Below are 114929 nucleotides of genomic sequence, written 5' to 3' on the forward strand. Positions count from 1 at the left end.
CGAGGCGCTGCTGGGGACACGTTCGTGCTGATCGGCTGGGCCACTCCGTTCAACTATCGCTCGGCGATCGGCAAGTTCAGCCTGTCGGTGGCGAACGAGCTTGTCGAACGCGGTCACGAGGTCGTCATTCTCCGCACCGAGACAGGTCCCGAACTCGAGCTCGCACCGCTCAAGTCTGACCTGCAGGTCGTATCGTGCCACGAAGCCGATTTCTCGCGCTTCGACGAACTCGTGATGAATTTCGGCAATCACGCGCCCTATCATTCGCAATGCATTCCCGTGCTCGGGGAGCGGGCACCCTTTGGCATTTTCCACGACGCGGAAATGAAGGATTTCGCGTGGGGCCTCGCCCACCGCCATGGCCTCAACCTGCCCTCGCTGCCGGGATATGACGGGGCGACGGAGACGTGGGAAGAAGGCTCGCTGGTATCGCCGGGGTCAGCACCGCTGCTGGCCTCGATGGCGGCGATGTGCTGGGGCGCGATGGTCCACGCCCCTCACTATTTCGGCGTGATTTCGGATCATTGCCCCGGTCCCGTCGGCGTGGCGTCGCTCTGTTATCCTGATCCGGGGGAGAAGCGGACGCTTGCCGCGCTCGCCGCGAAACCGATCAAGGTCACCATCTTCGGGGTGATCACGGAGCATAAGCAGCCGGGGCGGGCGATGCGTGCGCTGGCGCAGCTGGTGGGTGAATTCGGGTCTATCGAACTGCATCTGGCAGGGGCGATCGAAGACCGGCTCAAGTTCGAACTGAACGAACTGGCGACCGGCCTCGGCATCCAGCCGCCCGTCTATCATGGCTATCTGTCGGACGAAGACCTTCAGTCCACGATCGAGGCGTCCAGCATCGTCCTCGTCCTTCGTTTCCCGGTGACCGAAGGGGGATCGGCGTCGCTCGCCACCGCCCTCTATCGCGGTCGCCCGATCATCGTCGCGGATATCGCGGCGTACAGCATGGTCCCGGACAATCTCGTCAAGAAGGTTTCCTACGGTGAGGATCCGACCGACCTCGCTTCCGCGATGCGGGACATTCTGCGCGATCCTGAAGGCGCGCATCTGACAGCGTCGCGCGCGACGGACTGGGCCGAACGCGAATTTCAGGCGACGCGTTATTGCGACGCCTTGCTCGAAGCCCTGACGCAGCGCGAACGATTTGCCGGTCTGGCGCAGCTGGCGCGCCGATCGGCCGGGGCGCTGACGACGTCGAGCGGCGAGCACGACGTCGCAGCGGTCCACCGGTTCGCCGAAGCGATGGACTGGCTGCATTCGGCCGGGGAGGGCTCGGATGCCAAATGATCCCCTCGGCGAGATCGTCGTCATCGGCGCCGGTGGTCACGCCAAGGTCGTCATCGAGTGCCTGCGGCATGCGGGCTGGAACGTCATCGGGTGCACCGATGCGGACCCGACGCCGCGGTCGTGCGCGGGGGTGCCCGTGATCGGAACCGACGACGCGCTTGGGCGCCTCCGCTCGGAAGGGGTTGCGAACGCCTTTTGCGCGCTTGGTGCCAATCGCCTGCGCGAACGGGTCGGGGGCAAGTTGCAGGATCTCGGCTTCGCGCTGCCGTCGTATCAGGGCCCGGGGGCGATCGTCTCCTCGACCGTCAGGATCGGCGCCGGGGTCGCGATCATGCCCGGCGCGGTCATCAATATCGACACGGTGATCGGCGACTTTGCGATCATCAATACCAACGCCAACGTCGATCATGATGGCGTCCTCGGGCGCGCGGTGCATGTCGGCCCCGGAGCAGCGCTGGCAGGTGAAGTGGTGGTCGGAGACCGCAGTTTCATCGCGACAGGCTGTGCCGTCATCCCGCAGCGCAGGATCGGTGCGGATACGATCGTTGGTGCAGGCAGCGTCGTGGTTCGCGACCTGCCGAGCGGCGTGATCGCCTTCGGTAATCCGGCCCGGGTCCAGCGGGAGCTTTGATGCAGGAGCAAGCAACGAGCCCGGCACCGCAGCCACCTGAGGCCGCCATGCCCTGCGCCGGAAACGACGACTTCTCGATTCCGGCGCTCGCGGCTAGGGAGCCCGCAACGATCGTTCGTTGAACGACAATCTTTTTCGGCAGGCCGATCGGCCTGAACAACTTTAGGAACGATAATGACTACGGCAATTGTTACCGGCATCACCGGGCAGGACGGCGCCTATCTCGCCGAACTGCTGCTTGAGAAGGGTTACACGGTCTACGGCACCTATCGCCGGACCAGCTCGGTCAACTTCTGGCGCCTCGCCGAACTCGGCATCGAAGAGCATCCCAACCTCAAGCTTGTCGAATTCGACCTGACCGATCTTTCGGCCGCGATCCGCCTGCTCCAGCAGACCGGCGCGAAGGAGATCTACAATCTCGCGGCCCAGAGCTTCGTCGGCGTTTCGTTCGAACAGCCCGTCACCACCGCCGAGATCACCGGGATTGGTCCGCTCAACCTTCTCGAGGCGATTCGCATCGTCGATCCGACCGTCCGCTTCTACCAGGCGAGCACGTCGGAAATGTTCGGCAAGGTGCAGGCCGTGCCGCAGGTGGAGTCGACCCCCTTCTATCCGCGCAGCCCCTACGGCGTCGCCAAGCTCTACGCCCACTGGATTACGGTGAACTATCGCGAGAGCTACAATATCTTCGGGTCGAGCGGCATTCTGTTCAATCACGAAAGCCCGCTTCGCGGCCGCGAATTCGTGACCCGCAAGATCACCGACGCAGTGGCCAAGATCAAGCTCGGCAAGCTCGATTGCCTGGCGCTCGGCAACCTCGATGCCAAGCGCGACTGGGGCTTCGCCAAGGAATATGTCGAAGGCATGTGGCGGATGCTGCAGGCCGACGAACCCGACACGTTCGTGCTTGCGACCAATCGCACCGAGACCGTTCGCGACTTCGTCGAAATGGCGTTCAAGGCCACCGGCGTCGCGGTCGAATTCCGGGGCAAGGACGAGGAAGAAATCGCGATCGACACCGCGACGGGCAAGACGGTGATGCGGATCGATCCGCGCTTCTACCGCCCGGCCGAAGTCGAACTGCTCATCGGCGATCCGGCCTATGCGACAGGGAAGCTCGGCTGGAAGCCGAAGACCACCCTCGAGGAATTGTGCCGGATGATGGTGGAGGCCGATCTTCGCCGCAACCAGGCCGGTTTCTCCTTCTAGGGACACGTTCGTGGCCAAGCGCGCTCTGATCACCGGCATCTTCGGCTTCACCGGACGCCGGCTGGCGCGCACCCTCCACAGCGAAGGGATCGAGGTTCACGGCCTCGGCCGGGAAAATGACGGAACCGCTTCCGACGACCTCCCGGCCACGATCCACGTCGCCGACCTGCGCGACATCGGGCAGATCCGGGCGGCTTTCGATGCCGCGCGCCCGGACTATGTCATCCACCTCGCGGGCATTGCCCATGTCGCGCACGGCGACCTTGAGGAAATGTACCTCGCCAACATCGTCGGGACCCGCAACCTGCTCGAGGGTGCGGCAGGTAGTGCCTCGTCGGTCGAGCATGTCATCGTCGCCAGCAGCGCGAACGTCTATGGCAACCACGACCTTCCCATCCTCGATGAGGATACGCCGCTGCGGCCCGCCAACGATTACGGCGTCAGCAAGGTGTCGGCCGAACTGGTGGCGGCCACCTATACCAGCCGCGTCCCGCTTACGGTCGTTCGGCCCTTCAATTACACCGGGGTCGGGCAGGCTCGTTCCTTCCTGATCCCCAAGATCGTCGCTCACTTCAGGGAGCGGGCGCAGACCATCGAGCTCGGCAATATCGATGTCGCCCGCGACTTCTCCGACGTGCGCGATGTCTGCCAGATCTATCGCCGGCTGCTGGGCAGGGCGGAAGCGGTGGGAACCACGGTCAACATCTGCTCGGGCAGGCCGATCACGCTGCGCGAAGTGCTGGACCATTGCAGTGATCTCACCGGCCAGCAGGTCGAGATCAGGGTGAACCCCGCCTTCGTCCGCGCCAATGAAGTGCGTTCGCTCGCCGGCTCCACCGACCGGCTTCTGAGCATCATCGGCCCGTTCGATCGCATCCCGTTCAGGGAGACGCTGCGCTGGATGCTCGAAGCGGCGTGATCGTCCCCGCGAACGACCTCCGCATCACCCTCGATGTCAACGCGCTCGAACCGCATCTCGGCGGGATCGGGCGCTACACGTGGGAACTGAGCCGCCGGCTTCCGCGGCATGACGGCATTGCATCGGTCGATTATTTCGCGCGCGGTCGCCGCCTTGCCGACCCTGATGTCCTCCTCACCGGCGCGCCGCTGCCGCCGCGGCCAAGGTTCTTCCGTTCGTGGCGCGAGCGACGGGAACACCAGCGCCTTCAGGGCGGTCTGTTCCACGGGCCGAACTACTTCCTGCCCGACTGGGTGAGCCGCGGCGTAATCACGATCCACGACCTGTCGGTCTTCAGGTTTCCCGAAACCCATCCGGCCGAACGGGTCATGGCCTTCGAGAAGGAATTCCTCTCGTCCCTCAACCGGGCGGTGCACGTGCTGACCGACACCGAGACCGTCCGGGCCGAGCTGATCGAGGATTTCGGAGTCGATCCGGCGATCGTCAGCGCGGTGCATCTCGGGGTTGACCCCGTCTTCCGGCCGCGGTCGGGAGATGAGCTTGCCGGGCCGCTCGCCAGATTGTCGCTGGAGCCCGGGACCTACGGGCTGTGCGTATCGACCCTCGAACCGCGCAAGAAAATCCTTGAACTGATCGAGGCCTGGCGCATGCTTCCTGTCGCCATCCGGACGAAGCATCCGCTGGTGCTTGCCGGCGGCAAGGGCTGGCGCAACGAGGAATTGCAGCGGCGGGTCGATGCAGGAGTGGCGGAAGGCTGGTTGCGCCATCTGGGGTTCGTCGACGAAAGCGACCTTCCGGCGCTGTATGCCGGTGCCGCGCTGTTCCTTTACCCGTCCAGCTATGAAGGCTTTGGCCTCCCGCCGCTCGAAGCCATGGCCAGCGGCGTTCCGGTGATCGTTTCGAACCGCTCCTGCCTGCCGGAAGTATGCGGCGATGCAGCCCGCTACATCGACCCCGACGACATCGACACCTTCTCGGCGCAGGTCGCGGCGAGCCTCGGGGATCCGGCATGGCGGCAGGAGGCCACCGGGCGGGGCCTGCTCCGCGCGAGCCGGTTCACTTGGGACCGCTGCATCGATTCAACGGTCGATGCATATCGCACGGCCGCTGCCGCGCCTTGATCCTCAGCGAACCGAATTCACCACACTGACGCCAGGCAGTACCGACGAGGCCAGAATGTTCACGAAGCGCTGGAAGTCTGCGGCGGGCGAATTGGAGATGTAGATCACGTCCGAATTCTTCATCGCGAACTTCTGCGCGGCGAAATAGGTCTGCGGGTCCTTCAGATCGACCTGATAGACCACCGGAACCCGGGTCAGGGTCGGCGGGACCGTCCGTCCCAGCGCACGCATCTGCTCCGCCGTTTCGTAGCGGAAGATGAACACGCCGCGCGGGTCGGCGCGCATGTCCTGCAAGCCCCCGATCCGGCCAAGTGCCTGCGCGAGGGTCAGCCCGGTTCCCTCAAAGCGAATTTCCTCATTCTTGCCGGCGGCGCCGAGCACGGTGAGCGTGAAGGGCTGGTAGATGGCCGTCAGGACATCGTCCCGCTGGAGAATGATGTTCTGGGCGGGATTACGGATCACCTCCGCAAGCGGCATGGTGGCCGTCACGTTCCCGCGGGACAGTTGCAGCGTAATCCGGTCGGCCGGCTGGCGGGTGCCACCGGCTGCCGCCAGGATGTCGAGCAGGCGCTCACCCTTCGGGGTCAGCGGAATCCGGCCCGAATTCGATACCTCGCCCAGCACCGAGACATTGGCCGTCGCATTGCGGACGATCCTGACGATCACCTGCGGCTGGTTGGCCTTCCCGCGCAGCCGCGAGACGATGGACTGCTCAATGCTGCTGAGCGAACGGCCCGCGGCCGGCACCTGACCGGCGAAGGGCACGGTGATCGTCCCCGACGGGCCGACCAGTGTTTCCGGAATGGTGCCGGGCCTGCTGGTCCCGATGTCCTGACCGATCTTGGTGCTGATCATTCCGCCGCCGAACAGCAGGGCAGGGGGCGCTTCCCAGATGGTGACCTCGACCACGTCGCCGACCCCGACCACCGTGCCGATCGGCGTGGCGCTGCCGATAGTCTGCGCGAAACTCTCCGCCGGCAGGTCGCTGACCCGCAGAGCTTCCACCACGCCGCTGTTCAGCGGGATCAGCTGCAGGCCTTCGATGTTCGCCGCCGACGCCTCGTTGACGATCGCCTTGCGCGACGGCCCGACCGCGGTGGAAAGACCGGTCGCTGCGCACCCGCCAAGGAGCATGGTCCCGCAAACCAGTGCAATCGTTCCGCGCCAGTCTGACCGAAAGGTCTCATTATTCACGTTCACGTACCAATCCGATCAACGATTTGCGGTTTCTCGTAAGTGCAACCCACTGAAGCAACAAGTCTGAAAGGGACCTGAAGCAGGTCAGGAGCCTGGCAGGCCACAGGCGATTTCTTGCTCGGGACAGGAACCCGGCCGGCCGTTTGCCAGCGATGCGTTACCGCATTCCGCGTTCGGCCAGCGCGGCCTCGACCGCCGCGACGTCGGTCGGATTGTTGAGCTCGATCGGGTCCCAGCCCAGCGGGGGCAGGGGGTGCACCGCAATGTCCTGGCCGGTCTCGAGAAAGCGCAGCTGCTCGAGACCTTCGAGGAGTTCGAGCGTGCCGGGCGGGCGCGCCGCATAGTCACGCAAGGCGCCCGTTCGATAGGCATAGAGCCCGAGGTGTAGGAAAACCGGCAGCTCCGCCAGATCGTGGTCGGCGGGCAGATGGGGGATCACCCGCTTCGAAAAATAGAGCGCCCTTTGGTCCTCGTCGAAGACTACGGTGGTCCCGCCGACGCGCCCATTTCGCTGGTCCTCGACAAGGTGGCGATAGGTCGACGGGCTACAGCGCACCGCCGGGGTCGCCATGGCGCAGCCGGGTTTCTGCTCCAGCAGGTCGATCAGCGGCGCGATCGCGTCGACCGGGGTCAGCGGAGCATCGCCCTGCAGATTGACCACAATATCGACGTCGCCGAGCTTGTCGGCTGCTTCGGCGCAGCGCTCGGTCCCGTTGCGGCAGTCGGGCGAGGTCATCACGACCTTGCCGCCGAATTTCGCCACTTCATCGGCGATGCGCTGGTCGTCGGTCGCGACCCACACGCTTGCCGGAACGCCGATAGCGGATGCCGCTTCCCATGACCGCTGGACCAGGCTTTTCGCGACCCCGTCAGCCCCGCGCAGGGGGAACAGCGGCTTGCCGGGAAACCGGCTCGACGCATAGCGAGCCGGGATGATCACAGCGATCCTGGGCAAGAACCGACCTTAATTCAGTCCGAGACGGAGCAGATCGTGGACGTGGATCACACCGATCGGGACCCGATTGTTCACCGCCGCCTCGGGCTCGATCACGAAGGCCGCCGTGATTTCATTGGTGTTGAGGATGCGCAGCACCTCGTCGACCAGCATCTGCGGCTCGACCGTGACCGGCGCGCGGTTCATCACCTGCGCGGCATTGGCGTTGTGCAACTGGTGAAGATTGCGGCGCAGGTCGCCATCGGTGATCACGCCCTTGAGGCGGCCCGCCATGTCGATCACGCCCGCGATCCCGAACCCGGACGAGGTCATGACGTCGACGACTTCGCTCATCTGCGCGCCTTCCGCGATCACCGGCAGCTTCGGGCTGCTGGTCATCACTTCCGCGACAGAGGTCATCCTCGTGCCCAGCGTTCCGCCGGGGTGAAGGTTCTTCATCCGCTCGAGCGAGAAACCGCGCATGTCCATGATCGCCAGCGCGAGCGCATCGCCAAGGGCGATCTGCAGCGTGGTCGACGTGGTCGGCGCGACGTTCGCGGGGCAAGCCTCGCGCACCGCCGGGTAGCAGAGCTTCAGCGAAGCCTGCTGCATCACCAGCGATTCGGGTTGCGAAGCGACGCCGATGACCTCGACCCCGATCGATTTGGCGTAGCGAAGGAACGGACGAAGCTCGCCGGTGTTACCCGAGTTGGAAATTACGATGAGGACATCGCCCGCAATGAGCATGCCGAGGTCGCCATGAGCAGCCTCCGCCGGATGAACATAGATCGCCGGGGTGCCGGTAGCAGCCATGGTGGCCGCCCACTTGCGGGCGACATGGCCCGACTTGCCCATTCCGGTGATCACGATCCGGCCCGCAGCGGCGTAGATGGTCTGGCAGGCTGCCACGAAGCTGGCGTCGAGCTGCTTGGCCATCAGCCTGAGCGCGTCCGCTTCGGCAGCGACGACTTCGACGCCGCGGCGAAGAATGTGATCAGCCCCGACAATCCTGGGAATGGCGAAGCCAACGCTCATGAAAACCCGTTCTCCAACCGATCGAGCTTCGTCCAATAGCAAAGGCTACGGATTTTTGAAGTCTTTAAGTGCGTTACATAGAGACTAGCTAAAGAAGGGTGTTCCAGAGGCGGTGCCGACCTTGTTGCACAAACGCAACAAATCTGGTTTTAGACGATCCCGCTGGAACAAACTGCCTCATGTTGGGTAGTTGGCATTGGACGAGGCGACCTACGGTTGTTGTGGCGAAGGCGTGAAATTATATTGTAGTTAAACCTTAGCCATTTTCTATTGTCTCCAGACTGTAACTATTCAGAAGAAGAAGAAGGGGAGTTTATGAAGCACCTGAAGATACCGCTGCTACTGTCTGCGGCAGTGCTCGCAGCGCAGCCTGCCAGCGCGCAGAACCAGTTCGACGGTTTCCGGGCTGACGCCAGCGTAGGAGCGACCCGCTTCTACTCCGAAGGCAACAACAACACGAAGCTGGCCCTGGGTGCCTCGGCCGGTTTCGATTTCGCCATCGGCGATGGTGTCACCTTCGGTCCGGAAGTCGGCTTCCTGTGGGCCAAGCCGGAAAACGTCACTCGTGACGGTCCGGGCGTTGCCTATCGCAAGGCGTGGGAAGAGTGGAGCCTCGGCGCTCGCCTCGGCTTCGCGGTTGCTCCGACCACCCTCGCCTATGTGAAGGGCGGCTACGTGGTCAACGCGCAGCGCAAGTACTTCAACGCCGATCCGGTCGTCACCCCGGGCTTCCCGGGCGGCAACCCGACGTTCGGTGATTACTACAACAAGTACAACACGCAGGGTTGGCAGGTTGGTGGCGGCATCGAGCAGAAGCTCGGCTCGCCGCTCTACCTGAAGGCGGAAGTGGATTATTCCAACTATCGCACCAACTCGTCGCGCCTGACCGGCCTGGTTGGCCTGGGCCTGCGCTTCGGTGGTTCGGACATGGCTCCGCCGCCGCCGCCTCCGCCCCCGCCGCCGCCCCCGCCGCCCCCTCCGCCGCCGCCTGCTACGCAGACCTGCCCGGATGGTTCGGTGATCCTGGCGACCGACGCGTGCCCGGTTCCGCCGCCGCCGCCGCCGCCGCCGCCGGTTGCGCCGGTTCGCGGTTAACCGCTTGAAGATTGGCGCTGCTCAGGCAGCGCCAATCGGACAGGGCCTGTCCTCCTTCGGGTGGGCAGGCCCTTTTCCGTTGGGGCTCCAAAGCGCCGCGGCTCAGCGTCGCGCGCGATTGCTCCGGGCAGACGAAACACTGGCGAGCAGCGCCACTGCGGCCACCACGACCGTGGGAAGGGCCCAGTCGACCATCGCGTCGAGGTGCCATACCCGAGGGTCGAAGCCGCCCCACCACGGCATGTTTGCGCGCAAGCCACCCCCGTACGCCTCGATCCAGCGATATTCGGCCTGCGTGATCTCCCGCGATATCGCCCAGCACGCCGCCGCGGCGGCCCCAGCCCACCAATTGGTGCGCAGGCCCCTGGTGACGGCCAGCTGGATCAGCAGCGCGATGGCAACATGGGACAGCAATCGACTTCCTTTCCTTGCCGCGAGGCGCTCGGATGTTGGCAACGCGGCCGCCCCGACATAGGAGCTTGCGCGTCGAACAAAATCTTTTGATTTCGAGGTCTTCGGTGCGGCAGTTGTGGCGCTATCCCGGCTGGCTCCTGTCGCCGCTCAGCGGATCGAAGAGCTTTGTAGGCAATCCTGTCATCGGCTCGCCCACGCTCAATCGGCTCGGCCTCCATGCGGAACGGGTCCGGCTGGCGCATGCGATCGCGCGGTCGCGCCGCCGCCGCCTCGCGTCGCGGCTCCCCGCGGAGCTGCGGCGGCAGTTTGACGAAAACGGCTTCATCATCGTCCCCGGTTTCCTGCCGCAAGCTGCCTTCAGCGCTTTGAAGGACCGCCTGCTCGACCTCGACGTGCCCGCGCGGTCGCAGCAGCAGGGTGATACCATCACCACCCGAGTCGCGGTCGGCCCCGACCTGCTCGGCGCCGTGCCCGCGCTTGCGGACCTGCTCGGCTCGCGCTTGTGGAAGGGGATCCTTGGCTATGTCGCAACCTTTGGCACGCGCCCGCTCTATTACCTGCAGGCGATCGGCTCGGGCCTCGCCGACGGGCCGCCCGACCCGCAACTCGAACTGCACGCCGATACTTTCCACCCCTCGATGAAGGCCTGGCTGTTCCTCAGCGACGTGGAGGAGGAAGATGCGCCGCTGACCTATGTCGCGGGGTCGCACCGGCTGACGCCCGCGCGGCTGGCGTGGGAGCGCGCGAAGAGCATCGATATCCTGGAACAGGGTGACCGGCTGTCGCAGCGCGGTTCGTTCAGGGTCACTGCAGCGGAACTCGGTCAGCTCGGGCTTCCCGCGCCGACCCGCTTCGTTGTGCCTGCAAATACTTTGGTCGTGATCGACACCTGCGGCTTTCATGCGCGCGGGAAGGCGAAGCGACCAAGCGTGCGGACCGAGATGTGGGCCTATTGCCGGCGTTCCCCGTTCCTGCCCTGGACGGGGTTCGATCCCCTCGCCGTGGGGCCGCTTGCCGATCGCCGCGCCGGGTGGCTCACCGCCGCGCTCGACTGGCTCGACCGCCGCGGCTGGGCCAAGCAGCATTGGCTGCCCGCGGGTCCGTGGCGCGATCACACCAGCCTGCCGGCCGGTGCTGCGCCGAAGCTGGAAGAGACCCCGCCAGCGGTTCCGGCCGCGGTCGACGCCTGAGGATTCAGGCCGGGACAAGTCCCGATAGCACCACGGTCTGGAAGCGCGGATGGTAGGGATCGACCGTCAGCGTCAGCCGCTGCACCCCGCGCTTTGACAGTCCGGCGACCAGGGTGCCGAGCGGGTAATCATTCATCTGCATCGCCGGCGTGCCCCACGCGTCGCCGCGCAGCAAATTCTGCACGCCCTTGACCAGCGGCAGGCGAGCGCTCGCCCAATAGAGCGCTCGCCGGGAGCCCCGGTCGTTGCGCACGGACACGCTGACGTGAAACGCGCCGCCCGGCGCCACCAGCTCGATCAGTCGCTCGAAGATAAGCAGTCCGCGCTCGACCGGAACATGCTGCAGGACGAGGTGGCTGAGAACGAAGTCGAACGATCCCGCGACACCGGAAAGCCGGTCGTCCGCCTGGTGGAAGTGGATGTTGTCGCGGTTCGCCCCGCGCGCATTGCGCTCGGCTTCGGCCAGCATCTCGGGCGCGACGTCCAGCGCCACGACCTGTTCGAAGGCGCGCGACAGGGGGATCGTCAGCCGTCCGGTCCCGCACCCGTGATCGAGCGCCCGGCGACGCGGAAAAGCGCCCGATGACGCCTCCAGCCCGGCAAGGACCGAGGCGACATAATGTTCGCCCGTCTGGAAAAAGGCATCCCGATGCTCGGCGATCGTCTCGCGACCGAATTGCGGGTGGGCCAGAACCGCGAAATAAGGGTCGGATCGTCCCCACTTGCTCCAATCGCGATCACTGTCCGGCATCGATTGGTGCTTACCCGCAGTCTCGAGGGGCTTGCGCTGGCGCGGATAGCGGTGCCGGTTGCAGGATTCGAACCCGCGACCTTCGGTTTACAAAACCGCTGCTCTACCAACTGAGCTAAACCGGCCCACGTCCTCGCGCGACGCCGCGTTCCCTTGGCTCAGACGATGCCGAAGGTCCAGCCCTCGGTGCGCGCAAGCTCGGGCGTCAGACCTTCGGGATCGAGCGCGCGCGGATCCGCCAGGTGCCGTCGCATGCCGGCCGCCGTCACCAGCGCATCGCTCTGGTGGTCGTCGGGTTCGAAGCGCAGCCGTGCCGGTGGGCTGCCAAGCGCCGCCAGCGCAATGTTGAGATCGGCGCGGGTGCGAAGCTTGACGCCCGAAAGCCCCGCATTCCTGAGGTAAATGCGGGTGTAGATTTCTGCCACCGCGCTCTGCCCCGGCGCCAGTGCGTCCATCGGCCAGATCGCGACCTTGCCCGAAATGCGATGGAGCAGGCGCATGCCCGCAAAGCTCGCCTTCGCCACCTGCGCCGCGCCGATCGCGTCATAGGCGCTCGCGGTTTTGCGCCCGCCGGCCGCGTTGAGGCGATGGTCGCACTGCCGGAAGCGGACGAAGTCGGCCTTCACGCCGTCGGCGATCCCGAAATAGAAATGGCGGCGGTGGACCTGCTCGAGGAAGCTTGCCGCGCCAAGGTCGTCGTCGGGGGCCATTGCATCGACATACGCCCAGAATTCCCGCGCGCTCTCCGGTACGCCCGTCTCACCCGGCAGATAGGCGCCGCGTTCCGCGAACGGCGGAGCAAAGGAGAAGTCGAACCCGAACAGCGTCGGCTCCCGCGCCGCCTCGGTGACCAGCCAGTCGGCGACTTCGGTCCGGCTCCACACGTGGCCGGGACGGACCAGCCGCGGCGGGCCGTCGATCCCGCAGGCGGCGACGGCAATCCCCTTGTGGCGGCTGCCCTTGGCGCCCGACCAGTCGATCGCGACGGTGCGGGTGAAGGTCACTTGCCCTTGCGGCGGGGAAGGGCGGCGGCAAGTTCGAGCGCCCGGTCGATCCATTCGGCAATGGGCTCGGCCGCGCCGTAGCGGACCAGCAGCGCCGGATAGCCCTCGTAATGCGGGGTCTGCCAGAACCGGTCCGGACAAAGGTCCATCAGCATCGCCTTGTGATCCTGGTCGATGTGGAAGACGAAGCTGTCAGGCTCGCGCCCGCCCGTCAGCACCGGCCGGTTGCTGGGCTCCGCCATGATCGCCTGACCGCCATAGTATCGGCCCTCGGTGGCACCCGGCCGGCCGGCCGCATAAGCGAACACGGCCGGCCAGTCATCCAGCGCCTGGCTCACAGCAGGCTTGGACCGTCACCCGTCGGAGTTTCCTTGGTGCCCTCCAGCCGGGCCGGGCGGCGCGGCGGCACCGGGGAGCGGGGGCCGGTCACCCGGTCGGCATAATGGTTGAGGATGCGCCCGGCCGCCTCGCGCCCGCCAAGACCGAAAGCGAGCGCGGTGGCAATCGCGCCGGCACCGAGGATCAGCCCGAACGCCATGTATACGATGACGTCCGCCAGCCCCATGAAGGTGAGGCCGATCGCGGTGAACAGGGCGATGATCGCATAGCGGATGATCGTCTGGGCAAAGCCGCCCTCGCCGGTGGACGACCCGACGAGGTTGCTGAGCAGCCGCGCCAGGAAGATGCCGGCGACGATGATCAGGGTTCCGAAGATCACCTTGGAGCCGAGCTCGGTCACCTGCACGAGGAAGATCGCGACCGTATCCCCGCCAAGCTGGTGGGCGGCCTCGATCCCGGCGGCGAGCATGATCGCGACGAAGGCGACATTGGCGACGATCCGGCTCGGGACGGTGGTCACCGGAAGGATGCCGGTCGACCGCAGCGCATCGTCGAAGCCCGTGGGAGGAAGGATCGCCTCGATGATCGACTTGAGGAACTTGGCCGCGATGAAGGCAATGCCAAGCCAAAGGGCGGCGGTGAGGATGCGTGGGATGGCGGCCAGTATCTCGTTCAGCATCGCGACCGCCGGGCCGCTGATCGCTTCGATGCCGAGCACCTGCAGCGCCGCGATCGCCGATGGAATGATGATCACCGCGAAGGCGAGGATTCCGCCGGCGCGGGCGACCGTGGCGCGGGTCGCGGCGGGCGCGGCGCCAGCCGGCACCGCCTCGGGGCTCTGCCGCACCGTCGGCGGATGATCGCCAAGCCCGATCCGGGCCAGCATGCCATCGACGTTGAGCGCGGTAAGCAGGGTTTCGATCAGCCGCCGCACGATCCGCGCGACGATCAGCATGACGAAGAACAAGAGCCCAGCGCCAAGCAGGCGCGGAAGGAAGGCGAAGATCTCGCTGGTCAGCGTGTTCACCGGCGCAAGGATCTGCCCGATCTGCAGGAAATTGAGCGCGGCCATGATGCCGACCAGCCAGATCAGCAGCTTGGCGACGGTACCGATCTGCTGGCCAACCGTCTCGTTCTGGTTGCCGGGCGTATGCTTTTGCAGGGCAGGGGTCTTGCTGATCGCCTTGGCGAGCGCCCACTTGGCGGCGCGCGCGACGAGCCAGGTGGCGAGGATGATGACAAAGGCGATTGCGATTCGCGGCGCCCATTCGATGACATCGGCCCGCCAGCTGTCGGTCGTGGACGGTGGGTACATCAGCCTTGCTCCCCTTGGCTCTGTTCGCGCTTCTCGTTCCACCACGCGAGCCGCTCGGCAAGCCGTTTCTCGAACCCGCGGTCGGTGGGACGATAATAGGTTTCGGGCGTCATCTCCTCGGGCCAGTAATCCTGGCCGGAGAAGGCATCGGGCGCGTCATGGTCGTAGGCATAGCCTTTGCCATAGCCCTGGTCGCGCATCAGCTTGGTCGGCGCGCCGAGAATGTGCTTGGGCGGCGACAGCGAGCCATGCTCCTTGGCGCTCCGCCAGGCTTCCTTCTGCGCCATATAGAGCGCGTTCGATTTGGGCGCGGTCGCAAGGTACAGGCAGGCTTGGACGATCGCCAGTTCGCCTTCGGGCGAGCCGAGGAAGTCATAGGTGTCCTTGGCCGCCATGCACTGCACCAGCGCCTGCGGATCGGCGAGGCCGATGTCCTCCACCGCCGCGCGGGTCAGGCGGCGCAGCAGGTAGAGCGGCTCCTCGCCCGCCGTCAGCATCCGCGCCAGATAATAGAGCGCGGCCTGCGGGTCCGACCCGCGGATCGACTTGTGCAGCGCGGAGATGAGCCCGTAATGCCCTTCGCGGTCCTTGTCGTAGACCGGCAGCCGGCGCTGGATGAGGTCGCGTAGCGCCGCGGTATCCAGCGGCTTGGTCAGTCCGGCTCCGAACAGCATCTCGGCCTGGTTGAGGAGGAAGCGACCGTCGCCGTCGGCGCTGGCGATCAGCGCGGCGCGCGCCTCGTCGGTCAGTGGAAGCTCGCGGCCCTCGACCTCCTCGGCGCGGCCAAGCAGAGTGCCGAGCGCGGTCTCGTCGAGCCGATGCAGCACCAGCACCTGTGCCCGCGACAGGAGCGCGGCGTTCAATTCGAAACTGGGATTTTCGGTCGTCGCCCCGACCAGCGTCACAGCGCCCGCCTCGACATAGGGCAGGAAGCCGTCCTGCTGGCTGCGATTGAAGCGATGGATTTCGTCCACGAACAACAAGGTGCGCTTGCCCGCGCGGGCATGCATCTCGGCCTCGGCAAACACCTTCTTGAGGTCGCCGACGCCGCTGAACACCGCCGAAATGGCGACGTAGCGATAGCCGACGGCACCGGCGAGCAACCGCGCGATGGTGGTCTTGCCGGTGCCGGGCGGCCCCCACAGGATCAGGCTCGACAGGCGTCCCGCCGCGACCATCCGGCCGATCGCGCCGTCGGTTCCGGTCAAATGCTCCTGCCCAATGACCTCATCGAGGCTGGACGGCCGCAACCGCTCGGCAAGCGGCACCTCGGCGGCGGGTGGGGAAGGGGCGTCGGCGTCGAACAGGTCGGCCATCTCAAGGCTCGTAGGAAAATGTGCGCGGCCGCACCACCACTATTGACACGGAAGGTCCAAGATATATCTTGAGTATTCTTGGAGGAACAAGCGATGCGTTTTCATTTTCATGGCGGCGGACCCCGCCGGCGCGGGCCCGAACCGGTGTTCCAGTTCGGCAGCCGCGACTGGTCCTTTCCGTGGGGCAACATCCATTTCGAACATGGCGGCGGCCCGATCGACGGGGAGGGGCGCCACGGCGGTGGTCATCGCGAGGGACGGCGGAGGCGGATGTTCAGTTCGGAGGAACTGCAGCTCGTCCTGCTCAAGCTCATCGCCGACGATCCCCGCCACGGCTACGCGCTGATCAAGGCGGTGGAGGAATTGACCCACGGTGACTACGCCCCGAGCCCCGGCGTGGTCTACACCAGCCTCGAACTGCTCGAGGACATGGGGTTGATCGAACGCCACGCCAGCGAAGGCTCGAAGAAGCAGTTCGCCGCGACCGGCGACGGGCGCGCCCAGCTCGAGGAGCGCAAGGACGAGGTTGCCGCACTGTTCGAGCGGCTGGAGGCGACGGGCGAAGGGCGCCGCAAGAGCGCTCGCCCCGAACTTGGCCGGGCGGTCGGCAACCTCATGACCGCGCTGCGCAACCGCGCCGCGCACGGCGGGTGGAATGAGGAACTGCTGAACGAGGTGATCGACATCCTCGACGAGGCCGCGCGCCGGATCGAGCGCGCGAAGTAGGGACAGCAAAAGGCCGGCCCCGCCGCAATGGCAGGACCGGCCTTTCTCGTTTCTTGCCGTCAGTGCCTAGCGTTTCTGCGCGGGCACCGTGATCTTGATCGTCTCGCCATTGCGCCCCGGGAAGCCGGTAAACATGGCCTGGATCAGATTGGGGACCAGCACCTGCGTATTGTCGGTGGTCGAGCGCGCCTGCGCCCGTCCGTCGAACAATTGCTGGTTGTCGGCCCGGCGACGGATGTCGAGGTCGAGCTCGGACTTGTATTCGGTATATTCGCGGACGTCCGCGCCGCCGAACCAGAACGGGTCGTCCCAGCCATAATAGAAGGGCGAACGGTAGGCGCCGTAATAGCCGTAGCGGCTGTAATAGGGCCGGCCGTAATAGATGCCGAAGCGCGGGTCGAAGCGGCTGCCATAGGCACCGTACGGGCTGTAGAAGCCGCGATAGAAGGGATCGTAGCCGACCGGGCCCATGCGATCGACCACCCGGCGCTCGGTGCCCCGGTCGACGTCATAGCCGAGCTGGACGATCATGGTCGCCTGCGCGGGGCTGGCGGCCTGCTGATAGCCCTGCGCCTGCATCTGCTGCGCAACCAGCGCGGCATAGCGGCTCCATTCAAGACCGCCGCCCTGCGCGCGCCCGGTGCCCGGAACGACGTAGAAGCTTTCGCCCTGCGGCGCCGGCATCGCCTGGAAGCGGGTGACCTTGGCCGGAAGCCCGACCGCGCAGCCCGACAGGCCGATGCTCGCCGCGCCGACCAGTGCGGCAGCGGCAATCTTCTTGAAAAGGTTCATCTGTCTCAAACCTCGGAACTGGGGAGAAATCCCGGTATACGAGGAGCTTATAGCACCGATTGAGTTGAACAGTCGATGAAGGGTGCAGGCCCGGCGATGAGCCGAGCCGAGCCGAGCCTTAGCGCCCGAGCCCGACCGCCTGCTTGGCCGCCAGCAGGGTCGGCGCGGCAAGCTCGATCGCCTTCGCCGCTCCCTTGTCGAGCAGCCGGTCCAGCTCCGCGCTGTCCGCCACCAGCGCTTCGTAGCGGGCGCGGATGGGGGCGATCAGCTCGACCAGCGCGTCGGCCAGCGCCGGCTTGAAGGCGCCAAAGCCCTGGCCCTCGAAACGGGACAGGATGGCCGCATCGCTCTCGCCCGTGATGGCGGCCATGATCCCGACGAGGTTGCGCGCTTCGGGGCGCTCCTTCAGCAGCTCGGGATCGCCCGGCAGCGGCTCGGGATCGGTGCGCGCCTTGCGGATCTTGGCGGCGATCTCCTCGTCCGAATCGATCAGGTTGATCCGGCTCATGTCCGACGGATCGGACTTGCTCATCTTGTTGCTGCCGTCCCGCAGGCTCATAACCCGTGCCGCGACCCCGCCGCCGATGAAGGGCTCGGGCAGGACGAAGGTCTCGGTCCCCGTGTCGAGGTTGAACTTGGTCGCGATATCGCGGGTCAGCTCGATATGCTGCTTCTGGTCCTCGCCCACCGGCACGTGGCTCGGGCGATAGAGCAGGATGTCGGCGGCCTGCAGCACGGGATAGTCGAACAGCGCGACGCTCGCGCCTTCCTTGTTCTTGCCCGACTTGTCCTTCCACTGGGTCATCCGGCTGAGCCAGCCCATCCGGGCAGTGCCGTTCAGGATCCAGCACAGCTCGGCGTGGGCGGGAACGTCGGACTGCGCGAACAGCACCGACTTGTCGGGATCGATGCCGCTGGCGATCAGCGCCGCCGCCATGTTGCGCACCGCGCCGCGGCGGGTGTCGGCCGGGATATGCTCGGACAGCGAATGAAGGTCGGCCAGGAAGAAGCAGCACGGTGCCTCCTCCTGCATCCGGACCCAGCGCAGGATCGCGCCCAGCAAGTTGCCGAGGTGCAGGTTTCCGGTCGGCTGGATACCCGACAGGACGCGTGTCACGGGGGTCACGGCCGCATTGCTCGCGGCGGACTGAGTGGTAACGTCAGGCATTGGCTGCAGGCTTCTTGCGCGCGAGGAGGTCCTTGAAGGCCTGGCGATCGACGCCGCCGATAGCCCAGCAAAGCGGGAAATAGATGCCCATGCCGATCCCGACCAGCGCGCCAACCGCGATGATGCGGCGCCCGGCGCTGCCGGTGAACCAGTCAGCGAACAGCATCTCGAGGCCGTAGAGCGCGGCGACCATCACCGCGCCGGCCAGCAGCTGGCGCAGCACCCGGCTCGCCAGCCAGGCCGGCATGCGGAAATGCCCGCGGCGATGGAGGATGACGTAAAGGATCGCGCAGTTGAGCCAGCTGGTCAGCGCGATCACCGCGCTGAGGCCGGCGATCCGGAACAGCGGATCGGGCGACATGCCCTGCACCACGAAGTTCAGAACCACGTTCACCACCAGGACGAAGGCGGCGGTCTTGACCGGGGTCGCGGTATCCTGGCGCGAATAGAAGCCGGGGGTGAGCACCTTGACCAGCACATAGGCAGGCAGGCCGAGCACGATGATCGCGAGCACGGTCGCGGTGATGTCGGCGTCGCGCGCGGTGAACTCGCCGCCCTGGAACAGCGCGCCGGCAAGCGGCCCGGCGGCGACGCACAGCGCCAGCGCCGCGGGCAGGGTCAGGAACATGCCGAGGTCGAGCGCCTGCGCCTGGACGTGGGCTGCCTTTTCCGGATCGTTCGCGCCGACGAAGCGGCTGACCTGCGGCAGGATCGCGGTGCCGAGCGCAGCGCCGATGACGCCCAGCGGAAGCTGGTTCAGCCGGTCAGCATAGTTGAACCAGCTCAGGGCCCCGGTGCCGATGCGGGCGAGGAAGAAGGTGTCGATAAAGGCACTGATCTGGTAGACGCCGGCGCCCAGCGTCGCCGGCACCACAACCCGCACGAACTGGCGCACGCCCGGCGTCATCCGCGGTCGGCGCAGTCGCAGCGAGACGCCGGCGCGGACCGATGCGGCGATCAGCAGGCCAAGCTGGACGACCCCGCCAAAGGTCACCGCCACCGCCAGCCAGAAGGCCGTGTAGGCGCCGCCCTGCGGGAAGATGATCAGCGCCAGCATCATGCAGAGGTTCAGCAGCGCGGGCGCGAAGGCCGCGGCGGTGAAACGCGCCAGGCTGTTGAGGATGCCGGCCCACAGCGACACCAGGCTGATCAGGATCAGATAGGGAAAGGTGATGCGCGTCAGGTAGGTCGCAAGCTCGAGCTTCTCGCCCGAATAGCCGGAAATAGCAGCGACGAACGCCGGCATGATCAGCTGGAAGACGAGGGTGAACAGCACCAGCGTCGGAAGGAAGACCGCAAGCACTTCCTCGGAGAATTTCTTGGCCTCGGCCTCGCCATTCTCGCCCTGCAGCCGCTGGGCGTAAAGCGGCACGAAACCGGCGCTGAACGCGCCCTCGCCGAACAGGCGTCGAAAGGTGTTGGGGAGCCGGAAGGCGACAAAGAAGGCGTCCGCCGCCGCGCTCGCGCCCATGATCCGGCTCATCAGCATCTCGCGCGCGAAGCCGAGAATGCGGCTGACCAGGGTCAGCCCGCCGATGGTGCCGGTGGCCTTGAGTAGGTTCATGGCGTCCCGTTCCCCTCCACTTCCCCCCTCAACGACGGGGAGAAAAAGCTACTGGACGGTTTCGCCCTGCGGCTGCTCGCCGCCATCCTGGCCCTGCGCCGCTTCGAGCTGGCTCATGTAGATGCTGGCAAAGTCGATCGGGTCGAGCATCAGCGGCGGGAAGCCGGCGTCCTGCGTCGCGGCCGCGACGACCTGGCGCGCGAACGGGAACAGCAGGCGCGGGGCTTCGACCAGCAGGAAGGCCGGAAGCTGCTCTTCAGGCAGATTGCGAAGGCCGAAGATGCCCGCATAGCTGAGGTCGAGGACGAATTGCACGCCCGAGGCCGAGCGGGCCGAAGCGTCGATCTTCAGAACGACTTCATGCACTTCGTCGGCGATCTTGTTGACCGCGATGTTGAACTGCACGTCCAGCTGCGGCTGCTCGTTCCACTGGAAGACCTGCGGGGCCGACGGGTTCTCGACCGACAGGTCCTTCACATATTGCGCCAGCGCGGCAACCTGCGGCGCTTCGCCATTGGCCTGATCGGAAGCGCCATTCGCGCCGGCGGAAACGGGATCGGAAGCGGCCATGTGTCTCGTGCCCTTGACTGTGCTAAAGTGAAGGCGGGAAAACGGCTGCTTCCCGCGGCTTGTTCGGGGCGGGCGACTAGCAGCCGGGCCGAAGCGGTGCAATGGCGCGAGCTATGCTTTAGGCCAAGGGTTTGCGAGGCGGACACCAGCGCCTATGTTAAGCGTTGAAGCACCACCTGCCCCGGGAAAGAAGGCTCCTCTTGGTTTCGATCATCATCCTTGCGCTGGTTGCCCTGTTCATCGGCCTCAGGCTGTATAGCGTGCTGGGCGAACGCACCGGCCACGAGCAGCAGTTGCCCCGCAATCAGGCAGAGCCGAGGAACCAGCTGGCCCGCGCGGCCGAGCTGGCGCAGACGTCGCAGGCCAAGGCCAATGGCGCGGCCGAGCCGCTCGACACGGCCTATCTCCCGACCGCTGGCCCGGGCGTCCGCGCGCTGCTCGCTGCGGACCCGAGCTTCGACGTCGCCCGCTTCCTTGAAGGAGCCAAGGGCGCCTATCGCATGGTGCTCGAAGCCTTCTGGCATGGCCGTGTCGACGATGTCCGCACCTTCCTCGATCCCGAAATCGCCGCCGCCTTCGATGAGGCGGTCGCCGATCGCGAGGCTGCTGGGCAGAAGCTCGACAATCGCCTGATCGCGATCGAACAGGCGCTGATCGCGGCCGCTGCCGTCAGCGGGAAGGTCGCCACGCTGACCGTCCGCTTCGAAGCGGATATCGCTGCCGTCACCCGCGATTCCGAAGGCAATGTGGTTGCAGGCTCGCTGAGCGACGCAGTTCAAACCCGTGACCGCTGGACCTTCCGCCGCGACCTTGCCAGCAGCGATCCCAACTGGATCCTCGTCGAAACCGACGACGAATAAGGTGACCTCCCTGAAGCTCGGGCTGGGAGCGCTGCTCGCCCTGTCGCTGGCGGCCTGCGCCACCCGTCCCTTGCCGCCGGTCGTGCCCGCTGTGCCGGTGCCGCAGCCTCTTCCCGAACCGGTTCCGCCGCCGCCTCCGCCCAAGCCGGCGACCGCTGCGGCGGCAGGCGTCACCCGCGCCCAGCCGCGTCCGATCACCGACGAAGCTGCCGTCCGCGCGCTCGAAGCCTTCCGCATCTCCTGCCCGGCGGTGGTCAGGCGCGTCGATGTCTCGCAGCTTACCCAGCCGGCTGACTGGCAATCGCTGTGCGACGAGGCGCGAAGGCTTTCGCCCACGCCCGTCGAGGCCCAGCGCTTCTTCGCCACCCGCTTCGACTGGGTGAAGGTCGGCGCCGATCCCGCCTTCGCTACCGGCTATTGGGAGCCCGAGATCCTCGGCTCGCGCATCCCGGGCCCGGGCTATGCGCTGCCCATCTATCGCACACCCCCCGACCTCGTCCGCTGCACCCGCGCCGACGGCACCACCGGGCGCGGCCGGCTGGACGAAACGGGGCAGTGCGTGCCCTACTGGACCCGCGCCGAAATCTACGACGGGGCGCTTGCCGGCAAGGGGCTCGAACTGGCCTATGCCGCCGATCCGGTCGACATGTTCTTCCTTGAAATCCAAGGCTCGGGCCGGCTTCGTCTGCCGGACGGCACCGTGATGCGGATCGGCTACGACAACCAGAACGGCCGCGAATATGTGGGGGTCGGCAAGCTGCTGCGCGATCGCGGGATCTTGCCGCCGGGTGGGGCCGACATGGATTCAATCAAGCGCTGGATGCGCGCTCAGCCCGATGGCGGCATGGGCCTGATGCGCGAGAACCTGTCCAAGATCTTCTTCAAGGAACTGACCGGTCCCGGTCCGCTCGGTGCTCTCGGGCTGCCGGTGACGGCGCGCGGCACAGTCGCCGCGGACCCGATGTTCGTGCCGCTGGGCGCCCCCATCTGGCTCGACGTCATCATGAACGATGCCGACGGCCTGTGGGTCGCGCAGGATACCGGCGGCGCGATCAAGGGCGCCAATCGCTTCGACACCTTCTGGGGCGCCGGGCCTGATGCGCGCCGCATCGCCGGGGGCATGTCGGCCAAGGGCGAGGCGCTGATCCTCCTGCCCAAGGCGAGCGTCGAACGGCTGCTCGCCCCCAATGCGGTCGCTCAGCCCTGAGGAAGCGGCGCTGTGGGCACGGGTGACCGCGTCCATCACGCCGCTCAGCAGGGAACGGCCGCCTCCGGCATCGCCTTCGCCGCCGCCCGCCGCTGCCGCCAGTGCTGCTGCGCCCCCGCCGTCACGGCCGGTGAAGGGCAGGGTGCCGCCGCCTCCGCAGCCGGTCACCGCGGCCCCGGTGCGTCGGGCTACCATCCATGGCAATCTCGACGGCCATTGGGAAAAGCGTCTCAAGAGCGGCAATATCGCGGTCGATCGCACCGTCGACCTCCACGGCTACAATCTCGAGCGCGCCTATGAAGCGCTCGACCAGGCGCTCGAACGTGCGGTCGGGTCCGGCGACCGGGTCGTCCTGCTGATCACCGGCCACCACCGTCCCGGCGAACCGCCCGTCCAGCGCGGGAAGATCCGGGCGGCGGTGCACGACTGGCTCGCGGTATCGCGCCATGCCGACCGGATCGCCGCGGTCCGCAGCGCGCATCGCCGGCACGGCGGGGGTGGCAGCCTCTACCTCATCCTTCGTCGCTGAACGGCGCCGCTGCATCGTCCGATCCGGCGCTATACGCCTTTTTAACTCCGCCCCCTTAACCATGGCGCGATGATCAGGGGTGGAAGCGCGCAGCAGTTTAGCAACATGCTCCTGTCGGGGCTGGCCGGCGTCGCGTCGTTCATATTCTCGCTCTACGCCTTCATCACGCTGACGCAGCTGCCGCAGCAGATCACCGCCGCGCTGGTCGCCGGCGCCTTCTGCCTGGTCGTCTGCTACGTCGCTGCCGAACGCCCCAATAGCGAAGGCGCCCGCGCCCTCACCGCGCTGCGCGACCGGCTGCTCGCGGTCGAAGAGGGCGATCTTACCAGTCCCGCGCCCGAATCCGTCCGGCGGGTCATGCCCAAGGTCGCGGCGGCGGTGGACAGCCTGTTCGCCGAAGTGCGCAGCTCGATCGACAATGCGCAGGCGCTCGGCATGTACGATCCGGTCACCAGCCTGCCCAACCGCCTGAACTTCCGCGCCGAGGCCGAACGCCTGCTTGCCCGGGCCGACAATCGCACCAGCGCGATGCTGTTCGTCGACCTCGACCGGTTCAAGGCCGTCAACGACAGCCTCGGCCATGCCCGCGGCGACCAGCTGCTGGTGATGGTCGCCAACCGCCTTCGCGTGCTGATCAATTCGGAAGCCGCGGCAACCTCGCGCCGGCCGCTGCTGGCCCGGCTCGCGGGCGACGAATTCACCCTCTTCTTCCCCGAAGTCGCCGGCGACGCCGAGGCCGAGCGGATCGCCCGCCGCGTAGTGCTGGCGATCGGCGAACCGTTCGAACTTCACGGCCATAGCATCGACATCGGCGCTTCGGTCGGCCTTGCCCTCGGCAGCCGCCATGGCCGCACGGTCGAGGAACTGATGCGCGCCGCAGACGTCGCCATGTACCGCGCCAAGTCGCGCGGCGGCCACCAGCATTGCCTATTCAGCGACGAACTGGCGCAGGAGCACCTACGCCGTCTGGAGACCGAAAAGGCCCTCGCCGAAGCGGTCGAGCGCGGCGAGTTCCACCTCGTGCTGCAACCCCAGCTCAGCCTCGCCAGCGGCGCGGTGACGGGCGCTGAAGCGCTGCTCCGCTGGCGCCACCCGCAGCGTGGGCCCGTCAGCCCCAGCCAGTTCATCCAAATCGCCGAACAGACCGGCATCATCAACGCCATCGGCGACTGGGTGATGAGCGAAGTCGCGGCCATGCTCGCCAGCTGGGACGAGAAAGGCGAAGGGTCGCGCCGGGTAGCCTTCAACGTCTCGCCGCGGCAGCTCGAACGGCCGGATTTCTTCCCGCGCCTGCGCCAGATCTTCGCCGAAGCCGGGGTCAGCCTCAGCCAGATCGAAATCGAGATCACCGAAACCGCGGCGATGGAATGCCCTCAGGCGACCCTCGATGAAATGGCCGAACTCCGCCGCGGCGGCGCGACCATCGCGCTCGACGATTTCGGCACCGGCTATTCCAATATCGCCCGCCTGCGCCAGCTGCCGCTCGACCGGGTCAAGCTCGACCCCTCGCTGATCCACGACATCACCGTCAGCGAGCAGGCCCGCAACGTCGTCCAGGCCGTCATCCAGCTGGTCCGCGGCGTCGAATGCGAATTGGTCGCCGAAGCGGTCGAGACCGTCGCGCAGGCCGACATCCTGCGCACCATGGGCTGCGACACCATCCAGGGCTTCGTCTTCGCCGAGCCGATGGCCGAGCCCGAATTCCTCGCTTGGACGTCGCACGCCTCGATCGAGGATCGCTCGGCCGCCTGATCAGGCGCTGAGGCCGCCTTCGAAGACGTGCCGGTAGACCCGCGCGAGGGTTTCGATATCCCCGGTCGCGGCGCTTTCGTGGACCTTGTGCATGGTCGCATTGGGCAGCCCGAAATCGACCACCGGGCACAGCTTGATCAGGAACCGCCCGTCCGACGTCCCGCCGCCGGTCGACAGATGCGGCTCGATCCCGCACTCGGCCCGGATCGCCTGCGTGACGAGGTCGTAGAGCCTCCCCGGGGGCGTCAGGAAAGCCTCGCCCGAAATGCGGGTGCGCAACTCGCACGCCGGATCGATCGCCGCGACAGTCTCGCTCAGCAGCGCGATCAGCTGTTCGCCGCTATGCAGGTTGTTGAAGCGGATATTGCCCTGCGCGCTCGCCTCGCCCGGAATGACGTTGCTCGCTGCCGTCGGCGTGCCGAGCGCCACGAACTCGAGGTTGGAAGGCGGGAACACCTCGGTCCCGTCGTCGAGGTGAAGCGCCGACAGCGCGGCCACCACCCTTGCCAGCCGCGGAACCGGATTGTCGGCCTTGTGCGGATAGGCGACGTGGCCCTGCACGCCTTTGGCCTTAAGCCAGAAATTGAGCGATCCGCGGCGCCCGATCTTTACCGTGTCGCCCAGCTGCGTTTCGCTGGTCGGCTCGCCGATCAGGATCATGTCGGGACGGATCGCGCGCTCAGTCAGCCAGTCGATGATCCGCGGCGTGCCAAAGGTCGCATAGCCTTCCTCGTCGCCGGTGATGAGGAAGGAGAGGGTGCCGGCCTGCTGCTCGAACATCGACACGGCCCCCACCGCGGCGGCGATCGCGCTCTTCATGTCGTTCGCCCCGCGCCCGATCAGCCGTCCGTCGACGACCCGCGCGGTAAAGGCGTCGCCTTCCCAGCCTTCGCCTGGCGGCACCACGTCGAGGTGGCCGGCAAAGCCGACATGCGGCCCGGGTCCGCGCTCGCGGATTGCCACCATGTTCTCGGTCGGCCCGTCCGGCGCCTCGCCCAGCGTGAACCGGTGGATGGTGAAGCCGAGGGAGCTGAGCGCCTCGTCCAGCACATCGAACACCGCGCCCCTGGCAGGGGTCACCGACGGGACGGAGATCAGCCTTGCGGCAAGGTCGACGGGATCGATAAGGGCCATGAGCGAACCGCTAGCATGGGGAAAGCAATGCCGAAACTGGACCTCGACGCGATCGCGGAAGTCAACCGCACCGGATATCCCTCGCCGCACGACCAGGCGGTGCAGGGGCGCTGGTACCGCCGGCTCGCTCCCGCGGGCGGGCTGACCGAATTCGGCGCCAGCCTGGTCCGGCTGGACCCCGGCGCCTGGTCGAGCCAGCGCCACTGGCACGAGGGGGAGGACGAACTGTTGGTGATGCTGGAAGGCGAGGCGATCCTGGCGGAGGATTCGGGCGACACCCTGCTTCGCGCCGGCGACGTCGCGGCCTTTCCCAAAGGCGTCCGCAACGGCCACCACCTTCGCAACGACAGCGATCGGCCGTGCCGTTTCCTGGTTGTGGGCGGGGGTCCCCAGTCGGGCGGCAGCTACAGCGACATCGACATGCTGTTCACCGCCGATGGCCGCTACACGCGCAAGGACGGCACACCGCTCGACGCCACGCGAGTCTGACCGGCGTCAGGCCGCGTCCATCTCCAGCTTGGCGGGGGCAAAGCCCATCGGCGTCAGGTTGCAGCGGCCGGCCGCCTTGGCGACCTCGATCGCGACCCGCGGATCGCGTACTTCGGTCGCCGCACGGAGGAGATCGCTGAGGGTCAGGCGCGACGGCTCGGGATCGCGCTCGCGGGCTGCCCTGGCGACTCGACCAAGCTCCATCAGCTGGCTGACCGACAGGCTGTTCTGCAATTGCTGGCCGACGCAATCCGCCCGCATCTGGTCGATGCCATAGCCGACCAGCGAATCGGCGATCCGCTCCTTCGGGCTCGCACAGGCGGTTGCGGAGAGCGCTAACGCTACGGTGATAAGGGAAAATTTACGCACATTTTCAGAGACGAACGAGGGGATCAGGCAGTTCCTTGCCCGGCCTCATATTGTTCGATCACCCACGGTTCGTCCTGTGCCGTCTCGATCCACCCGGCAACGTGAGGGTGGCGCAGCACGTCCGACATATATTGCCGGGCAAAGGGCGGGACCGGGATCGAGTAGGTCAGGAAGCGGGTGACGACCGGCGCATACATCATGTCCGCCGCGCTCCACTGGCCGAACAGGAACGGGCCCCCGCTGCCGAACCGCGCCCGCGCCTGCGCCCACAATTGTAGGATGCGGTTGATGTCGGCGATCGTCTCGTCCGACAGATCGGGCATCGGCACGTTCTGGCGGACGTTCATCGGGCATTCGCGGCGCAGCGCGGCAAAGCCCGAATGCATCTCGGCCGCCATCGACCGCGCCATCGCGCGGGCGGCGATGTCCTCGGGCCAGTAGCGGCCGCGCTCCGTCAGGTCGGCGCAATATTCGATGATCGCCAGGCTGTCCCACACGACCAGATCGTCATGCCACAGCAGCGGTACCTTGCCCGAAGAAGGCGCGAACTCGTCGCCTTCGCGACGCTCGTCCCACGTGTCGTTGTACAGCGGCACGACCAGCTCTTCGAATTCGAGCTCCGACGCCTTGAGCGCCAGCCAGCCGCGCATCGACCAGGATGAATAGGCCTTGTTGCCGAGAATGAGCTTGAGCATGCGCCTCCCTTCGCGGTTGCGGGGCGCCTGCGCAAGGCCGCTCAGCTGAGCGCGTCTTCCAGCACGGCGGCCCGCACTTCGGCGACGCCCATGCCCTTTTCGGACGAGGTTGCGATGAGCTCGGGGAAGGCGGCCGGGTGAAGCCTCGCCTCGGCCTTGGTCGCGGTGATCACGGCGGCCAGTTCGCTCGCCTTGATCTTGTCCGCCTTGGTCAGCACTAGCCGGTATCCGACCGCCGCCGCGTCCAGCATCTCCATGATCTCGCGGTCGACGGGCTTCACCCCGTGGCGGCTGTCGATCAGCACCACCGCGCGCTTCAGCACCGGGCGTCCGCGCAGATAGTCGTTCACCAGGAAGCGCCAGCGCTTGACCATGTCCCTTGGCGCTTCGGCAAAGCCATAGCCCGGCATGTCGACCAGCCGCAGCGCCAGCGGCGCGCCGACGTCGAAGAAGTTCAGTTCCTGCGTCCGGCCCGGCGTGTTCGACGTCCGCGCCAGCTTGTTGCGCCCGGTGATGGCGTTCAGCAGCGAGCTCTTGCCGACGTTGGAACGGCCGGCGAACGCGATCTCGGGCACGTCGGGATCGGGCAGGAATTCCAGGCCCGGCGCCGACTTCAGGAATTCGACCGGCCCGGCGAACAGCTTGCGCGCCCGCTCGGTCAGGTCGCTACGATCCTCGTCCATCAGGTCTTCGCCGCCTTGACCCCGGCCCGCGCCGCGATCTTTTCCGCGTCATACTTCGAATAGAGATACTTCTGCTGCGCGATGCCGAGGAGGTTCGAAACCACCCAGTAGAGCTGCAGGCCGGCCGCGAACGGGGCCATCGCGAACATCATCACCCACGGCATGATCGAGAAGATCTGCTTCTGGACATCGTCCATCGGCGCCGGGTTGAGCTTGAACTGCAGGTACATGGTGATGCCCAGCAGGATCGGCAGCACGCCAAGATGCAGCATTCCCGGCGGGTCGAAGTTCAGCAGGCCGAACAGGTTGATCGGTGTGACCGGGTCCGGTGCCGACAGATCGTGGATCCACAGCGCCCACGGCTGGTGGCGCATTTCCACGGTCACCGTCAGCACCTTGTAGAGCGCGTAGAAGACCGGGATCTGGAGGAAGATCGGAAGGCAGCCCGCCGCCGGGTTGATCTTCTCGCGCTTGTACAGCTCGAGAAGCTCCTGCTGCATCTTGGTCTTGTCGTCCTTGTGACGCTCCTGCAGCTCCTTCATCTTCGGCTGCACCGCGCGCATCGCCGCCATTGAACGGAACTGGCGGTCGAAGATCGGGTACATCAACAGGCGCACGATGAAGGTCAGCGCGATGATCGCCCAGCCGAAATTGCCCAGCGTGTGGAACAGCCAGATCAGCAGCGCGAAGATCGGCCGCATGAACCATTCGAAATAGCCCCAGTCGATCGAGTCCGAGATGACCGGAATGGCGCCCGAAGCTTCATAGGAATCGAGCCACTTTTTCTCCTTGGCGCCGGCGAACAGGTGAGTTGTCGCCTGCGCGGCCTTGCCCGGGGCGACGATCGCCGGATCGAGCGCATAATCGGCCTGGTAGCTGGTCCCCTGGCCACGGCGCAGGCTGGCGTTAAGCTGAGCGCTTCCGGCCGGGGCCAGCGCGGTCAGCCAATATTTGTCGGTGAAGCCGACCCAGCCGCTGGTGCCGCTGAACTTCTGCGCGCCGTCCTTGTCGAGGGTCGAATAATTGACGTCGTAATCCGACTTGCCGTCGATCACGCTCATCGGGCCGAAATGGTGAGTCCAGCCGTCGTTCTTGGCGTCCGGGCCCGCGTCCGCGCGGCTCAGCAGGCCATAGGGGCGCACCGCGACCGGTCCGCCGCCAAGGTTCGACACCTTCTGGGTGACGGTGAACAGATAGCCGTCGTCGACCGCGACCAGCAGTTCGAAGCGCTGCCCGGTCGGGTTGGTCCAGCTCAGCGTCACCGGCTTGCCCGGGACCAGCGCGGCCGCGCTCGGCGTCCAGACGGTGTTGGCGTCGGGCACCGCGACGCCCTGGCCGCTCCACCCGAAGCGCGCGAAATAGGCGCCCTTGGCACCGGCCGGGCTCAGCAGCCGCGCGGGCTGCGCTTCCTTGCCGAGCTTGTCGGTGTGACGGACCAGGCGAAGATCGTCGAACGTCGCGCCCTTGAGGCTGATCGATCCCTGCAGGCTCGGCGTCTCGACCCGCACCCGCGGCACGCCCTGAAGCGCTTGCGCAGGCGACAGGGCAGGGGCGGCAGTGGCGGCCGGCGCGCCCGGCGTCGCTGCCCCCGGGGCTGCGGCGGTGGTCGCCGGCGCGGTCTTGGCCGGCGGCTTGGCGCTCGGCAGATAGCGTTCGGACAGGAGGCCCCAGCCGAGCAGCACCAGGGCGCTCAGCACGATGGCAAGGATCATGTTGCGGTTGTCGGCGCTCACGTCAGCTCAAATCCTCGGTACATCGTTGTCGGGCCGCGGTCGAAATCACGGAACCGGGTCATGGCCCTGGCCCCCCCAGGGATGGCAGCGGCCGATCCGGCGCAGGGCCAGCCAGCTCCCGCGCAGCGCCCCATAGCGGCCCCAGGCGGTGATTGCATAGGCGGAACAGGACGGCGAGAAGCGGCACGAGGGCGGCAGGACCGCGCTCGGTCCAAGCTGCCACCCGCGCGCCAGGAGGATGAGGAGGCGGGCGATCACCGCGTGACCTTGCCCAGCGCCTTGGCCAGCTCGGCCCGGAGCAGCGCGTAATCGCGCTCGATCCCGCTCTGCCGGCCGATCAGGACATGGTCCGCGCCGCGCACGCCGTCCGTAGGCAGCACCTCGGCCGCGAGCGCGCGCAGGCGCCGCTTCATGCGGTTGCGAACCACCGCATTGCCGACTTTCTTGCTGACAGTGTAGCCGACCCGAATCGTCTCCGAATCGTCGCCGCGCGGGCGGACCAGCAGGACGAAACCGGGGGTGGCGGCGCGCCGGCCGCTGTTCGCGGCCAGGAAGTCGGCGCGCTTCCTTAAGGTGACTAAGCGCTGAGCTTCTTGCGGCCGCGCGCCCGGCGGGCCGCCAGCACCTTGCGGCCGCCCACCGTCGCCGAGCGCGTACGAAAGCCGTGACGCCGCTTGCGGACGAGATTGCTGGGCTGGAAAGTGCGCTTCATCGCTCATTGCCTTCAAGTTAAGAACAAAAAGGGCCGCCCGAACGGGGGCAGCCACATTGCTTGGCGCGCCCCTACGCAAGGCGGGCGCGCAAGTCAATGCCGCGACGCTTCCTGCGGGCCCAGCACCTCGCTCGGCGTGGGGTCGATCGGGACTACCTCGAGCCCGGCCTTGGGCAACGGATCGTCGGTCCGCGGTACCTCCGACGGCGGCGGCGCCTCGGCCCGCTCGCGCTCCTTCTTCAGCGCCTCGCGCCGCTTGGCGCTCTTGCGGCGAAGCCCCCAGTCGAACCAGCTTCCGGCCCGCGGCTGCCAGCGCTTGAACCGCACATAATGCCGCTTGGCCCACAGGCTGGTCCGGAGCACCAGCGTCAGCCCCGCCGCCGCCAGCAGCAGCCCGCCCGGGCCGGGCAGGGGGCTGACTAGCGGCGCGCCCACGAACAGCAGCAGCACGCCGATCACGAACATCACGCTCTGCGCCAGGCGCGTGTCGCGGATCGCAAGAAGGCGTTGACCAAGGGTCATGGCCGGTGATGTAGGGAAGTAAGACGCTCGGGCAAGGGGGGACGCTTCCGTCATTGCGAGCGCAGCGAAGCAATCCACCTCGCGGCATCAACTGGAACGCCCCACAACGCAGGCTTGCCCGCCGCACCGAACGGGCATAGCCTCCGTTTCGCCGAAGACAGGGGGCCTGTGCTCATCTCATTGCCGGACACGGGGGCTCGCGCCTGATGGTCGCGATCGTGTCCACCGTCGCCTACCTCGGGCTCGAAGCCCGCGGGGTCGAGGTGCAGGTCCAGCTGTCCACCGGCATCCCGCGCTTCGTCATCGTCGGCCTGCCTGACAAGGCCGTCGCCGAAAGCCGCGAGCGGGTCCGCGCGGCGCTCACCGCCATTGGCCTCGCGCTCCCGCCCAAGGTCATCACGGTCAACCTCTCGCCCGCCGACCTGCCCAAGGAAGGCAGCCACTTCGACCTGCCGATCGCGCTGGGCCTGCTCGCCGCGGTCGGCGCGGTCGATGCCGAGATGCTCAGCCACTATGTCGCGGTGGGCGAATTGTCCCTCGACGCCCGCATCAACGCCTCGCCCGGCGTGCTCCTCGCCGCCCTCCACGCCGCCGGCGAGGACAAGGGCCTGATCTGCCCCGCCGCGCAGGGGGCCGAGGCCGCCTGGGCCGGGGAAGTCGAAGTCCTCGCCGCGCCCGACCTTCTCGCGCTATTGGCCCACCTCAAGGGGACGACCCTGCTCCCGGCGCCCCGCCTCGGCGAGGCCGAGCCCGCGGCCGGCGGCCCCGACCTTCGCCAGGTCAAGGGCCAGGAAGTCGCCAAGCGCGCGCTGGAAATTGCCGCAGCGGGTGGCCACAACCTGCTGATGAGCGGCCCGCCCGGCGCGGGCAAGTCGCTGCTTGCCTCCTGCCTTCCCGGAATCCTCCCCCCGCTCACCCCCGCCGAGGCGCTCGAAGTCTCGATGGTCGCCTCGGTCGCGGGCGAGATGGAGGGCGGGCAGATCAAGCGCCGCCGCCCGTTCCGCTCCCCTCACCACAGCGCGTCGATGCCGGCGCTGGTCGGCGGCGGCCTCAAGGTCCGTCCGGGCGAGATCAGCCTCGCCCACCTCGGCGTCCTGTTCCTCGACGAACTGCCCGAATTCCAGCGCGCCGTCCTCGACAGCCTCCGCCAGCCGCTCGAAACCGGGACCGTCAGCGTCGCCCGCGCCAACAGCCATCTGACCTTTCCCGCCCGCGTCCAGCTGATCGCCGCGATGAACCCTTGCCGCTGCGGCCACCTCGGGGATGCCGCGCTCGCTTGCGCCCGGGCGCCCCGCTGCGCCGCCGATTATCAGGCCCGCGTGTCCGGGCCCTTGCTCGACCGCATCGACCTCCATGTCGAAGTCGCCGGGGTCAGCGCCGCCGACCTCTCGCTCCCGCCGCCCGCGGAAGGCAGCGCTGCCGTGGCCCAGCGTGTCGCGACCGCCCGCGCGGTTCAGTCCCGACGCTTCAACGGCCACGGCCCACGCACCAATGCCGAAGCCGACGGCGAACTGCTGGACAAGGTCGCCACCCCCGACGAGCCCGGCCGCAAGCTCCTCGCCGATGCCGCCGCCGCGATGCGCCTCAGCGCTCGGGGCTACCACCGGACCCTGCGCGTCGCCCGCACCATCGCTGACCTCGCCGGCGCGGAGACAGTCGGCCGCATCCACGTTGCGGAGGCGCTCAGTTATCGGCGGACGGCTCCACGGAACTGAATGCCGTGGCCAAGCGGACGCGGCCGCTTGGAAAGAGCGCGTGCGATCGCCTTTCTAGCCAGCGGCGTCAGTGGTTCGAAACCGTTGCGATTGGGATGGAGACCGTCGTTCGACAGACCATCTCTTATCCCCAGCGTCCCATTCTGCAGGGGGCCATGGTAGTCAGCGAATATAAGATCGTTCTTGGCGGCGTATTCTTGAAGCCAGCGGTTCAGCCGGACTATCTGCGGTCCCGGAGCGAGGTCAGGTGAGCCCTGGAAAAAGTTCGAAGGCGTGATCGCACCCAAGATCACAATGATGCCGTGAGCACGAGCCAACTCGACCATGCTCGCGATATTTGATCGCGTAAGCGCCATTCCGGACGCGCTGTGGATATCGTTCATGCCGCCCATGATCTGGACGACGGCCGGGTGAAGATCGATCACATCGGTACGGAAGCGCGCGAGCATTTGCGTGGTGGTCTGGCCGGAGACGCCGCGGTTTAGGACATCGCCCGTAAAGAGATCGGGGACAGACGGTCTCCAGGCCTCGGTTATGGAGTCTCCGATGAAGATGACTCGGTGCCCGGTGGCGGGCGGCAACGCCCTGTTCTCGTCGCGATAGCGGCAAACACCATAGGGATCCATCGTCGACCAGCGCATGTAGCTGGCCCGGTCGGCTTCGCTTGCCGGAGGCGTTTTCGTGATGTGGGGCTTAGGCTCGACGATCAGGTTCATCCGTTCCGGGCTTACTACCGGCAACGGCGGACAGGTCATCTCATTGACCGACTGCGGCGGCGTGCGGGGCCGGTTTTCCTGGGCCGGAAGCGGGGACGCTGCAAGCGCCCACGATAGCCCCAACAATGCGATGGCGCGCGACCTCATCAACTCCAATCCTTCGAAACACACTCGTCTGCAGATTGCCAGACTTGCGCTGAGGAAAAATGTGATTGATCATATGATATGCAGTACCGGCGCCTCGGCAATAGCGGACTCATCGTGTCGAGGCTGGCTTTTGGCGCACTGACTTTGACGCGCGGCAACACCATGGGCGGGCTCGCCACCGTGGAAGGCGCCGCAGTCGATGCTTTGGTCGGGCAGGCGCTCGACGCCGGCGTCAATTTCTTCGACACCGCTGACATCTATGCCGACGGACAGTCCGAGGAGGTACTGGGAAAGGCACTCGCGTCGCGGCGCGCTGAGGTCGCCATCGCGACCAAGGGCATGGCCCGGACCGGTCCGGGCGTCATCCAAGCGGGGTTGAGCAAGCGCCACCTGCACTGGGCCATCGAGCAGAGCTTGCGGCGGCTCGGCACGGATTGGGTGGATGTCTACATTGCCCACAATGACGACTCACTGACACCGCTCGAGGAAACGCTCGAAGCGCTCGATGCGATCGTCCGGGCCGGCAAGGCTCGGTATGTGGGTTTCTCCAATTGGCCGGCGTGGAAGGTGGCGGCCGCTCTTGAGCTGCAGAAGGCCAATGGCTGGGCGCCATTCACTCACGGGCAGATGTATTATTCGCTGCTTGGGCGGGACATCGAACGAGACTTGGTGCCGCTGACCGAGCGCTACGGCACCGGTATCACGGTATGGAGCCCGCTGGTCGGCGGATTCCTGAGCGGCAAGTATCGGCGCGGCCGAGAAGCTGACGCGGGCGATCGCCTGAGCAAGGCGGATGCTCCTCCATTCGATCCTGAAGTCGGCTTAGCGTTGCTGGAGACGCTGACCTCGGTTGCGGAGGAGGTAGAAGCGAGCGTAGCGCAGGTGGCGCTTGCATGGCTGCTGGCAAGGTCCGCGGTGACGAGCGTCATCATAGGCGCGTCCAAACCAGCCCAGCTTGCCGAGAATCTTGGTGCGATTGCCTTGCAGCTTCCAGCGCAGATCATCGAGCGGCTCGATGCTCTGACGGCGCCGCCCGAACTCTACCCGCACTGGCATTGGCGCCGTGCAGCCGATCGAGTGGTGGCCGAGGCGCTCCGTTCTGAGGAGCCAGTATCTGGTGGAAGGGCCAGTTGAGATGCGTCTCTCGCTCACTCAGCAAGAGACGACGAAGCCGTTGTCACCGGTGACGATCATCGCTGACAGCCGACTGAACACACCGTCTGAAAGTCTCCGTCAAAAGCAGTTGGATAAGGTCATCTTACCAGCTGTCAGCCTATTTCTCGTCTGGGCCGGGTTTCAACGGCCGCCTGGGAGTAATGCCGATGCGCGTACCTGAGACATACTCCCTGCCCGGTCCGGGCCGCCAACCATATTCACGGCCAGCGATCGGCTGGTGTGCAATGCTGCTGGCTGGTGTGTTCTGCTGCGAGGTCGGGGTGGCGCAGGCCGCAACGATCACCGGCGAGCGCAAGCAGTGGCACGACGTCGAACTGACTTTCCAGGGTCCTCAGACCAGCGAAACCGATGCCCGCAATCCCTTTCGCGACTACCGGCTCAACGTGACCTTCACGAAGGGCAGCAAGGTCCAGGTGGTTCCTGGCTATTACGCGGCCGACGGCAATGCGGCGGAAACCGGCGCGACGTCGGGCAACAAGTGGCGCGTTCATTTCGTGCCCGCCGAAGCCGGTACCTGGACCTATCGCGCTTCCTTCCGCAGCGGCACGGACGTATCCGTCAGCCTTGATCCAAAGGCCGGAAAGTCCGCTGCATTCGACGGCGAGAGCGGCACTGTTCAGATCGGGCCCAGCGACAAGCAAGGGCGCGATAATCGAGCCAACGGCATCCTCGAATATGCGGGTAAGCATTATCTACGCTACGCCGGAAGCAACAAGTATTTCGTGATGGCCGGAACGCAGAGCCCGGAGAACTTCCTGGCCTATTACGAGTTCGACAACACGCGGGATTACCGTGGGCAGAAGGGACTGCCCCATTCCGACCAGCTCCACCATTATGATCCGCATGTGAAGGACTGGAAGCCCGGCGACCCCACCTGGGGCGGTGGCAAAGGCAAGGGGATCATCGGTGCCCTCAACTATCTCGCTAGCAAGGGCATGAACGGCTTCTACACGCTGACCATGAACAACTACGGCGACGCCATGGATATCAATCCTTGGATCGCGTACGATCAGCACAGCCGCTACGACGTGTCGAAGCTCGATCAGTGGGACATCGTAATGTCGCACATGGACCGGCTCGGCATGCAGCTCATGATGATCACGCAGGAAGAAGAAGGCGAACAGACGCTCGGCAAGATGAGTGTCGAGCGCAAGCTCTACTATCGCGAGCTCATCGCCCGCTTTGCGCACCATCATGCGATCATCTGGGACCTCGACGAGGAGATGGATCGCTTCCGCTACTTCACCACGCGGGACATCAAGGACATCGCCAACTACATCAAGGCGCTGGACCCCTATAAGCACCCCATTCAATATGTGCAGTGGAAGGCGGAGCTGATCGCCGACGACAAGACCTACGGGCGCCTGCTCGGCTTCCCCAACTTCGACTCCACAGCGCTCCAGCACGATCCGGAAAACACCCACTCCGAGACGATCAAGTGGCTCGACAAGTCGGCGGCTGCGGGTCACCCCTGGCTCGTCCAGCTGATCGAGATGAACCCGGGGGTCCGGCCCGACAGCGAGGATTACGCCCACGACAAGGTCCGCAAGCTCGCCATCTGGGGCCATTATATGGCCGGCGGGACGGGGACGATGTTCTTCTTCACCGACCCGATCGGTGACCTCAACATGGAGGATTTCCGCAGCCGCGATCACCTGTTCGACCTGATCCGCTACGCGCACGATTTCGTGACGAATTACCTGTCGTTCGAACGGATGCGGCACGCCGACGAACTGACGCCCGCGACCGACGATTATGTCTTTGCGCTGCCGGGCCAGACCTATGCTGTCTATACGCCGAACGGCGGCTCACCCGAGCTTGACCTGTCCGCCGCGACTGGAGCCTTCGAGGTCAAATGGTATAACCCGCGGACGGGGGGTGCGCTGCAGAACGGCCCCGTGCGCACAGTGCAGGGCGGAGCAAGCCGTTCGCTCGGCAGTCCGCCAAGTGAGCTGACCGACGATTGGGCGGTGCTCGTCCGCAAGACCGCAATTCACTGAGTCACATTCTGCCAAGAACAGGACAGCGCCATGAAAGCCCGTTTTCTGCTCACCCTTCCATTGCTCTGCGCGGCCCCGGCGTTCGCCCAGGAAGGCCCGCTCGCCAATCCCGAGATCGCCGCGTCCAACAGCAGCTTCCTCATCAAGATGAACACTTCGATCAGCACGACCAACAGCAAGGTCGGCGACCGCGTGAGTGGCGAGGTGATCGATCCGCCGCAGCTTCGGGGCGCCGTGGCCGAGGGAAAGGTCGATCGCGCCGACCATGCGATCCTCGGCTTTTCATTCGAAACGCTGCGGGTTCAGGGACAGGATTTCCCCATCCAGTCGCGGCTGGTGTCGATCACCAGCTCGAAGGGCAATGAGGGGCGAGACGACCTCGACCAGCGCGTTCGCATCGAAGGCGTGGGCATCATCGCCTTCGGCACCCGCAGCGCCCTCGACGAGGGCGCGGAAGTCCGCATCACGGCCTGGAAGCGCTAGACGTCAGAGGCCCTGGCCGGTGAGATAGTCGGCAAAGCTGCCCGCCCAGTCCGGGTGCCAGCGCGACAGGGCGGGGCGGTTTTCGGCGAGGTCACCGGCTGCCCAGCGGATGCGGGCCGCGTCTACTTCCGCAGTGACTTGGTTGTCGGGGCACAGGATGTAGAAATCCCCGGCCGTTACACGCTCGGTCATGCGCTCTGCCACCTGCTCGCCGCTCCACGCCCCGGCCGGCTTCTCGCCCGCAGGATTGGCGCTCATGCCCGTGAACGTCCAGCCGGGTATCAGCAGATGCGCCGTGACGCGGCCGCCGGTCTCTTCGCGCAGCGCATGCGCCAGTTGTTCGGTCAACGTCTTCACCCCCGCCTTCGCAACGGCATAGGCGGGGTGACCGGGCGGATTGGTGATGCCCTGCTTGGAGCCGGTGTTGACGATCGCCGAGGAGCCCTCTTGGTTGATCATGGCCTGGGTGAAGGCCTGAACGCCGTTGATGACGCCCCAGAGGTTGACGTCGAGGATCCTGCGCCAGTCGTCGATCCCGCCCCACGCAGTGTCGCCCGACCCGCCGATCGCGGCGTTGTTGAATAGCAGGTCGACCCGACCGAAAGCTTCGAACGCCAGGTCGCGTAGCTGCTCGACATCATGAAGCTGCGAGACATCGCCGGCAAGCGTGCGCACCTCGCCGCCGAGCTCCGCCTGTACCTGCTCCAGCGAAGCTCCATCCCGGTCGAACAGGACCAGTTTCATGCCGGCCTTGGCCAGCAAGCGCGCGGACGCCGCGCCGATGCCGCTCGCCGCGCCGGTAATCACGGCCACGCGGCCGTCTCTAAAGATGTCCGTCACCCGATCAGGCTCCCAGCCGGTGCCACGCCCATGGCGCGGCTTGCTAGCAGGGAGGGCGGCCGATAGGAATAAGTATGATGATTGAAGGAGTTTCATGATGCTGCAGCTGCTCCCACTCGCGGCGTTCACCCTTCAACCGACCCCCGCGGTGCAAATGCCGGTGCGCGATCCGCGTAACTGGCCCGAGCCCGTGATGGACAAAATCGCGCCGCCGCTTCCGCCGCTCCGCAAGGGCGCAGTGCTGGTGCTGTCAAAGACCAACGGCTTCCGCGATCCCGAACAGATTGCTGCGGCCAAGATCGTGCTCACGGACCTCGCTCGCAAGCAGGGGCACGACGTGTTCGAGACGGAGAATGCGGCGGTGGTCAACCGGCGCGACCTGACGAAGTTCGGGGTGATCGTCCTCAACAGTACCAGCGGGACGATCTTCAACGACGCGCAACGCGAGGCTTTCCGAACCTGGATCGAGCAAGGCGGCGGGGTCGTGCTGCTGCACGGCGCGGGTGGCGATCCGAAGTATGAGTGGAACTGGTATCCCGAAACGCTGATCGGCGCACAGTTCATCGGCCATACCGGCCGGCCCAAGCAGTTCCAGCAGGCCGCCATCGATGTCGTCGATCGGCGCCATCCCGCCACGCGCGACCTGCCAGCGCGATGGGTTCGGACAGAGGAGTGGTATTCGTTCGACCGGGTGCCTGCCGGGCAGCGCACGCGCATCCTCGCGACACTCGACGAGCAGACCTACGAGCCCTTTCCGGAGCGGGTCCGCATGGGCAAGCTGCATCCGTTGATCTGGACCCGGTGCATCGGACGCGGGCGAATGTTCTTCTCGGCCCTTGGCCACAAGGCGGAGACCTACGCCGAGCCGCTGCACCAGCGCATGATCGCCGGCGCCATCCGCTGGGCAGCCCAGTCGCGCGGCAGCGGCTGCTAGGAACGCGCCTCGACCGCGCGGGTATCGCTAGCATCGTTCGTCACCTTGCACCCCCACAGCGCGTAAAAGAGGACGTAAAGCTCGCACAAGGCGGTGACGATGAAGGCCATCTGTAGCCCATAGGTGTCGGCCACGCTGCCCTGGATGAAGACCAGCGCTCCGCCCGCGATGGACATGATCAGCAGACCCGATCCCTCCTCGGTAAGGGGACCGAGGCCGCGGATCGCGAGTGCAAAGATGGTCGGGAACATGATCGAGTGGAACAGGCCGACCAGGATGAGGGCGTACATCGCGGCTGGTCCCTGGACGAAGGTGGCGGCAAGTGCCGAGACGAGCGCGCCGAGGGCAAAGGTCGCAAGCACTTTCTCCGGCGCGAAATAGCGCATGATCCAGGCGCCGGCGAAGCGGCCGACCATCATGCCGCCCCACACGAAGGTCAGGTAGAAGGCGGCCTGCTCGGGCGTGATGTTGGCAATATTGGGCTGCGAGGCGAAGTTGATGAACAGATTGCCGACGCCGATCTCCGCCAGCACGTACAAGAAGATCGCGCCGCAGCCGAAGACCAAGTTGCGGTGCTTCCACAAGGAGAGATGCTTGCGCTCTTCAGCATTGGCGCGCCGCGTCGCGGACCCCAGCGCGGGCAGCTTGGCGCGGGCAATGACGACGGTCAGGATCGCCAGCACGACAGCGACGATCAGGTAGGGTAGCTGGGTGGCCTGGGCGTCGGCCATGCGCTCGGCATAGCTCAACTGCGCGCCTTCCGCCGACGTCCCGCCGGTGGTGCGGGCAAGGATGAGGTAGCGACCGAACACGATCGCGAGCACGTCGCCGGTGGTGTTGAACGCCTGCACGAGGGTCAGCCTGGCCTCGGAGGACTCGGCCGGCCCGATCACCGCGACATAGGGATTGGCCGCCACCTGAAGCAGCGCGATCCCGCAGGATACGGTGAACAGCGACGCGAGCGTCACCCAGTAGGAGGGCAGGCTGGCAGCAAGGATCATGCCCGCCGAACCGACCGTCATGATCGTGAGCCCCACGGTTAGCGCCCGCTGATATCCGACGCGCTCGATCAGCTTGGCAGCCGGGATAGAGGCGATGAGGTAACCGACGAACCAGGTCGATTCGATCATCGTGGTCTGGAAGTAGTTGAGCTCGAAGACGCTCCGCAGGTGAGGCAGGAGCGTATTGTTGATGACCGTGATGAAGCCCCACATGAAAAACAGGCTGGCAAGCAGGGCAAGGGCCGGCCGATAGCTGCCGCCCCCCGGGATCGCGTTACGCTCTGATCCCACGTTGGCCACTGTACCCGGCATATTGCTCTCCCCGCCGGCAACAACTTGTGCCACGCGCATTTGTCTTATTATATTTCAAGTGAGGAGGGTCAATCCGCTCCTGACGTCCCATCGGCCACGTCTCGCTGGAGCCAAATATGTCCGCATCCCCGCCGAAGAAGCTCCGCAGCCGCGCCTGGTTCGACAATCCCGACAACATCGACATGACGGCGCTCTATCTCGAGCGTTACCTCAACTTCGGCCTGTCGCTGGAGGAGCTTCGTTCCGGCAAACCGATCATCGGTATTGCCCAGACGGGCTCGGACCTCAGTCCGTGCAATCGGCATCACCTGGTGCTTGCCGAACGGGTGCGCGAAGGGATCAGGGAAGCAGGCGGGATCGCACTCGAATTCCCGATGCATCCGATTCAGGAGACGGGGAAGCGGCCCACTGCTGGCCTCGATCGCAACCTTGCCTATCTCGGACTGGTCGAGACGCTCTACGGCTACCCGCTCGATGGCGTAGTGCTGACCATCGGCTGCGACAAAACAACTCCGGCGTGCCTAATGGCCGCGGCGACCGTCAATATCCCGGCCATCGCCTTGTCCGTCGGGCCGATGCTCAACGGCTGGCACAAGGGCGAACGGACTGGATCGGGGACGATCGTGTGGAAGGCGCGGGAGCTGCTCGCCGCGGGTGAGATCGACGAGGCCGAGTTCATCCGCCTCGTTGCCTCCTCGGCGCCCTCGACCGGCTATTGCAACACCATGGGTACCGCGACGACGATGAACTCACTGGCCGAAGTGCTCGGCATGTCGCTTCCAGGTTCGGCGGCCATTCCGGCACCCTACCGCGACCGCCAGGAGGTTGCCTACCGCACCGGCAAGCGCGCGGTTGAGCTGGTCTTCGAGGATCTGAAACCGTCCGACATCCTGACGCGGGACGCCTTCCTCAACGCCATTGCCGTCAATTCGGCGATCGGCGGCTCGACCAACGCGCCGATCCACCTCGCCGCCATCGCGCGGCACATCGGTGTCGATCTTCCGCTCCGGACTTGGCAGGAGCATGGCCACGCCATTCCCCTGCTGGTCAACCTGCAGCCTGCGGGCGAATATCTAGGCGAAGATTATTACCGCGCAGGCGGTGTCCCCGCGGTGGTTGCCGAGCTGATGGCGCAGGGACTGATCCGCGAAGACGTGATCACGGTCAACGGCCGCACCATTGGCGAGAACTGCCGCAATGCGAGGATCGAAGATGAAAAGGTCATCCGCCGCTTTGACGATCCGCTGGTAGAGCAAGCTGGCTTCGTCGTTCTTACCGGAAATCTGTTCGACAGCGCCATCATGAAGACCAGCGTCATCTCGCGGGAGTTTCGGGAGCGGTACCTTCGCAATCCGGAAGATCCCGACGCCTTCGAAGGGCCGGTGGTGGTGTTCGACGGGCCCGAAGATTATCATGCCAGGATCGACCGGGAGGACGTCGGGATCACCGCGGAAACCCTGCTGGTGATGCGCGGCGCAGGGCCGATCGGCTATCCGGGTGCGGCAGAGGTGGTGAACATGCGGCCGCCCGCGCACCTCATCATGGACGGCGTCCATGCACTGCCCTGCATCGGCGACGGGCGGCAGTCGGGCACCAGCGCAAGCCCGTCGATCCTGAACGCTTCGCCCGAGGCAGCCGCCGGCGGCGCGCTGGCCCTGCTATGCACCGGCGACCGGGTGCGGATCGACCTGCGCCGCGGAACCGCGAACGTGCTGCTCGACGAGGTTGAACTTGCTGCGCGGCGCCATGAACTGGAAACACAGGGCGGCTATCGCTTCCCGCCCTCGCAAACGCCGTGGCAGGAAATTCAGCGAAAGCTTTGCGGGCAATTGGGGGATGGTGCGATCCTGGAGGGCGCCGAAGCTTATCAGCAGATCGCCCAGACCCGCGGGCTGCCGCGCGACAATCACTAGACGTCAGTCGTCGAGCGAAAACTCGCGCCGGATCGCCGCACTATCTTCCCCAACCCTCGGGGCCGCCCTGCTACTGGTGAACCGCTCACCGTCGATCCGCAGCGGCGTTCGCGTTGTCGCGATCAGCGCGTCGCCGCGGCGGACCTCCTGCAGCAGGTCGAGGCGCTTGAAGGCGTGTTCCGCTAGGAGTGCAGGCCAGTCGAGAACCGGTGCGCACCACACGTCGGCGGCGCGCAGCCGCTCGACCCAGCTGTCCGTGGTCGCCTCGAGCAGGCGCGCGGCAATCTCGGCCTTGATTGCATCCCGCTCCGCAAATGGCGCGCGGCCAGCAAGCGGTAGCTGAAGGAGAGGGGCGAGGATTTCCATCGGTGTCATCGCCAGCGCCAGCCAGCTATCCGCCGTCCGGTAGGCGCCATAGGGCGCTGCCAGATAGGCATGGGCATTGTGTTCGGTGGCACGCACCGGAGGTCGCCCGCCGTCATTGAGGTGCGTGGTCATTACTTCGAATTGCAGGTCGACGATCGCTTCCAGCAGGCTGGTTTCGACTGTCGCCCCTTCACCGCTGATTCCGCGCCGCACGAGGGCCGCCAGAAGACCCTCGGTGAGGACATGCCCGGCGACCATGTCGGCGACGGACAGGCCGAACGGCACCGGTCCGTCCCCCGCACTGCCGCTCAACCACATGGCGCCGGAGAGGGCCTGGGCGAGGAGGTCCTGTCCGGGAAGATGCGCCCAGGGGCCGTCCTCTCCGTAGCCCGAGATGGAGCCGACGATCAACCGAGGGTTGGCCTTGCGCAGGGCGGCGGAGCCGAAGCCGAGCCGTTCGGCCACGCCGGGGCGAAAGTTCTGGATGACCACATCCGCCTGGCCGATGAGGCGGTGCACCCGGCGCGCGTCCTGCGGATCCTTGAGGTCGGCGGCAAGGCTCTCCTTGTTGCGATTGATGGCGTGAAAGAGCGTAGAGTCTCCGGCGATATCCGTGTCGCTGAGATAGAGGGTACGGCAGATGTCCCCAGGGCCGGGCCGTTCGACCTTGATGACGCGGGCGCCGAGATCGCCGAGCCGCAGCGCAGCCGAGGGACCTGACAGGAATTGCGCCATGTCCACTACCAGGAGCCCGTCGAGCGGTCCGATCATCGGCTCGCCCGGTAAAGGTGGTTGAGCGCTGCGATCGCGTCCACGGCAGCCGTTCCGGCGCGCAGGTCCGCATTGATGCGGCTGGACGCCAGATCCTGAAACTTCATGTAGCCATCGTGCCGCGGCCGCAACCACGCATGGTCGAGCGTGCGGCGGGTCCCTCGATAGAAGTCGCCACTCGCCGCATTGACGACGTCAGACGACCAAGCGTCGCCATGCGCAGGCTGGCCACCGTGCGCCGCGACGATATCGCGCTGCACGGGCCCGCTGGCGACCCAGGCCGCGAAACGGGCGGCGGCGGCGGGGTCCTGCCCAAAGGCCGAGACGGCGATGCCGGTGCCACCAAGCGCCGATCCCTCGGGTCCGTGATCGAGCGCGGGAATGTCGGAAAAGCGGATCAGCTCAGGCCGGAAGCCGGCACGCGCATAGCTGACATAGCCGTAGATGAGCGGCGCGACGGCGAGCCGGCTGTCGGGTCTTGCCATCGCTTCCAGCATGTCGATCGGGTCGCTTTCGAAGGCACCGGGATAGCTCTGGGCGGCTGCGGCGGCGAGCAGCTCGAAGGCGCTTAGCGCTCCCGGCGGAAACAGCAGGTCATCCGATGGATCAAGCGCGATCCCGCTGAGGCCGCAAAGTGTGAAAAGGCTCATCAGGCTGTGCGGCGGGCGAAGCGGCAGGGAGGCGCGCCCGTCGGCGATGAGCGGTGCGAGGTCCGTCCACTTCGCCGGCATCGCGGCGATGCGGGATGGAACCCAGGCGGAGACCTGCGCAGCGGCGTCGACCGGCAGCGCCCATTGCTGGCCATCCCAGAGGTAGCTTTCGAACGACGCGCCGATCGACCCGGCGGCAATGCCCTGCAAGCTGGCGGCGTCGACCAGCGTGTCCAGTGGCAAAAGGCATCCCGTGGCGGCGACCTGGCCGACGTGAGGGTGATCGATGACGATCAGGTCGTATCTCCGCGCCAGGTCCTCCACGGGATAAGTTTCAAAATCCTGCAGCGAGCGACGATCCCAAGCGATGTTCAGGCCCGTCATTTCGCGCCACCGTGCGGATGCGGCGACCAGGGGATCATGGCCGCGAGGGTGGTTCCAGGTCATGCCGCGCATTCGGCCGTGCTCTCCTGTAAGTGCAGGTCTGGATGTGGCTTGACTTGCCCAAAGCCCACCAATACGCCGGCACAAAGATAATATAAACATACGATTGGAGCGGATGTGCACGGCGTTGGCGAAATGCTTCACGACCGCCCGCTAGCCGGACTTACGGTGCTGGACTTCAGCCAATATCTGGCGGGTCCGTCTTGCGCGCTGCGCCTTGCGGACTTTGGAGCACGGGTCATCAAGGTGGAGCGGCCGGACGGCGGCGACGCGTGCCGCTCTCTCTACCTCGCAGACCTTGGCTTCGACCAGGACAGCGCGCTTTTCCACGCCATCAACCGCGGCAAGGAAAGCTATACCGCCGACCTGAAGGATTCGCGCGACCTCGACGCGGTCAAGCGGCTCGTCGCGCGGGCGGACGTCCTGATCCACAATTTTCGTCCCGGCATCATGGACCGCATCGGCCTTGGCTGGGAGGATGTGGCTCTGCTCAACCCGCGGCTCATCTATGCCGGCGTCAGTGGCTACGGACCGGACGGGCCGTGGCGTGACCGCCCGGGCCAGGACCTGCTCATACAATCCCTGTCGGGTATCGCCTGGCTGTCGGGCGAAGGAGCTGGGCCGCCGGTTCCGGCCGGGATGTCGATTACGGACATGATGGCCGGCGCGCAGCTGTGCCAAGGCATCCTCGCGCTGCTGGTGCGACGCGGCGTGCGCGGGACCGGAGGCAAGGTCGATGTCAGCCTGATCGAGACCGCGATCGACCTCCAGTTTGAGCATCTCGCCGTGCACCTCAATCGCGAAGAGGGAATGCCCGCACGAAGCGAGGTCGCGAACGGCAACGTCTATCTCGCCGCGCCCTACGGCATTTACGCGACCAGCGATGGCTATCTCGCGTTGGCGATGACTCGGGTCGACCGGCTCGGTGAAGTGATCGGCCTCGATGAACTAGGGCGTTTTCCCGCCGACCGCTGGTTTGCCGACCGCGATGCGATCAAGACGCTCCTGCGCGATCATTTCCTGACGGCAACGACCACCGATTGGCTAGCCATGCTGGCACCGGCCGGAATCTGGGCCGCGCCCGTGCTCGACTGGCCCGCGCTGATGGCCGAGCCGGGGTTTGCGGTGCTGAACGCGGTGCAGACGGTGCAGTCGCCTGACGGGGCAGAGTTGCGGCTGACGCGCTGCCCGGTGCGGTTCGACGATCAGATCCTGCGTTCGCCCCGCCCGGCACCGCGCCTCGGTGCGGACCGCGCCACGATCGACCGGGAGTTTGCAGCATGATCGTCGAGCAATATTTCGAGGATTATGAGATCGGGTCCGAGCGCACATCGTTCGGGCGAACGATCACCGAAACCGACTTTGTCGTCCACGCCGGCCACACCGGCGACTTCTTCCCGCATCACGTGGACGCGCACTGGTGCGCCACGCAGGACATCGGACAGCGGATCGCCCACGGCACCCTGATCTTCTCGGTCGGCATCGGGCTTACCGCAACGACGATCAACCCGCACGCCATGTCCTATGGTTATGACCGGCTGCGTTTCATCCGCCCGGTCCACATCGGCGATACTATCACGACCATCACCCGCATCGCCGACAAACGCGATCATCCCAAGCGAGCATCCGCTGGGGTCGTCACCGAGAGCGTCGACATTCGCAACCAGCGCGGTGAGACCGTGCTGGCGTGCGAGCATCTGTATCTCGTCAATCGGCGGCCCGCGGCCTGATCATGCGGCGGCGTCCGGTGCCACTTCTGCTTGCGGCGCTGACGATGGTGATCGCCGGAGCGTCTCTCCTCGGGTTGCGGCAGGCGTCCAGGGCGGCGAACGGCCCTGCGGCGGTCCAGGTGCGAGGCGGGCCGCGTTACGGCCTGTCGACGGTCGGCCTCAGCTATCCGTTCGCGGCCGCGATCGCGAAGGGCTTCAGCGACGCTGCTGCCCGCGCGGGTGCCTCGGCGGTCGTGCTCGACGCCAAGGGCGACGTCCAGAAGCAGGCAAACGACATCGATGATCTGCTCGCACAGAAAGTGGCGGGCATCGCGATCATGCCGCTCGATTCCATCGTGGCGCAGGGCTGGGTTCGGCGCGCCAACGCGCAGCGGGTCCCGATCGCAGCTGTCGCGGCGCTGGTCGGCGACCCAAAGTCCCGCGCCATCGACGACGTCTACCCCGGCCTGGTGGCGCTCGCCTCCCAGGACGAGGTGGCAGCGGGGCGCGCGGCAGGCGAACTCGCCCGGCGCCTGCTGCCCGCCGACCGGCCGGCGCGGATCGCGATCATCGAAGGTGCTGCAGGCTTCCCGGAGGTCGAGCAGCGGGCACGCGGCTTTCGCCAGGCGCTCGATGCGGCAGGCACCCGCTACACGATCGTCGCCGCCCAGCCCGGCAACTGGACCAGCGAGGGAGGGGAGGCGGCGTGCCAGAACATCCTCTCGGCCCGGCCGGATGTCGACCTTTTCTACAACGAGGCCGACGACATGGTCATCGGCTGCGCCCGGGCGGTTCGCGCGGCGGGCTCGGGGGCGCGGCTGATTGGGGTCGGGGGCTCGAAGCTGGCGATCGCGTCAATCAAGGCTGGCGCGGTCGACGGCACCGTCTGCTTCAAGCCGGAGGCGCTGGGGGCACTCGCTTTCGAGGCGCTGGCGGGCAATACCGCAAGCTCCTCTCGCTTTCGCACTTATCCGATCCCGGCGGTCACCCGCGACACTGTCGCGAACTGTGTCGGCCAATGGTAGCCGCGCCGCTTCTGTCGCTGCGCGGCCTGGAAAAGGTCTGGCCCAACGGCACCGTGGCGCTGCGCGGGGTAAGCCTCGATGTGCGTGCGGGCAGCGTCCACGGCCTGCTCGGCGCCAATGGAGCGGGCAAGTCGACGCTGATCAAGGTCCTTGCGGGCGCCGTTCCGGCCAGCGGCGGCACCATCATCTGGCGCGGGGAGCCAGTGCGCTGGACCAGTCCGCGCGCGGTCCGGGCTGGCGGGATCGTGACCATCTACCAGCATATTCCGCTGGTCCCGACCCTCTCGGTCCTCGAGAATTTGCTGCTCGAAGAGAGCGGCGCGTGGCGGCACAGCAGCGCGGGACGGAGGCGGGCTGGGGCCGTTGCCCGAAGCCTTGGCGATCCGTTCGACTTAGACGCGATCGTCGGCGATTGCCCGATCGGCACGCGCCAGATGGTTGCCATCGCCAAAGGCCTGATGGGCGACCCGGCGCTGCTGATCATGGACGAACCCACCGCGTCGCTGGCGATGCACGAGCGTGCGCAGGTGTATCGCACCGTCCGCACTCTCGCGCAGGAGGGGCGCGCCATACTGTTCGTGTCGCATTTCCTCGACGAGATCGTGAACCTTACCGATGAGGTCACCGTCCTTCGCGACGGGCAGGCGGTGCTTCGGGCGGCCACCACCGAAACTGGCGAGCAGGCGATTGCGGAGGCAATTGCAGGCCGGTCGGTGACAGCGCTGGAGCGGCAGCCGCGGCTGCAGCGGACGGGCGCAACGGTGTTGCAGGTCGAGCAACTCGCTTCACCCGGGAAATTATCGCCCACCAGCCTTTGCGTTTGCGGAGGCGAGATCGTCGGGGTCGCTGGTATGCTTGGGTCGGGGCGGAGCGAGCTCCTTCACGCGATCTTCGGGGCGGATCGTGCAGCCCGAGGCCGGGTCGCGGTAGATGGTCAAGCCATTGAGTTCGACACCTCCGAAGCGGTGGTGGCCGGGATCGCTCTCGTACCCGAGGACCGCGCCAAGCAGGGCCTGGTCGGCGGCATGAGCATCAGCGACAACCTCGCCTTGCCCTGCACCGGCACGCTGATCGACGTGCCCGCCGAATACGGGAGGGCCGAGACCGCTATCGAGCAGTTGGCCATAAAGGCGAGCGGGCCCGGCGCGCTGGTCGGCGAACTGTCCGGCGGCAATGCCCAGAAGGTGACCATCGCGCGCTGGCTGAAGCCAGGTACGCGCGTCCTGCTGCTCGATGAGCCGACCGCCGGCATCGACATCGGGGCGCGCACCGACATTCTACGCCTAGTCCGGTCAGTGGCCGACGACGGCCTCGCCGTGATCCTGGTCAGCTCCGAACTGAGTGAGCTGATCGCCGTCGCCGACCGTATCCTGGTCATGCGCGACGGAGCGGTAATTGCCGAAGTCGATCCGGCCGAGGCTGACGAGGCCGACCTGGTGCAACTCGCGGGTGGCAGCCGCCCGGCAATGGAAATGGTGCGATGACAGCAAAGAAGCAGTGGCGCCACGCGTTCGGATTGCGTGAGGCCGGCGTTTATTACGCCCTGCTCATCCTGCTCGCCCTGCTGGCGGTGATTGCCCACGGGCGGGGGCTGCCGAACTATCTGTCACCCCAGAACCTTGGCAATATTGCGTACCAGTCGTCGCTGGTCGGCATCATGGGCGTCGCCATGACGGTGATGCTGATCACGGGCGCTTTCGACCTCTCCGTCGCCTCGGTCGCGGCGCTGGCCGCTGCCGTACTGGTCGGGCTTGCGCCAACCCTCGGGTTTCCGCTTGCGGCCGGGGCGGCGATCGTGACGGCGCTTGCCGTCGGATTGTTCAACGGCGTCGTCGTTCAGTTCGTCGGCATCAACGCCTTCATCGTGACGCTTGGAACACTGACCGCGGTACGCGGGCTGATCCTCGTTCTCACTGACGGCCGGTCCTTGATGGTCGAACGAAGCGACGTGCTGCAGCAGATGCTGGCCTTCGAAAGCATGCGCGTGCCGCTGTTCTGGCCGCTGCTGACGATCGGATCTGCACTCATCCTGCTTGGGGCCCTGCGCCGCCTTGTCGGAACGATCGGAGGAGGCGTGTTACTGATCGCCGCGGCGCTTTACCTGGGGTCCGGCTTCGCCGTGGCCGCGCCGGTCATCTACTTGGCCTTGTTCACCCTGATCGTCTGGGCGGTGCTGCGCTTCACCGTGGTCGGGCGGCGGGTTTGCGCAGTCGGCGGAAACCCCGAGGCAGCGCGGCTCTCGGGCATCAATGTCAACGCCTACAAGCTCGGCGCCTTCCTCCTGTCGAGCGGCGCCGCAGGGTTTGCGGGCGTGCTGTTTGCCTGCCGCCTCGGCGCGATCAACCCGACCGCGCTTCAGGGCGCGGAGCTGACCGTCATCGCGGCGGCAATCCTTGGCGGAACGTCGCTGTTCGGCGGCGCGGGCAGCGTTCTGAAGACGGTGGTAGGCGCGCTGTTGCTGTTCACGCTGACGAACGGTTTCAACGTGCTTGACCTTGGCGCGAGCTACCAGGGATTGATCGAGGGCATGGTCGTGATCGCGGCGGCTGCCATCTATACTGTGGGCGGCGAACGGCGGCGCGTGTCGCGCCACGCTGCCCCGGCGCAGGCAGAAGAGCCCGCATGACCCGGCTGCGCATCGCGGTCCGCCGCTTCGGTCCCTTTGAGAGCGCGATCAGCAAGCAGTTCGAGAACTTCGTTAGCACCCGCGGCGACGACGCTGAGCTCGACGCCGTAGCCATGGACCTGAACGAGCTTCACGACAGCGTCATCGGTGGCCGCGGTCTGGCCAGTGGCGAATGGGACATCGCCTTCCTCAACACCGACTGGCTGGCCGAAGCTGTGAAGGACGGCCTGCTCGAGGATCTCACGCCGCACTTGGCGCGCGCCCCGCTGGCGGACTTTCCGGATGCGTGGAGCCCGTCCTTGACCAGGCTTCAGTCGTTTGATGGCGGTTACTGGGCGATGCCGTATCACGACGGGCCTGAATGCCTTGTCTATCGCACGGACCTGATCGCCGAGCCTCCAACGAGCTGGGAAGAGTTCCACCGCCTTGCTCGGAAACATCATGACAGCGAGCGGGGTCGCTACGGGACGGTGCTTGCGCTCTACCCCGACGGTCACAACAGCTTCTACGATTTCTGCATCCAGGTCTGGTCGCGCGGCGGCGAGGTATTCGATACGCGAAACCGGCCCCTTTTCACCTCGATTGAGGCACACGAGGCACTCGATTTTCTCCGCTCGCTTGCCCGCGACGACCTGTCGATCGCGCCGAACTGCCGCGCGCTCGACAGCGTTCAATCGGGTGAGCTGTTCGCGCAGGGCAAGGTGGCGCTGATGGCCAACTGGTTTGGCTTCGCAGCTTATGCCGACACGGCGGAGACCAGCGAGGTGCGAAGCAAGGTGGGCGTCGCGCCGCTTCCTGCCGGGCCGTCCGGACGCAGCGTCTCGCTTAACGTCTTCTGGGTGCTGGCGATCGGATCGGGCTCTGCAAACAAGGAGTTGGCATGGGACTTCCTGCGGCATTGCGCTTCGCCGGAGATGGATTTGCTGACCACGCAGGAAGGGGCAATCGGCGTTCGCCGCTCGACCTGGTTGGATCCCGAGATCAACGCGCGCTTGCCCTATTACCACCAGCTCGACTGGCTGCACGAGCATGCGCGCGAGATGCCCGTCACGCCCGACCTGGCGCGCATCAGCCATATCGTGGACGATCTGATGACCGCCGCCGTTACGGGTGATAGGCCCAGCGCCGATCTGCTCGCCGAGGCGCAAGCACTTGCGACCGGTTCGCCATGACCGCCCTCCGGCAACGATGGCCGATGCCGACCAGGCCACGGCCTATCATCATTATCGGTGCGGGAGGCATCGTCGCTGACGCCCACCTTCCTGCCTATTGCAAGGCCGGGTTCGAAGTGGCCGGGCTGTTCGACCTTGACCGGGGCCGTGCGGAAAAGCTTGCGGCACAATGGGACATCCAGCGTGTGTTCGGATCGCTGGAGGAAGCGGCGGGCAGTGATGCCGTGTTCGACGTTGCGGCGCCCCCAGTGGCGCATCGTCCGATCCTCGAGGCACTCCCGCACGAGGCCACGATCCTCCTGCAAAAGCCAATGGGTCTCGACCTTGCCGAAGCGACCCGCGTTCGTGACACGGTCCGGGACCGGCAGCAGGTGGCCGCGGTAAACTTCCAGTTGCGATATTCGCCGATGATGCTCGGGCTTGCTGACGCCATCCAGCAGCACCGGCTCGGCCAGCTCACCGAGATCGAGGTTCACATTAACCTCGTCACGCCGTGGCACCTGTTTCCGCACCTCAGGCCCAACCCCCGGGTCGAGATCGTCAGCCATTCAATCCATTATCTCGACACCATCCGGGCGCTGGTCGGCGATCCGGCCAACGTCTTCGCGCGAATTTTCAGTCATCCATCGAGCGACCTCGCCGACACGCGCACCTCAATGATCCTCGATTACGGCGACACGCTGCGCGTGCTCCTGTCGATCAATCATCACCATGATTTCGGCCGTCGGTTCCAGGATGCGAGTTTCCGGGTCGAGGGCGTTGACGGCGCCGCGATGGTCAAGCTGGGCCTGCTCCTTAATTATCCCTCAGGGGAGCCGGACGAGCTTTGGATCGCGCCCCGCTCGGGACCGTGGGAGCAGGTGGCGCTCGAAGGCGGCTGGTTCCCGGATGCGTTCATCGGGCCGATGGCCAACCTGCAGCGCTTCGCCGCGGGCGAAGATGCCGAACTTGCGACCCACGTCGAGGATGCCTGGCGCACCATGGCGCTGGTCGAAGCCTGTTACCGCGCCGCCGAGCTGCCCGGCGCGCCAATCCCCCAAGCGTGAGGACAAGAGTGATGATCGACCTGTCGGAAAAAATCGCTCTCGTCACCGCTGCTGCTCAAGGTATCGGCCGCGCTTCGGTGCTTGCGCTCGCGAACGCCGGCGCACGAGTCATTGCGACCGACGTTAACGAGCGCGGGCTGGAGGGCCTTGCGGGTGAGCGGATCGAGACGCGGCTCCTTGACGTGCTCGACAAGCGGGCGGTCGCCGCCCTTTCGGCCGATCCAATCGACATCCTGTTCAACTGCGCGGGTGTCGTTCACGGCGGAACGGTGCTGGAATGCAGCGATGCGGACCTGGATTTCGCCTGGCGGCTCAACGTCGCGGCGATGGTCGACACGTGTCGGACCGTCCTGCCGGGCATGGTGGCACGCGGTGGCGGCGCGATCATCAACATGTCGTCGGTCGCGTCGAGCGTGAAGGGGGTGCCTAACCGCTTCGCCTATTCCGTGACCAAGGCCGCCGTGATCGGCCTGACCAAGTCGATCGCCGCCGATTTCGTGGGTAGCAACATCCGGGTGACGGCCATCTGTCCAGGCACGGTGGAAACGCCCTCGTTACAGGAGCGCCTCGCAGCGGGTGGCGACTATGACGGCGCGCGAGCGGCCTTCATCGCCCGGCAGCCGATTGGCCGGATCGGTACGCCAGAGGAGATCGCCGAACTGGTCGTCTACCTGGCCGGCGCGACCTACACGACGGGGCAGGTCCACATCATCGATGGCGGGTGGGCAATCTAGGTCTTGGCGCCCGTGCGTGACGGAGTGAAGGAATATGCTCGACCGACGCGATGTTCTGAGCCTTGGCGCGAGCGCCCTGGGCGGCTTGAGCGTGCCAGCCCTTGCGCGCGGCCGAGCGGACCCGGTCGCGCCGTATCGCACCCCTTACAAATATCCGCAGCTGATCCTTGGCGGTTCAGGCATTCCTGGCAGCTTCGACGAGAAGTCGGTGGATTGCCCCTTCGTCTTCTCGGCGCATGGAAGGTTCTACCTGACCTATGTCGGCTTTGACGGCCGCGGGTATCAGACCGGCATTGCGGAATCGAAGGATCTCATCAACTGGACCCGGCAGGAATTGATCCTGGCACGCGACCCCAGCGATCCCATTACCCGCTTCAATATCGCTTGCGCGTCGATCCTGCGGGAGAATGAACTCCGGTCGCCCGGACGGTTGATCAAGGTCGCAGGGCGCTATGTGGCGGCCTGGCATGCCTACCCTGGCGAAGGCTATGAGGAAGGGGCCGCCGTCATCGGGCTCGCCACGAGCAGCGACCTTCGGCACTGGCAGCGCGGCCCCGTCATCCTGCGTCCGGAGGACGGCGCGGAGTGGGAGCGGGGCGGGCTCTACAAGCCGTATCTCATCCGCGATGGCGACACCTTCTATCTTTACTACAACGCCAAGACGGAGGGCACGCCCTGGTTCGAACAGACCGGTGTCGCAATGTCCAAGGACCTCAGGCACTGGGTGCGCAATTCTGCCAATCCGCTGATCAGGAACGGTCCGAAGGGCTCGCCCGACTATCGTTTTGCAAGCGATCCCGTGGTGCTTCGGCATCGCGGTGAGTGGGCGATGTTCTACTTCGGCCGCGCCGCGGATGGGCCGTGCCGTGAGCTGCTTGCGACCGGCTCGACGCCGATCGCCTTCCACAAGGCCGGCGAGGTGCTCGTCGATATCGGCAAGCCCGGTTCGATCGACGAGAAGTTCGCCCACAAGCCTGCCATTCTCTATCACAATGGTGCGCTATATCACTTCTATTGCGCGGTCAGCGGCAAGTGGCCGAACGACACGCGTGGCCTTGCGGTGGCAAGGTCGAAGCCGTGGCTTCTTCCTCCAGCCTGACGAAATCCACACTCAATACATCCGCTTCATCTGACATCGCAGCCGCATTGGCTTGTTCCTCTCGCCTAGCCATCACCACGCCGAGCGTAAAGTGATATGATACGATAATAAGCCTTGATCGCGCGGTGGTAGGGCGACTAGCCTCTTGCAGATCGTCGGCGTGGCGGAACGCCGCAGGGAGAGGCTCGTGGCGAATTGGCAGCGATCGTTGGCGGGTCTCATGTTGGGCTGCGCGGCAGTGGCGCTCGTTACGCCGTCTGCCGGCGCCGAGGTGCCTGGCTATCAGGCGAAGGTCGATGCCCGGCTCGGCAGTCTAAAGCGGGGCGTTGCTGCTGGCCCGTTTAAGTCGGACTGGGATTCGCTTCGCGCAGGCTATCGCGCGCCTGAATGGTTCCGGGATGCCAAGCTGGGCATTTTCATCCACTGGGGCGTCTATTCGGTGCCGGGCTTCGCCAACGAATGGTACTCCCGCAACATGTATGTGCCGGGCAACACGGCCTACAAGCATCATGTTGCGACCTACGGACCGCAGTCGAAGTTCGGCTACAAGGACTTCATCCCCCTCTTCAAGGCAGAGAAGTTCGATCCCGCGGCCTGGGTCGATCTGTTTGCTGAAGCCGGCGCCCGCTATGTCGTTCCCGTGGCGGAACATTGCGACGGCTTCGCCATGTACAATTCAGACCTGACCGAGTGGGACGCCGCGCAGATGGGGCCCAAGCGCGATGTCCTCGGCCAGATCGCAACAGCAGCGCGGTCGCGCGGCCTGCATTTCGGCTTGTCCTCTCACCGTGCCGAGCATTGGTGGTGGTACTACATGGGCCGCACCTACGATTCGGACGTCAAGGATCCCAGATACGCCGGGCTCTACGGTCCCGCGGCGCCAATGGGCCTCCCGGCCGACAAGCCTGACCACTGGCCAGACGGAAACCAGCTTCAGGAGTGGATGCCACCAAGCAAGGCATTTCTCGACGACTGGACTGCCCGCACCACGGAGCTGATCGACACCTATCGTCCAGAGCTCATCTATTTCGACTGGTGGACGGCGGCGCCCATGTTCCAGGACCGCATGCGCGACACCGCTGCCTTTTACTACAACCGCAGCCGAGGCTGGGGCGGCCAGGGCATCATCACCTACAAGGCCTCGCAGATGGCGGAGGGCAGCGCGACCTTCGACATGGAGCGTGGAAAGACCGACGCCCTCAAATTGCAGCCGTGGCAGTCCGACACGTCGGTAAGTGTGCACAGCTGGGGCTATGCGAAGGACGATACGTACCGCACGCCCCAGTCGCTGGTGTCCGACCTGATCGACATCGTGAGCAAGAACGGCAATCTGCTGCTCAACGTCGGGCCAAAGTCCGATGGCACCATTCCCGATGAGGTCGTCACCGTGCTGAAGGGCATGGGCGGCTGGCTCAAGGTCAATGGCGAGGCGATCTATGGGACGCGGCCGTTCAAATTCTTCGGCGAGGGTCCCACCAAGTCCGGGCAAGTCCGCGTGGGCGGGCAGGTCGAGCAGTCGGCCATCAAGGGTTACACTCCCGCCGACATCCGCTTCACCACCAAGGGTAATACCGTCTACGCGCTCGGTCTCGCCCGACCTGCGGACGGCGCCGTTCTTATCAAGACGCTTTATGCAGGCACCCCCTATCTCGATGCGCCGATCAAAAGCGTCGAGCTGGTCGAAGGTGGCAAGATCGACTGGGCACAATCGCCGACGGGCCTGAAGGTCACGCTTCCGGCAGCCCGGCTCGCCGACCCCTATCCATACGTGCTCAAGATCCGGACGCGCTGAGCGTTTCACTTCAAGTCAGGGGAGAAGCTGGTGGGCGTTCTTGTGAAGTTCGGACGCGGTGTGGCGCTGGTCGCCGCCGCCCTTGTTTCCAGTGTCGCCGGGGCGCAGGCGGACATTCCGATGCAGCCGTTCCCCGTCGATCATGCGGCGCGAACGGACAGCGCGGCCGACGCGCGGTTCCTGCTCGACGGTCCCGCGGGCAAGCACGGCTTTTTGCAGGCGCGAGACGGGCACCTCTATTTTCCGAACAACCAGCGCTTCCGTTGCTGGGGCGTCAACCTAACGGGCTGGGCCATCGGGTCGGAAGAGATTCCCTCGCACAAGGATGCGGAAACGTATGCCGCCGCACTGGCTCGGCTCGGCGTCAATTGTGTGCGTCTGCACTTTATCGATCGCCCGGACACGGTCGCGCCGATCCGTGATGGCGGCAATGGCAGCACGCCCGGTGCGGGCCCCTTCACCCATCCCCCGCGCGGGCTGATCCGCGGGGACCTGCCGGACAGTCAGCACTTCAATGCGGAGCAGCTCGATCGTTTCGATTATTGGCTCGCCCAGTTGAAGCAGCAAGGCATCTACCTCGACTTCAATCTCAACGTCGGGCGCGTCTTCAAGCCCGGTGACGGCGTGCCGGACGTTGAACTATTGTCGCCGTTCAAGGCCTTCACATATTTCGGGCCGGAGCTGGTCAAGCTGCAGAAGGACTTCGCTCGCCAGCTGCTCGGCCATACCAATCCGTATACCAAGCTGCGCTATGCCGACGACCCGGCGGTGGCGATCGTCGAAGTACTCAACGAGAATTCTCTGCTCGAATTCTGGATGCGCAACTGGTTCCGCGGCGAACGCGTGCCGGGCGGCGCCAACGTGCAGCTGGATATGACTCCGCATTACCAGGCGCTTCTGACAGGCATGTACAATCAGTGGCTGGCCAAGAACCGCACGCCCGCCCAGCTGGCCGAACTGAGGCGCATGGCCGGCGTCGGCCCAGGCCAACCCGTTCCCTTCATGCGCCGCGGCGACCATCCGGCCGCGCCGCGCCTTCGCTTCGATTCAGAACTGGCCTTCGTGACGCAGGTGGAAATCGACTTCCACGCGGACTTCCGTCGCTTCCTCAAGGATGAGGTCGGCGTGAAGGTGCCAATCGTGCCCACTGCCGATCACACTTACTTCATCGCCAACCAACCACTGATGCGCACGGCCCTCAAGTCCGACATCGTGGACTCGCATGTCTATTGGCAGCACCCGGCAATCTACGGCCGCCGCAACGAACCGATGGTCAACGCGCCCGATCTGTCGATCATCCAGAAGCTTGCCCGCAGCGCGACCGCCGGAAAGCCGTTCATGGTAAGCGAGGTAAACCATCCCTTCCCGAGCGAATATGGATCGGAAATGATTCCGATCCTGGCGTCCTACGCCGCGCTTCAAGACTGGGATGGGATCTTCTTCTACACCTTCGAGACCAAGGTCGGCGGCGAGTGGAAGCCCATGATCGGCGACCACTTCGACATCACGCTCGATCCCGCGAAGATCGCGCAGATGCCGGCCGGGTCGATGCTATTCCTGCGCGGTGACGTCGCGGCTGCAAGACAGGTGCTGACGCGATCCTATTCGACCGAACAGATCAGCGATGCGGCGCGGATGCCGCGGGCCGAGATGCCCTATTACACGCCGGGATTCGATAAGATGATCCCGCTCACCCACGGATCGCGTGTCAGCTGCCTCGACTGCAAGCCGACGCTTCCCGCTCCGCTGAAGCCCGCCAATCCCATCGTGTCCGACACCGGGCAGCTGAAGTGGCTGACCGATCGCGGCACAAACGGCCTGGTGACCATCGACACCCCGCGCAGCCAGGGACTGGTTGGCTTTATCAGCGCCAATCCGCATGTGCAGACGCGCCACTTGTCGGCCGAGATCCGCAACCGCTTCGCCACGATCACCTTGTCCTCACTCGACGGCAAGCCGATCAACCTGTCGAACAGCCTGCTTCTGACCACCACTGGCAAGGTCGAGAATAGTGGCGCGCAGTGGGACGAGCGGCGCTCCATGCTCACCAACTGGGGCACGGCGCCGACGGTGATTGAGCCGATTACGGGCTATCTGACGCTCAAGGACCTCGAGGGAGCCATTGCCGTTTCGGCCCAACCCCTCGATGGTGCGGCACGGCCGATCGGCAAGCCCATTTCGGGCAAGATGATAGAGCCCGGCTGGGAGTTGGCGATCGGCAAGCCCGCGACCACCAGCTACCTCGTCCGCGTTAGCCGCTGATCACCGACAGCCCTGCGCGCGAACGACGGGCAGGGCGGTCCGCGCCATCGTGGCATAACCTGCGTCATTGGGATGGAGGTGGTCGCCGATCTGCTGGCTCAACCGCATCACCGTGGGCTGGCCCGGCTCGCGCATGGCGAGGTCGAAGTCGATCAGCCCCGCGAAGCGCGTCTTGTTCGCGCGCAGCCATTGGTTGACCGTCGACCGTCTCTTCTCCCCCTCAGCGTCGGCGTAAGCGGCGCCCTCGTAGGGCAGCAATGTGCCGAAGATCACCTTCACCCCGCGTGCGGAAGCGCGGGCGAGCAGCTGCTCATAGGCGGCGATCAGCTCGCCGGCTGCGGGCTGACGTTCCTTGGCCGGGTCGCGCACGCGGCCGATGTCATTGATCCCCTCGAGAATAGCGACGTGGGTGACGTTGGGCACCGCAAGCACGTCGCGATCGAAGCGCGACAGGGCATTGGGCCCGCGCCCCTCGCTGAGCAGGCGATTGCTGCTAATCCCCGCATTGACGACCGTCCAGCAGCGCCCGGCCGCATCCGCCGCTAGCAAGCGGCCAAGCTGATCGGGGTAGCTCTGGGCCCGCGTCGATCCGGCTCCTTCGGTGATCGAATCTCCAAGGGCGACGAGCACGCGCGTGGCGGAAGGCCGAACCACTTCCAGCGCGCTGACGATGCCCGTGGCGCGGGCCCGTCGGGGGTTGGGAAGCCTGGTTGCGCCGGTCACGTCTTCCGCGGCGACATCGACCATCTGGGCGTGACCCGGAAGCGCCGTTTCCTCTGGATAGAATACCGAAACTGCAAGCCGCTCGCCTGCTTTCACCGGAAAGCGGATCGGGTCGGACAACATCGGTGCACCGGCGGGGAGAAGCACGCTACGAGCGTTCGCAAAGGTCAACGGGCGAAGGCTCCCCTCGACCGGCTCTCCGTTCGCGTCCAACCGAACGATCGTGGCCGCGCCAATTTTGGTGCGAGTGGCCGACAGCTCGTTGGACAGGCGGACCCGGATCGTCGTTCCAGCGACAGTGGAATAAAGCGATTGCCGAACACTGTCGTTATTGAACGGCCTGCCGAACGCTTCCTTGATCTGCGGCTCATAGCCAATCGGTGGCGCATACCAGCCCGGCACCCAGCGTGGCGACACGGGAGCCGCCCCGATGAGGCAGCTTGCGACCAGGGGTAGCAGGCAGGCGCGAGACTTCATGGGCGAGCTCCGGGAGCGAGGTTGAACAGCGCCACGCCATGCGCGGGGATTGCGCCACCCCGCCAATCACCGCTGGCGGGCACGGCACCGGCGGGCGGCGTGAATGGGTGCGACATGCCGCCGTGATTGATGACAATCAGCAGCCGCTTGCCGCCACCGGATCGCTCGGCGATCTCCAGGTCGGCATCGCCATCCGGGATCAGGGCGCTCACCTGCGCGTCGCTCAGCAAACGATCGGCAAGGCTAGCCATGGTCGCAGCATCCAGCCACGCGCCGACATAGGTGACGCTGCCCCGGCCGACCTTGCGGGTCACAATCGCCGGCTTGCCGTCGAGCCAGCCACCAGGGTCGCGGTAAGTCGACAGGACGCGCACATTACCCGCGACCGGGGCGAGCGCTTCGGCCCAGATCGTGGCCCCGCCGCCGATGCTGCCGGCCAGCGCGACCTTCTTGTCGAGCGCATAATATTGCTCGACCCGTGCGCCCAGCAGTTCGGTGAGGGGCCCGGGCTGCCGCTGCGGCCAGAGCGCGTTGGAATCGTCCTTCATTCCCGAGCGAGGGCCGAGCACCAAGTGGCCGCCGCCGCGGACGTAGCGGGCGAGCCCGGCCGCCTGCGCCTGCGTCAGCACATTGAGGTTCGGCGCAACCGCCAGCGGGAAGGCCGACAGGTCCGCTTCGACAGGGAGGATGGCTACGCCTTGTGCCTTGGTACGAAGCGGCCGGTAGAAGTCGGTGAAAGCCCTGACCGGGTCAAAATCCCGATGGTGCCGCTGCAGGTCGATTGCCCAGCGGCTGTCGTAGGAAAAGAGCATGGCGACCCGCGCTACTGGCGAAGTGTCCGAGAGGAGCGCGGCTGCACCGCTTAGCTCCGTCGCGGTGCGGGCGATTTCGGGCTGGATCGGATTGGGCTTGCCGTCCTGGCCGAGCACCGCACCGTGATAGGTTTCCTGCCCGTTGGCGGCTGGCCGCCATTGCCAGTAGAGGACCGCGTCGGCGCCGTGGGCCACGGCCTGCCAGGCTATCTCGCGGACCTGCCCGGGGTCGAGGGCGCGGTTGACCGGCACCCAGTCGACCCGCCCCGGCTGGGTCTCCATCAGCCAGAAGTTACGCTGCTTGTAGCCTCGCACGAGGTCGTGATTGGCACCATTGGCGACCCAGTCCGGCCGCCCGTCTGGAATGTAATTGTCCCACGCGGCGAGATCGAGATCGTGGTGCAACCGGTAATGATCGAAGCCGGCGTTCCAGAACATGGTATTCGTGGTGACGAAAGCCCGCGGGTCGATCAGAGGCCGGACCGCTCGGGCCTGATTCTGAATGAAATCGGTCCAGGTCGCCGTGGTGAAATGCTTGAATTCTAGTTGCAGCGCCGGGTTCTGCTGTCCTGTCGGCCTCAGTGGGATCTGGTCAAAATTATTGTAGCGTTGGCTCCAATATTCGGTCGCCCAGCGGCAGTTGAGCTCGCCGATCGTTCCGTAGCGCTTCTCAAGGAAGCGGTGCCAGGCCGCGACCGCCTCGCCATCGAAGGAGGGCGGGCCGATCTCATTGTCGATCTGCCATCCGACGACCGCTGGATGGTGTCCGTAGCGCCGTGCCATTTCTGCTGCGATACGACGCGAGAAGCTGCGGTAGCGCTGGCTGGAAAAAGAGAAGTGGCGACGGGCACCATGCACTGCCGGGGTGCCGTCTTCGTCGACCCGCAGCACGTCGGGATATTGCTGCGTCATCCAGGCCGGCGGCGCCGCGGTCGGCGTGCCCAGCACGACCATCATGCCGTGCCGCTGAGCGGCGGCAATCGCGCGGTCGAGCCAGGCGAGGTCGAACCGGCCTTCCTCGGGCTCCATCCGGCTCCATGCGAATTCGCCGATCCGGACCGTATTGAAACCGGTCGCGCGCATCATCATCAGGTCGGCATCCCAGCGACTCTCGGGCCATTGTTCGGGATACCATGCGACTCCTACGGCAATGGCCGGCCGGTTGGCGAAGGCTGTCGCACGCTGCGGAAAAGGAGCAACCCCCCGGGCAACCGAAACTGGGACAACCGCGAGCGAAAGCGCGATCAATGCGCCAGTGAGACGTGCCGGCATCCTCGTCCTTCATCCCTTATGCCGCGTTGCTCGCAGCTTTCTGCCAGCAATTGGTAGCCCAAGCCAAATGATATGTTTATATGATATTTCAGCAAGGCGATGAGGGCTATCGCGGTATAGGGGAAGAGAATGGTTCGGGTCGGGATGTGGACCTTGGCAATCGCAAACTGCACCTTGGCGAGCAGTGTTTTGGCGCAGGGACTGCCTGCCTCTGATGTCGATCCGCTCACCTTCCGCAATCCCCCCGCCGCCAGTCGTCCCAACACGCTCTACTTCTGGATGAACGGCAACGTCACGCTGGCCGGCATTGATGCCGACCTCACGGCCATCCGCGACGTGGGTCTTGGCGGCGTGATGATGTTTGACGGGTCCAGCGACGTACCCAAGGGGCTAGTCGATTACCTCAGCCCACAATGGCTGGACCTCATGACGCACATGATGAGAAAGGCGGACGCGCTCGGCCTGAAGGTCGGCCTCCACAATGCACCGGGCTGGTCGTCCTCCGGCGGCCCGTGGATCACCCCTGAGCGATCAATGCAGCAGCTGGTGTGGAACGAGACAAGCGTCACCGGGGGCAAGCCGCTGCTGGTCCACTTGGTCCAGCCTTTCACCAAGCTCGGCCATTATCGCGACGCCGCAATACTCGCCTACCCGGCTAGCCTGGGGGACGACAGCGCGTATCGTGATGCCATCGCTTCGATGCGGGCCGCGGCGGGGGTCAAACCCGGCGATCTCACCGACCGCGACCTCCACACGTCGGTCGAGATCGGTCCCGAAACGCCTCTCGTCATCAGCATGGCGGCACCGTTCACCGCCAGGTCGGTCACCCTCTATGGCGACATCGACGAGAGGGCTTTTACCGCGATGGTGGAAGCGTCAGACGACCGCGTTCAATGGCGCAAGGTAGGAAAGGTGACCCTATCGCTGCAGAAGGAACGGGGGATCGAGGCGCCCGGCAGCATCAACTTCCCCGAGGTCACGGCACGCTATTTCCGGATCACCACGCCGGGTAAGGTCAAGCTCGCGGAAGCCCTGTTCTCCGCCGCTCCAAGGATCGAGGATTGGGGCTACAAGGGCGAGCATCTGTTCAACGCCCGCCCGGCGGTGGAACAGCGGCCCACTGACTTGCAGGCGCGCTTCGCAATCGATCCTGCCAAGGTGATCGACATCACGGCGTGGCTCGGCAAGGATGGGATCCTCCGCTGGTCGCCGCCTTCCGGGCGCTGGACGATCCTGCGGGTCGGCCACACCACGACGGCCCACCTCAACGTCGCGGCCTCCGATTCCGGTCGCGGGCTCGAGGTCGACAAGTTCGACCCTGCTGCCGTCGATTTTCAGTTCGAGAACAGCGTTGGTCGCCTCGTCAAAGCAGCGGGGCCGCTTGCCGGCAAGACCTTCGACATGGTCGAGATCGACAGTTACGAGGCCGGGCTGCAGAACTGGACCGCGACGCTTCCGGCCAACTTCGCGAAGCGCAACGGCTACAGCCTCATCCCCTACCTCCCGGCGCTGACCGGCCGGATCGTCGGAGATGTCGATCTTTCGGAGCGCTTCCTCTTCGACTTCCGCCGCACGCTCGCTGAACTGATGGCTGATAATTACTATGGCCGGATGCAGGCGCATGCCGAGGCCGCAGGCCTTCGCATGCATATCGAAGGTTATGGGCCCGGCCCGCTCGATGAATTACAGGTGTCGGGAAGGGCCGAGGTTCCGATGACGGAATTCTGGACCCGGACGCCCTGGACCGACAACCGCACGGTCAAGCTCGTTTCCTCCGCGGCCCACGTCTACGGCAAGCCAGTGGTCGCCGCCGAGTCCTTCACTGGCGAGGCGCAGACCAGCCGCTGGCAGGATTACCCTTATGCGATGAAGCTGCTGGGCGATCAGATGTTCGCGCAAGGCGTCAACCAAATATTCTTTCATCGCTACGCGCATCAGCCCAACCCGCAGGCGCTGCCCGGCATGACGATGGGTCCGTGGGGCATCAACCTGGAGCGGTCCAACACGTGGTTTGGGGGAGCCAAGCCCTGGATGGAGTATCTGGCGCGCAGCCAGTACATGCTTCGCCAGGGACACAATGTCGCCGATGTCCTTTATTTCGTAGGCGAGGAAAGCCCGAACGAAGCCGAATATGTGCGGCCGGACATCTCACCGGATTCAAACCCGCGCATCGGTCAGTATTTCGACCCGCCAATGCCACCCGGCTACAATTACGACATGGTCAATGCCGAGGTGCTGCTGAGCCGGGCGACGGTTCGCGACGGCGCAATCGTGCTGCCCAATGGCGCGCGCTATCGTCTCCTCGTCTTGCCTTCGGCCCTGTCGTCGATGACACCGCAATTGGCGGCGCGCATCCGGCTGCTGGCGGAACAGGGCGCGACGATTCTCGGGCCCAAGCCGACACGCTCGCTGACCCTTGTCGGCAAGGCGAACGGCGATGCCGACTTCCATGCCGCCGTCGATGCGGTCTGGAGGGACGGCACGGCCGCCCGCCCGGTGGGCAAGGGGAAAATCTATCCCGGCGGAAGCATCCGCGACGTGCTGGCAGCGATGGATCTTGCGCCGGACGCCAGCTGCGAAACTTCAAGCGTGGATGGACAGGTGACCTGGCTGCACCGCCGGCTGCCGACACGCGACCTCTACTTTGTCGCCAACCGCCAGCGTCGGCCCGAAAGCGTGACCTGCACCTTCCGGGTACCCGCCGCGACGCCAGAATTGTGGGATGCGGAAACTGGCGCGATCAGCCGTCCCGCGTTGTTCGAGGGCGACGATCGCACGACCCGCGTCCGTTTCGACCTTTCGCCTGGCGGATCGACCTTCGTGATGCTTTCTTCCGCAAAGGGAGCGGCGGGCATCAAGTGGATAGCGCGTGACGGCCAGACCATCGCTTCGACGCAAGCCGCGCCGCCGCCGCGAACGTCGGCTCCGGCAGATAGCTTCACGCTCTCCTTGTGGGCCAAACCCGACATCGACCTGCGCGTGATGCCCCAAGAAAGTGTCAACGGCCGCATCAACGAGACGGGCAAGAACTACCTGATCAACGCTCGCTCCGGCCAAGACACTCACGAGCCGGGGAGCGCGGTGGCAGGGCTTGCGCTTGGCCGCAACGGCGCCTTTGTGATCGAGCGCGCGTCCCGCGACCAGGTTCCTGCGGTGCTGGTTAGCCGAACGCCGGTTGCGGGCTGGACGCACGTCGGGCTCGTCTATGATCGGGGCGTGCCGAGCCTCTACCTCAATGGCAAGCTGATCCGGCAGGGCCTCAAGGGCGGAAAGCGGGTCTATGCGGGCGGGAGCGACGCGCCCGCGGCGACAGGCGTCACCTATTTCTTCGAAGGGAATGCGTCGCCCCTCGTAACCCGGCCGCGAGCGTTGAGTGCGGCGGAAATCGCAAGCGAAGCCGCACAGGGTCCGCCCGCGCCGCAGATCGGCCCGGCGGCGACGCTTGTTCGCACTGCCGATGGCGGCATCGAGGCGAGGGCCTGGAGCAGCGGCCGCTACACGCTCGATGGAGCCCGAAGCTTCTCGGCCGCAGTGCCTGAACCCATAACCGTTTCCGGCCCTTGGTCGGTTGCGTTCCAACCGGGCCGCGCCGCGCCTGCCGCGATCACCTTACCGAAGCTGAGGTCGCTCAGCCAAAGCGCCGACGCAAACGTCCGCCACTTCTCCGGAACGGCGACCTACAAGCGCAGCATCGACGTGCCCGTTTGGGCGCTGAAGCGCGGGCGGCGGCTGTTCATTGACCTCGGGCGGGTGGAGGTGCTCGCGAATGTCACGGTCAATGGACACGATCTCGGGACTGTCTGGAAAGAACCCTATCGCCTCGACATCACGGATGCGGTCCGGCCGGGACGCAATGACATATCGATTGCCGTCACCAACCTGTGGGCAAACCGGATGATCGGCGACGCCGCGCTGCCCGAGGAAGACGAGTATGTGGACGCCGACTGGCCGGTTGGCGACAAGGTGGGTTCGGATGGCAAGAGTCAGCCGGTCATGGCGCGCAAGATCAGCAAGCTGCCTGATTGGTATCGAGCCGGTCTGCCCAAGCCACCGGGCGGGCGGGTCACTTTTTCGACCTGGACCTTCTATGGCAAGGACGAGCCACTTCTTGATTCGGGACTGCTGGGGCCCGTCCGGCTGATCTTCGCTGACGACATCCTCATCCGCTAAGGGCTGCTTGCATGGAAGAAGCGGCCACCGCTATTGTGATCGGGCGGAGACAAACGCTTCCGACTGTTCCGCCCAGTCCACTCGGAGCAAGCCAATAGCCATCGTATCTCGCCCGAACTTCAGCCGCTTTGCCGAAACGACCCTGTCGAACGCGGATCAGGTCGCTCGTACGATCGGCGAGCAAATCCTCGCCGGCATCTATCCCGCGGGCGAGAAGCTGCCATCCGAAGCCGAGATGCTGGCCCGCTTCGGAGTGTCGCGGACCGTACTTCGCGAGGCGTTCAAAACGCTGACGGCCAAGGGCCTGATCGTCTCGCGCACGCGGGTCGGGACGACGGTGCTGGACAGCGCGCACTGGAACTTCTTCGACGCCGACATCCTGGCGTGGAAGGTTGCGCAGGGTTTCGATGCCGCTTTCGTGCGCGATCTTGCTGCAATCCGCATGGCCATAGAGCCGGCAGCGGCGGAGGCCGCGGCCAAGCACGCCACGGAGACGGACATCGCACTGATGCGCTCCTGTCTAGGCAGGATGGCGCAGGCGACCGGTAGCGCGAGCGACTTTGCCGGAGCCGACCTCGATTTCCACAAGGCGATCGGACACGCCTCGGGCAACGTCTTGATGCGCTCGCTGGCGGCCGTGATCGAAACCGCGCTGCTGGCGTCCTTCCGCCTCAGTTCACCCGTGCAGGAGGCGCAGGTCCACGACGAAAGTGTCCGCGGTCACGCGCGCATTGTCGACGCGATCGAGGCGGGGGACCGGGCGGCGGCGGGGCAGGCCATGCGCGATATCATCACTCATGGCTTTGACCGCCTGGAAAGAGCCACCGCGAAACGGGCCCGCAAGCCGCGCTGAGGTTTTCAGCGCCAACTTTGCTTGCAACAAATAATCATACAATTATAAGGAATCGGGTGGCTCGCAGCTGGGACGGGCCGCAACTTGCGAGGCGAAGATGGTGAGCTTGCATAAGGCCGGAGTATCGCGGCGAGAGTTCATCCATTGCGCGGCCTGCGCATCGGCGGCGGGGACGTTCGCGATGCCGGCCAGTGCCTTTGCTGGCCCCAATGCGGCGATGCGCGGCGCGGAAGTGGTGCACGAATTTCCTTATGGCGCGGTGCAGCTGACGGGCGGCGTGATGAAGCGCCATTACGACCACGTCCACGCCCATTATCTGGCGCTCGACAACGACCGGGTACTCAAGGTCTTTCGGCAGAATGCCGGCTTGCCCGCGCCCGGACCGGACATGGGTGGCTGGTACGATCGCAACGGCTTCGTTCCGGGCCTTGCGTTCGGGCAATATGTCTCGGGCCTGGCCCGCATCGGTGCGACCACCGGTGACAAGCAGTGCCATGCCAAGGTCGCGGCGCTGGTCGACGGTTTTGGCAAGGCGTTCGTCGCCGCCAAAAATCCCTACGCAGGGCCCAAGGCGCAGGAGCAGTGGGCTGCCTACGTCATGGACAAATATGTCGTGGCGATGGTCGACGCCTATCGCCTGAGCGGGGTCGAACAGGCCAAGACGCTACTGCCGATCATCGTCGACAAGTGCCTGCCCTATATTTCGCCGGTGTCCCGCGACCGCATCGGCAAGGTCGATCCGCCCTACGACGAAACCTACGTCCTGCCTGAGAACCTGTTCCATGTCGCCGACATCACGGGCGACGACCGGTTCCGCAAGCTGGCGGTCAAGTATCTGCTCGACAAGGAATGGTTCGACCCGCTCGCCGCGGGTGACGACGTGTTGCCGACCAAGCATGCCTATAGCCACACCATTGCCTTGAGCTCGGGCGCGCAGGCTTATCTGAACCTGGGCGATGCAAAGTATCGCCGGGCACTGGAGAACGCCTGGAAGTATATGGAGCCGCAGCGTTTCGCGAGCGGCGGGTGGGGTCCCGAAGAGCAGTTCGTGCCGCTTCACCAGGGCAAGCTCGCGGCCAGCCTCAAGTCCTCCAAGGCGCATTTCGAAACGCCGTGCGGAAGCTTCGCCGACATGAAACTGGCCCGCTACCTCACGCGCTTCACTGGATCGCCGGTCTATGGCGACGGGCTCGAGCGGACGCTGTACAACACGATGCTCGCCACCCGCCTGCCGAACAGCGACGGGGATTACCCCTATTATTCCGACTACGGGTCGGCGGGCGAGAAGCGCTATTACCACCAGAAGTGGCCGTGCTGCTCAGGCACGCTCGTCCAGGGTGTCGCCGATTACGTGCAGGGCCTGTATTTCCACGACGACAGCAGCCTGCTGGTCAACATGTACGCCTCGTCACAAGTGCGTTGGGATCGCCCGGGCGGCGCGGTCGAATTGGTGCAGGAAACGACCTATCCGGTTTCCGATACGGTGCGGCTGCGGGTGCGCCAGGCGGGTAATGGCAAGTTTGCCATCAAGCTGCGCATCCCGGCCTGGACCAAGGGCGCAACGCTAAGGGTCAACGGCGCTTCGCAGGCGGCTGTCCCGGGCCAGTTCGCAGTCGTTCAGCGTTCGTGGAAGGCTGGTGACCTTGTCGAACTTACCATTCCGCAGCCGCTGCGGACGCTTCCGATCGACGATCAGAACCCCAACCTTGCGGCGGTGATGCGCGGCGCTGTCATGTATGTCGGCATCAACCCCTGGGAGGGCATCGATCAGCAAGCGATCGCGCTGCCCGGTGCGCTTGAGCGGATGCCGGGCCAGGAGCAGTCCTATCGGGCGCGGGTCGGCGACCGGAACCTCGTGTTCATCCCCTACTACAACGTCGATACCGAGCGCTCGGCGACCTACTTCAAGACCGCCTGATCTATGGAACCGCGGGTCTACGCGACCTACTGGATCGAGACGGCCTTCCCGCTCCAGCAGGCGGCCGAGACGATGGCTGGCGAGCAGTCGACGGGCACTTTCGTCCGGGTCCCGGGCGAAACCGATGAGCTTCGTGAGGCGCACGCAGCACGGGTCGAGGAACTGGTCGAGCTAGGCGAGGTGGCGGCGCCGTCCTTGCCCGGGTCGGTCCTGCCTCGCTCCGGCGAATCCGTGCGGCGGACGGCCCGCGTGGTCTTGTCCTGGCCCATCTCGAACATGGGGCTGTCTCTTCCCAACCTGCTTGCGACGATCAACGGCAATCTGTCGGAGTTGAAGGCCTTCTCCGGCCTGCGGCTCATCGACTTGAAGCTACCGGCGGAGTTCCTCACCCGTTACCAGGGGCCCCATTTCGGCGTTGAGGGAACACGCAAGCTGGCGGGCGTGTATGACCGGCCGATCATCGGCACGATCATCAAGCCAAGCGTCGGCCTTTCGCCGGAAGCCACGGCCGAACAGGTGCGCGTCCTGGTTGAGGCGGGGATCGACTTCATCAAGGATGACGAACTGCAGGCGGATGGCCCGCATTGCCCGTTCAGTGCGCGGATCAGCGCGGTGATGCGGGTGATCAACGAGCACGCCGATCGCACTGGCAGGAAGGTGATGTACGCCGCCAACCTCACTGGCGAGATCGACGAAATGCTCGCCCGCCACGATCATGTTCTGGCGGAGGGTGGCACCTGCATCATGGCGAGCATGAACTCGATCGGGCTACCGGCGATGAAGGTGCTTCGGGCGCATTCCGAACTGCCGATCCATGGACATCGCAATGGCTGGGGCTTGCTCGGCCGATCACCGGCAATTGGCATGAGCTACATTGCATTCCAGAAGCTTTGGCGGCTTGCCGGCATCGACCACACGCACGTCAACGGCATCGACAACAAGTTCTGCGAAACAAACGAAAGCGTGATCGCGTCGGCTCGCGAATGCCTTTCGCCGATGTTCGACCCGCCGCATCCCGGTTGCGAGATCATGCCTGTCTTCTCGTCCGGTCAGTCCGCCAAGCAGGCCGCCCCGACTTTCCGGGCGCTTGGATCCATTGACTGCATGTTCGCCGCCGGTGGAGGCATCATGGCGCACCCCGGCGGACCGGCAGCCGGCGTCCGTGCTCTGCGCCAGGCTTGGGAAGCGGCAGTTGCCGGCGTGCCGGCCGAGGAGGCCGCTAGAGACGCGCCGGAGCTGCGGGAAGCGCTGGACGCGTTTGGCGGGTGAAACCGCTCTACGCTTACTACGGCGACGACTTCACGGGCTCGACCGACGTCCTCGAGCAGTTGGCTGAGGGCGGCGTCCAGGCCGTCTTGTTTCTTCGGACGCCCGACGAGGCACTGCGCGCCCGCTTTCCAAACACCCGCGCCTTCGGCCTGGCGAGCGACGCCAGGAGCCGGCCGCCCGAATGGATGGATGCGGAACTTCCAGCCGCCCTTGAAGCCTTGGGGGACGCAGCGCTGGTCCACTACAAGACCTGCTCGACTTTCGATTCGAGCCCGACGGTGGGCTCGATCGGAAGGGCTCTGCAGATCGGGGTGGAGACGATCGGTGGCCGGGCGGCGATCCTGGTTGGAGCGCCGCACCTTCGCCGCTATGTCGCCTTCGGCAATCTCTTCGCGGCCGCTGGGGAAGGGGTTTACCGGATCGACCGCCATCCGACCATGTCGCGCCATCCCGTCACGCCGATGCACGAGGCCGATCTCATCAGGCACCTTGCCGCGCAGACGGACATGGCGGTTGCGCTGGTCTCGCTGGAGGAGCTGCGGGACGGCAGTTCGGCGACTGCGTTTGACAACGCTTCGGCACCGGCTGTTCTGTTCGACGGCACGACGGAAGCGGATCTAGCCGCGGCGGGCAAGGTGCTACTGTCGCGCGGCGTCCGCTTCGCCGTTGGCAGCTCCGGCGTCACCCGTGCGCTGGTGCTCGCGTGGACGGCTGCTGGGATCATCGAGGGCGTACCCAGCCAGGCGCGCGCGAACGAAGCCACCAGATTGCTGGTGGTTAGTGGCAGCTGCTCGCCAGTCACCGCGCGGCAAATCGCGCGGGGCCGGCAGGATGGTTATGTCTCCCTGCAAGTCGATGTTCCCGAACTACTTGCCGGTTCGTTCGCTGAGGAAGAGCGCCTTGCCGCTGCTGCCGTGACCGCGATGGCGCAAGGAGGCCGGGCCGTGATTCACTCTGCGCAGGGGCCACTCGACATGTCAGCAGTGGCGGCCGGCGAGAAGCTGGGTGCCGCGCTTGGCCGTGTCGCGGGTGAGGTGGTTCGACGGGCGGGGCTATCCCGCCTGCTGTTCGCCGGTGGCGACACATCAAGCCATGGTGTCGCGCAGCTTGGCATCGACGCCCTGACCTGGGCTGCCCCGATTGAGCGCGGCGCTCCGATGGTGCGCGCCTACGCCAGCGATCCAGCGATCGACGGTCTCGAGCTGGTGCTCAAGGGAGGGCAGATGGGCAGCGAGGACTTCCTTGAACGGGTCCGGCTGGGCGGCTGATACGCGGCCTCAGCGCTGGAGCACCGCGACACCTCGAGGCTTGAGCGACAGTTCCGTAACCCTGCCGCCGGCCAGAATATCGGTCATTGCCACGGGGAGCTGCACATTGCGCGGCTCGCTGCCATGGTTGATCAGGATCACGACCCGCCGTCCCTGGCCGTCGCGCGTCATGAGTTCCACCCCTTGCGGAAGCGCGATGTCTCGTCCGACCGCTGCCTCCTGCAGCGACGTGTCGATCAGGCGCTTGAGCAAACCCTCGTCGATGAGCGCGCCGACATAGGTGATCCGGCCCTTGCCGACCTTGCGAGTAAGGGCCGCCGGTTTTCCCTCTAGCCAGCCGTTGCCGGGACCGTAGGTCATCAGGACCCGCGTGTCGGGCGCCGTTGCCGACAACTGCTCCGCCCATATCGCCGCCTTGCCAGAGTCCACGGCAACCGATTCGTCGAGCGCATAGAATTGGTCAACCTGGCCACCGAGCAAGTCGGCCAAGGGCCCCGGCTGGCGCCGTTCTTCGAGGCGATTGAAGGCGTCCTTCATCCCTGACCGGGGACCGAGGATAAGCGTCCCGCCCTCCTTCACGAAGGCGGCTAGCTGCGAGGCTGTCTCGGGAGTGATGATATTGAGGTTGGGCGCGACAACCAGCTTGTACAGGTCGAGCTGGCCGCTTGCCTCGACGATGTCGACCGCCCCGAGCGCATCCTTCAACGGCCGGTAATAGTCCAGCAGCACCTTGATCTGGTCATAATCGCGGTGATGCAGCTGGAAGTCGATTGCCCAGCGGCTCGGATAATCCTGAAGGATTGCGACCGGAGAGACGGGCTGAGTTCCCGCGAGCGCTCGCGAGGCTTTGGCGAAATCGCGGCCGATCTGCTGGATCTCGGGATAGATGGGTAGCGGCCTTCCGTCGGGGCCGACGATGGATCCGTGCATCGTTTCCTGGCCGTTCAGGGCATTGCGCCACTGCCAGTAAAGGATCGCATCGGCGCCATGCCCAACGGCCTGCCATGCCATGGTGCGAGTCTCGCCGGGGTACAGCATGTTGCTGACCGGGGCCCAGTTAACGAAGCCCGGCTGCGTTTCCATCACCCAGAAGTTCTGCCGCTTCCAGCCGCGCACCAGGTCATGCGTCGCGCCGTTGCGATAAGGCTCGAGATGGCCCTGTCCGACGTAATTGTCCCAGGAGGCGAGATCGAGGTCGCGGTTGATGGCATAACGGTCGAAGCGATTTGCCCAGCCGAGCCCGCCAAGGTTGACGGTGATGAAGGGCTTGGCGCCGACCACCGCGCGGATGGCGTCACGCTGGTTGCGGTGGAAGTCCGCCCATTGCGCCGTGATGAAGCGCTTGAGCTCCAGCATCCAGCCGGGGTTTGCCTTGCTGTTGTTGAACGGCACCTGGTCCCACGCCGAATAGGTCTGCGACCAGTAGGCGGTTGTCCAGGCGGCGTTCAGCGCGTCGAGCGTGCCGTAGCGGCTTTTCAGCCAGGCAATCCAGGCGACTTTCGCCTCGGGGTCGTAGCTCTCGTCCGTCGGCTCGTTGCCGATCTGCCAGCCAATAACGTTCGGCTCGTCCTTGAGAGCTTCCGCCATGCGGGTCACGACGTTGCGGGCGAGGATGCGGTATCGCTGCGAGGAGATGGAGAAGTGCCGCCTGCCGCCATGGCCGAGCCGCTTTCCCGTTCCGTCGACTTGCAGCGTGTCGGGATATTTCTCAGTCAGCCAAGCAGGTGGGGTGTCGGTGGGCGTGCCAACCACGACCTTGAGGTCGTATTTGGCGGCAAGGCGGACGGCACGCACCAGCCAGGCCATGTCATAATGGCCTTCGCTCGGCTCCATCCGGCTCCAGCCGTATTCCCCGATGCGCACGACGTTGGCGCCTGACGCTTTCATGAGGCGCAGGTCCTCGGCCCAGGCGCTTTCGGGCCATTGTTCGGGATACCAGGCCGAGCCCATCCAGAGGCGCTCGTGGGCGACGGAAATGGGTTGACGGCTTGGCTGCCCGAGCGCGGATTCCGGCGCAGCGACGCCGCCCAACAGTGCCGCTGCGGCGAGGAGAACGAAGCTTTTCACTGGCCATTCCTTGTCGCGGCGTCGTCCAGCAACAGCGCCCAGTCGTTACCTGGCTTGGGCGTGCCGGGCGGGGTGAACAGGCGGGTACCGCTGTTGGGGAAGGTGCCGATCGGTTTCTGGTTTCCTGTTCGTGGATCGAACCAGGCGGCGCGAACGCGGGCCCCGCTGATCACGCCCATTCGCACGTGAAAGGGCCGGCCGGTGTAGGTGTAGGCGATGGCGTAGTTCTTTCCACGAGTTGCGGCGACGCGTTCGTAGCGTGGCCCACTGTCCATGATCAGTGATTGGTCCGGTATGCGCTCGAGGATGGGGCGCGAGAGGATCAGGTCCTTGAGGAAATGCATCTGCATTGCACCGGGTGCATCGAGCGCTTCCTGCCAGGCGAGCTTGGGCCAATAGGCTGCCGTCTGGCCGGGCGAGTAAAACTGCATAATGCTGTTCTCGCCGTAGGTGTGACCGAACGCGCCCGCGAGGACCGACCACCATTGATAGCGCCGCACGTCGGCAGCCAGCCAGCGTGGCTCTGGCTTGAGGTCGAGGCCGTGGGGAATGTTCTCATAACTGGGCTCGCCGTCGATCGTCGGCTTGGGCGGCCGGCGCGACAGGTCATCGGTCGTGTAGACCCAATTGTCCTCCCCGCGCGCGTTCAGCGTATGGTCCTGGGCATAGTCCTGGTGCCCCGACTGATACATGTTGAAATCGAGCCAGGGCGCCGTGTGGAACGCCCATGAGGAGCTTGCCCGGCCCGCGGGGTGGTAGGTCATGAGGTGGGCGCGATCGATCGACTTGATCGTCGCGCCGAGCGAGCCCCACACCTGCGGCGACAGGTCGCCATAGCGGTCGCCCCCGTTCAGCCAGACGATGTTCTCCTTGCCCTTGTAGCGCTCGGCGATGAACCGCCCGAATAGGGGTGCCGTCTCGAGGTTGAGCAGCCGGGCATCGAGGAGATTGCCCCATACGGGCACCAGCGCGACGTAGATGCCGTGGGCGGCGGCGCGGTCGATCACCCAGTCGAGGTGATCCCAATAGTCGTATTCGCCCGGCTTGGCCGGATCGCTGCCCGGCGTGACGCGTGGCTGCTTGAGATCGCCGTTGACGAGAGCGGCGCCGGCTTCGGGATTGGTCATCTCCGGCTTGTGCAGAACCATCACTTGGATGACGTTGAAGCCCTGGCTTTCCCGTTTTGCCAGATACTGCTCGACCTCAGCCCGGTTGAGCTTGCCGAGCAACAGCCAGGCCGTATCTCCAAGCCAGAAGAAGGGTTTTCCACCGGCCTGCAGATAGCGGCCGTTCGCGGAGACACTGAGCGGCGGGGTCCGGCTCGCGGCCGGCGCTGCCGATGCGACGGCAAGCGCCGAAACAGCTGCGACCGCTCGAAGCAGGCGCCTCATGCGACGACCTTGTGATCGAAGCCCTTGGTGCAATCCACCAACGCGAACAGCAGGGCGGCGAGGAGGACCATAGCGGCGACGCCCTGCAGCGGCAGCGCATAGTTGTTGGTTGACGCGACGACATAGCCGAAGGCGACCGAGCAGATGAAACCGCCGAGGTTGCCCGCGGTGTTCATGACGCCGGTCGCCGTGCCCCCGAAGCGGCCGCCGATTGTCATGCACATCGCCCAGGCCGACGGCAGCATCAGGTCCATGACCATGAACGCGCTTCCGGCCAGAACGACGACGGCAACTTTGCTGACCGCGACACTCAGGGCGACGAGGAGCACGGCCGTCGCCGTGAGGCACGTCGCGGTGATGAGCCGATAAGCGCGACGCATCCCGAGCCGCGTGACCAGACGGTCGCTCAGTACGCCGCCGGCAAGGTTGCCGAGCACGCCGAGAAGGAAAGGTATGGACGCATAGACGCCCATTTCCGCCTGGGTGAAGCCGGCGCCCTTGACCATCCAGGTCGGGAACCAACCGAAGAAGAACCAGCTTCCGAACGCGTAGAAGAAATAGGCCAGCGCAATGAGCCAAAGTTGGGGAAGCGCGAGCAGTCGTCGCCACGGCGTACCGGCGTGACCGCCGGCATCGTCGGCACCGATCTCCGCCACCTCGTCGGGCGAGATTCCGGGCTGGTCGGCAGGACGATCCCGGAACCAGCGGTGCCAGACGATGGCCCAGGCGAAACCCACCGCGCCAAGGACGATGAAGACGCCGTGCCATCCGAAGTGCTGATTGATCGGAACCAGCAGAAGCGGTGCGAGTGCGCCCCCGAAGCGACTGGCGCCCCAGATGATCCCCTGGCCACGCGCCCGTTCGCGCGCCGGCAGCCAGCGATAGAGGACGCCCGACATGTTGGGATAAGCGCCGGCGGCGCCGAGACCGAACAGGAAGCGCGCGCCTGCCAATTGCCAGAAATTGCGGCACGCAGCGGTAATTGCAGTGAAGAACGACCACCACACAGTAATCCGCGCAAGTTCGCGTCGATAGCCATGCGTGTCGCCCATCAACCCCGAGGGGACCTCGAACACGGCATAGGCGATGACATAGGCGCCCAACACCCAGCCCCACTGCTCGGTGTTGATGTTGAGGTCCTTCTGGATTGACGGACCGGTGACCGCGATCGCCATGCGATCAAGGAAGGTGATGACCGACAGTGCGGCGAGCAGGCCGAGGACGGCGTGGCGCTTCTTCATCGTGCAAGTCCGCGCAGCACGTCGCGTGCGTGCACCATGCCGAGCTCGGGGCTGGAATAGACCGGTGCTGCAACCGCGCCGTCGGGGAGGGTAGCGAGCACGCGCGCCATGGACGCTTGGGCAAGGACGATCACATCCACATCCTTCATCGCCTGGGTCAGCGCTTCGCCGACGATCCGGTCGTGAGTGGCGCCGTCACCCGCCATCACCGCGTCGAACGCGCCGGCGCAGACATTCTCGACGATCTCGATCTCCTTACCCTGCTCGCGAGCGATCCGGGCGATCAATTCGGCGGTTGGCTTCAGCGTGGTTGGAAGCGTGGCGAGGACGCCGATGCGCCTGCCGGTCGCGACCGCCTTCTCGGCCATCGGACGATCGACACGCAGCACCGGCTGGTCATGGAGTTCGGCCGCCATCTCCACCGCGCGGCCGATCGACGAGCAGGTGATCATGGCCGCGTCGCAGCCAGCGTCGAAGGACGAACCGACAAGCCTGATCACTTGCCGCATGGTCGCCTTTTGCAGGTGACCGGCGGCGATCGTGTTCTTGATCGTGCTTTCGTCGACGAAGTGGAGAAGCCGGACGTCGGGCATCACCCGCGCAGCGATCTCGTTGAAGACCGGTGCAAGCATCGGTGAGTTGTGGATCAGCCCGAGTGTCGGCACGGCAAACTTCCTCTCGTCTATCGTCTGAATTCGTGATCGCCGGCGGGCAGTTCGAAGCGCACCGGCCCATCCTCGCCGACCTGCACGGCGCCGTCGCGCGCTCGCCATTCGCCTGACGGCAGTTCCACTTCGGCGACGGTGTTGGCCGGGATGCTCAGCGCGAACCGCTTGAGGCCCTCCGCGTCGCCGTCGGTCTCGGTCGCGATCGTCCCAACGAGCGAATCGTAGCTGGCCGAGACACGGCCGATGGCGGGAAGCCACAGGGGTCGGGCCGCGATGCGCCGGAAGCCGGGAGCAGCGGGTGCGATGCCGGCAAGCCGGCGATAGAAAAATCCAACGATCGCGCCGAACGCATAATGATTGTAGCTGTTCATCGACAGGTCGCCGGTGTCGCCGTTCCACCGCTCCCACATGGTCGTGGCGCCACGGCTCGGCATATAGCCCCAGCTCGGAAATTCGGTTTGGAGCAGCAGGCCCGAAAGTTCGTCCATCCGGCCTGCGTCAGCCAGGACGTCGAGGATGTAGGGGGTGCCGAGGAAGCCGGTCGACAGGCGCATGTCGCGGCGGCGGATGTCGTCGGCCAGTACCCGTGCGGCGCCGTCGCGGCGGTCATGCGGCACAAGGTCCATGAAGAGCGAGAGCACCTGGCTAGTCTGGCTGCCATTGCCGCATGTGCCGTCCGATGCCACGAATTCTTCGGCGTAGGCTTCGCCGATGCGGTCTCGCAACGCGCCGTAGCGTTGGGCTTCTGCACGGCGGCCGGTGGCGCCAGCCATTTCGGCCATCAAGCTTGCGCACCACGCCCAGTAGGCAGTGGCGCAGAGGATCCTGGGAGTGGTCTCGTCATCTGGCTTGACCGCGTCGACCGATAGCCAGTCGCCAAGGTCGAGGCCGCGGTCGAGGCGCCAGACATGATCCGGGTTGCGCGGGCGACGAACGTCATCCAGGCTTCCATCGCCGCCCAATTTTCCTCGATGACGGCGGTGTCGCCGTAGCGTTGCCATAGCTGCCAGGGGAGGATGATGCCCGCCTCGCTCCATCCGGCAGTCACCACGTCGGGGAAGGACAGCGGCTGGGGAACGACGATCGGATAGGCGCCGTCCGGCCGTTGCGCCGCCCGGACTTCCAGCAGGAAGCGGCGGATGAACGGATCGACCTCCATGTTGAAGGCGGCCGCGTCGAGGAACACCTGAATGTCACCCAGCCAACCCATCCGCTCATCGCGCTGCGGACAGTCGGTTGGCACGGCAAAAAAGTTCGATCGCTGGCTCCACAAGGCGTTCTGCCAGATGGTCTGCAGCAGCGGGGCGTCCTTGAAGTCGATCGAGCCAGTCTCACGGCAGGCGCTGTGGACTACAATGCCCTCAACATCGTCGAGGCCTGGCGATCCCGGGGAACCGGTCACCTCGACGTAGCGGAAGCCGTGATACGTGAAGTGCGGTTCGAACACCTCCGCCCCATTGCCGGCCAGCGTGAATGTGTCGGTTGCGGCGGCTAGGCGCAGGTTGGATTGATCGACGGTTCCGTCGGGGTAGAGAAGTTCGGCGAAGCGAAGCCTGATGGTCGTGCCCGCAGCGCCCGTGGCCCTGACGCGCACCCAGCCTGAGAAGTTCTGCCCGAAGTCGAGAACGAAGGCGCCGGGCGCCGGCTCGGTGATGGCAATGGCGCGCAGCGTGGCGGTGCGCTTCAGCGCCGGCGACGTCTGCCCGACCAGGCAAGCACCTGGGGCGGCCCCGACCTTCGCGTCGGACCAGTTCGACGCATCGAAGCCCGGACTGTCCCAGCCTGGCTGCTCCAGCCGGGCATCGTAGCTCTCGCCGTCATAGATCTCGGACTTGGTCACCGCGGCGGGGGCAAGGCGCCAGCCCGGACCGGTCGTTACCCATTCACCCGAACCGTCCGCGTAATCAATTAGCAGCTGCGCCCGGAAGCGGCGGGGAGCGGGTCCGAAGCCGTAGCGTTCGTCCCGCCAGCCAAACGGGCTTGCGTAGAAGCCGTCGCCGACCATCGCTGCAAGCGCATTGGCGCCGCTCGCAATCAACCCCGTCACGTCGTAGCTTTGGTAGAGGACATGGTCCGCCGCGACGCTGATCTCGGGCGCGAGAATGGCATCGGACACAAGGTGCCCGTTGATCCGCGCCTCGTAGGCACCAAGCGCCGTCGCATAGAGCCGGGCACGGGTGACAGGCTTGGCCACCTCGAACTCCGTCCGCAGAAGCATCGCGGGTTCGCTGGGGCGCGGGTCGTTGTGCACGTTCGCCCCGCTCGGCACCGCGCGCGGCCATTCGGCGGCATCGAAGGCAATTTCCGTCCAGTCCGGCGCTGGATCGCGCCCGATGCGCCAACTGGGTCCGCTGACGAGGCGATCGATGCTGCCGTCCGCCCGGTGGAGCCGGATCAGGGCGGCAAATGCGCCGCCGTCGACCGGGAAGAAGCCGCTCGTGTCCGCTTCGACTAGCGCGCAAATGCTATTACGACCCGGCCTGATCTCGCCGGCATAGGGCTCAAGCGTCCCCCAGAAGGGAAGGTAGGTGTCCCAGCCGAATTGCTGGTCGAGTGGCGCCTTGATGGCGTTGATCCATACTCCGCGAAGATGGTCCTTGCCCGCGACCAGTACTTCGGCGCGCACCAGATCGTCTGGAGCATCGAAGTCGAGGCGGAAGGCATGTGGCCGATCGTCGAGGGCCACATCACTCCAGATCCATTGGAGGTTGGCGGCGCGATCCGCCGCGGCAAACGCATCCTCTGCTTCGAGCCACTCGCCATGCCAGTCGCTGGGCGTGAGCAATCCGGCCTCGAACCAGCTTGGGGCGGAAAGGGCGGTTGCACCCGCATCTGAGGCCACTTCCACGGTCCACCAGACGCGCTGCATCGAATGGAGGGCCGGCCCACCGTAGGTTACATCGAAGCTCGCATTGCTCGAGACGGGGCCGCTGTCCCACAGCAAATCGCCCTCGAACGCGGCGTCGTCGGTCGCGCGGATGCGATAGGCGCTTTGGTGGAAACCCGGTTCGTCGCTTTCAATCCGCCATGACAGCCGAGGGTTGCGGACCTCCGTGCCGAGCAGTTCGGTCGTATATTCGGCCCGCAGGTCGTGAACGCGCAGCATCAGAGCGTCAGGCCCAGGCGGTAGATGCGGTTGGCGTTGCCGCCGAACAGTGCGGCGCGTTCCTCCGCGCTGAAGTCGGCGGTGATCACGTCATAGGCGCCGAGGTGCGTTTCGAAACTGCCGAACAACTTGTCGGTCGGGAAATTGCTGGCGAACATCGCCCGGTCGGTTCCGAACAGGTCGATCGTTTCCAGCACGTAGGGGCGGACCTGCTCAAGCTCCCACGGACGATAGCTGAAACCCATGCCGGAAATCTTGACCGCGACGTTCGGCAGATCGGCAAGCGCCTTCAGGCCCCGCCGCCACTGCTCCATACCTTCCGGATCGTGCGGGATGGCCATGCCGGCGTGATCGACGATGACCTGCGTGTCGTGGTGGGACGCGACGAGCGAGGCGAGGTGTGGCAGCTGCCCCGGGTAGGCCTGAAGGTCGAAGGACATTCCGAACTCCCGCAGCAGCCCGAAGCCATTCATCCACTTGTTCGAAATCGTGATGTCGGAAGCGGAATAAGTGCGTTTGGGGTCCGGATGCCAGTTGACGATATGGCGGATGCCGCGAACGTTGGCGTGTGCCGCATGCTCTTCGAGCAGTCGGCGCAGGTTCGGGCTGTCCAGCGCGGCGAAGGCGACGATGCCGTTCGGCATGCCGCGCGCATCGGCCATCTTTTGCAGCCATTCCGTCTCGCGCAACGCATCGTCGGCGTGCGCGCCCGCGTCGATGTGGACGATGCCGCGGACATCCCACTCGCCGGCATCTGCGAGATAGTCGTCGAGCAGATAATCGCGTGCGATCGCCTCGACGCTGCCGTTCGGGCCGTCATCGGTGAAGGGCGGCGCAAGCCACGGGTAGCGGACGTGCTCCAGATCCCACAGGTGAACGTGCGGATCGACGAAGGGCGGCCGCGCCGGCACCTAGAAGGTGGTCCGCCCGCCCGAGGTATCGAAGGTCGATGCCGTGGTGAAGCTGCACTCCTCGCTCGCCATGAAGCACACCATCGCGGCGGATTCCGACACCTCGCCCAGCCGTCCCATCGGGATCTTCGAGCGCATGTAATCAACCTGGCTTTTCGGGAGCTGCTCCAGGATCGGGCTCTCGAATGTCGCCGGCGTCAGGGCATTCACGATCACGTTTTTCTCGGCCAGTTCCTTGCCGAGGCTCTTGGTGAGCCCAATCACACCTGCCTTCGAAGCGGAATAAGCGCTTGCGTTGGGGTTGCCTTCCTTGCCGGCGACCGACGCGATGTTGACGATCCGGCCATAGCCGTTCGCCAGCAGATGCGGCACGACCGCCCGATTGCAGTAGAATAGCCCATTCAGATTGATGTCGATCACGCGTTGCCAGCTGTCGATCGGGAATTCGTGCACCGGCACCGTCGCGCCGGTTATGCCAGCCGAACAGACCAGGATGTCGACCTTGCCGAGCGCTTCAGCGCTGGCCTTGGCCGCGGCTTCGACCGCTGCGGGATCGGAGACGTCGAGTGACTGGACGTCTCTCGCGCCTACCTCGGCCTTGGCCGAAGCAAGCGTTTCGGGGTTGAGGTCCCACAAGGCGACCATCCCGCCTTCAGCGACGATCCGTTTCGCGACCGTCTTGCCGAGCCCCGAAGCCCCTCCGGTGATGATCGCGGTCCGGCCGGTGAAACGGCCCTGATAGACGCTCACTTGCCTGCCTCCCACGCGACGAATTGCTGGCGTTGTTGTCCAAGCTTCTCGATGCCGAGCTCGACCACGTCGCCCGGCTTGAGATACCAGGGCGCCGGCTTCTGGCCGAGGCCAACGCCCGGCGGTGTTCCGGTGGTGATGACGTCACCTGGAAGCAGGGTCATGATTTGCGAGAGGTAGGCGACGATCTGCTGCACGTTGAAGATCATCGTCTTCGTATTGCCGTCCTGGACCTTCTTGCCGTTGACCGACAGCCACATGCCGAGGCTTTGCACGTCACCGACCTCGTCCCTGGTGACGAGCCAGGGGCCGATCGGGCCGAAGGTCGGAAATCCCTTGCCCTTGTCCCAGGTCATCCCGCGCTCGGTCTGCCAATGGCGTTCCGACACGTCGTTTACCACGCAATAGCCCGCGACATGATCTAGCGCGTCGGCTTCCGAAACATTGTTGGCCGCCTCCCCGATGACAACCCCGAGTTCGACTTCCCAGTCGGTTTTCTTGGAGTCCTTCGGGATCACCACAGGATCATTGGGACCGTGGATGCAGCTTACCCATTTCTGAAAGACGACCGGCTCGTCCGGGATGGGAAGATTCGATTCATGCGCATGATCGACGAAGTTCAGCCCGATGGCGACAAACTGGCGCGTGCCAGTGACACACGGGCCATAGCGTACGTCATTTTCGACCAGCGGGAGTGAAGCGGGGTCGATCGCGGCGAGCTGCGCCAGGCCAGCCTTGCCGAGCTGGGCAGGACCGATGTCTCCGACCTGGGACGAGAGATCGCGGATCCGTCCCTCGGCATCGATCAGGCCGGGCTTCTCGGCGCCCGGCGGGCCATAGCGGCAGAGCTTCATTGGATTCCTCAGTTCGGATAGGGGCGGTGAAGCGCGATGTCGCGATTGAGCTCGACGCCGAAGCCTGGCATGTCGAGTTCGCTCACTCGGATGCGGCCATTCACTGGCACGGGCTCGCCGAGTAGCTGGGGCGCGAACATGGGGACCACTTCGGTCGGACCCGGGTGCATCATCAGGAACTCGGCAAAAGGCGAGTTGTGGCGGGTGATGACGAAGTGGTAGCTGTACACCGAAGAACCGTGGGGGATCATCAGCACGCCGCGGCTGTCGGCATAATTGGCGATCTTGAGCAGCTCGGTGACGCCGCCGCACCAGCCCACGTCAGGCTGGATGATGTCACAGCACTCCATGTCCATCAGCATTCGGAAACCCCAGCGCGTCGCCTCATGCTCACCCGTCGTCACGAGCAGGCCCGGCGGCGCGTTCTTCTTGAGCTGCGCGTAGCCCCAATAGTCGTCGGGGCTGAGCGCCTCCTCGATCCACTTGAGGCCGCATTCGTCCCATGCGCGATGGGCGAGCCGGGTCGCATAATCGATGTCGAGACTCATCCAGCAGTCGTACATGAGCCAGAAGTCGTCTCCGCACTTCGCCCGCATGTCGGCGAGCAGGGCGATATTCTTCTCCAGCCCTTCGAGGCCCTCCGCCGGTCCGTGATGGAGCGGGAGCTTGCCGCCGATGAAGCCAAGCTCCTTGGCCACGTCGGGGCGCGCGCCGGTAGCGTAGAACTGCAATTCGTCGCGCACGGCGCCGCCAAGCATGTGGTAAACGGGCTCGCCGCGTAGTTTGCCAAGCAAGTCCCACAAGGCCAGGTCAACGCCGGAGATGGCGTTCACGACCAGACCCTTTCGCCCGTAAAACTGGGTCGAAAAGTACATCTGGTCCCAGATTTTTTCATATTCGGCCGGGCTTCGTCCGACCAGAAAGCGACTGAGATGCCGTTCGACGATGAACGCCGCCGGCTCGCCGCCGGTGGTGACCGCAAAACCGATGGTCCCGTCGTCAGCCTCGAGTTCGACGACCAGGGTGCCAAGGACGTTGATCCCAAAGCTCTGCCGGGAGGCGCGATATTCGGGGTACCGGGCCATCGGGGTGGCGATGTGGTCGTCGATCCAGTGCCCTTCGCCCTGGTCGTGATAATCGGCGCCACCGCCGCGCACGGTGAACGCCCGGACATGCTTGATCTTCGGCAGCCCCATGGCGAATTGCGTCCCGAAACCGTGGCCGCACCGAGGATCGATGCGCGTGCTATGGCTTGTATAATATGACTTTTGAAGTCAACGGTCGATGTTGCTGGCAAGGCCAGTTAGCTGTGGGGGGACAGGGCCACCGGTAGCCCAGTCGAGCAGTTCGACGGTGTGAACCACCGGGGTCGTGCTTCGCGCCCCAATCTGCATCGCACAGCCAATATTCCCCGTGGCGATGACGTCCGCGTCGAGTCTTCCCAGATTGGCCGCCTTGCGGTTGCCAAGCTCGGAAGCGATGTCTGGCTGAAGGATGTTGTAGGTGCCGGCAGAACCGCAGCACAGGTGCGCGTCGATCGGTGTGCGGACGACAAATCCCGCGGCGGCCAGCAGGCGCTTCGGTGTGTCCTTGATCTGCTGCCCGTGCTGGAGTGAGCAGGCAGGATGGTAGGCGACGGTCAGGCCCCGGCCATCGCCGAGAGGCAGTTCGGCATCCATCAGGACTTCGCTGATGTCGCGCGCAAGGCTCGAGACCCGCGCCGCCTTTTCCGCATAGGCGGGATCGCTGCGCAGCATGAAGCCGTAGTTCTTGATCGCCGTACCGCACCCGGAAGCGGTCACGACGATCGCCTGCAGGCCGCCCTCGTCTAGCAGCCGGGTCCAGGCATCCACGTTGCGGCGAGCATGGTCGAGCGCAGCTTCCTCCCGGCCCATGTGGTGCACCAACGCGCCGCAGCAGCCCTCGTCCTTGGCGAAAAGCACGTCGTATCCCGCGCGATTGAGAAGCCGCACTGCGGCGGCCTGAAATTCAGGTCGGAGCACCGGCTCGGCACAGCCTTGGAGCAGGGCGATGCGGCCCTTCGCGCCCGGCACCTTCGTGGATATCGCTCTTGCGCGGGGTGGCAACGTGCGGGGAGCGAGCGCAAGCATGGCGGCGAGCGGTTTCAGCGTGTTAAACTTGGCGAACAGTCCCGCGAACGGGCGCCCGAACCGCGCAAAGCTCAGTGCGGCGCGCATCCGGCCGCGATGGGGAAGAACCCAAGCGAGCATGCTGCGAAGCGCGCGCTCGTGCCATGGGCGCTGGTACTTGTCCTCGATGTAGGCCCGCGCATGGTCGACAAGGTGCATGTAGTTCACGCCAGACGGGCAGGTCGTCATGCAAGACAGGCAGGACAGGCAGCGGTCGATGTGCTTGACCGTCTCCGCGCTTGGAACTCGCTCGTTCTCGAGCATGTCCTTCATCAGGTAGATTCGGCCCCGAGGGCCGTCGAGTTCGTCGCCGAGCAGCACGTAGGTCGGGCAGGTGGCGGTGCAGAAACCGCAGTGGACGCACTTGCGGATGACGCTTTCGGACGAAGCGATGGCCGGGTCATCGCGCTGCGCGTCGGAGAAATTCGTTTGCATGACTAAAAGCGGCCTGTCTCGAAAACGCCGGACGGATCGAAAGCGCGGCGCACGCGCTCTTCCAGCCGCACGATCCCGCCGGGCTGCGGATGGAGAGCTGGCGTGCCGGCGCGCATCTCCCCATCGGCACGGACCAGCATGGCATGTCCGCCCACTTCTTCCGCCACGGCGCGGATGACGCTCGGCGCGGCGTCGCTCGCCAGCCAGACCAGGGCGCCGCCCCAGTCGCACAGCCACTGGCCGGCCAGCCGCTCGATCAGTGCGGGCGCCTTCGAAGCGGGTACGGCAAGCCGCCACAACGGCAGGTCGCGGGGCAACGGATCCGCTGTCGCAATGCCCGCCCAGGGGTCCGGTTCGTCTTCGCGCTCCTCAAGGCCGGTGATGAGCGTGCCGAGCAGCTTGGCGCGGGCCTCCACCGAGGGAGCGAAACCATCGAGCCGAAGGAGGGTAAGCGGTCCCCCAAGGCCCTCCGGCAGGTGCGCGGCTGCCGAGACTTCGGCGGGGGAGCCGAGCGCCCTGCTCATCGCGGCGACGGCGCTCGCCGTGTCGAGACCGCGCACGACGAGGGTCCGCCGGACCTCGGGCGCGGGAAGTACCTTGAGCGTCACTTCGGTCAGTGCGGCGATCCGCCCCCAGCTGCCGGCGAGGAGCTTGGGAAGGTCAAATCCGGTGACGTTCTTAACGACCTTGGCGCCCGCCACGAAGCGCTCACCACGCCCCGAGACGGCGGTGAAGCCGAGCAGATGGTCGCGCACCGCGCCGCGGCTCAAGCGCGAGGGACCGGAAACGCCCGCGGCGATGACTCCACCGATCGTGGCCTGCGCCTGAGTCCCCAGTATCGGGCCATGATCGAAGGGATCAAAAGCGAGCATTTGCCTTTGCCCAGCGACGAGCGCCAGCACATCGGCCAACGGTGTGCCGGCACCGACCGTCAGCACAAGCTCGGGCGGATCATAGTCGATCACACCAGCAAAGGCGGTCATGTCCACTGTCACCGCATCCGGGGTCGGTGCACCGATCGGATCTTTGCTGCCCCCGCCCCGAAGGCGGAGTTTGCTGCCGCTCTCGCCCGCATCGCGGATCACGCCGCAGAGAGCATCCACGCTGTCGGGACGGACCAGGCCGGCCATGGTCAGAAGCGCGGCAGGTCGGGGAAGGGGACCGCTCCGCCATGCACATGCATCCGCCCAAGCTCAGCGCAACGGTGCAGGAGCGGGAACATCTTGCCTGCATTGAGCAGCAGGCCCGGATCGAAGGCCGACTTCAGGCGCTCCTGATAGGCAAGGTCGGTTTCGCTGAACATCGCCGGCATGAGATCGCGTTTCTCGACCCCCACGCCATGTTCGCCCGTGAGTACGCCGCCGACTTCGACGCACAGCCGCAGGATATCGGCCCCAAAGGCCTCAGCCCGCTCGAGCTGCCCCGGCTCATTTGCGTCGTAAAGGATGAGCGGATGAAGGTTGCCGTCCCCGGCATGAAAGACATTGATGACGCCCAGGTCGTACTGCGCGGAGAACGCGCGCATCCGGGTGAGCACGTCAGGCAGGCGGCGGCGCGGAATGGTCCCGTCCATGCAGAGATAGTCGGGAGAAATCCGGCCGGCGGCAGGAAAGGCCGCCTTGCGTCCCGCCCAGAAGGCAACCCGTTCCTGCTCGTCGACCGACGCGCGCACCGACACCGCGCCATTGGCGCGTGCAATGCTTTCCACCTCCTCGAGCAGGTGGCTGCACTCCGTCGCCGGACCGTCGAGCTCGACGATCAGCAGCGCGTCGACGTCCAGCGGGTAGCCGACCTGGACGAACGCCTCGGCGGCATGGACCGCGGGCTTGTCCATCATCTCCATGCCTGCCGGGATGATGCCGGCCGCAATGACGTCGGCGACGCATTGTCCAGCGCCCTCCACCGTCGCAAAACCGATCAGGAGCGCCCGTGCAGTTTCTGGCCGCGGAAGGATGCGAACGGTAACTTCGGTGACGACCCCGAGCAGTCCCTCCGACCCGACGATGACCCCGAGCAGATCCAGCCCCGCCGGTTCGAGCGTACGGCCACCGAGGCGGACGATGTCGCCCTCGATCGTGACCAGTTCGACGCCCAGCACGTTGTTGGTGGTCAGGCCATATTTCAGGCAATGCACGCCGCCGCTATTCTCCGCCACATTGCCACCGATGGTGCAGGCGATCTGGCTGGATGGGTCGGGGGCATAGTAGAAGCCGGCATCCTCGACCGCGCGGGTGATGCCGAGATTGGTAACGCCCGGCTGCACCACTGCGACGCGATCCGCATAGTCGATATCGAGGATGCGATTGAAGCGCGCCATTGCCAGAAGAACACAATCGGCCAGTGGCAGTGCGCCTCCAGACAGCGACGTGCCCGCACCCCGCGGCACGACCTTCACGTGATTGGCGTGGCACCAGCGCAGCACGGCGGCGACCTGCTCGACGGTATCGGGCAGCACCACGACCAGCGGTATTTGGCGGTAAGCGGTGAGGGCGTCGCACTCGTACGGACGGAGACTGTCGACATGATCGATCACGCCTTCGCCGGGAACGATCGCGCGCATCGCAGCGACGATTTCGGCGCGGCGTTCGAGAACCGCCGCATCCGGTTCGGGCATGCACATACTCATCGCGGGTCTACTGCAGGTTCACGAACATGCCGCCATCGACGAGCAGCGCTGCACCCGTGACATAGGCGGCCATGTCCGATGCAAGGAAGACGATCGGACCGGCAAGGTCTTCGGGTTGACCCAGGCGACCGAGCGGGGTGCGTTCCTCCATGTAGCGTCGCTTCTCCGCATCCGCGAGGTCGTCCTTGTTGATCTCGGTCAGTATGGTGCCCGGCAGGACCGAGTTGCAGCGGATGCCGTGCTTTCCGAGCGCGATGGCGGCAGATTGCATGAGCGAATGCACGCCCGCCTTGGTCGGCGTGTAGTGCGTCTGAAACTCGCCCCCCACCAGCGCCGAGATGGATGAAACGGCAACGATCGCGCCGCCGCTACCCTGTTTGACCATCTGGTTGGCCGCCGCCTGAACCATGAAATAGGCGCCATGCAGGTTGACGCGGAAGGTCCGCTCGACCGTCTCCACCGGCATGTCGAGGAAAGAATGGAACGGGCAGATGCCGGCGTTCGAAACCATGACGTCGACGCGGCCGAAAGCCTCGACCGCCCGCGATACGAAGTCCGATGCGGTCTCCGGCAAGGCGACGTCGCCCTTCACGGCCAGTCCGCGCTGTCCCAGGGCCTCGATCTCGGCGATGCAGGAATGCGCCTTATCGTCGCTCGACACGTAGTTGATGGCGACATCCGCTCCGTGCCGGGCAGCGCCGATCGCAGCTGCCCGTCCGATCCCGGTCGATCCACCGGTGATGAGGACGGTCTTGCCTTGGAGCAGCTTCATCTTGGTGTCTCCGCAAGGATGGTGCGATCGATGGCGTCGATGCGGTTCACGCCCGTCAGGGTCATGGCCACGTGCATCTCGCGCCGGATGAGGTCGAGCAGCTTGGCGACGCCCGCTTCGCCCTGAGCCGCAAGCGCGTAGAGCCAGGCGCGGCCGAGCAGGACCCCATGCGCACCCAGCGCAAGCATCCGCACGACATCGAGGCCGCTGCGAATCCCGCCGTCGGCCAGAATGGTCAGCTGGTCGCCGACCGTCTCGGCGATCGCCGGCAGTGCCCTTGCGCTGGAGAGAACGCCGTCGAGCTGGCGGCCGCCATGGTTCGACACGACGATGCCGTCCGCGCCGATTGCCGCGGCCTCGCGCGCATCGTCAGGATCGAGGATGCCCTTGAGGACGAGCGGACCGTCCCACTCGGCCCGGATCCACTCGAGATCGCGCCACTGGATGGTAGGGTCGAAGTTGGTGCCGAGCCAGCCCATGTAATCGTTCAGGCCGCTCTTGTTGCCGAGGACGGGCTTGAGATTGCCGAGAGTGTGGGGCCGGCCGTGGAGGCCGACGTCCCATGACCAGGCGGGCTTGCCGAGGGCCTGCATGATCCGTCGAACGGAAGCTCCGGGCCCCGACATTCCGGAGTGTGCATCGCGATACCTGGCGCCTGGCACGGGCATGTCTACGGTGAACACGAGCACCTTGGCGCCCGCTACTTTGGCGCGCCGGATCAGGTCCTGCATGAACGCGCGGTCGCGGATCACGTAGAGCTGAAACCAGAATGGGTCCGCCGCCCGCGCGACATCCTCGAGGTCGCAGATCGACACGGTCGAGAGGCACATCGGGATATCTGCCGCGCGTGCTGCCCGGGCAGCCTGGAGTTCGCCGCGACGCGCATACATCCCGCTGATGCCGACCGGACCGAGCGCGACCGGAAGCGCGATTTCCCGCCCGAAAAGCGATGTGCTGAGGTCGATCGTGGCGACGTCGCGCAGCACGCGCTGGCGCAGGGCGATTGCCGACAGGTCCTCGACGTTCTGCCGCATCGTCGCTTCGGCATAGGAACCGCCGTCCGCATAATCGAACAGGAAGCGCGGAAGGCGTTTGCGCGCAGCCTCACGGAAGTCGGCGGCCGAGGAGATGATCATGCGAAGCCTGGCCGTTCCCGATCGTCGCCTTGCATCAGTAGGAGGTGAACAGCGCCTGCCGCGCAAGGTTCATCGCGGCCACGGCGTCATGGCGATCCTGCGCGGCCTGCATCGCGTCGAAGTCGAGTTTGTCGAGCGCACGCTCCACCGCCTTGAGGAAGCCGATGGCGGAGTTGGCGGTTTCAACCGAGTCTTCACGGAACGGGAATTGGTCGAGCTGCCACACGCCTTCCCACTTGTTCTTGCGCAAGGTGTAGAAGAACTCGAACAGCTCGATCGGGTGGACCGAGCCGGCGATGAGGTCGTCGTCCCAGCTCCGGAAATTATCGTTCACGTCCATGCCGAACAGGCGGCCGTGATCGATCGCGAGCTGGGCGGCGTCTGCCGGGCTCTCGCCACCATACAGTGAGTGGCCGAAATCGAGCAGGATGCCGACGTTGGGCACGTTCATCTTCTCGATTCCGAGCAGGGTGCGCGCAACGCTGTCGTAGCTCATGTGCACGCGCGGTTCACGCGGCTTATACTCGATCACGAACTTGAGGTCGGGGTTCTGCAAGGCCAGTTCGGCAATGCCCTCGACGCTATGTTGCCACAGCTTCTTGTGGTCGACCTGGAAGGGGTAGTCCCAGCCATCCTGGCCGGGCCACAATTTGACATAGCTGGCGTTGAAATGGCGCACCATGTTCGCGGCGTCGTTGACCATTTCATTGGCAAGCCGGCGGATGCCCGGATCGGGGTTGGTGAAGGCACCCTTGGCGAATTGGCGGGTGTAGATTTCTGGCGTGATGCCGATCACCTCAAGCCCGTTGCGATCGAGCGCTTCGCCGATCTTCTCGAGCGATGTCTCTCCGCCGGGAAAAGGGTAATTGATGTCGACCACCGACAGGTCTTCGACCTGGCCCGCGAGGTCGATCATCTCGATCAGCGAGCGCGGCGCGCCATATCCATCGGTTGCGTAGCGATCGACGTAGGTAGCGAAATGCCAGATGCCGGCGCCGTAGCGTTGCTTGCCCACTTCCCAGTCCTCGCCTTCGAGTTTCGAATAGTTTCGTTTGCAGCGCCTACGCGATTACCACTTCAACGCCAATAGCTTCGATGGCGGCGCGATCCTCGTCGCGGATGCCCTCGTCGGTGACTAGCACGTGGACGAGTTCCAGATTGCCGAGCGAGGTGAAAGAGCGGGCACCTATCTTGCTCGAATCCGCGACCAGGATGACCTTTTGCGCGGCATCGATCATCGCCCGCTTGACCGGAATGTCCGACAGGGCGGGGTAGGTAAGGCCCGCTTCGAGGTCGAGTGCAGCGGTCGCGAGAAACAGTTTTTGTGCGAACAAACCCTTGAAGTAATCGGCGGAACGCTCGCCGGACAGCGAAAGGGTGGGGGCCTTGAAATGACCGCCCGTCATGTGAACCTCGAACCCCGGTTCCGCCCCCAGCATCAGCGCGATATTGAGCGCATTCGTGATCACCGTCATGTCGCGTTTGCCAAGCAGGTTCGCAGCCAGTTCCGTGGTGGTCGAGCCCGAATCCAGAATTATTGTTTCGCCGTCGCCGGTTAACTTGGCTGCGGCGCGGCCGATTCGCTGCTTGGCTTCCATATTCTCGAGGTGTTGCAGCGCCATCGAGCGGACTTGCTGCGTCACGGACTTGAGGAAGGCGCCCCCATGCTCACGCACGATATGGCCGTCAGCCTCGAGCTTCTCGAGGTCCTGGCGCATGGTCACTTCGGAAACGCCGAAGGCTTCGGCCAGCACCCGGACCCGGGCACTGCCTTCCTCCTGCAGCCAGTCGAGAATCTTGCTGCGCCGCGCTTCGCCGAGCAACCGGGCCTGCTTGCGCACCCGTCCCTGTGTCGTGGGCTGCATTTCCCCGGTTTTGGCCAAGGAATTTGAAGCTCGCACGTGCATTTGCTCCCGCAGTCTCCCGGCTCGCACGAGGCGGGTGTGGTATTGGTAGATGTTGTTTTCCGTCGCTGTCAATTTGCGCAAGATCGTCGTCTCGAAACAAAGATAATCGCAAGTTTTTGCCTTGTCTTCCTTTCGGCTGCTGTTATCAATCACGTTGGGAGAGAGGCCTCAATGGCAACGGAAGGCATGTTACTGGCTGCCGATGCGCAGCGCATGACGGTCGCCGAGCGCGCGCTGCGTGTTCGGGAGCGTGCCAATTGGATGCGCCGGCGCCTCCTGCGCATGATTGTGGATGCCGGGCAGGGCCATCCCGGCGGCGATCTTTCCGCCGCCGACATCATTGCGTCCCTCTATTTCGATGTTCTTCGGATTGATCCCGCTTCGCCCACCGCGCCTGATCGCGATCGCTTCGTCATGTCCAAGGGGCATTGCACTGGCGCGCTATACACGGCCCTCGCCGGCGCCGGCTTCTTCCCCGAAGCCGAACTCGACACCTACCTCAAGCCGCAGTCGCGACTGAACGGTCATCCTAACCGGATGTACCTGCCAGGCGTGGAGACCAACACCGGCCCGCTCGGTCACGGTTTTCCTGTTGCGGTGGGGATTGCTGTCGCCGGCCAGATAGACCGGGCAGACTTCCGTGTCTTCGCCCTGACCGGCGACGGCGAACTGCAGGAAGGGAGCATGTGGGAGGCCGCCATGTTCGCGGGTCACCGCAAGCTCGGCAACCTCACTGTCATCGTCGACCGCAACGGCCTGCAGCAGGGTGCGACGACCGAGGACACGAACGCGCTCGAACCGCTCGGCGACAAGTGGCGTGCGTTCGGGTGGGAAGTGGACGAGTGCGACGGCCATGACCATGCCGCGCTGCTCGCTGCACTCGATCTGGCGTCCCAGGCGCGCAGCAAGCCTCGCGTGATCATCGCTCGCACAATCAAGGGGCACGGCATCAGCTACATGCACGACAAGGCAGCCTGGCATCATGGCGTGCCCAATGCCGATCAATATCGCCAGGCTCTGGAAGAGCTGGACCTGGACGTGCGCCAATGAACGCTTCCGCGCCCGCCAAGCTGTTCGACTGCCGCGATGCCTATGTGCTCGCGGTGGAAGAACTCGCCGCGACCGACGACCGCATCGTGGCGGTCGTGAACGATTCCGTCGGCTCATCGAAGCTCGGCAAATTCCGCGACCGTTTTCCGGAGCGGCTGATCAACGTCGGCATCGCCGAACAGAATATGGTGAGCGTCGGCGCCGGGCTGGCCAACGGCGGCAAGATCCCGTTTGTCAGCGGCGCGGCCTGCTTCCTTACGGCCCGGGCGATGGAACAGATCAAGGTCGACTGCGCCTACAGTCAGGCCAATGTGAAGCTGTGCGGCATTTCAAGCGGCGTTGCCTATGGTGAGCTCGGCGCAACCCATCACAGCATCGAAGATATCGCCTGGCTGCGGGCGATCGATCAGCTGACCGTTATCGTTCCCTCCGATCCGTGGGAAACGGCTGAAGCGATCAAGGCCGCCGCAGCGCACGATGGCCCGGTTTTCGTGCGGATCAGTCGCATGCCCGTGCCCGAATTGCCGCGCTCCGGAGCCGCATTCCAGATCGGCAAGGCCGAGATTTTGCGTGACGGTGTTGACGTCGCAATCATCGCGAATGGAACGCTCGTCCATCGTGCCCTGCAAGCGGCGGACAGACTTGCCGGCATGGGCATCCAGGCGCGTGTGATCAACATGTCGACGGTCTCGCCGCTCGACGAAGAAGCGGTCGCGGCGGCCGCTGCGACCGGCGCCATCGTCACTGCCGAAGAAGGTCTCGCACGCGGCGGGCTAGGCGGAGCGGTCGCAGAATATTGCGCGGCCCATTCGCCGGTGCGCATCCGTTCGCTCGGTTTTCCCGGCTTCCTGCCGACCGGCTCGGCAAGCTGGCTGATGGAGCGGTTCGGCCTGACGTCCGACGGCATCGTTGAGGCCGCGTCTTCCCTGCTCGGCAAGGTGGCCCGTCCATGACGGACCGCGTCATCCTCGCGATCGACCAGGGCACGACCAATACCAAGGGTCTGCTTGTCCGCGATGATGGCAGCGTGTTGCTGATGCGGTCGCGCGCCATGCGGGTCGACCATCCGCGGCCGGGCTGGGCCGAACAGTCGGCCTTGGAAATCTGGGAAGCGGTGGCCGGGCTGATCGGCGAGCTGGTGGCCGCTGCGCCCCACGCACAAGTGCAAGCCCTTGCGATCTCCAACCAGCGTGAAACGGTGGTGTTGTGGGAGAAGGAAAGCGGCAGGCCTGTCGGACCGGCCGTGATCTGGCAATGCCAGCGTTCCGCCGAACGCTGCGCTTCGCTGCGGGCAGGCGGGCACGAATCCGCCGTCGTCGAGCGCAGCGGACTTGCTCTCGATCCCCTGTTTCCAGCGGCCAAGATCGCCTGGTTGCTCGACAGCATTCCCAACGGGCGGGAGCGCGCGGCCGCGGGTGAATTGCGATGCGGCACGATCGACAGCTGGCTATTGTGGAACCTGACCGGTGGAACCGTCCACGCGACCGATCACGGCAACGCGTCGCGCACGCAGCTTTTCAACCTGGCGACGCTCGAGTGGGATCCGGAACTGGCGCGGTTGTTCGATGTGCCGCTGTCCATTTTGCCCGAAATCCGCTCGTCCGACAGCCTGTTCGGAACGGTGGCCGCCGGCGTCACGGCGCTGCCCGACGGTACTCCCGTCCACGCCATGGTCGGTGACAGCCACGCAGCGCTATTCGCGCACGACATCGGAGCCCCGGGCCGGACGAAGGTTACCATTGGCACGGGCAGTTCGCTCATGACCGCGACGCACCAGCGGGTGCATTCGTCACACGGCCTGTCGAGCACCATCGCCTGGAGTCGCGACGGCCAGGCGCAACATGCGCTCGAGGGCAATATTTCGGTGTCGGGCCACGCCGCAGCATTCGCCACCGGCCTGCTGGGCCTGCGTGACGAGGCGGAATTGACCAGCCTTGCTGTCTCGGTGACCGATAGCGGAGGCGTGATCTTCGTGCCGGCGCTGGTCGGCCTTGGCGCGCCGCACTGGTGCGGCGAAGCGCGCGGATCGATCTTCGGCATGACCCTCGCGACCAAGCCGGCCCATATCGCCCGCGCCACGCTTGAAGCGATCGCGCTACAGATCACGGACGTGGTCGCCGCGCTCGAGGCCGACCTTGAAAACGAGCTGCCTGAACTGTCCGTCGACGGCGGGGCTGCGGCTAACGCTCTACTGATGCAGATGCTTGCCGACTTCAGTGGCCGCAGCATCGTTCGCCCGGCGATCCAGGAAGCCAGTGCCCTGGGCGCCGCCCGCATGGCGCTTGAAGCGCTTGGCGTGACGAATTCCACTTTCCAGCCCGCGGAAGCAACGCGCTTCACTCCGGTCATGCGGCCAGAACGGCGGCGCCAAGTGGTGCAGCGCTGGCGAGCCGCAGTCAGCAACACTGTCGCGGCAGCAATGAGCAACCAAGGTCTTTCCGGGGCCGCTGACCAGCGGTCCTGTCCGGCAAGCGCCACTGCATAAGTCTAGAAGAGGAGTTGGGGGAGAGATGACGATGTGCACTCAAGAAACCGATCGCAACCTGCGGCGACTGTCGCACGGCCTGCTGCTTGCCGGAGCGAGTATCCTGAGTTTGTCGGGTGCGCCCGCGATGGCGCAGAGCGCGCCTGCCCCGGCGCCCGTGCCAGTACCGGTGACGACAACGCCGCCGGAGAGCGAAACGCCTGCCACCAACAACGACATCGTCGTCACCGGCAGCCGCATCCGCAACCCCACGCTGACGTCGCCGTCGCCGCTTCAGGCAATCACCGCCGAAGCGATCCAGAACAGTGGCGCCACCAACGTGCAGGAGGTGCTCTCCGAAATTCCAGCGGTCGGCATCCCGGGCAACACGCGCGTCACCAACGCTGCGGACACGAGCCCCGGTCTCGCCACAGTGAATCTTCGCAACCTTGGTGACACCCGCACCCTGGTGCTCATCGACGGTCGCCGCACTGTTGCCGGTGTGCCCGGCACGGCGCAGGTCGACCTGACGATGATCCCGAGCTCGTTCGTGGAGCGGGTGGACGTTCTGACGGGCGGCGCTTCGGCGGTCTACGGTTCGGACGCGCTCGCCGGCGTGGTCAACTTCATCTACAAGAAGAAATTCTCCGGCCTCCTTGCGAACGCTCAGGCTGGCCAGTCCGAGGTTGGCGACGACAAGCGCTACTCGCTCGACGCCACCTTCGGTCAGAACTTCATGGACAATCGCGGCAACGTGATGGTCTTTGCCGGCTACAACCACGAAGGCGCCGTCAACAACATCAACCGGGCGCGGACCGCGCGGGGCTTCAGCAGCATCGGCAATCTGCTGCGCACCAATGGCAACAACGACCAGAACCTGACGGCCGCGCAGCGACTGTTCGATCCTTATTACTCGCCGTCGAACGTCGGTCCGGGCGGTACGTTCACCTTCGGCGGTCGGGGTAGCCAGCTGATCCTGTCGGATGGCTCGATCGTCACCTACCCGTCGATCACCGCCGCGACCTTCCTCAATCCGACTGCCCAGTCCAGCATCGACACCCTCGCTGCCGTGCAGAAGTACGGGTACAATGCGAATGCCGTCGGTCAGCAGGCATCGCCGTCCGATCAGCTGACGGTTGCGACGCGCCTGAACTTCGACGTGACACCGGCCCTCAATCTGTTCGCGGAATCGACCTTCTCGAACTACAAGACCGTCGGCAAGCGCGAGGCCTCGCCAATGCGCACGGACAGCGCGCTTGGCGCCTTCACTGGATCGAATGGTTTCTACCCGATCCAGTTCCAAGTCTTCAACAACAGCACGCAGGCATTCCAGACGGTCAACAACCCGTTCGTCCCGGCGGCCGTGCTGGCCGCCGCGACAGATAGCTTCACCGGCAACGATGTTCCGGGCCTCGCGTCCAAGGACATCAGCTTCCTTGTTCGCACGGTGACCTTCGGCAACGGCACCCGCAGCACGCCGACGGAGCGCGACAACTTCCGTGTCGCGTTCGGTGGGACCTACAAGATCGGCGGCGACTGGACCGCCGACGCCTCCTACCAATATGGCTACAGCAAGCAGCGCCAGGGGATGACCGGGCTGGCCGACCTCAACCGGCTTGCGCAAGCGGTTCAGGTAATCCCGGACATCAACGACGTCGATAATGACGGCAACCGGACGGAGGCGATCTGCTTCGATCCGACCGCCCGGGCGCAGGGCTGCGTCCCGATCAACGTGTATGGCAATGCCGACGGGCAGACCCGGATCACCACGGAAGCCGCTAACTGGCTGTCCACCGAACTCAGCCGCTATTCGAAGCAGGCCATGCAGAGCGCCGCGCTCAACGTGGGTGGCACGCTCTTTAACTTGCCGGCTGGCCCGGCGCAGATCTCGGTCGGCGCCGAGTGGCGCAAGGAGACCAGCCTCGACGACTTCGATCCGCTGACCAACGCGGCGCGTAACGGCTACGTCCAGCTGCTGGACACAAGGGGCAAGTTCTCCGTCAAGGAAGCCTATGGCGAAGTCATTCTTCCCCTGATCCACAACACGCCGTTCATCGAAAATCTGACGCTCCGCGGCGCGGCGCGAATTTCAGACTATTCGACCGTCGGCAGCTTCCCGGCCTGGAACATCGGGGCCGAATGGTCGCCCATCTCGGATATCCGTTTCCGCGCCGTCTACGCGCATGCCGTTCGCGCTCCGAACATCAACGAGCTCTATGCTGCCAACGCGGCCGGCATCACGACGATCAACGATCCGTGCCAGGGCGTGACGTTGACCGACGCCAGCCCGACCGCGGTGAACTGCCGTCTGAACCCGAGCATCGTCGCCAACATCAATCAGAATGGGCGAGTGGTTCTGACGTCGTCCGACCAGGCTGGCGTGGGCACCATTACGGGTGGCAACCGGAACCTCAACGAGGAGACGGGCAAGACGCTTACCCTTGGTGTCGTGGTCAACCCGCGTTCGATCGACTTCCTTCGCAACTTCACCTTCACGGCGGATTATTTCGACGTGAAGATCGAGGACGCGATCAATCGCCCGTCGGCCGCCGTCATCCTCAACAAGTGCTACGTGACCGGCCTTCCGAACTTCTGCTCGCTGATCACCCGTCGCACGGCACCCTCGGGCGCCTTCAGCATCGGCTCCGTCGAGCAGGTCGCCATCGGCCTCGTGAACAGCGGCGGCCTGTTCGCCCGCGGTCTCGATTTCACGGCGAGCTACAACCATGCGCTGGTCGGCGGGACGGCTACGGTGTCGGGAAGCTGGACCCATCTCCTAAAGCAGGGGGTGATCACCTTCACCGGCGATCCGTACGACAATCAGATGGGCGAGATCGGCCGGCCGAAGGATTCGGCGAACGTCAACCTCAACTGGGAAAACCGGCAGTTCGGGTTCACGATCGAGAACGAATATGTCGGCAAGCAGATGTTCGATTACGAGAACTACCAGACTGGTTTCAAGCTCGCGAACGGTTCGCTTCCGGACAGGAAGTACTTCACCATCGACTCGAAGATCTACACCAATGCCCAGGTCCGCTTCACGGGTCTTGAGCACTTCGAGCTGTTTGCTGGCGTCAAGAACATGTTCGATGTCGAAGCGCCGTTCCTGTGGTCCGGTACTCCGAACGGATCGCCCAACGCGATCTGGGACATCATCGGCCGTCGCTATTACGCTGGCGTCCGCGCCAAGTTCTAAGCTTCGTGACGGAAGAAAGGGGAGGCTGCTCACGTGGCCTCCCCTTTCTTCTTCTTTCAGACGGCGCCGCTCGCTTCGACGCCGCCGTGTTGTCGGCCGGTTGGACCCAGCGGGGGCGACCGAAGCCTGACCAGTAGGAGACCGTGCCAATGACCGCGAGCACGTCCGCCGATGGCGATCACGGCTGGAAGGACACGATCCTTGCCGGGCTGGCCAACTACATCGATGCAGGCTCGATCGTCGCCGGCTCGGCTGCGCTCGCCTTGTGGGTCGAAGCCTATCAGCTCGACACCAGCCTCGTCGGCATCCTTGGCGCCCTTGGCCCGAACGCCATCTCGGCAGGCATCGGCGCCATGATCGGCGGGCGGCTGTGTGACATTCTGGGCCGCAAGAAAATCTACCAGTACGACATGCTGTTCTATGCCTTCGGGATGCTCTGGCTCGTCTTCGCGATGAACGCGTGGATGGTCGTGCTCGGCTTCTTCCTGGTGGGTCTGGCGGTAGGCGCCGACATTCCGGCTTCATGGTCGCTGATCGCGGAACAGGCGCCCGACCGCCAGCGGGGCAAGCATAGCGGCGTGGCTCAAGTGCTCTGGTACATGGGGCCGACGGTCGTGCTGCTGATGTTCCTGGTCCTCGCGCCGCTTGGCCTGCTCGGCGCGCGCATCGTGTTCGCACATCTGGCGATCCTCGCGCTCGCACTCACCTTCCTGCGATCCCGCATGCATGAATCCGCCCGCTGGCTCGAAGCCAAGGCTGAACCGAGGGTCGGCGAAAACCGGGGCAAGCTGCGTGACCTCCTCACCCCGCAATACCTCCGCTCCATGGCCTTCCTGATCGGCATGTACGGAATCTGGAACCTGTGGGCCGGCACCAACGGCTTCTTCTTCCCGTACATCCTGCGCACGGTCGGCAACCAGAGCCAGGCGACGGCCGTCGCGGTTCAGACGTTCAGCTTCCTGCTGGGCATGGGGTCGATCTTCTTCATCTTCATGCAGCTGGCGGACCGCGTGAACCAGCGCCTGTTGTTCGGCATTTCAGCCGTGATCCAGGTGTTCGGCATGTCGTTGCTGGCGCTGTTCCCGTTGACCCTTCCGCTGGCCTTGATCCACGTCGTTCTGATGGCGGTTGGCCAGGGTTTCGGCGCGCAATGCTTCTTCCAGCTGTGGAGTTCGGAGATGTTTCCGACATTGCTCCGCTCCACCGCGCAGGGCCTCATGTTCGCGGTTGTCCGGATCTCGCTCGGCATCTTCAGTTTCTTCGTGCCCGTGCTCACCGCCACGGGGTTCAAGACGCTGGCTTGGATCCTGACCGGGTTCCTGATCCTGAGCGGTCTCATCGGTTTCCTTGGCGCACCGCGCAACGAGGGCCGCTCTCTCGAAGAGCTCGAGGCCGAGCTTGAGCCCGCGACCTGATCTGACGAAGCGCAGGCGCGCCTAACCGTACGGGAGTTTTTTCCATGCAGGTGTCACGACGGACCGTGCTGGGGAGCGCGCTTGCCGCAGGCGCGGCGGGGGCGGCCAGTTCGGCTGGCGCGGCTCCACGCCGCGCCGGGCGCGGAACGGTCGAGCGCTGGGGCGTTCAGGAGCTGACCTTCCATGGCCCGAGCGGCGGCAATCCCTTTGTCGACGTAAACCTGACGGCGACTTTCGTCAGCGCCGCTGGAACGCAGATCAAGGTGCCGGGCTTTTACGACGGGGAGGGGGTCTACCGCATCCGTTTCAGCCCGCCTGAGGTCGGCAGCTGGCGCTGGGCAAGCGAAAGCAATGCCGCAGCCCTGAACGGCGTAAGCGGCAGCTTCGATGCAGTAGCCCCCACTGCGGGCAATCACGGCCCCGTCCGGGTAACCAGGGACGGCTACCACTTCGAATATGCCGACGGCACGCCGTTCCGCCAGATCGGCACGACCTGCTATTCTTGGGCGCTCCAGTCCGATGCGCGCTGCGCCGAGACCTTGGCGACGCTCAAGGCTGCTCCCTTCAACAAGATGCGGATGCTGGTTTTCCCGAATGTGGAATCGGTCGCGACCAACCCGTTCGTCCGGACCGGTCCCGGGCTGGGAGAGTGGGACCCGAGCCGCTTCGATCCCGCCTATTTCAGACGCTACGAGGATCGCCTGGTCCGGCTCGGCGCACTGGGAATCCAGGCCGACGTGATCCTGTTTCACCCTTATGACAGCAAGCGCGGCTATTCCGACATGAAGCGCGCCGACGACGAGCGCTACCTCCGCTACGTCTCCGCACGATTCGGAGCCTATCGCCACGTCTGGTGGTCGATGGCCAATGAATATGATGCGATCGAGAGCAAGAAGATGGCCGATTGGGACCATCTGTTCGAAGTGCTCGTCGCTGCGGACCCGCATGACCGCCTTCGCTCCATCCACCAGATCCATACCTACTACGACGCCAGAAAGCCGTGGATCACGCATGCGAGCATCCAGAACGGGGCGGCTGTGCTCGATGATGTCCGCGCCGAACTTCACCGTGATTTCGCGCTCAAGCCGGTCATCTTCGACGAGGTTGTTTATGAGGGCAACTCAACCAAGCGGTGGGGCTGGCTGACCGGACCCGAAATGGTCGAGCGCTTCTGGTATGGTCTCATCGGCGGGACCTACGTCGGCCATAGCGAGACCTACAATGCCGCTCGCAACGCCGACTACAGCTGGCTGGGGCAGGGTGGAAAGCTGTTGGGCAGCAGCCCGCCGCGCCTCGCTTTCCTCCGCAAGATCATGGAAGACGGGCCCGTTCCCGGCTTCGAGCCAATTCAGCCGTGGTGGAACTACCATTTGGCGGGGAAACCCAATGCCTACTTCCTCCGCTATTTCGGGGCCGACCAGCCACGCGAGTGGGACGTGGTGCTGCCCGGCAAGGGCCCCGACGCATTGCAACGCTATCGGGCTGACATCATCGACACCTGGAACATGACGATCACCCCGGTCGAAGGGGTCTTCGCCATGTCGCGCAAGAACGATTATGATGTGCATGACCCGGCCCGGCCCAAGCTCGCATTGCCGGGCAGGCCTTACATCGCCGTCAGACTGGTTCGGGTCTGACCGGCAAGGGTGGAGATCGCTGCGGCCGGCATGAGCCAGCGGCAACTTATCCCGAATTGCGCAGGGCCGTCGCAATCGCATTGATCGACAGCTGGATGCCGTCGATGATCCGCGAGTCGGTCTCGCCCGTACGATGCCGCTTCAGCAATTCGATCTGAAGAAGGTTGAGCGGCTCGATGTAGGGCAGCCGCAGGCGAATGGACGCGTCGAGCACTGGCTTGTCCTCCAGGAGCCGCGACTGGCCCGTGATCATCAGCAGGCGGTCGTGCGTGCGGTCCCATTCTGCGCGGATCTGACCGAAAACGGTCGCACGCAACGATGCGTCCTCGACCAGCCCGGCGTAGAGCTCGGCAATGGCCATGTCGGACTTGGCAAGCACCATCTCGAGATTGGCGAGCGTGACACGGAAGAACGGCCACTTGGCATGCATCTCCTGCAGCAGCGGCAGGTCGTCGAAGGCGGTGAGCGCTTGGCCCATGCCATACCAGCCTGGAAGCATGACCCGGGCCTGGGCCCAGCTGAACACCCAGGGGATGGCGCGCAGATCCTCGATCCGGTCGCTCTTGGTCCTGCTCGCCGGGCGCGAACCGACCTTGAGATTGGCGATCTCGGAGATCGGCGTCATCTGCCTGAAGACGGCGTTGAAGCCGTCGGTCTCGTAGACCAGTGCACGGTACGCCTTGAACGCGGTCTCGGACATGGTCGCCGCCGCGCTCGAATAGCGTTCACGGGTCGCCAGCGAGCGCGGCTTGAGGGTCGCAAGGAGGGTGGCCGACGCCATCGCCTCGAGATTAAGGAGCGCGCCCTCGCGGGTGCCGTACTTGGCGGCGATGACTTCGCCCTGCTCGGTGATTCGGATCCGCCCCTGGACCGTTCCGGCCGGCTGCGCCGTGATCGCCGAAAAGGCCGATCCGCCGCCGCGCCCCACCGCTCCGCCGCGACCGTGGAAAAGCTGGAGGCGAATGCCTGCCTCGCTGAACACGGCGGCGAGTTCCTGGCTGGTCCGGTGAAGGGTCCAGACGCTGGTGAAATAGCCCCCGTCCTTGTTGCTGTCCGAGTAGCCAACCATCACTTCCTGATGGCCGTTTTCCTCGCCGATGGCGCGCCCTTCGGGAGAGGCGAACCATTCGCGCATCACGGTTGGCGCGTTTTCAAGGTCGCCGATCGTCTCGAACAGCGGAATGGCGGCGATCGCGCTTGAACCATCGCGCCAGATCCCGGCCTCCTTGAGGAGGATGTAAACCTCCAGCAGGTCGGACACGCTGGCCGCCTTGGAGATGATGTAGGCGTTGATGCAGCCCGGCCCGAAACGCGAATGGGCCTCGGCGGCGGCACGAACGATAGCAAGCTCGCTCGACGTCTCGTCGCTGTAGGTCGCGAAGGGTGACGCCAGCAGTCGCGGATTGGCGAGCTCGGCCCGCAGCACGGCGACGCGGCCGGCTTCTGACAGACCAAGATAGCTGTCCTCAACCCCGGCGGTCTTGAGCAGCTCCGCGACGACCCGCTCATGGACGTCGGCATTCTGCCGCATATCGAGCGTCGCCAGGTGAAAGCCGAACGTGTCGACGCCGCGGATAAGGGCGTCGAGCGCACCGGCCGAAAGCTCCAGGTGGGAGCCTTGTGCAAGCGCCTCGGCGATTGTGGTCAGATCGGCGGCGAACTCTCCCGGCGTGGCATAGCGTGGCGCCGCGATCGAGGCGGGCCGGGCCGGCGGCTCGCCGACGATGCCCTCGTAGGTCGCGGCGAGGCGGGAATAGACCCACACCAACGCGCGGCGGTAGGGCTCGTCGGCGCGGGTCGGCCCCCTGTCGCCATGATCCGCCAGCGCGAGCAGCGCCGGGCTGATCGGCGCAAGGTCGCTCGAGATCGACAGCTCGGCGCCAAGCGCGTGGACCTTGTCGAGATAATGGGTGAGAACGGTCCGCGAATTGCGTCCGATCGCCAGTCGCAGGCTGTCGGCGGTCACGAACGGATTGCCGTCGCGGTCGCCGCCGATCCAGCTGCCGAGCCGCACGAAACTTGACGGCCTGCCTCCCAGTTCGCGTTCCCACCGGGCGTAGAGCGCGGGGAGGGTGTCGAGGAACACGTCGCGGAAATAGGAGAGCGTCGTTTCCACTTCGTCGGCAACGTGCAGGCGCTCGTGGCGAAGCGGGCGGGTCTGCCACAACAGGGCGATCTGCCGCCGGATTTCCGCTTCGACGTTTTGTCCCTCGAGCGTCTCGTCGATGCCGCGGTCTCGATGCCGCATCAGCCGGGCAATCTGGTCGCGGTGATCGAGCACGCTCTTGCGCCGGACTTCGGTCGGATGCGCGGTCAGAACGGGAACAGCAAGGGCAGACCGCGTGAACTCCAGCACATCCTCGCGGCTGACGCCTTCGGCCTCCAACTGGGCCAGCACCTCGCCAATCGTTGCACCAGCTTCGCTCGTTGCGCCCTGCCGGTCCTCGGCCAGGTTCGCGAGCAGGGTGAAAAGCATGAAGCCGCGCGTGAAGGCGAGCGTGTCGTCGAGGCTCAGCGCGCCAAGCCCAAGGTCCGTGGCATTTTGCGCGGTGACGCCGCGATAACGGTCCACCGAAGCGGCCCGGATATACTCCGTCCGTCGGAACAGCTCGTCGCCGCCATAGTCGCGGATGACGTCGCCGAGCAGTCGCCCGAAGTAGCGAATGTCTTCATTCTGTCCGATCGATTGTCGGACGCCATCGGCGGGTCGCGGATCGCTCTTGGGATAAGTCACACGATCGGCTTCTCATGCTTGAAGACCGTCCGCAACAGCGCGTCTCGCGAAACCAGCGATCGAAGCACCTTGCAAGGTCATTGCCACGCCCTCGCGCGGCGATCGGCTTACCCAATAGCGCGCACAGACCGGAGGTCAGCGCCCGTGGCTACCACCGCGTCCTCCGCATCGCTCGCACAACCGCCGACCTCGCCGGCGCGGAAACGGTTGGCCGTATCCATGTCGCAGGCGCTCAGTTACCGGCGGGCTGCCCCGCGGAACTGACGAATGGCACGGGCAACGCTCCCGCCACGCACAAGAAGCGACGAGGGCGAACCTCCTGTCGCCCGGATCATGTCTGCCGAAGAGAGACCCAAGGCCCCGACGCAAGTTGCGCCAGAATGCGGTTCAGTGCCGCAACGATGCTTTGATCCTCCGCAGTCGCCAGTGCGTCCTGAAGCACGGCGTGAAGGTCGTCGGCCCCAACCTGCTCCATTTCCCAATCAGGGTAGAGACGTTCGCGCCTTTCTTCGCTGTGATCCAAGGCGACAACGTCATAGTGGCGTGCGTCAGCATAGAGGCTCGTCATCAACCTCTGCACCTGCGCGACAGGTCCTTCCACCCATTGGAAGAAGACCCCGCTTTCGTAAACCAGCATGCCGGTGATGCCGCGCGCACGATTGTGGCTCTGGGCGAACTCGACGATCCGGGCGACCTCGGGATCATCGACGCCGTCGGCCGCGCGACTGCAGTAGACGAACGTCGCAAGAAGCATCTCGCCTTCGACGAATTCGGTGCCCGGAATGCGAAATTCGTCGTACATGGCGTCTCGCTCAGCCAGCGCTTTGGCGGCTGGGCGGACGCTCGCTCACGGATGCGGCAAGTGCGTGGTCCAAGAGCTTCTGGGCCAGGACGACGGCGCCGCTGGCGCTGCTCGCCGTGCCATCGGCACCGATTTCTGTGGCAAGGTGCCGGTTCGTGCTGAAGACAGGTCCGCCTACCATGATGCCAATCGCCCGGTTGCGAGAATATCGTCTGATTGCGTCGATTGAGCGAGCTGCGGCCTCGAGATTGAAGCGATTGCTGAGGGTCAGGCCCACCACTCCGAACCATTGCTGACCGACGATCCTGGCGAGACGCTCTGGTGTGGCTTCTCGCTCGGACGACACGAGCCACCCGCCCGCGGTCAGGAGACGTTCCACCATCGCAATCCCGAAGCTGTGCTGCTCTCCTGGAACGGTCATCATGAGGACCGATCGCTCTATGCCGGATGCCGCGATCTCATGCGTGCAATTGAAGACGGACAGCAGCGCCTGAAGGCGAGCGACGCCCAAGGTCACGTCGATGAAGTCGACCTCATCCGCTTCCCACAACTCTCCGAGGCGCTGCGCGGCGGGCTCAAGCAGCTCGGCAAACAGCGTATCAACCGAAAGGCCACCATCACGCAGGCTTGCCACATAGTCAGCAGCTTGGGGACCGTCCGACGCTATAACCAACCGTGCGAGTTCACTGACGTCGTTCGCAGTCGGATGTCCGAGCAGGGGGATTACAGCGTGAAGGGCCTCCAGCCGCGGTGCGATTTCGCTGGCAACGAGACGTGCGATGCGTTGCCTGCGGTCCGCGTCATCGAGCAGACCGCGATATTCGGGCGCCGTAAAGCGCAAGGTCAAATCGTTGGACGAACCACTGGTGGAGCCCGAGCCGAACGACGGAAGAGGACGTCTCTGCGAATCCATTGCGCCCCCTGCGCCGGTGGCCTCGGTCTGCTCTGACCCTCGACAGTCACAAGGTTGAGGGCAACCTGTCAACCAGGTCGGATTGATGTCGTACAATGTGGCGCGGCGGCATGAGGGAAGCGGCGCGCGCCGTCTTCCGGGCGCAAGTCGCCCGCTTTCCACCAATGCGGACATTTGCCGATCGCGTTCGGAAACGGGCAGCGCTGCTTTGCGTTGGTCTTTGTGGTAGCACTTTGCGAACGTGCCGAAGGGGAGACCTGCTATGCGTGCCATCCTCGTTGCTTCGTTGTTCGTCCTCCCGCTCGCGTCTCAGGGCTCGGCCGCAAGTGCTGAAGGCGCGACGCTCAAGGGCAAGGTGAAGGTTGCCGGCGCCGAGTGCCGCGGCGTCAAGCTGATCCCCCGGACCGCCCAGTCGGAGCGCGAGATCGCAGCGATGTTCGGGACGTTCGAACCGGCATCGCGCACGGTCGAGAGCCTTGCCTACGAAACATTGCCGGGGGCGGACGCTGTAAGCCTTGGCCGGGACACTACCTGCACTGGCTGGACGCAGGGGTTCCGCTTCACCAAGGTCGCTCCTGGCGACTATTTCCTCACCGCGCTGACGACCGGGACCACCGAACGCGGAGCGTCGCTCGGCTTGTCCGTCACTGGCGACGGATCATTGGGTGGGCGTGTCCCGAAGCGCGTGAACGTCTATCTGATGCGGACAGTCAGCGTGGGCGCCTCCGATCGCACCGTCAGCCTCGACATCAAGCAGGATTAGGCCCGGGATACCCGCTTCAGGGAGCCGGGTTCTTGCCGGACTGATAGGGGACGACTGACGGGGAAGGGGTGCCCTGCGAACCCAAGGTCGCGCGGGTGCCAAGAACAGCCAAAGCGAACGTAAGTTCCCGCCGGAATCAAGATTATTTCTGCGTTTATAATCCTTGAATCACTGATTTATTTTAATTAGCCATTAACCGTTCGTTGATCGGACGGAGTCGGCATTCATGCTGGCTTCGGCAACGGGCTAATCAAGCGGCCGGGGTGTCCATCCCTGTCGTTAAATCAGGGGTGTCTTCACACATGCGTACAATTCTTGCGGTCGCTTTTGCGGCCTCGTTCGCGTCGTCTGCAGTGGCTCAGACCACGAACGTTTCCTCGCTTTCAACCACCACTCTTCCTCCCACGAGCGACGGCAAGACCTTCACGGCTCCGACGTCGGACCTGCGCCCGCAGCCGAACCCGACCTCGTCGGCGACCATTTCGAACACGACCGCCCTCGACGCAGACGGCTCGCTTCAGCTGAGCGGCGATCGGACGCGGGTCTACAACAACCTTTCGGGTCTCAACATCGCGGCCTCGTCGCTGGAGGCGCTCACTGGCGACTACATCGTCAACAACGGTGGAAACGGCGGAATCCAGTCGCCTGCGTTCCGGGTCTACGTGCTCGACGCCAACGGCCGCCAGAACGAGCTGATCTGGGAATCGGCCTATAACGGTGGCTACACCCTGGGTCAGAAGGACAGCGTCCAGTCGGGCGACATGTTCTGGCGGCAGATCGTCAACCAGGGCTTCGATGGCACCGGCGGTATCGGAACGGGCAGCTACATCATGAAGACGCTGGCCGACTGGGGCGATTTCCTCGGCGGGACGACGCTTGGCATCGGTGTCGGCAACGGCAGCGGGGCCGGTGCGGACTTCAATGCCATCGCCGACAACCTGTCGCTGTCCACCAGCGATCGCCGCGCTGCGCTCGGCTACAATTTCGCGGCTGCTGCTGCCGTGCCTGAACCCGGCACGTGGGCACTGATGCTGCTGGGCTTTGGCGGAATTGGCGTGGCCATGCGCCGCCAGCGCCGCGCTCCGGCGCTCCTGCAGGTCGCCTGACGCAATCAGGACGGAGGGGAGGGTTCGCCTTTCCCTCCGTTTTGATTCGGGCTCGCGTGCGGCCAAGGCATCGACCTTGCCCCTCGGCGGCCCTTCCCTTAAGCCGCACCGCACTGCCCCCGTGGCGGAATGGTAGACGCGACCGACTCAAAATCGGTTGTCGAGAGACGTGTCCGTTCGAGTCGGACCGGGGGCACCATTCTCCAGCGATTGAAGCCTTCGCCCTGCGTTGCGCGGGGACGGCCCGCGTCACACCCAATCCCTGCGGGTCAGGGCACACGTCGCCGCCGAAACGCGCCCGCGGCTTGCCATGTAGGATTTCACCTGATCTAAACGAACCCCGATGGTTCGCTTGAGGTTCTCTGTAGATGTGGGTCGGACCGGTCCGCCGACTGCTGGCCTCTACCGGCGATCTCACGCCGATCAGCTGAAGGCCGCGACCGCGTCAACTTCGACAACTTCGTAACCCCGGCCCCATCGCTCGCGCTCACGCATTACCCGCTGATGTTCGGTTTTGAAGCCTACCACATCGCCCTTGCCGCCATCGGGCTGGCGATCCTCATCGCCTACTGGCTCCCCCGCTTCGTCTCGGGGCGGGAACCGGCGGCCTCGGCGCTGCTGATCCTGCTCGGCTTTATCGCCTTCCTCCCCTTTCCGCAGACGGCGCAATGGCTCGATCCGGTAAACCGGCCCAAGCTGTGGGAGCTCGTCGCCGAACTCTGCGTCATCGTCGGCCTATTTGGCACCGGTCTGCGCATCGACCGGCTGGCCGGGCGCGCGCTATGGGTACCGACCATCCGCCTGCTGGCCATCGCCATGCCGCTCTCGATCGGGGCGCTTGCCCTGTTCGGCTGGCTCGTCGCGGGGATGACCCTGGCGGGTGCGCTGCTGCTTGGCGCCATTCTCGCGCCCACCGACCCGGTGCTTGCCGCGGACGTCGCGGTGGGGCCGCCGCAGGAAGGGGGCGAGCATCCGGTTCGCTATACCCTTACCACCGAAGCGGGCCTCAACGACGGCCTCGCCTTTCCCTTCGTCCACCTCGGGATCATGGTCGCAAGCGCCGGGGCGCTTACCTGGGACCTCGCCGGAGACTGGCTGTGGCGCGACCTCCTCTACCGGGTCATCGTCGGGGGATTGTCGGGCACGGCGATCGGCTGGCTGCTCGGCAAGCTCCTGTTCGACTGGCCGCGCGAAAACGCCCTGTCGCGCACCGAAAGCGGGGTCATCGCCTTTGCCGGCGTCCTCCTCGCCTATGGCGCGACCGAGCTGGTCGAAGGCTATGGCTTCATCGCGTCCTTCGTCGCCGGCCTGACGCTGCGGCGGTCGGAAAGCCAGCACGACTTCCACAAGCGGCTGCACGACTTTTCCGAATCGCTCGAACACGCCCTGACGGCGCTGTTGCTGGTCGGCCTCGGCGCGGTGCTGCCCGTGCTTTGGCCGCACTTCACGCTCGTGACCGGACTGATCGCGGCCGCGCTGATCCTGCTGATTCGCCCCGCGATCGGCTGGCTGTCGCTCGCCGGCAGCACGCTCAAGGGGCGCGACCGGGCAGTGGTCGCCTTCTACGGCGTGCGCGGAATCGGCTCGATCTATTATCTGGCCTACGCCGGCCATCACGTGGAGCTCACCAACGAATATGAGCTGTGGGCGACGATTGCCGCCACCATCCTCCTCTCGACGCTGGTCCACGGCCTCACCGCGGGCCTCGCCCTCGACCGCGTGACGGGGGAGGGCGCCCCGCTTGAGACCGGCAAGGCCGCGGGTTAGGCTCGGGCCATGGCGGAGCGCATCTACACCCGGTTCGAGGACTTCTGGCTCCACTATCTGAGGGAGCATGCCGGCACCCGCACCCGCGCCCTCCATTATGCCGGAACTGTGCTGGTGATCGCGGCAGCGGCGGCGCTGGCCGTGACGGGCAACTGGTGGTGGCTCCTCGTCATGCCGCTCGCGGGTTATGGTTTCGCCTGGTTCGCCCATTTCTTCGTCGAGAAGAACCGGCCGGCGACCTTTACCTATCCGTGGTGGAGCCTGCGCAGCGACTTTCGGATGTTCTTTCTCGCCGCGAGCGGGCGGCTCCGCCCGCACCTCGATGCGGCGGGTGTGGGTGCTGGGCAAGCCGGTGGCCGGCGACTAGGATAAGGCATGGACGCACCCGCTTCTCGCCCCGACACGCATGAGGAGGAAGCGGCGCTTCTTGCCGAGACGATCACCATCAAGCGCGATCGCCTGCTGGCGTCCCTGACCCTGATCGCCGGCATCGGCCTGATCTTCGCCATTCCCTTCGCGCTTCGCGCCGGGGCCGAATTCTTCCTTCCCGTCACCGCCGCGCTGGTCATCGCCATCGCGCTGGTGCCGATGCTCGAATGGTTCGAACGGCGCGGGCTTCCGTCGGCGGCGGCCGCCTTCTCCTGCGTCCTCCTGTTCCTCGGGGTAATGGCCTTCGCGCTGCTGTCGATCGTCATCCCGGCGATCGACTGGGTGGCCTTGCTGCCCGAACGGATCGGCCGCGTCCGCACCGCGCTCCAGCCGCTGCTCGACCTGGTCAAGGACCTCGAGCGGTTCGTCGACCGGATCCTTCGTCAGCTGCCCTCCGCGGGCACGGGCGGCAACCGGACGGTCCAGCTCGAAACGCCCAATTCGATGCTCGACCTCCTGACCAGCAGCGCTCCCCACGCGCTGATCCAGCTGTTCTTCGCGTTGCTGGTGATCTTCTTCTTCCTGTCGGGCTGGACCGCGATGCGCAAGCAGACGATCACCAGCCGCGGCAGCTTTGAGGGCGCGTTGACCACGGCCCGCGTCATCCAGCAAGTGGTGGCCGCGACCTCGACCTATCTTGGCACCATCACCTTCATCAACGTGACGCTGGGCGCGCTGGTCGCCGGGATCCTGTGGTGGCTGGGCATGGACTCGCCGCTGATGTGGGGCGGCATCGTCGCGGTTCTGAACTATATTCCCTATCTCGGGCCCATCGCGTCGGCGCTACTGCTGGCGCTCGGCGGCCTCATCAGCTTTCCCGATCCGTGGACCGCGCTTCTGCCCCCGGTGATCTTCATCGGGATGCACATGGTCGAGGCGAACGCCATCACCCCTATGGTCGTCGGCAAGCGCGTGCGGATCAATCCGCTGCTGATCCTCCTCTCGCTGAGCTTCTGGGCGTGGGTGTGGGGCACGACGGGCGCGCTTCTCGCCATTCCGCTGCTGATCATCCTCAAGACTGTCTTCGCCGCCGCTGGCACGCCAGACATCGCGGGATTCCTCTTCGAACAGGGCACGCTGACCCATGCCGGCGAGGAGGAAGAAGAGGAGCAATCGGCCGGATCGCCGGCCGCCTGACGACGAAAGTCCGGGGCGTGGTGCGATAAGCGGTTGACGCCTCGGCAAGGGTCACCTAGTTGGCCGCCCACACCAAACGCGGGTGTAGCTCAGTTGGTTAGAGCGCCGGCCTGTCACGCCGGAGGTCGCGGGTTCGAGCCCCGTCACTCGCGCCATTTCCCGTCATCGCTGGAAGTGCGGCATTGCCGCCAGGCTGCCCCTCGAAGGGCGGCTTATTCAGCGCCGCTCGGAGCGGCTCCGCCAGCCGCGACCGCGGTCGTCGTGGCCGCTGGCTTTCGACCAAGCGGTGCCTGCTCGGCCTCGCCCGCAGGCGACCCAGTCAAACCCCAGTTGAGGCTGCTCGACCCGCTCGCCACCGGCTTGGGATCGCGCGTCGCTTCCTCGACCTTGCGGCGAGCCTCGAGGCGCAGCGCGACCCGCTTGCCGCCGCCGGCAGCAATCTCCGGCTCGACCAGTCTGGCCAGTTCGGGCGGCAGCTTGGCCCGCGCTTCCTCGATCGTGGTCACGACCTCGCCCACGGGTGCCATCGCCGCATAGCGCGCCTCGGCGGCCAGCGCTGCGCTGCGCAGGAAGGCCGGATCGCTCTCGCGCTTTACCCACTTCTGCGTGAAAGCGGCAGGCTGCCCCCAATCGCCGCGCCAGCGATAGAAGATGTGCGCGCCGATCACCGCGCTCTTGGTCAGCGTCGGGGCCCAGTAGGGGGCGACATAATCGGCATGATAGTGGGTGGCGTTGCCGACCGACGCGGCGACATGGCCCTTCAGCGCCTCGTCGGCGATGCGGCGAGCACGGTCCCAGTAATCGCGCATCGGCGCCCGGGCGAGCGACCCGTCGCAGGTGAAGCTGAACTGGCAGCCCGTCGGCCGCTCGGCACCCTGGTAGACAACCGCGCAGACACTAGCCGGATAGGCAGGATGGCGCATCCGGTTCAGGACGACCTGCGCGACGGCGCGCTGGCCTTCTTCCGGCTCGCGGGCGGCTTCGTAATAGATCGCCTGCGTCAGGCATTCGAGCGCCCGGCCGTAGGTCTTGCTGTCAGCCTTCAGCACGAAGGGCGCTGCGGCGGGATTGGGCCCATTGGCGAGCGGCACCGCCGCATTCAGCTTCTGCGCCTCGGTGGGGTCGATCCGGCGCACCGCGAAGGGAGTCATGTCCTGCACCGAAGGCGCTGCCGGCGCTGTTTCGGCCGCCTCGGGCTGTGCAGGGGCTGTTCCATGCCCAGTGGCGAAGGCCGCGACCGACAGGCAGGCGGCAAGTGCCAGCACGCCAGCGCCCGCGCTCTCGAGCGGACGGGCGCTGAGCAGGCTCAGCGTCTGCTGGACCGGGCCGGGCCGGCGCGAAGGGAGGATCGAAGCGGTCATGGAGAAGTGTATCAGGTAGCTAAAGCAGTCGCGAATTTCAAGTTTGCGGCGGTTCTGCCCGCCAGCGCCCCGTTTCACTCCAGCGCAGGATAGGGCGCAGCGGGAGGATCCAGACGATACCCGCGGCAATATAGAAAGGCAGCTGAACCAAAGCTGGCCAGCGGCTTACCGTATCCGCGAGCGACACGATCAGCACCGCCCAGACGATGATGATGCCGATGATCATGAACACGCCGGCAGTCGGCCGGGCGCGCGGTTGTTCTTCCTGGTTCACTGGTCTTTGAACTCCTTGAGGCCCGCCGGCGAAGCGAAGGCGTCGAGCGTCTGGTCCCACGGATCGGCCGCGATCGAACCATCGAGCAATTGCATGTCCCAGCCTGTTCCGACCAGCCGGGCTTTCACCCGTAGCCCTTCGAGCGCGCGGTCGTAATGCCCCTGGCCCATGCCGATGCGATTTCCGGCAAGATCGCAGGCGACCAGAGGAACGAGGATGAGGTCGGGGACAACCGGCGGCGACGACGAGGGCGGCTGGAGAAGACCCCAGGGGCCCGGCTCGGTCGCTGCCCCGGCGCGGAAGGTCATCCGGGAATCGCGCGCGGCAAAGGCGGGAAGGGCGGTCTCCTTGCCGAGCGCCCGTGCCCGTTCGAGCGCGCCGAGCGGGCTGATCTCATCCTTCATCGGCTGATAGGCGGCGACTATCCGCGCCGCGAACAGCAGTGGTTCAAGTGCCGCCGCAAGCTCCGCCTCCAGCGCGAGGCGGGTGGCGGGCGCAAGGCTTGCGGCATAGGCGCGGCGCCTCGCCCGCATCTCGGTGCGGAGTGCCGGCTTATCACTCGGGAAAGGGAAGGGTGACGGGACCACCATAGGTCGGAGCCTTGTAATCCTCTGACGCCTGTAACGTCAGGTGGGGACCATGTGTGCCAAGCCAGGGCTCAGCCAGGGACAGCCCCCATGGATCGGGAATAGCCTCAGGGATTTCATGAGGCGCGTGCCAGGCAGTACCCGTCACCGACCTATCTAGGCGCGAACCGCTTCTTTCTCAAGGTAGCCGGCCAGCCGTTCGAGACGTTCGGCGAGTGCATCGACCCGGCGCACGACCTGCGGGTCGGGCGGCATCGGCGGCGGAGGGGTCACTACGCCACGCTTCTCGATCAACTGGTCTGCCAGCAGCAGCGAGGCGAACAGCAGCGTGCGGCCCTCGGACAGGGCGCCAAGCCCGGCCAGTGCCTCGCGGCTCTTGGCGTCCACCATTTCGGCGGCGTGACGGAGGTTCTGCTCCTCGCCGTCGCGGCAGGCGACCTTATAGCGGCGGCCGGCGATTTCGATGTCGACTTCGGCCATTCGTCAGGCTTCCACCTTGCTGATGATCTGGTCCAGATCGGCGATCGCCGCGCGGACCCGCTGGCGGAGCTGTTCCTCCCCATCGCCGCGGTGGCTCACCTGTTCGGCCACCCGTTCCACCCGGGCGAGGGCGCGCTCGGCCCGGGTCAGCGCCAATTCCAATGCTTCCTGTGTCATGGGTCTGAAGTATGCCTCTTCAAACCCCCTGCCAAGCGGTGCAGGTGTTGACGCTCAACGGCTCACCGCCCAAAGGGGCCGCACTACCGGCGAGCCGACTCCGGTTCGGTGCCGTCACGACAGCGGAGACCTCATGCAGCCGACCCAGCGCCGTCTTGCCAATGCCATCCGGGCGCTGGCCATGGACGCGGTCGAAGCCGCCAATTCCGGTCACCCGGGCATGCCGATGGGCATGGCGGACGCCGCTACGGCGCTCTTCACCAAGGTCCTTAAGTTCGATCCGGCCGATCCCAAATGGCCGGACCGCGACCGCTTCGTGCTGTCGGCCGGGCATGGTTCGATGCTGATCTACGCGCTGCTGCACCTGACCGGCTACGACCGGCCGACGCTCGACGACATCAAGAACTTCCGGCAGCTGCACAGCCCGTGCGCGGGCCACCCCGAGAATTTCGAGCTGGCGGGGATCGAGACCACCACCGGTCCGCTCGGCCAGGGCCTTGCCACCGCGGTCGGCATGGCGATCGCCGAGCGGCACCTGAACGCCGTCTATGGCGACGACCTGGTCGATCATCGCACCTATGTGATCGCGGGCGACGGCTGCCTGATGGAAGGCATCAATCACGAGGCGGTTGGCCTTGCCGGGCACCTGAAGCTCGGGCGGCTGATCGTGCTGTGGGACGACAACAAGATCACCATCGACGGGTCGACCGACTTGTCGCGCTCCGAAGACGTGATGGCCCGCCACGCGGCGAGCGGCTGGCACACGGTCGAATGCGACGGCCTCGACGCGGGAAAGGTCTGCCAGGCGCTCGAAAAGGCGATCGCCGACCCGCGCCCCAGCCTGATCCGCTGCAAGACCGTCATCGGCTACGGTGCGCCCAACAAGCAGGGCACGTCGGCGACACATGGCGCTGCGCTCGGCAAGTCCGAAGTGGAGGCCGCGCGCAAGGAGCTTGGTCTCGACCCGCAGGAATTCAGCATTCCGGCAGATGTGCGCGAAGCGTGGCTCAAGGCCGGCGGCCGCGGCGCGGCCGACCGCGCGGCATGGGAAAGGCGGCTCGCCAAGAGCGGCAAGGCCGACGACTTCCGCCGCCGGATGGCCGGCGAAGCCGACGAGCGCTGGCTCCAGCCCTATCTCGACGCGCTGCTCGACAATCCGCCGACGGTCGCGACCCGGAAGGCGAGCGAGATGGCGCTTGAGGTCATCAACGTGGCGGTGCCGGCAACGATCGGCGGGTCGGCCGACCTTACGGGATCCAACAACACCAAGACCAAGTCGACCGGACCGCTGACCGCCGACGACTATGGCGGTCGCTACGTCTATTACGGCATCCGCGAATTCGGCATGGCCGCGGCGATGAACGGCATGGCGCTGCACGGCGGCGTCATTGCCTATGGGGGCACTTTCCTCGTCTTTTCCGACTATTGCCGCGCCGCGATTCGCCTGTCGGCGCTGCAGAACGCCCGCGTGGTCTATGTCATGACCCACGATTCGATCGGGCTCGGCGAAGACGGACCGACCCACCAGCCGGTCGAGCATATCCAGAGCCTGCGCCTGATCCCGAACCTCGAGGTGTGGCGCCCGGCGGATGCGGTCGAGACCGCCGAAGCCTGGGCCGATGCGCTGAAGCACGAGGGGCCGTCGGTGCTGTGCCTG

101 protein-coding genes, 3 tRNA genes and 2 pseudogenes (2 of these 106 cut by a window edge) are annotated in these 114929 nt (G+C 65.5%); 51 read left to right on the forward strand and 55 right to left on the reverse strand.

Going from position 1 to position 114929, the window contains the following annotated elements:
* From ABD729_RS08965 to ABD729_RS08990, 6 genes are all read left to right on the forward strand, one after another.
* Positions 1–31, forward strand: partial view of a glycosyltransferase family 4 protein gene (locus tag ABD729_RS08965; protein ID WP_344709899.1) — the 3' portion only. 1019 nt of this gene lie to the left of the window's left edge; 31 of the gene's 1050 nt are visible here — the last part of the coding sequence; the start codon falls outside the window, past its left edge; the stop codon is at positions 29–31.
* On the forward strand, positions 25–1296 hold the full coding sequence (locus tag ABD729_RS08970) for a glycosyltransferase (RefSeq protein ID WP_344709900.1): 1272 nt from the start codon (positions 25–27) through the stop codon (positions 1294–1296). The genes ABD729_RS08965 and ABD729_RS08970 overlap by 7 nt, the downstream gene beginning before the upstream one ends.
* Positions 1286–1927, forward strand: a complete 642-nt coding sequence (locus ABD729_RS08975; protein WP_344709901.1) for an acetyltransferase — start codon at positions 1286–1288, stop codon at positions 1925–1927. Before ABD729_RS08970 ends, ABD729_RS08975 begins: the two co-directional genes overlap by 11 nt.
* 174 nt (positions 1928–2101) lie before the next feature.
* Entirely contained in the window at positions 2102–3136 is a 1035-nt protein-coding gene (gene gmd, locus ABD729_RS08980) for a GDP-mannose 4,6-dehydratase (RefSeq protein WP_344709903.1), read from the forward strand.
* A 10-nt stretch (positions 3137–3146) separates the two neighbouring features.
* The gene (locus ABD729_RS08985) at positions 3147–4055 is read left to right on the forward strand and encodes an NAD-dependent epimerase/dehydratase family protein (protein WP_344709904.1); all 909 of its coding nucleotides are present in this window, start codon (positions 3147–3149) and stop codon (positions 4053–4055) included.
* Positions 4052–5176 (forward strand): glycosyltransferase family 4 protein, encoded by a 1125-nt coding sequence (locus ABD729_RS08990; RefSeq protein ID WP_344709905.1) that lies wholly within the window; start codon positions 4052–4054, stop codon positions 5174–5176. Before ABD729_RS08985 ends, ABD729_RS08990 begins: the two co-directional genes overlap by 4 nt.
* Positions 5177–5179: 3 nt before the next feature.
* Here ABD729_RS08990 and ABD729_RS08995 read toward each other — a convergent pair whose 3' ends face one another.
* From ABD729_RS08995 to ABD729_RS09005, 3 genes are all read right to left on the reverse strand, one after another.
* Positions 5180–6310: a polysaccharide biosynthesis/export family protein gene (locus ABD729_RS08995; protein WP_344709906.1), complete on the reverse strand. Its 1131-nt coding sequence runs from the start codon at positions 6308–6310 to the stop codon at positions 5180–5182.
* A gap of 220 nt (positions 6311–6530) precedes the next feature.
* Positions 6531–7328: a 3-deoxy-manno-octulosonate cytidylyltransferase gene (locus ABD729_RS09000; RefSeq protein WP_344709908.1), complete on the reverse strand. Its 798-nt coding sequence runs from the start codon at positions 7326–7328 to the stop codon at positions 6531–6533.
* Between the two features lie 9 nt (positions 7329–7337).
* Positions 7338–8342, reverse strand: coding sequence for a KpsF/GutQ family sugar-phosphate isomerase (locus tag ABD729_RS09005; RefSeq protein ID WP_344709909.1), 1005 nt, complete (start codon positions 8340–8342; stop codon positions 7338–7340).
* Positions 8343–8657: 315 nt separating this feature from the next.
* Here ABD729_RS09005 and ABD729_RS09010 point away from each other — a divergent pair, with 315 nt between their 5' ends.
* Complete coding sequence (locus tag ABD729_RS09010) at positions 8658–9437, forward strand: outer membrane protein (protein ID WP_344709910.1); 780 nt, start codon at positions 8658–8660, stop codon at positions 9435–9437.
* 102 nt (positions 9438–9539) lie between these two features.
* Here ABD729_RS09010 and ABD729_RS09015 read toward each other — a convergent pair whose 3' ends face one another.
* A complete protein-coding gene (locus ABD729_RS09015; protein WP_344709911.1) occupies positions 9540–9851 on the reverse strand; it encodes a hypothetical protein in 312 nt (103 codons plus the stop codon).
* A 104-nt stretch (positions 9852–9955) separates the two neighbouring features.
* Between ABD729_RS09015 and ABD729_RS09020 the strand changes: the two genes are divergently transcribed.
* Positions 9956–11041: a phytanoyl-CoA dioxygenase family protein gene (locus ABD729_RS09020; protein ID WP_344709912.1), complete on the forward strand. Its 1086-nt coding sequence runs from the start codon at positions 9956–9958 to the stop codon at positions 11039–11041.
* Positions 11042–11045: 4 nt separating this feature from the next.
* On the opposite strand, the gene ABD729_RS09025 is transcribed toward ABD729_RS09020, so the two are convergent.
* The 6 genes from ABD729_RS09025 to ABD729_RS09050 form a co-directional block, all read right to left on the reverse strand.
* The gene (locus ABD729_RS09025) at positions 11046–11792 is read right to left on the reverse strand and encodes a class I SAM-dependent methyltransferase (RefSeq protein ID WP_344709913.1); all 747 of its coding nucleotides are present in this window, start codon (positions 11790–11792) and stop codon (positions 11046–11048) included.
* A 52-nt stretch (positions 11793–11844) separates the two neighbouring features.
* Positions 11845–11917: transfer RNA gene (locus ABD729_RS09030), tRNA-Thr, on the reverse strand.
* A 33-nt stretch (positions 11918–11950) separates the two neighbouring features.
* Positions 11951–12796, reverse strand: a complete 846-nt coding sequence (locus tag ABD729_RS09035) for a hypothetical protein (protein ID WP_344709914.1) — start codon at positions 12794–12796, stop codon at positions 11951–11953.
* On the reverse strand, positions 12793–13134 hold the full coding sequence (locus tag ABD729_RS09040) for a hypothetical protein (RefSeq protein WP_344709915.1): 342 nt from the start codon (positions 13132–13134) through the stop codon (positions 12793–12795). The genes ABD729_RS09035 and ABD729_RS09040 overlap by 4 nt, the downstream gene beginning before the upstream one ends.
* Positions 13131–14450: a mechanosensitive ion channel gene (locus ABD729_RS09045; protein WP_344709916.1), complete on the reverse strand. Its 1320-nt coding sequence runs from the start codon at positions 14448–14450 to the stop codon at positions 13131–13133. Before ABD729_RS09045 ends, ABD729_RS09040 begins: the two co-directional genes overlap by 4 nt.
* A complete protein-coding gene (locus ABD729_RS09050; RefSeq protein ID WP_344709917.1) occupies positions 14450–15766 on the reverse strand; it encodes a replication-associated recombination protein A in 1317 nt (438 codons plus the stop codon). The genes ABD729_RS09045 and ABD729_RS09050 overlap by 1 nt, the downstream gene beginning before the upstream one ends.
* Positions 15767–15859: 93 nt before the next feature.
* Here ABD729_RS09050 and ABD729_RS09055 point away from each other — a divergent pair, with 93 nt between their 5' ends.
* Positions 15860–16492: a PadR family transcriptional regulator gene (locus ABD729_RS09055; protein WP_344709918.1), complete on the forward strand. Its 633-nt coding sequence runs from the start codon at positions 15860–15862 to the stop codon at positions 16490–16492.
* A gap of 66 nt (positions 16493–16558) precedes the next feature.
* Here the strand turns inward: ABD729_RS09055 and ABD729_RS09060 are convergent, their stop codons facing one another.
* From ABD729_RS09060 to secB, 4 genes are all read right to left on the reverse strand, one after another.
* Complete coding sequence (locus ABD729_RS09060) at positions 16559–17284, reverse strand: DUF4136 domain-containing protein (RefSeq protein ID WP_344709920.1); 726 nt, start codon at positions 17282–17284, stop codon at positions 16559–16561.
* Positions 17285–17402: 118 nt separating this feature from the next.
* A complete protein-coding gene (gene trpS / locus ABD729_RS09065) occupies positions 17403–18452 on the reverse strand; it encodes a tryptophan--tRNA ligase (protein ID WP_344709921.1) in 1050 nt (349 codons plus the stop codon).
* Positions 18445–20016, reverse strand: coding sequence for a murein biosynthesis integral membrane protein MurJ (gene murJ / locus ABD729_RS09070; RefSeq protein WP_344709922.1), 1572 nt, complete (start codon positions 20014–20016; stop codon positions 18445–18447). The genes trpS and murJ overlap by 8 nt, the downstream gene beginning before the upstream one ends.
* A 48-nt stretch (positions 20017–20064) precedes the next feature.
* Positions 20065–20586 (reverse strand): protein-export chaperone SecB, encoded by a 522-nt coding sequence (gene secB / locus ABD729_RS09075; RefSeq protein ID WP_344709923.1) that lies wholly within the window; start codon positions 20584–20586, stop codon positions 20065–20067.
* Positions 20587–20786: 200 nt separating this feature from the next.
* Between secB and ABD729_RS09080 the strand changes: the two genes are divergently transcribed.
* The 4 genes from ABD729_RS09080 to ABD729_RS09095 all read left to right on the forward strand — a co-directional run bounded on the left by ABD729_RS09080 (position 20787) and on the right by ABD729_RS09095 (position 24934).
* Entirely contained in the window at positions 20787–21446 is a 660-nt protein-coding gene (locus ABD729_RS09080) for a Tim44/TimA family putative adaptor protein (RefSeq protein ID WP_344709924.1), read from the forward strand.
* A gap of 1 nt (position 21447) precedes the next feature.
* The gene (gene mltA, locus ABD729_RS09085; protein WP_344709925.1) at positions 21448–22653 is read left to right on the forward strand and encodes a murein transglycosylase A; all 1206 of its coding nucleotides are present in this window, start codon (positions 21448–21450) and stop codon (positions 22651–22653) included.
* A complete protein-coding gene (locus ABD729_RS09090) occupies positions 22634–23182 on the forward strand; it encodes a Smr/MutS family protein (RefSeq protein WP_344709926.1) in 549 nt (182 codons plus the stop codon). Before mltA ends, ABD729_RS09090 begins: the two co-directional genes overlap by 20 nt.
* Positions 23183–23251: 69 nt before the next feature.
* Positions 23252–24934, forward strand: coding sequence for a putative bifunctional diguanylate cyclase/phosphodiesterase (locus ABD729_RS09095; protein WP_344709927.1), 1683 nt, complete (start codon positions 23252–23254; stop codon positions 24932–24934).
* Here ABD729_RS09095 and dapE read toward each other — a convergent pair whose 3' ends face one another.
* Positions 24935–26068, reverse strand: coding sequence for a succinyl-diaminopimelate desuccinylase (dapE, locus tag ABD729_RS09100; RefSeq protein ID WP_344709928.1), 1134 nt, complete (start codon positions 26066–26068; stop codon positions 24935–24937).
* 27 nt (positions 26069–26095) lie between these two features.
* Here dapE and ABD729_RS09105 point away from each other — a divergent pair, with 27 nt between their 5' ends.
* The gene (locus ABD729_RS09105; RefSeq protein ID WP_344709929.1) at positions 26096–26557 is read left to right on the forward strand and encodes a cupin domain-containing protein; all 462 of its coding nucleotides are present in this window, start codon (positions 26096–26098) and stop codon (positions 26555–26557) included.
* 6 nt (positions 26558–26563) lie between these two features.
* On the opposite strand, the gene ABD729_RS09110 is transcribed toward ABD729_RS09105, so the two are convergent.
* The 8 genes from ABD729_RS09110 to ABD729_RS09145 form a co-directional block, all read right to left on the reverse strand.
* Entirely contained in the window at positions 26564–26926 is a 363-nt protein-coding gene (locus ABD729_RS09110) for a hypothetical protein (protein WP_344709930.1), read from the reverse strand.
* 23 nt (positions 26927–26949) lie between these two features.
* Positions 26950–27621 (reverse strand): glutathione S-transferase family protein, encoded by a 672-nt coding sequence (locus tag ABD729_RS09115; RefSeq protein ID WP_344709931.1) that lies wholly within the window; start codon positions 27619–27621, stop codon positions 26950–26952.
* A 41-nt stretch (positions 27622–27662) separates the two neighbouring features.
* Positions 27663–28304, reverse strand: a complete 642-nt coding sequence (gene yihA, locus ABD729_RS09120; protein WP_344709932.1) for a ribosome biogenesis GTP-binding protein YihA/YsxC — start codon at positions 28302–28304, stop codon at positions 27663–27665.
* Positions 28304–30037 (reverse strand): membrane protein insertase YidC, encoded by a 1734-nt coding sequence (yidC, locus tag ABD729_RS09125; RefSeq protein ID WP_344709933.1) that lies wholly within the window; start codon positions 30035–30037, stop codon positions 28304–28306. Before yidC ends, yihA begins: the two co-directional genes overlap by 1 nt.
* 45 nt (positions 30038–30082) lie before the next feature.
* A complete protein-coding gene (gene yidD / locus ABD729_RS09130; protein ID WP_344709934.1) occupies positions 30083–30295 on the reverse strand; it encodes a membrane protein insertion efficiency factor YidD in 213 nt (70 codons plus the stop codon).
* Entirely contained in the window at positions 30292–30588 is a 297-nt protein-coding gene (rnpA, locus tag ABD729_RS09135) for a ribonuclease P protein component (RefSeq protein ID WP_425564908.1), read from the reverse strand. Before rnpA ends, yidD begins: the two co-directional genes overlap by 4 nt.
* Positions 30589–30614: 26 nt before the next feature.
* Positions 30615–30749, reverse strand: a complete 135-nt coding sequence (rpmH, locus tag ABD729_RS09140) for a 50S ribosomal protein L34 (protein ID WP_085219331.1) — start codon at positions 30747–30749, stop codon at positions 30615–30617.
* A 93-nt stretch (positions 30750–30842) separates the two neighbouring features.
* Complete coding sequence (locus ABD729_RS09145) at positions 30843–31271, reverse strand: hypothetical protein (protein WP_344709935.1); 429 nt, start codon at positions 31269–31271, stop codon at positions 30843–30845.
* Between the two features lie 206 nt (positions 31272–31477).
* On the opposite strand from ABD729_RS09145, the gene ABD729_RS09150 reads away from it, so the two are divergent.
* On the forward strand, positions 31478–32986 hold the full coding sequence (locus ABD729_RS09150) for a YifB family Mg chelatase-like AAA ATPase (RefSeq protein WP_344709936.1): 1509 nt from the start codon (positions 31478–31480) through the stop codon (positions 32984–32986).
* On the opposite strand, the gene ABD729_RS09155 is transcribed toward ABD729_RS09150, so the two are convergent.
* Positions 32959–33849, reverse strand: coding sequence for a GDSL-type esterase/lipase family protein (locus tag ABD729_RS09155; protein ID WP_344709937.1), 891 nt, complete (start codon positions 33847–33849; stop codon positions 32959–32961). The two genes, ABD729_RS09150 and ABD729_RS09155, sit on opposite strands and share 28 nt — an antisense overlap.
* A 78-nt stretch (positions 33850–33927) precedes the next feature.
* On the opposite strand from ABD729_RS09155, the gene ABD729_RS09160 reads away from it, so the two are divergent.
* The 3 genes from ABD729_RS09160 to ABD729_RS09170 all read left to right on the forward strand — a co-directional run bounded on the left by ABD729_RS09160 (position 33928) and on the right by ABD729_RS09170 (position 37508).
* Positions 33928–34983 carry an aldo/keto reductase gene (locus tag ABD729_RS09160; RefSeq protein ID WP_344709938.1) on the forward strand — a complete coding sequence of 352 codons (1056 nt, stop codon included), beginning with the start codon at positions 33928–33930 and terminating at the stop codon, positions 34981–34983.
* Between the two features lie 266 nt (positions 34984–35249).
* Positions 35250–37025 carry a DUF5060 domain-containing protein gene (locus ABD729_RS09165; protein ID WP_344709939.1) on the forward strand — a complete coding sequence of 592 codons (1776 nt, stop codon included), beginning with the start codon at positions 35250–35252 and terminating at the stop codon, positions 37023–37025.
* A gap of 30 nt (positions 37026–37055) precedes the next feature.
* Positions 37056–37508: a hypothetical protein gene (locus tag ABD729_RS09170; protein ID WP_344709940.1), complete on the forward strand. Its 453-nt coding sequence runs from the start codon at positions 37056–37058 to the stop codon at positions 37506–37508.
* Positions 37509–37511: 3 nt separating this feature from the next.
* On the opposite strand, the gene ABD729_RS09175 is transcribed toward ABD729_RS09170, so the two are convergent.
* A complete protein-coding gene (locus ABD729_RS09175) occupies positions 37512–38321 on the reverse strand; it encodes an SDR family NAD(P)-dependent oxidoreductase (protein ID WP_344709941.1) in 810 nt (269 codons plus the stop codon).
* Positions 38322–38442: 121 nt separating this feature from the next.
* Between ABD729_RS09175 and ABD729_RS09180 the strand changes: the two genes are divergently transcribed.
* Positions 38443–39282, forward strand: a complete 840-nt coding sequence (locus ABD729_RS09180; protein ID WP_344709942.1) for a ThuA domain-containing protein — start codon at positions 38443–38445, stop codon at positions 39280–39282.
* Here ABD729_RS09180 and ABD729_RS09185 read toward each other — a convergent pair.
* Entirely contained in the window at positions 39279–40595 is a 1317-nt protein-coding gene (locus ABD729_RS09185) for a sugar MFS transporter (RefSeq protein WP_344709943.1), read from the reverse strand. The two genes, ABD729_RS09180 and ABD729_RS09185, sit on opposite strands and share 4 nt — an antisense overlap.
* A gap of 116 nt (positions 40596–40711) precedes the next feature.
* On the opposite strand from ABD729_RS09185, the gene ABD729_RS09190 reads away from it, so the two are divergent.
* Positions 40712–42508 (forward strand): IlvD/Edd family dehydratase, encoded by a 1797-nt coding sequence (locus ABD729_RS09190; protein WP_344709945.1) that lies wholly within the window; start codon positions 40712–40714, stop codon positions 42506–42508.
* 3 nt (positions 42509–42511) lie between these two features.
* Here the strand turns inward: ABD729_RS09190 and ABD729_RS09195 are convergent, their stop codons facing one another.
* A complete protein-coding gene (locus ABD729_RS09195) occupies positions 42512–43645 on the reverse strand; it encodes a CaiB/BaiF CoA transferase family protein (protein WP_344709946.1) in 1134 nt (377 codons plus the stop codon).
* Positions 43642–44751 (reverse strand): extracellular solute-binding protein, encoded by a 1110-nt coding sequence (locus tag ABD729_RS09200; RefSeq protein ID WP_344709947.1) that lies wholly within the window; start codon positions 44749–44751, stop codon positions 43642–43644. The genes ABD729_RS09195 and ABD729_RS09200 overlap by 4 nt, the downstream gene beginning before the upstream one ends.
* 123 nt (positions 44752–44874) lie before the next feature.
* Here ABD729_RS09200 and ABD729_RS09205 point away from each other — a divergent pair, with 123 nt between their 5' ends.
* From ABD729_RS09205 to ABD729_RS09255, 11 genes are all read left to right on the forward strand, one after another.
* Entirely contained in the window at positions 44875–46023 is a 1149-nt protein-coding gene (locus ABD729_RS09205; protein WP_344709948.1) for a CaiB/BaiF CoA transferase family protein, read from the forward strand.
* Positions 46020–46469 carry a MaoC family dehydratase gene (locus tag ABD729_RS09210; protein WP_344709949.1) on the forward strand — a complete coding sequence of 150 codons (450 nt, stop codon included), beginning with the start codon at positions 46020–46022 and terminating at the stop codon, positions 46467–46469. The genes ABD729_RS09205 and ABD729_RS09210 overlap by 4 nt, the downstream gene beginning before the upstream one ends.
* 17 nt (positions 46470–46486) lie before the next feature.
* Positions 46487–47473, forward strand: coding sequence for a sugar ABC transporter substrate-binding protein (locus ABD729_RS09215; RefSeq protein ID WP_344709950.1), 987 nt, complete (start codon positions 46487–46489; stop codon positions 47471–47473).
* Positions 47467–48957: a sugar ABC transporter ATP-binding protein gene (locus ABD729_RS09220; protein WP_344709951.1), complete on the forward strand. Its 1491-nt coding sequence runs from the start codon at positions 47467–47469 to the stop codon at positions 48955–48957. Before ABD729_RS09215 ends, ABD729_RS09220 begins: the two co-directional genes overlap by 7 nt.
* Positions 48954–50099 (forward strand): ABC transporter permease, encoded by a 1146-nt coding sequence (locus tag ABD729_RS09225; protein WP_344709952.1) that lies wholly within the window; start codon positions 48954–48956, stop codon positions 50097–50099. The genes ABD729_RS09220 and ABD729_RS09225 overlap by 4 nt, the downstream gene beginning before the upstream one ends.
* Positions 50096–51271 carry an ABC transporter substrate-binding protein gene (locus ABD729_RS09230; RefSeq protein WP_344709953.1) on the forward strand — a complete coding sequence of 392 codons (1176 nt, stop codon included), beginning with the start codon at positions 50096–50098 and terminating at the stop codon, positions 51269–51271. The genes ABD729_RS09225 and ABD729_RS09230 overlap by 4 nt, the downstream gene beginning before the upstream one ends.
* A gap of 23 nt (positions 51272–51294) precedes the next feature.
* Positions 51295–52317 (forward strand): Gfo/Idh/MocA family protein, encoded by a 1023-nt coding sequence (locus ABD729_RS09235; RefSeq protein ID WP_344709954.1) that lies wholly within the window; start codon positions 51295–51297, stop codon positions 52315–52317.
* 11 nt (positions 52318–52328) lie between these two features.
* Positions 52329–53051: an SDR family oxidoreductase gene (locus ABD729_RS09240; RefSeq protein ID WP_344709955.1), complete on the forward strand. Its 723-nt coding sequence runs from the start codon at positions 52329–52331 to the stop codon at positions 53049–53051.
* 34 nt (positions 53052–53085) lie between these two features.
* A complete protein-coding gene (locus ABD729_RS09245) occupies positions 53086–54150 on the forward strand; it encodes a hypothetical protein (RefSeq protein WP_344709956.1) in 1065 nt (354 codons plus the stop codon).
* A gap of 238 nt (positions 54151–54388) precedes the next feature.
* The gene (locus ABD729_RS09250) at positions 54389–55942 is read left to right on the forward strand and encodes an alpha-L-fucosidase (protein WP_344709957.1); all 1554 of its coding nucleotides are present in this window, start codon (positions 54389–54391) and stop codon (positions 55940–55942) included.
* Positions 55943–55972: 30 nt separating this feature from the next.
* Entirely contained in the window at positions 55973–58204 is a 2232-nt protein-coding gene (locus tag ABD729_RS09255) for a hypothetical protein (RefSeq protein ID WP_344709958.1), read from the forward strand.
* On the opposite strand, the gene ABD729_RS09260 is transcribed toward ABD729_RS09255, so the two are convergent.
* Positions 58205–59404: an SGNH/GDSL hydrolase family protein gene (locus ABD729_RS09260; protein WP_344709959.1), complete on the reverse strand. Its 1200-nt coding sequence runs from the start codon at positions 59402–59404 to the stop codon at positions 58205–58207.
* Complete coding sequence (locus tag ABD729_RS09265; protein ID WP_344711387.1) at positions 59401–61368, reverse strand: beta-galactosidase; 1968 nt, start codon at positions 61366–61368, stop codon at positions 59401–59403. Before ABD729_RS09265 ends, ABD729_RS09260 begins: the two co-directional genes overlap by 4 nt.
* A gap of 309 nt (positions 61369–61677) precedes the next feature.
* On the opposite strand from ABD729_RS09265, the gene ABD729_RS09270 reads away from it, so the two are divergent.
* The 5 genes from ABD729_RS09270 to ABD729_RS09290 all read left to right on the forward strand — a co-directional run bounded on the left by ABD729_RS09270 (position 61678) and on the right by ABD729_RS09290 (position 70966).
* Positions 61678–65658 carry a glycosyl hydrolase gene (locus tag ABD729_RS09270; RefSeq protein WP_344709960.1) on the forward strand — a complete coding sequence of 1327 codons (3981 nt, stop codon included), beginning with the start codon at positions 61678–61680 and terminating at the stop codon, positions 65656–65658.
* Between the two features lie 7 nt (positions 65659–65665).
* On the forward strand, positions 65666–66511 hold the full coding sequence (locus ABD729_RS09275; protein WP_344709961.1) for a FadR/GntR family transcriptional regulator: 846 nt from the start codon (positions 65666–65668) through the stop codon (positions 66509–66511).
* A gap of 97 nt (positions 66512–66608) precedes the next feature.
* Positions 66609–68429: a beta-L-arabinofuranosidase domain-containing protein gene (locus ABD729_RS09280; protein WP_344709962.1), complete on the forward strand. Its 1821-nt coding sequence runs from the start codon at positions 66609–66611 to the stop codon at positions 68427–68429.
* Between the two features lie 3 nt (positions 68430–68432).
* Positions 68433–69698 (forward strand): ribulose-bisphosphate carboxylase large subunit family protein, encoded by a 1266-nt coding sequence (locus ABD729_RS09285; RefSeq protein ID WP_344709963.1) that lies wholly within the window; start codon positions 68433–68435, stop codon positions 69696–69698.
* Positions 69695–70966: a four-carbon acid sugar kinase family protein gene (locus ABD729_RS09290; protein ID WP_344709964.1), complete on the forward strand. Its 1272-nt coding sequence runs from the start codon at positions 69695–69697 to the stop codon at positions 70964–70966. The genes ABD729_RS09285 and ABD729_RS09290 overlap by 4 nt, the downstream gene beginning before the upstream one ends.
* 9 nt (positions 70967–70975) lie before the next feature.
* Here the strand turns inward: ABD729_RS09290 and ABD729_RS09295 are convergent, their stop codons facing one another.
* The 17 genes and pseudogenes from ABD729_RS09295 to ABD729_RS09380 all read right to left on the reverse strand — a co-directional run bounded on the left by ABD729_RS09295 (position 70976) and on the right by ABD729_RS09380 (position 91133).
* Complete coding sequence (locus tag ABD729_RS09295; RefSeq protein WP_344709965.1) at positions 70976–73033, reverse strand: beta-galactosidase; 2058 nt, start codon at positions 73031–73033, stop codon at positions 70976–70978.
* Positions 73030–74424 (reverse strand): glycoside hydrolase family 140 protein, encoded by a 1395-nt coding sequence (locus ABD729_RS09300; RefSeq protein ID WP_344709966.1) that lies wholly within the window; start codon positions 74422–74424, stop codon positions 73030–73032. Before ABD729_RS09300 ends, ABD729_RS09295 begins: the two co-directional genes overlap by 4 nt.
* A complete protein-coding gene (locus tag ABD729_RS09305; RefSeq protein WP_344709967.1) occupies positions 74421–75665 on the reverse strand; it encodes an MFS transporter in 1245 nt (414 codons plus the stop codon). The genes ABD729_RS09300 and ABD729_RS09305 overlap by 4 nt, the downstream gene beginning before the upstream one ends.
* Positions 75662–76297 (reverse strand): aspartate/glutamate racemase family protein, encoded by a 636-nt coding sequence (locus tag ABD729_RS09310; RefSeq protein ID WP_344709968.1) that lies wholly within the window; start codon positions 76295–76297, stop codon positions 75662–75664. Before ABD729_RS09310 ends, ABD729_RS09305 begins: the two co-directional genes overlap by 4 nt.
* Before the next feature lie 50 nt (positions 76298–76347).
* Positions 76348–76704, reverse strand: coding sequence for an alpha-L-rhamnosidase C-terminal domain-containing protein (locus ABD729_RS09315; protein WP_344711390.1), 357 nt, complete (start codon positions 76702–76704; stop codon positions 76348–76350).
* Between the two features lie 3 nt (positions 76705–76707).
* Positions 76708–79439: pseudogene (locus tag ABD729_RS09325) on the reverse strand (family 78 glycoside hydrolase catalytic domain); the annotation flags it as partial.
* The gene (locus ABD729_RS09330) at positions 79439–80350 is read right to left on the reverse strand and encodes an amidohydrolase family protein (protein ID WP_344709970.1); all 912 of its coding nucleotides are present in this window, start codon (positions 80348–80350) and stop codon (positions 79439–79441) included. The gene ABD729_RS09330 and the pseudogene ABD729_RS09325, both read right to left, overlap by 1 nt.
* Positions 80351–81100, reverse strand: a complete 750-nt coding sequence (locus tag ABD729_RS09335; protein ID WP_344709971.1) for an SDR family NAD(P)-dependent oxidoreductase — start codon at positions 81098–81100, stop codon at positions 80351–80353.
* Positions 81097–81954 carry a fumarylacetoacetate hydrolase family protein gene (locus tag ABD729_RS09340; RefSeq protein ID WP_344709972.1) on the reverse strand — a complete coding sequence of 286 codons (858 nt, stop codon included), beginning with the start codon at positions 81952–81954 and terminating at the stop codon, positions 81097–81099. The genes ABD729_RS09335 and ABD729_RS09340 overlap by 4 nt, the downstream gene beginning before the upstream one ends.
* 8 nt (positions 81955–81962) lie before the next feature.
* Positions 81963–83150 (reverse strand): L-rhamnonate dehydratase, encoded by a 1188-nt coding sequence (gene rhmD, locus ABD729_RS09345; RefSeq protein ID WP_344709973.1) that lies wholly within the window; start codon positions 83148–83150, stop codon positions 81963–81965.
* A 78-nt stretch (positions 83151–83228) separates the two neighbouring features.
* On the reverse strand, positions 83229–84539 hold the full coding sequence (gene glcF / locus ABD729_RS09350; RefSeq protein ID WP_344709974.1) for a glycolate oxidase subunit GlcF: 1311 nt from the start codon (positions 84537–84539) through the stop codon (positions 83229–83231).
* A 2-nt stretch (positions 84540–84541) separates the two neighbouring features.
* A complete protein-coding gene (glcE, locus tag ABD729_RS09355) occupies positions 84542–85669 on the reverse strand; it encodes a glycolate oxidase subunit GlcE (RefSeq protein WP_344709975.1) in 1128 nt (375 codons plus the stop codon).
* 2 nt (positions 85670–85671) lie between these two features.
* Complete coding sequence (locus ABD729_RS09360) at positions 85672–87153, reverse strand: FAD-linked oxidase C-terminal domain-containing protein (RefSeq protein WP_344709976.1); 1482 nt, start codon at positions 87151–87153, stop codon at positions 85672–85674.
* Positions 87154–87172: 19 nt separating this feature from the next.
* A complete protein-coding gene (gene lra1 / locus ABD729_RS09365; protein WP_344709977.1) occupies positions 87173–87937 on the reverse strand; it encodes an L-rhamnose 1-dehydrogenase Lra1 in 765 nt (254 codons plus the stop codon).
* A complete protein-coding gene (gene lldD / locus ABD729_RS09370; protein ID WP_344709978.1) occupies positions 87934–89073 on the reverse strand; it encodes an FMN-dependent L-lactate dehydrogenase LldD in 1140 nt (379 codons plus the stop codon). Before lldD ends, lra1 begins: the two co-directional genes overlap by 4 nt.
* 34 nt (positions 89074–89107) lie before the next feature.
* Complete coding sequence (locus ABD729_RS09375; protein WP_344709979.1) at positions 89108–90088, reverse strand: sugar phosphate isomerase/epimerase family protein; 981 nt, start codon at positions 90086–90088, stop codon at positions 89108–89110.
* Between the two features lie 46 nt (positions 90089–90134).
* Positions 90135–91133: a DeoR/GlpR family DNA-binding transcription regulator gene (locus tag ABD729_RS09380; protein WP_344709980.1), complete on the reverse strand. Its 999-nt coding sequence runs from the start codon at positions 91131–91133 to the stop codon at positions 90135–90137.
* 18 nt (positions 91134–91151) lie between these two features.
* Here ABD729_RS09380 and ABD729_RS09385 point away from each other — a divergent pair, with 18 nt between their 5' ends.
* From ABD729_RS09385 to ABD729_RS09410, 6 genes are all read left to right on the forward strand, one after another.
* On the forward strand, positions 91152–92030 hold the full coding sequence (locus ABD729_RS09385; RefSeq protein ID WP_344709981.1) for a transketolase: 879 nt from the start codon (positions 91152–91154) through the stop codon (positions 92028–92030).
* Complete coding sequence (locus tag ABD729_RS09390) at positions 92027–92983, forward strand: transketolase family protein (RefSeq protein WP_344709982.1); 957 nt, start codon at positions 92027–92029, stop codon at positions 92981–92983. The genes ABD729_RS09385 and ABD729_RS09390 overlap by 4 nt, the downstream gene beginning before the upstream one ends.
* Positions 92980–94515: an FGGY family carbohydrate kinase gene (locus tag ABD729_RS09395; RefSeq protein WP_344709983.1), complete on the forward strand. Its 1536-nt coding sequence runs from the start codon at positions 92980–92982 to the stop codon at positions 94513–94515. Before ABD729_RS09390 ends, ABD729_RS09395 begins: the two co-directional genes overlap by 4 nt.
* Before the next feature lie 31 nt (positions 94516–94546).
* The gene (locus tag ABD729_RS09400; RefSeq protein WP_344709984.1) at positions 94547–97690 is read left to right on the forward strand and encodes a TonB-dependent receptor domain-containing protein; all 3144 of its coding nucleotides are present in this window, start codon (positions 94547–94549) and stop codon (positions 97688–97690) included.
* A gap of 149 nt (positions 97691–97839) precedes the next feature.
* The gene (locus ABD729_RS09405) at positions 97840–99105 is read left to right on the forward strand and encodes an MFS transporter (RefSeq protein ID WP_344709985.1); all 1266 of its coding nucleotides are present in this window, start codon (positions 97840–97842) and stop codon (positions 99103–99105) included.
* Between the two features lie 44 nt (positions 99106–99149).
* Entirely contained in the window at positions 99150–100742 is a 1593-nt protein-coding gene (locus ABD729_RS09410) for a DUF5060 domain-containing protein (protein ID WP_344709986.1), read from the forward strand.
* Positions 100743–100788: 46 nt separating this feature from the next.
* Here the strand turns inward: ABD729_RS09410 and ppc are convergent, their stop codons facing one another.
* The gene (ppc, locus tag ABD729_RS09415; protein ID WP_344709987.1) at positions 100789–103476 is read right to left on the reverse strand and encodes a phosphoenolpyruvate carboxylase; all 2688 of its coding nucleotides are present in this window, start codon (positions 103474–103476) and stop codon (positions 100789–100791) included.
* Positions 103477–103490: 14 nt separating this feature from the next.
* Here ppc and ABD729_RS09420 point away from each other — a divergent pair.
* Positions 103491–103740: pseudogene (locus tag ABD729_RS09420) on the forward strand (magnesium chelatase subunit ChlI family protein).
* 67 nt (positions 103741–103807) lie between these two features.
* Here the strand turns inward: ABD729_RS09420 and ABD729_RS09425 are convergent.
* Together ABD729_RS09425 and ABD729_RS09430 are read right to left on the reverse strand one after the other, a co-directional pair.
* Positions 103808–104278, reverse strand: a complete 471-nt coding sequence (locus tag ABD729_RS09425; protein WP_344709988.1) for a BLUF domain-containing protein — start codon at positions 104276–104278, stop codon at positions 103808–103810.
* Positions 104279–104288: 10 nt separating this feature from the next.
* Positions 104289–105191, reverse strand: coding sequence for a cobalamin B12-binding domain-containing protein (locus tag ABD729_RS09430; RefSeq protein ID WP_344709989.1), 903 nt, complete (start codon positions 105189–105191; stop codon positions 104289–104291).
* A gap of 262 nt (positions 105192–105453) precedes the next feature.
* Here ABD729_RS09430 and ABD729_RS09435 point away from each other — a divergent pair, with 262 nt between their 5' ends.
* From ABD729_RS09435 to ABD729_RS09465, 7 genes are all read left to right on the forward strand, one after another.
* Positions 105454–105954, forward strand: a complete 501-nt coding sequence (locus tag ABD729_RS09435) for a hypothetical protein (RefSeq protein ID WP_344709990.1) — start codon at positions 105454–105456, stop codon at positions 105952–105954.
* Positions 105955–106307: 353 nt separating this feature from the next.
* Positions 106308–107060 (forward strand): PEPxxWA-CTERM sorting domain-containing protein, encoded by a 753-nt coding sequence (locus ABD729_RS09440; RefSeq protein ID WP_344709991.1) that lies wholly within the window; start codon positions 106308–106310, stop codon positions 107058–107060.
* A gap of 115 nt (positions 107061–107175) precedes the next feature.
* Positions 107176–107259: transfer RNA gene (locus ABD729_RS09445), tRNA-Leu, on the forward strand.
* Positions 107260–107564: 305 nt separating this feature from the next.
* Positions 107565–108827 carry a cation:proton antiporter gene (locus ABD729_RS09450; RefSeq protein ID WP_344709992.1) on the forward strand — a complete coding sequence of 421 codons (1263 nt, stop codon included), beginning with the start codon at positions 107565–107567 and terminating at the stop codon, positions 108825–108827.
* 9 nt (positions 108828–108836) lie between these two features.
* Positions 108837–109199 (forward strand): Mpo1-like protein, encoded by a 363-nt coding sequence (locus tag ABD729_RS09455; RefSeq protein ID WP_344709993.1) that lies wholly within the window; start codon positions 108837–108839, stop codon positions 109197–109199.
* Positions 109200–109202: 3 nt separating this feature from the next.
* Complete coding sequence (locus tag ABD729_RS09460) at positions 109203–110393, forward strand: AI-2E family transporter (protein WP_344709994.1); 1191 nt, start codon at positions 109203–109205, stop codon at positions 110391–110393.
* Positions 110394–110471: 78 nt separating this feature from the next.
* Positions 110472–110548: transfer RNA gene (locus ABD729_RS09465), tRNA-Asp, on the forward strand.
* A 57-nt stretch (positions 110549–110605) separates the two neighbouring features.
* On the opposite strand, the gene ABD729_RS09470 is transcribed toward ABD729_RS09465, so the two are convergent.
* The 5 genes from ABD729_RS09470 to ABD729_RS09490 form a co-directional block, all read right to left on the reverse strand.
* A complete protein-coding gene (locus ABD729_RS09470) occupies positions 110606–111754 on the reverse strand; it encodes a cell wall hydrolase (protein ID WP_344709995.1) in 1149 nt (382 codons plus the stop codon).
* 37 nt (positions 111755–111791) lie between these two features.
* Positions 111792–112028 (reverse strand): DUF2842 domain-containing protein, encoded by a 237-nt coding sequence (locus ABD729_RS09475; protein WP_344709996.1) that lies wholly within the window; start codon positions 112026–112028, stop codon positions 111792–111794.
* On the reverse strand, positions 112025–112618 hold the full coding sequence (locus ABD729_RS09480) for a 5-formyltetrahydrofolate cyclo-ligase (protein WP_344709997.1): 594 nt from the start codon (positions 112616–112618) through the stop codon (positions 112025–112027). The genes ABD729_RS09475 and ABD729_RS09480 overlap by 4 nt, the downstream gene beginning before the upstream one ends.
* A gap of 153 nt (positions 112619–112771) precedes the next feature.
* On the reverse strand, positions 112772–113095 hold the full coding sequence (locus tag ABD729_RS09485) for a cell division protein ZapA (RefSeq protein ID WP_344709998.1): 324 nt from the start codon (positions 113093–113095) through the stop codon (positions 112772–112774).
* 3 nt (positions 113096–113098) lie between these two features.
* Positions 113099–113272, reverse strand: a complete 174-nt coding sequence (locus tag ABD729_RS09490) for a hypothetical protein (RefSeq protein ID WP_344709999.1) — start codon at positions 113270–113272, stop codon at positions 113099–113101.
* A gap of 133 nt (positions 113273–113405) precedes the next feature.
* Between ABD729_RS09490 and tkt the strand changes: the two genes are divergently transcribed.
* Positions 113406–114929 carry the 5' portion of a transketolase gene (tkt, locus tag ABD729_RS09495; RefSeq protein ID WP_344710000.1) on the forward strand. The gene runs 516 nt beyond the window's last position, so the window shows 1524 of its 2040 coding nt (coding positions 1–1524); its start codon is at positions 113406–113408; its stop codon lies beyond the right edge, outside the window.

This window comes from Sphingomonas humi (assembly GCF_039536725.1).
Classification (GTDB): domain Bacteria; phylum Pseudomonadota; class Alphaproteobacteria; order Sphingomonadales; family Sphingomonadaceae; genus Sphingomicrobium; species Sphingomicrobium humi.

Excerpts from the sequence above, each read along its gene's own strand:
- ABD729_RS08975 (WP_344709901.1), top strand. The coding sequence starts at position 1,286 with ATGCCAAATGATCCCCTCGGCGAGATCGTCGTCATCGGCGCCGGTGGT.
- gmd (WP_344709903.1), top strand. The coding sequence starts at position 2,102 with ATGACTACGGCAATTGTTACCGGCATCACCGGGCAGGACGGCGCCTAT.
- ABD729_RS08995 (WP_344709906.1), bottom strand. The coding sequence starts at position 6,310 with ATGCTCCTTGGCGGGTGCGCAGCGACCGGTCTTTCCACCGCGGTCGGG.
- ABD729_RS09005 (WP_344709909.1), bottom strand. The coding sequence starts at position 8,342 with ATGAGCGTTGGCTTCGCCATTCCCAGGATTGTCGGGGCTGATCACATT.
- ABD729_RS09010 (WP_344709910.1), top strand. The coding sequence starts at position 8,658 with ATGAAGCACCTGAAGATACCGCTGCTACTGTCTGCGGCAGTGCTCGCA.
- ABD729_RS09025 (WP_344709913.1), bottom strand. The coding sequence starts at position 11,792 with ATGCCGGACAGTGATCGCGATTGGAGCAAGTGGGGACGATCCGACCCT.
- ABD729_RS09045 (WP_344709916.1), bottom strand. The coding sequence starts at position 14,450 with ATGTACCCACCGTCCACGACCGACAGCTGGCGGGCCGATGTCATCGAA.
- ABD729_RS09050 (WP_344709917.1), bottom strand. The coding sequence starts at position 15,766 with ATGGCCGACCTGTTCGACGCCGACGCCCCTTCCCCACCCGCCGCCGAG.
- ABD729_RS09055 (WP_344709918.1), top strand. The coding sequence starts at position 15,860 with ATGCGTTTTCATTTTCATGGCGGCGGACCCCGCCGGCGCGGGCCCGAA.
- ABD729_RS09060 (WP_344709920.1), bottom strand. The coding sequence starts at position 17,284 with ATGAACCTTTTCAAGAAGATTGCCGCTGCCGCACTGGTCGGCGCGGCG.
- trpS (WP_344709921.1), bottom strand. The coding sequence starts at position 18,452 with ATGCCTGACGTTACCACTCAGTCCGCCGCGAGCAATGCGGCCGTGACC.
- murJ (WP_344709922.1), bottom strand. The coding sequence starts at position 20,016 with ATGAACCTACTCAAGGCCACCGGCACCATCGGCGGGCTGACCCTGGTC.
- secB (WP_344709923.1), bottom strand. The coding sequence starts at position 20,586 with ATGGCCGCTTCCGATCCCGTTTCCGCCGGCGCGAATGGCGCTTCCGAT.
- ABD729_RS09090 (WP_344709926.1), top strand. The coding sequence starts at position 22,634 with ATGCGGTCGCTCAGCCCTGAGGAAGCGGCGCTGTGGGCACGGGTGACC.
- ABD729_RS09095 (WP_344709927.1), top strand. The coding sequence starts at position 23,252 with ATGATCAGGGGTGGAAGCGCGCAGCAGTTTAGCAACATGCTCCTGTCG.
- dapE (WP_344709928.1), bottom strand. The coding sequence starts at position 26,068 with ATGGCCCTTATCGATCCCGTCGACCTTGCCGCAAGGCTGATCTCCGTC.
- ABD729_RS09105 (WP_344709929.1), top strand. The coding sequence starts at position 26,096 with ATGCCGAAACTGGACCTCGACGCGATCGCGGAAGTCAACCGCACCGGA.
- ABD729_RS09115 (WP_344709931.1), bottom strand. The coding sequence starts at position 27,621 with ATGCTCAAGCTCATTCTCGGCAACAAGGCCTATTCATCCTGGTCGATG.
- yihA (WP_344709932.1), bottom strand. The coding sequence starts at position 28,304 with ATGGACGAGGATCGTAGCGACCTGACCGAGCGGGCGCGCAAGCTGTTC.
- rpmH (WP_085219331.1), bottom strand. The coding sequence starts at position 30,749 with ATGAAGCGCACTTTCCAGCCCAGCAATCTCGTCCGCAAGCGGCGTCAC.
- ABD729_RS09145 (WP_344709935.1), bottom strand. The coding sequence starts at position 31,271 with ATGACCCTTGGTCAACGCCTTCTTGCGATCCGCGACACGCGCCTGGCG.
- ABD729_RS09150 (WP_344709936.1), top strand. The coding sequence starts at position 31,478 with ATGGTCGCGATCGTGTCCACCGTCGCCTACCTCGGGCTCGAAGCCCGC.
- ABD729_RS09155 (WP_344709937.1), bottom strand. The coding sequence starts at position 33,849 with ATGAGGTCGCGCGCCATCGCATTGTTGGGGCTATCGTGGGCGCTTGCA.
- ABD729_RS09160 (WP_344709938.1), top strand. The coding sequence starts at position 33,928 with ATGCAGTACCGGCGCCTCGGCAATAGCGGACTCATCGTGTCGAGGCTG.
- ABD729_RS09165 (WP_344709939.1), top strand. The coding sequence starts at position 35,250 with ATGCTGCTGGCTGGTGTGTTCTGCTGCGAGGTCGGGGTGGCGCAGGCC.
- ABD729_RS09170 (WP_344709940.1), top strand. The coding sequence starts at position 37,056 with ATGAAAGCCCGTTTTCTGCTCACCCTTCCATTGCTCTGCGCGGCCCCG.
- ABD729_RS09180 (WP_344709942.1), top strand. The coding sequence starts at position 38,443 with ATGATGCTGCAGCTGCTCCCACTCGCGGCGTTCACCCTTCAACCGACC.
- ABD729_RS09185 (WP_344709943.1), bottom strand. The coding sequence starts at position 40,595 with ATGCCGGGTACAGTGGCCAACGTGGGATCAGAGCGTAACGCGATCCCG.
- ABD729_RS09190 (WP_344709945.1), top strand. The coding sequence starts at position 40,712 with ATGTCCGCATCCCCGCCGAAGAAGCTCCGCAGCCGCGCCTGGTTCGAC.
- ABD729_RS09195 (WP_344709946.1), bottom strand. The coding sequence starts at position 43,645 with ATGATCGGACCGCTCGACGGGCTCCTGGTAGTGGACATGGCGCAATTC.
- ABD729_RS09200 (WP_344709947.1), bottom strand. The coding sequence starts at position 44,751 with ATGCGCGGCATGACCTGGAACCACCCTCGCGGCCATGATCCCCTGGTC.
- ABD729_RS09205 (WP_344709948.1), top strand. The coding sequence starts at position 44,875 with ATGCTTCACGACCGCCCGCTAGCCGGACTTACGGTGCTGGACTTCAGC.
- ABD729_RS09210 (WP_344709949.1), top strand. The coding sequence starts at position 46,020 with ATGATCGTCGAGCAATATTTCGAGGATTATGAGATCGGGTCCGAGCGC.
- ABD729_RS09220 (WP_344709951.1), top strand. The coding sequence starts at position 47,467 with ATGGTAGCCGCGCCGCTTCTGTCGCTGCGCGGCCTGGAAAAGGTCTGG.
- ABD729_RS09225 (WP_344709952.1), top strand. The coding sequence starts at position 48,954 with ATGACAGCAAAGAAGCAGTGGCGCCACGCGTTCGGATTGCGTGAGGCC.
- ABD729_RS09230 (WP_344709953.1), top strand. The coding sequence starts at position 50,096 with ATGACCCGGCTGCGCATCGCGGTCCGCCGCTTCGGTCCCTTTGAGAGC.
- ABD729_RS09235 (WP_344709954.1), top strand. The coding sequence starts at position 51,295 with ATGCCGACCAGGCCACGGCCTATCATCATTATCGGTGCGGGAGGCATC.
- ABD729_RS09240 (WP_344709955.1), top strand. The coding sequence starts at position 52,329 with ATGATCGACCTGTCGGAAAAAATCGCTCTCGTCACCGCTGCTGCTCAA.
- ABD729_RS09245 (WP_344709956.1), top strand. The coding sequence starts at position 53,086 with ATGCTCGACCGACGCGATGTTCTGAGCCTTGGCGCGAGCGCCCTGGGC.
- ABD729_RS09260 (WP_344709959.1), bottom strand. The coding sequence starts at position 59,404 with ATGAAGTCTCGCGCCTGCCTGCTACCCCTGGTCGCAAGCTGCCTCATC.
- ABD729_RS09280 (WP_344709962.1), top strand. The coding sequence starts at position 66,609 with ATGGTGAGCTTGCATAAGGCCGGAGTATCGCGGCGAGAGTTCATCCAT.
- ABD729_RS09285 (WP_344709963.1), top strand. The coding sequence starts at position 68,433 with ATGGAACCGCGGGTCTACGCGACCTACTGGATCGAGACGGCCTTCCCG.
- ABD729_RS09300 (WP_344709966.1), bottom strand. The coding sequence starts at position 74,424 with ATGAGGCGCCTGCTTCGAGCGGTCGCAGCTGTTTCGGCGCTTGCCGTC.
- ABD729_RS09305 (WP_344709967.1), bottom strand. The coding sequence starts at position 75,665 with ATGAAGAAGCGCCACGCCGTCCTCGGCCTGCTCGCCGCACTGTCGGTC.
- ABD729_RS09310 (WP_344709968.1), bottom strand. The coding sequence starts at position 76,297 with ATGCTTGCACCGGTCTTCAACGAGATCGCTGCGCGGGTGATGCCCGAC.
- ABD729_RS09315 (WP_344711390.1), bottom strand. The coding sequence starts at position 76,704 with ATGAACAGCTACAATCATTATGCGTTCGGCGCGATCGTTGGATTTTTC.
- ABD729_RS09340 (WP_344709972.1), bottom strand. The coding sequence starts at position 81,954 with ATGAAGCTCTGCCGCTATGGCCCGCCGGGCGCCGAGAAGCCCGGCCTG.
- rhmD (WP_344709973.1), bottom strand. The coding sequence starts at position 83,150 with ATGGGGCTGCCGAAGATCAAGCATGTCCGGGCGTTCACCGTGCGCGGC.
- glcF (WP_344709974.1), bottom strand. The coding sequence starts at position 84,539 with ATGCAAACGAATTTCTCCGACGCGCAGCGCGATGACCCGGCCATCGCT.
- glcE (WP_344709975.1), bottom strand. The coding sequence starts at position 85,669 with ATGGCCGGCCTGGTCCGTCCCGACAGCGTGGATGCTCTCTGCGGCGTG.
- ABD729_RS09360 (WP_344709976.1), bottom strand. The coding sequence starts at position 87,153 with ATGCCCGAACCGGATGCGGCGGTTCTCGAACGCCGCGCCGAAATCGTC.
- lra1 (WP_344709977.1), bottom strand. The coding sequence starts at position 87,937 with ATGAAGCTGCTCCAAGGCAAGACCGTCCTCATCACCGGTGGATCGACC.
- lldD (WP_344709978.1), bottom strand. The coding sequence starts at position 89,073 with ATGATCATCTCCTCGGCCGCCGACTTCCGTGAGGCTGCGCGCAAACGC.
- ABD729_RS09385 (WP_344709981.1), top strand. The coding sequence starts at position 91,152 with ATGGCAACGGAAGGCATGTTACTGGCTGCCGATGCGCAGCGCATGACG.
- ABD729_RS09390 (WP_344709982.1), top strand. The coding sequence starts at position 92,027 with ATGAACGCTTCCGCGCCCGCCAAGCTGTTCGACTGCCGCGATGCCTAT.
- ABD729_RS09395 (WP_344709983.1), top strand. The coding sequence starts at position 92,980 with ATGACGGACCGCGTCATCCTCGCGATCGACCAGGGCACGACCAATACC.
- ABD729_RS09400 (WP_344709984.1), top strand. The coding sequence starts at position 94,547 with ATGTGCACTCAAGAAACCGATCGCAACCTGCGGCGACTGTCGCACGGC.
- ABD729_RS09405 (WP_344709985.1), top strand. The coding sequence starts at position 97,840 with ATGACCGCGAGCACGTCCGCCGATGGCGATCACGGCTGGAAGGACACG.
- ABD729_RS09410 (WP_344709986.1), top strand. The coding sequence starts at position 99,150 with ATGCAGGTGTCACGACGGACCGTGCTGGGGAGCGCGCTTGCCGCAGGC.
- ABD729_RS09425 (WP_344709988.1), bottom strand. The coding sequence starts at position 104,278 with ATGTACGACGAATTTCGCATTCCGGGCACCGAATTCGTCGAAGGCGAG.
- ABD729_RS09430 (WP_344709989.1), bottom strand. The coding sequence starts at position 105,191 with ATGGATTCGCAGAGACGTCCTCTTCCGTCGTTCGGCTCGGGCTCCACC.
- ABD729_RS09435 (WP_344709990.1), top strand. The coding sequence starts at position 105,454 with ATGCGTGCCATCCTCGTTGCTTCGTTGTTCGTCCTCCCGCTCGCGTCT.
- ABD729_RS09450 (WP_344709992.1), top strand. The coding sequence starts at position 107,565 with ATGTTCGGTTTTGAAGCCTACCACATCGCCCTTGCCGCCATCGGGCTG.
- ABD729_RS09455 (WP_344709993.1), top strand. The coding sequence starts at position 108,837 with ATGGCGGAGCGCATCTACACCCGGTTCGAGGACTTCTGGCTCCACTAT.
- ABD729_RS09460 (WP_344709994.1), top strand. The coding sequence starts at position 109,203 with ATGGACGCACCCGCTTCTCGCCCCGACACGCATGAGGAGGAAGCGGCG.
- ABD729_RS09470 (WP_344709995.1), bottom strand. The coding sequence starts at position 111,754 with ATGACCGCTTCGATCCTCCCTTCGCGCCGGCCCGGCCCGGTCCAGCAG.
- ABD729_RS09480 (WP_344709997.1), bottom strand. The coding sequence starts at position 112,618 with ATGGTGGTCCCGTCACCCTTCCCTTTCCCGAGTGATAAGCCGGCACTC.
- ABD729_RS09485 (WP_344709998.1), bottom strand. The coding sequence starts at position 113,095 with ATGGCCGAAGTCGACATCGAAATCGCCGGCCGCCGCTATAAGGTCGCC.
- ABD729_RS09490 (WP_344709999.1), bottom strand. The coding sequence starts at position 113,272 with ATGACACAGGAAGCATTGGAATTGGCGCTGACCCGGGCCGAGCGCGCC.